Annotated in this window: 103 protein-coding genes and 2 tRNA genes (1 of these 105 running past the window's edge); 43 read left to right on the plus strand and 62 right to left on the minus strand. The window is 63.4% G+C overall.

Annotated elements, in window-relative coordinates; translation table 11 throughout:
• Nucleotides 1-55: 55 nt before the first annotated feature.
• Nucleotides 56-1270, minus strand: coding sequence for an IS256 family transposase (locus JX25_RS10560; RefSeq protein WP_128254264.1), 1215 nt, complete (start codon nucleotides 1268-1270; stop codon nucleotides 56-58).
• A gap of 506 nt (nucleotides 1271-1776) precedes the next feature.
• Here JX25_RS10560 and JX25_RS10565 point away from each other — a divergent pair.
• Entirely contained in the window at nucleotides 1777-2616 is an 840-nt protein-coding gene (locus tag JX25_RS10565; RefSeq protein ID WP_241557906.1) for a serine hydrolase domain-containing protein, read from the plus strand.
• Nucleotides 2617-2770: 154 nt separating this feature from the next.
• Here the strand turns inward: JX25_RS10565 and JX25_RS10570 are convergent, their stop codons facing one another.
• Nucleotides 2771-3286, minus strand: a complete 516-nt coding sequence (locus JX25_RS10570) for a putative pterin-binding protein (protein ID WP_128254946.1) — start codon at nucleotides 3284-3286, stop codon at nucleotides 2771-2773.
• A gap of 240 nt (nucleotides 3287-3526) precedes the next feature.
• The gene (locus tag JX25_RS10575) at nucleotides 3527-4600 is read right to left on the minus strand and encodes a helix-turn-helix transcriptional regulator (protein ID WP_128254947.1); all 1074 of its coding nucleotides are present in this window, start codon (nucleotides 4598-4600) and stop codon (nucleotides 3527-3529) included.
• Nucleotides 4601-4897: 297 nt separating this feature from the next.
• Here JX25_RS10575 and JX25_RS10580 point away from each other — a divergent pair, with 297 nt between their 5' ends.
• A complete protein-coding gene (locus JX25_RS10580) occupies nucleotides 4898-5029 on the plus strand; it encodes a restriction endonuclease (RefSeq protein WP_241557907.1) in 132 nt (43 codons plus the stop codon).
• A 540-nt stretch (nucleotides 5030-5569) separates the two neighbouring features.
• Here the strand turns inward: JX25_RS10580 and JX25_RS10585 are convergent.
• Both JX25_RS10585 and JX25_RS10590 read right to left on the minus strand, forming a co-directional pair.
• Nucleotides 5570-6562, minus strand: coding sequence for an AAA family ATPase (locus JX25_RS10585; protein WP_206611548.1), 993 nt, complete (start codon nucleotides 6560-6562; stop codon nucleotides 5570-5572).
• Complete coding sequence (locus JX25_RS10590) at nucleotides 6559-7335, minus strand: hypothetical protein (protein WP_128254949.1); 777 nt, start codon at nucleotides 7333-7335, stop codon at nucleotides 6559-6561. The genes JX25_RS10585 and JX25_RS10590 overlap by 4 nt, the downstream gene beginning before the upstream one ends.
• Before the next feature lie 63 nt (nucleotides 7336-7398).
• On the opposite strand from JX25_RS10590, the gene istA reads away from it, so the two are divergent.
• Entirely contained in the window at nucleotides 7399-8964 is a 1566-nt protein-coding gene (istA, locus tag JX25_RS10595) for an IS21 family transposase (protein WP_128253885.1), read from the plus strand.
• Nucleotides 8897-9625: an IS21-like element helper ATPase IstB gene (gene istB, locus JX25_RS10600; protein ID WP_128253886.1), complete on the plus strand. Its 729-nt coding sequence runs from the start codon at nucleotides 8897-8899 to the stop codon at nucleotides 9623-9625. Before istA ends, istB begins: the two co-directional genes overlap by 68 nt.
• A 439-nt stretch (nucleotides 9626-10064) precedes the next feature.
• Here the strand turns inward: istB and JX25_RS10605 are convergent, their stop codons facing one another.
• Complete coding sequence (locus JX25_RS10605) at nucleotides 10065-11279, minus strand: IS256 family transposase (protein WP_128254950.1); 1215 nt, start codon at nucleotides 11277-11279, stop codon at nucleotides 10065-10067.
• A 480-nt stretch (nucleotides 11280-11759) separates the two neighbouring features.
• Here JX25_RS10605 and JX25_RS10610 point away from each other — a divergent pair, with 480 nt between their 5' ends.
• Nucleotides 11760-13622 (plus strand): TniQ family protein, encoded by a 1863-nt coding sequence (locus JX25_RS10610; protein WP_128254951.1) that lies wholly within the window; start codon nucleotides 11760-11762, stop codon nucleotides 13620-13622.
• Nucleotides 13623-13794: 172 nt separating this feature from the next.
• Here JX25_RS10610 and JX25_RS10615 read toward each other — a convergent pair.
• Nucleotides 13795-13871, minus strand: a tRNA-Arg gene (locus tag JX25_RS10615).
• Between the two features lie 101 nt (nucleotides 13872-13972).
• Here JX25_RS10615 and JX25_RS10620 point away from each other — a divergent pair.
• Entirely contained in the window at nucleotides 13973-14986 is a 1014-nt protein-coding gene (locus tag JX25_RS10620) for a LacI family DNA-binding transcriptional regulator (protein ID WP_128254952.1), read from the plus strand.
• A 3-nt stretch (nucleotides 14987-14989) separates the two neighbouring features.
• Here the strand turns inward: JX25_RS10620 and mtaB are convergent, their stop codons facing one another.
• Nucleotides 14990-16243, minus strand: coding sequence for a tRNA (N(6)-L-threonylcarbamoyladenosine(37)-C(2))-methylthiotransferase MtaB (gene mtaB / locus JX25_RS10625; protein ID WP_128254953.1), 1254 nt, complete (start codon nucleotides 16241-16243; stop codon nucleotides 14990-14992).
• Nucleotides 16240-17049 (minus strand): diaminopimelate epimerase, encoded by an 810-nt coding sequence (gene dapF / locus JX25_RS10630; RefSeq protein ID WP_241557908.1) that lies wholly within the window; start codon nucleotides 17047-17049, stop codon nucleotides 16240-16242. The genes mtaB and dapF overlap by 4 nt, the downstream gene beginning before the upstream one ends.
• Before the next feature lie 98 nt (nucleotides 17050-17147).
• On the opposite strand from dapF, the gene JX25_RS10635 reads away from it, so the two are divergent.
• A tRNA-Lys gene (locus JX25_RS10635) sits at nucleotides 17148-17223 on the plus strand.
• Nucleotides 17224-17389: 166 nt separating this feature from the next.
• Here JX25_RS10635 and JX25_RS10640 read toward each other — a convergent pair.
• From JX25_RS10640 to cyoA, 7 genes are read right to left on the minus strand one after another with little or no spacing between them, the layout of a single operon-like run.
• A complete protein-coding gene (locus JX25_RS10640; RefSeq protein WP_128254955.1) occupies nucleotides 17390-17920 on the minus strand; it encodes a response regulator transcription factor in 531 nt (176 codons plus the stop codon).
• Nucleotides 17913-19175 (minus strand): ATP-binding protein, encoded by a 1263-nt coding sequence (locus tag JX25_RS10645; RefSeq protein WP_128254956.1) that lies wholly within the window; start codon nucleotides 19173-19175, stop codon nucleotides 17913-17915. Before JX25_RS10645 ends, JX25_RS10640 begins: the two co-directional genes overlap by 8 nt.
• Nucleotides 19154-19828 carry an SURF1 family protein gene (locus JX25_RS10650; protein ID WP_128254957.1) on the minus strand — a complete coding sequence of 225 codons (675 nt, stop codon included), beginning with the start codon at nucleotides 19826-19828 and terminating at the stop codon, nucleotides 19154-19156. Before JX25_RS10650 ends, JX25_RS10645 begins: the two co-directional genes overlap by 22 nt.
• 50 nt (nucleotides 19829-19878) lie before the next feature.
• Nucleotides 19879-20295 carry a cytochrome o ubiquinol oxidase subunit IV gene (gene cyoD, locus JX25_RS10655; protein WP_128254958.1) on the minus strand — a complete coding sequence of 139 codons (417 nt, stop codon included), beginning with the start codon at nucleotides 20293-20295 and terminating at the stop codon, nucleotides 19879-19881.
• On the minus strand, nucleotides 20295-20912 hold the full coding sequence (cyoC, locus tag JX25_RS10660; protein ID WP_128254959.1) for a cytochrome o ubiquinol oxidase subunit III: 618 nt from the start codon (nucleotides 20910-20912) through the stop codon (nucleotides 20295-20297). Before cyoC ends, cyoD begins: the two co-directional genes overlap by 1 nt.
• A gap of 3 nt (nucleotides 20913-20915) precedes the next feature.
• Nucleotides 20916-22907 carry a cytochrome o ubiquinol oxidase subunit I gene (gene cyoB, locus JX25_RS10665; protein WP_128254960.1) on the minus strand — a complete coding sequence of 664 codons (1992 nt, stop codon included), beginning with the start codon at nucleotides 22905-22907 and terminating at the stop codon, nucleotides 20916-20918.
• Between the two features lie 12 nt (nucleotides 22908-22919).
• On the minus strand, nucleotides 22920-24083 hold the full coding sequence (gene cyoA, locus JX25_RS10670) for a ubiquinol oxidase subunit II (protein ID WP_241557909.1): 1164 nt from the start codon (nucleotides 24081-24083) through the stop codon (nucleotides 22920-22922).
• 163 nt (nucleotides 24084-24246) lie between these two features.
• Between cyoA and JX25_RS10675 the strand changes: the two genes are divergently transcribed.
• Complete coding sequence (locus JX25_RS10675; protein ID WP_241557910.1) at nucleotides 24247-25578, plus strand: MFS transporter; 1332 nt, start codon at nucleotides 24247-24249, stop codon at nucleotides 25576-25578.
• A 99-nt stretch (nucleotides 25579-25677) separates the two neighbouring features.
• Here JX25_RS10675 and cysN read toward each other — a convergent pair whose 3' ends face one another.
• The 4 genes from cysN to JX25_RS10695 all read right to left on the minus strand — a co-directional run bounded on the left by cysN (nucleotide 25678) and on the right by JX25_RS10695 (nucleotide 30987).
• Nucleotides 25678-27588, minus strand: a complete 1911-nt coding sequence (cysN, locus tag JX25_RS10680; RefSeq protein WP_128254962.1) for a sulfate adenylyltransferase subunit CysN — start codon at nucleotides 27586-27588, stop codon at nucleotides 25678-25680.
• Nucleotides 27588-28499, minus strand: coding sequence for a sulfate adenylyltransferase subunit CysD (gene cysD, locus JX25_RS10685; protein ID WP_128254963.1), 912 nt, complete (start codon nucleotides 28497-28499; stop codon nucleotides 27588-27590). The genes cysN and cysD overlap by 1 nt, the downstream gene beginning before the upstream one ends.
• A gap of 164 nt (nucleotides 28500-28663) precedes the next feature.
• Entirely contained in the window at nucleotides 28664-30700 is a 2037-nt protein-coding gene (gene recQ / locus JX25_RS10690) for a DNA helicase RecQ (protein WP_128254964.1), read from the minus strand.
• On the minus strand, nucleotides 30700-30987 hold the full coding sequence (locus JX25_RS10695; protein ID WP_128254965.1) for a YggT family protein: 288 nt from the start codon (nucleotides 30985-30987) through the stop codon (nucleotides 30700-30702). The genes recQ and JX25_RS10695 overlap by 1 nt, the downstream gene beginning before the upstream one ends.
• A 125-nt stretch (nucleotides 30988-31112) precedes the next feature.
• On the opposite strand from JX25_RS10695, the gene JX25_RS10700 reads away from it, so the two are divergent.
• The 5 genes from JX25_RS10700 to arfB all read left to right on the plus strand — a co-directional run bounded on the left by JX25_RS10700 (nucleotide 31113) and on the right by arfB (nucleotide 35466).
• Nucleotides 31113-32429, plus strand: coding sequence for an MFS transporter (locus JX25_RS10700; RefSeq protein WP_128254966.1), 1317 nt, complete (start codon nucleotides 31113-31115; stop codon nucleotides 32427-32429).
• The gene (gene mepA / locus JX25_RS10705) at nucleotides 32426-33283 is read left to right on the plus strand and encodes a penicillin-insensitive murein endopeptidase (RefSeq protein WP_128254967.1); all 858 of its coding nucleotides are present in this window, start codon (nucleotides 32426-32428) and stop codon (nucleotides 33281-33283) included. The genes JX25_RS10700 and mepA overlap by 4 nt, the downstream gene beginning before the upstream one ends.
• Complete coding sequence (locus JX25_RS10710; protein ID WP_128254968.1) at nucleotides 33256-34119, plus strand: esterase-like activity of phytase family protein; 864 nt, start codon at nucleotides 33256-33258, stop codon at nucleotides 34117-34119. Before mepA ends, JX25_RS10710 begins: the two co-directional genes overlap by 28 nt.
• Before the next feature lie 62 nt (nucleotides 34120-34181).
• Nucleotides 34182-34805 (plus strand): queuosine precursor transporter, encoded by a 624-nt coding sequence (locus JX25_RS10715; RefSeq protein WP_128254969.1) that lies wholly within the window; start codon nucleotides 34182-34184, stop codon nucleotides 34803-34805.
• A gap of 238 nt (nucleotides 34806-35043) precedes the next feature.
• Nucleotides 35044-35466, plus strand: coding sequence for an alternative ribosome rescue aminoacyl-tRNA hydrolase ArfB (arfB, locus tag JX25_RS10720; RefSeq protein WP_128254970.1), 423 nt, complete (start codon nucleotides 35044-35046; stop codon nucleotides 35464-35466).
• A gap of 65 nt (nucleotides 35467-35531) precedes the next feature.
• Here the strand turns inward: arfB and JX25_RS10725 are convergent, their stop codons facing one another.
• Genes JX25_RS10725 through trhO form a run of 4 tightly spaced genes read right to left on the minus strand, consistent with a single transcriptional unit; the run spans nucleotide 35532 to nucleotide 40422 of the window.
• A complete protein-coding gene (locus JX25_RS10725; protein ID WP_128254971.1) occupies nucleotides 35532-36875 on the minus strand; it encodes a S41 family peptidase in 1344 nt (447 codons plus the stop codon).
• 8 nt (nucleotides 36876-36883) lie between these two features.
• Nucleotides 36884-37993: a murein hydrolase activator EnvC family protein gene (locus tag JX25_RS10730; RefSeq protein ID WP_128254972.1), complete on the minus strand. Its 1110-nt coding sequence runs from the start codon at nucleotides 37991-37993 to the stop codon at nucleotides 36884-36886.
• Complete coding sequence (gpmI, locus tag JX25_RS10735) at nucleotides 37990-39498, minus strand: 2,3-bisphosphoglycerate-independent phosphoglycerate mutase (protein WP_128254973.1); 1509 nt, start codon at nucleotides 39496-39498, stop codon at nucleotides 37990-37992. The genes JX25_RS10730 and gpmI overlap by 4 nt, the downstream gene beginning before the upstream one ends.
• 57 nt (nucleotides 39499-39555) lie before the next feature.
• Nucleotides 39556-40422: an oxygen-dependent tRNA uridine(34) hydroxylase TrhO gene (trhO, locus tag JX25_RS10740; RefSeq protein ID WP_128254974.1), complete on the minus strand. Its 867-nt coding sequence runs from the start codon at nucleotides 40420-40422 to the stop codon at nucleotides 39556-39558.
• 104 nt (nucleotides 40423-40526) lie between these two features.
• On the opposite strand from trhO, the gene pncA reads away from it, so the two are divergent.
• The 5 genes from pncA (at nucleotide 40527) to JX25_RS10765 (ending at nucleotide 44419) form a co-directional block, all read left to right on the plus strand.
• Entirely contained in the window at nucleotides 40527-41120 is a 594-nt protein-coding gene (gene pncA, locus JX25_RS10745) for a bifunctional nicotinamidase/pyrazinamidase (protein ID WP_128254975.1), read from the plus strand.
• Nucleotide 41121: 1 nt separating this feature from the next.
• Nucleotides 41122-42414, plus strand: a complete 1293-nt coding sequence (gene pncB, locus JX25_RS10750; RefSeq protein ID WP_128254976.1) for a nicotinate phosphoribosyltransferase — start codon at nucleotides 41122-41124, stop codon at nucleotides 42412-42414.
• 1 nt (nucleotide 42415) lies between these two features.
• Nucleotides 42416-42886, plus strand: a complete 471-nt coding sequence (locus JX25_RS10755; RefSeq protein ID WP_128254977.1) for an RNA pyrophosphohydrolase — start codon at nucleotides 42416-42418, stop codon at nucleotides 42884-42886.
• Between the two features lie 151 nt (nucleotides 42887-43037).
• Nucleotides 43038-43691, plus strand: coding sequence for a peroxiredoxin (locus JX25_RS10760; protein ID WP_128254978.1), 654 nt, complete (start codon nucleotides 43038-43040; stop codon nucleotides 43689-43691).
• A 50-nt stretch (nucleotides 43692-43741) separates the two neighbouring features.
• Nucleotides 43742-44419 (plus strand): fumarylacetoacetate hydrolase family protein, encoded by a 678-nt coding sequence (locus tag JX25_RS10765; RefSeq protein WP_128254979.1) that lies wholly within the window; start codon nucleotides 43742-43744, stop codon nucleotides 44417-44419.
• Here the strand turns inward: JX25_RS10765 and JX25_RS10770 are convergent.
• Nucleotides 44407-45837, minus strand: coding sequence for a metallophosphoesterase family protein (locus JX25_RS10770; protein WP_164876111.1), 1431 nt, complete (start codon nucleotides 45835-45837; stop codon nucleotides 44407-44409). The two genes, JX25_RS10765 and JX25_RS10770, sit on opposite strands and share 13 nt — an antisense overlap.
• Before the next feature lie 126 nt (nucleotides 45838-45963).
• Here JX25_RS10770 and JX25_RS10775 point away from each other — a divergent pair, with 126 nt between their 5' ends.
• From JX25_RS10775 to JX25_RS10805, 7 genes are all read left to right on the plus strand, one after another.
• Nucleotides 45964-46578 carry a ribonuclease D gene (locus JX25_RS10775; protein WP_128254981.1) on the plus strand — a complete coding sequence of 205 codons (615 nt, stop codon included), beginning with the start codon at nucleotides 45964-45966 and terminating at the stop codon, nucleotides 46576-46578.
• The gene (locus JX25_RS10780) at nucleotides 46559-47512 is read left to right on the plus strand and encodes a KpsF/GutQ family sugar-phosphate isomerase (protein WP_128254982.1); all 954 of its coding nucleotides are present in this window, start codon (nucleotides 46559-46561) and stop codon (nucleotides 47510-47512) included. The genes JX25_RS10775 and JX25_RS10780 overlap by 20 nt, the downstream gene beginning before the upstream one ends.
• A 1-nt stretch (nucleotide 47513) precedes the next feature.
• Entirely contained in the window at nucleotides 47514-48113 is a 600-nt protein-coding gene (locus JX25_RS10785) for an LPS export ABC transporter periplasmic protein LptC (RefSeq protein WP_128254983.1), read from the plus strand.
• A gap of 19 nt (nucleotides 48114-48132) precedes the next feature.
• Nucleotides 48133-48618, plus strand: a complete 486-nt coding sequence (gene lptA, locus JX25_RS10790) for a lipopolysaccharide transport periplasmic protein LptA (RefSeq protein WP_128254984.1) — start codon at nucleotides 48133-48135, stop codon at nucleotides 48616-48618.
• On the plus strand, nucleotides 48615-49346 hold the full coding sequence (gene lptB / locus JX25_RS10795; protein WP_128254985.1) for an LPS export ABC transporter ATP-binding protein: 732 nt from the start codon (nucleotides 48615-48617) through the stop codon (nucleotides 49344-49346). The genes lptA and lptB overlap by 4 nt, the downstream gene beginning before the upstream one ends.
• A gap of 109 nt (nucleotides 49347-49455) precedes the next feature.
• Nucleotides 49456-50031: a ribosome hibernation-promoting factor, HPF/YfiA family gene (gene hpf / locus JX25_RS10800; protein WP_128254986.1), complete on the plus strand. Its 576-nt coding sequence runs from the start codon at nucleotides 49456-49458 to the stop codon at nucleotides 50029-50031.
• Between the two features lie 24 nt (nucleotides 50032-50055).
• On the plus strand, nucleotides 50056-50520 hold the full coding sequence (locus JX25_RS10805) for a PTS sugar transporter subunit IIA (RefSeq protein ID WP_128254987.1): 465 nt from the start codon (nucleotides 50056-50058) through the stop codon (nucleotides 50518-50520).
• Here JX25_RS10805 and JX25_RS10810 read toward each other — a convergent pair.
• The 7 genes from JX25_RS10810 to cysQ form a co-directional block, all read right to left on the minus strand.
• Nucleotides 50517-51914: a nodulation protein NodH gene (locus JX25_RS10810; protein ID WP_128254988.1), complete on the minus strand. Its 1398-nt coding sequence runs from the start codon at nucleotides 51912-51914 to the stop codon at nucleotides 50517-50519. The two genes, JX25_RS10805 and JX25_RS10810, sit on opposite strands and share 4 nt — an antisense overlap.
• A 1-nt stretch (nucleotide 51915) precedes the next feature.
• Nucleotides 51916-53613, minus strand: a complete 1698-nt coding sequence (locus tag JX25_RS10815) for a DUF5927 domain-containing protein (protein WP_128254989.1) — start codon at nucleotides 53611-53613, stop codon at nucleotides 51916-51918.
• Complete coding sequence (locus JX25_RS10820) at nucleotides 53610-54611, minus strand: glycosyltransferase family 2 protein (RefSeq protein WP_128255257.1); 1002 nt, start codon at nucleotides 54609-54611, stop codon at nucleotides 53610-53612. Before JX25_RS10820 ends, JX25_RS10815 begins: the two co-directional genes overlap by 4 nt.
• A gap of 75 nt (nucleotides 54612-54686) precedes the next feature.
• On the minus strand, nucleotides 54687-55757 hold the full coding sequence (locus JX25_RS10825; RefSeq protein ID WP_421780716.1) for a glycosyltransferase family 2 protein: 1071 nt from the start codon (nucleotides 55755-55757) through the stop codon (nucleotides 54687-54689).
• A 3-nt stretch (nucleotides 55758-55760) separates the two neighbouring features.
• Nucleotides 55761-56654: a UTP--glucose-1-phosphate uridylyltransferase GalU gene (gene galU, locus JX25_RS10830; RefSeq protein ID WP_128254990.1), complete on the minus strand. Its 894-nt coding sequence runs from the start codon at nucleotides 56652-56654 to the stop codon at nucleotides 55761-55763.
• A 109-nt stretch (nucleotides 56655-56763) separates the two neighbouring features.
• Nucleotides 56764-57561, minus strand: coding sequence for a 3-deoxy-manno-octulosonate cytidylyltransferase (kdsB, locus tag JX25_RS10835; RefSeq protein WP_128254991.1), 798 nt, complete (start codon nucleotides 57559-57561; stop codon nucleotides 56764-56766).
• Entirely contained in the window at nucleotides 57561-58352 is a 792-nt protein-coding gene (cysQ, locus tag JX25_RS10840) for a 3'(2'),5'-bisphosphate nucleotidase CysQ (RefSeq protein WP_128254992.1), read from the minus strand. Before cysQ ends, kdsB begins: the two co-directional genes overlap by 1 nt.
• A 105-nt stretch (nucleotides 58353-58457) precedes the next feature.
• Between cysQ and JX25_RS10845 the strand changes: the two genes are divergently transcribed.
• The 5 genes from JX25_RS10845 (at nucleotide 58458) to infB (ending at nucleotide 64778) form a co-directional block, all read left to right on the plus strand.
• Entirely contained in the window at nucleotides 58458-59282 is an 825-nt protein-coding gene (locus JX25_RS10845) for an ABC transporter permease (RefSeq protein ID WP_128254993.1), read from the plus strand.
• A 124-nt stretch (nucleotides 59283-59406) separates the two neighbouring features.
• Nucleotides 59407-60027, plus strand: a complete 621-nt coding sequence (gene rimP / locus JX25_RS10850; RefSeq protein ID WP_128254994.1) for a ribosome maturation factor RimP — start codon at nucleotides 59407-59409, stop codon at nucleotides 60025-60027.
• A 21-nt stretch (nucleotides 60028-60048) separates the two neighbouring features.
• Nucleotides 60049-61653: a transcription termination factor NusA gene (gene nusA / locus JX25_RS10855; RefSeq protein WP_128254995.1), complete on the plus strand. Its 1605-nt coding sequence runs from the start codon at nucleotides 60049-60051 to the stop codon at nucleotides 61651-61653.
• Nucleotides 61654-62286, plus strand: a complete 633-nt coding sequence (locus JX25_RS10860; protein WP_128254996.1) for an RNA-binding protein — start codon at nucleotides 61654-61656, stop codon at nucleotides 62284-62286.
• Entirely contained in the window at nucleotides 62283-64778 is a 2496-nt protein-coding gene (infB, locus tag JX25_RS10865; RefSeq protein WP_128254997.1) for a translation initiation factor IF-2, read from the plus strand. Before JX25_RS10860 ends, infB begins: the two co-directional genes overlap by 4 nt.
• A 92-nt stretch (nucleotides 64779-64870) precedes the next feature.
• Here infB and JX25_RS14870 read toward each other — a convergent pair whose 3' ends face one another.
• From JX25_RS14870 to JX25_RS10880, 4 genes are all read right to left on the minus strand, one after another.
• Nucleotides 64871-65014 carry a hypothetical protein gene (locus JX25_RS14870; RefSeq protein ID WP_164876112.1) on the minus strand — a complete coding sequence of 48 codons (144 nt, stop codon included), beginning with the start codon at nucleotides 65012-65014 and terminating at the stop codon, nucleotides 64871-64873.
• A 111-nt stretch (nucleotides 65015-65125) separates the two neighbouring features.
• The gene (gene mutT, locus JX25_RS10870; RefSeq protein ID WP_128254998.1) at nucleotides 65126-65524 is read right to left on the minus strand and encodes an 8-oxo-dGTP diphosphatase MutT; all 399 of its coding nucleotides are present in this window, start codon (nucleotides 65522-65524) and stop codon (nucleotides 65126-65128) included.
• Nucleotides 65521-66858, minus strand: a complete 1338-nt coding sequence (gene argJ, locus JX25_RS10875) for a bifunctional glutamate N-acetyltransferase/amino-acid acetyltransferase ArgJ (protein ID WP_128254999.1) — start codon at nucleotides 66856-66858, stop codon at nucleotides 65521-65523. Before argJ ends, mutT begins: the two co-directional genes overlap by 4 nt.
• A 13-nt stretch (nucleotides 66859-66871) precedes the next feature.
• Nucleotides 66872-67756, minus strand: a complete 885-nt coding sequence (locus JX25_RS10880; RefSeq protein WP_128255000.1) for a peptidylprolyl isomerase — start codon at nucleotides 67754-67756, stop codon at nucleotides 66872-66874.
• Nucleotides 67757-67946: 190 nt separating this feature from the next.
• On the opposite strand from JX25_RS10880, the gene secA reads away from it, so the two are divergent.
• Nucleotides 67947-70655, plus strand: a complete 2709-nt coding sequence (secA, locus tag JX25_RS10885; protein WP_128255001.1) for a preprotein translocase subunit SecA — start codon at nucleotides 67947-67949, stop codon at nucleotides 70653-70655.
• A gap of 30 nt (nucleotides 70656-70685) precedes the next feature.
• Here the strand turns inward: secA and radC are convergent, their stop codons facing one another.
• From radC to pip, 4 genes are all read right to left on the minus strand, one after another.
• Complete coding sequence (gene radC / locus JX25_RS10890) at nucleotides 70686-71432, minus strand: RadC family protein (protein WP_128255002.1); 747 nt, start codon at nucleotides 71430-71432, stop codon at nucleotides 70686-70688.
• A 61-nt stretch (nucleotides 71433-71493) separates the two neighbouring features.
• Nucleotides 71494-72639, minus strand: a complete 1146-nt coding sequence (dnaJ, locus tag JX25_RS10895) for a molecular chaperone DnaJ (RefSeq protein ID WP_128255003.1) — start codon at nucleotides 72637-72639, stop codon at nucleotides 71494-71496.
• A 69-nt stretch (nucleotides 72640-72708) separates the two neighbouring features.
• Entirely contained in the window at nucleotides 72709-74616 is a 1908-nt protein-coding gene (dnaK, locus tag JX25_RS10900) for a molecular chaperone DnaK (protein ID WP_128255259.1), read from the minus strand.
• A gap of 161 nt (nucleotides 74617-74777) precedes the next feature.
• The gene (gene pip, locus JX25_RS10905; protein ID WP_128255004.1) at nucleotides 74778-75755 is read right to left on the minus strand and encodes a prolyl aminopeptidase; all 978 of its coding nucleotides are present in this window, start codon (nucleotides 75753-75755) and stop codon (nucleotides 74778-74780) included.
• Between the two features lie 55 nt (nucleotides 75756-75810).
• Between pip and ubiG the strand changes: the two genes are divergently transcribed.
• Entirely contained in the window at nucleotides 75811-76545 is a 735-nt protein-coding gene (gene ubiG / locus JX25_RS10910) for a bifunctional 2-polyprenyl-6-hydroxyphenol methylase/3-demethylubiquinol 3-O-methyltransferase UbiG (RefSeq protein WP_128255005.1), read from the plus strand.
• 4 nt (nucleotides 76546-76549) lie between these two features.
• On the opposite strand, the gene xylB is transcribed toward ubiG, so the two are convergent.
• Nucleotides 76550-77983 (minus strand): xylulokinase, encoded by a 1434-nt coding sequence (xylB, locus tag JX25_RS10915; protein ID WP_128255006.1) that lies wholly within the window; start codon nucleotides 77981-77983, stop codon nucleotides 76550-76552.
• 139 nt (nucleotides 77984-78122) lie between these two features.
• On the opposite strand from xylB, the gene JX25_RS10920 reads away from it, so the two are divergent.
• Both JX25_RS10920 and JX25_RS10925 read left to right on the plus strand, forming a co-directional pair.
• Nucleotides 78123-79919 carry an autotransporter assembly complex protein TamA gene (locus JX25_RS10920; protein ID WP_241557911.1) on the plus strand — a complete coding sequence of 599 codons (1797 nt, stop codon included), beginning with the start codon at nucleotides 78123-78125 and terminating at the stop codon, nucleotides 79917-79919.
• Nucleotides 79919-83761, plus strand: a complete 3843-nt coding sequence (locus JX25_RS10925) for a translocation/assembly module TamB domain-containing protein (RefSeq protein ID WP_128255008.1) — start codon at nucleotides 79919-79921, stop codon at nucleotides 83759-83761. Before JX25_RS10920 ends, JX25_RS10925 begins: the two co-directional genes overlap by 1 nt.
• Here the strand turns inward: JX25_RS10925 and JX25_RS10930 are convergent.
• The 8 genes from JX25_RS10930 to JX25_RS10965 form a co-directional block, all read right to left on the minus strand.
• Nucleotides 83755-84585: a YihY/virulence factor BrkB family protein gene (locus tag JX25_RS10930; protein WP_128255009.1), complete on the minus strand. Its 831-nt coding sequence runs from the start codon at nucleotides 84583-84585 to the stop codon at nucleotides 83755-83757. The genes JX25_RS10925 and JX25_RS10930 overlap by 7 nt on opposite strands.
• 59 nt (nucleotides 84586-84644) lie before the next feature.
• Nucleotides 84645-85865, minus strand: coding sequence for a capsule assembly Wzi family protein (locus JX25_RS10935; RefSeq protein ID WP_164876113.1), 1221 nt, complete (start codon nucleotides 85863-85865; stop codon nucleotides 84645-84647).
• Nucleotides 85866-85927: 62 nt separating this feature from the next.
• Nucleotides 85928-87838, minus strand: coding sequence for a polysaccharide biosynthesis protein (locus tag JX25_RS10940; protein WP_421780729.1), 1911 nt, complete (start codon nucleotides 87836-87838; stop codon nucleotides 85928-85930).
• Nucleotides 87839-87952: 114 nt separating this feature from the next.
• Nucleotides 87953-88567 (minus strand): sugar transferase, encoded by a 615-nt coding sequence (locus tag JX25_RS10945; protein ID WP_128255011.1) that lies wholly within the window; start codon nucleotides 88565-88567, stop codon nucleotides 87953-87955.
• Complete coding sequence (locus tag JX25_RS10950; RefSeq protein WP_241557912.1) at nucleotides 88564-89283, minus strand: NAD-dependent epimerase/dehydratase family protein; 720 nt, start codon at nucleotides 89281-89283, stop codon at nucleotides 88564-88566. Before JX25_RS10950 ends, JX25_RS10945 begins: the two co-directional genes overlap by 4 nt.
• Nucleotides 89270-89716 (minus strand): MarR family winged helix-turn-helix transcriptional regulator, encoded by a 447-nt coding sequence (locus JX25_RS10955; protein ID WP_128255012.1) that lies wholly within the window; start codon nucleotides 89714-89716, stop codon nucleotides 89270-89272. Before JX25_RS10955 ends, JX25_RS10950 begins: the two co-directional genes overlap by 14 nt.
• A gap of 4 nt (nucleotides 89717-89720) precedes the next feature.
• Nucleotides 89721-89978 (minus strand): glutaredoxin 3, encoded by a 258-nt coding sequence (gene grxC / locus JX25_RS10960; protein ID WP_128255013.1) that lies wholly within the window; start codon nucleotides 89976-89978, stop codon nucleotides 89721-89723.
• Between the two features lie 28 nt (nucleotides 89979-90006).
• On the minus strand, nucleotides 90007-90714 hold the full coding sequence (locus JX25_RS10965; RefSeq protein WP_128255014.1) for a ComF family protein: 708 nt from the start codon (nucleotides 90712-90714) through the stop codon (nucleotides 90007-90009).
• A 24-nt stretch (nucleotides 90715-90738) separates the two neighbouring features.
• On the opposite strand from JX25_RS10965, the gene JX25_RS10970 reads away from it, so the two are divergent.
• Together JX25_RS10970 and hemH are read left to right on the plus strand one after the other, a co-directional pair.
• Nucleotides 90739-91524, plus strand: coding sequence for a methyltransferase domain-containing protein (locus JX25_RS10970; RefSeq protein ID WP_128255015.1), 786 nt, complete (start codon nucleotides 90739-90741; stop codon nucleotides 91522-91524).
• A gap of 49 nt (nucleotides 91525-91573) precedes the next feature.
• Nucleotides 91574-92587: a ferrochelatase gene (hemH, locus tag JX25_RS10975; protein ID WP_128255016.1), complete on the plus strand. Its 1014-nt coding sequence runs from the start codon at nucleotides 91574-91576 to the stop codon at nucleotides 92585-92587.
• Between the two features lie 60 nt (nucleotides 92588-92647).
• Here the strand turns inward: hemH and JX25_RS10980 are convergent, their stop codons facing one another.
• Both JX25_RS10980 and JX25_RS10985 read right to left on the minus strand, forming a co-directional pair.
• Nucleotides 92648-92839 carry a hypothetical protein gene (locus JX25_RS10980; RefSeq protein WP_128255017.1) on the minus strand — a complete coding sequence of 64 codons (192 nt, stop codon included), beginning with the start codon at nucleotides 92837-92839 and terminating at the stop codon, nucleotides 92648-92650.
• Nucleotides 92840-92985: 146 nt separating this feature from the next.
• Nucleotides 92986-93591 carry a L,D-transpeptidase gene (locus JX25_RS10985; protein WP_128255018.1) on the minus strand — a complete coding sequence of 202 codons (606 nt, stop codon included), beginning with the start codon at nucleotides 93589-93591 and terminating at the stop codon, nucleotides 92986-92988.
• Nucleotides 93592-93770: 179 nt separating this feature from the next.
• On the opposite strand from JX25_RS10985, the gene dalA reads away from it, so the two are divergent.
• Nucleotides 93771-94307, plus strand: a complete 537-nt coding sequence (dalA, locus tag JX25_RS10990) for a divisome-associated lipoprotein DalA (RefSeq protein WP_128255019.1) — start codon at nucleotides 93771-93773, stop codon at nucleotides 94305-94307.
• A gap of 33 nt (nucleotides 94308-94340) precedes the next feature.
• Here dalA and JX25_RS10995 read toward each other — a convergent pair whose 3' ends face one another.
• The 7 genes from JX25_RS10995 to hslO form a co-directional block, all read right to left on the minus strand.
• The gene (locus JX25_RS10995; protein ID WP_128255020.1) at nucleotides 94341-94844 is read right to left on the minus strand and encodes a L,D-transpeptidase family protein; all 504 of its coding nucleotides are present in this window, start codon (nucleotides 94842-94844) and stop codon (nucleotides 94341-94343) included.
• A gap of 78 nt (nucleotides 94845-94922) precedes the next feature.
• Entirely contained in the window at nucleotides 94923-96161 is a 1239-nt protein-coding gene (locus tag JX25_RS11000) for a class I SAM-dependent RNA methyltransferase (RefSeq protein ID WP_128255021.1), read from the minus strand.
• On the minus strand, nucleotides 96158-98005 hold the full coding sequence (locus JX25_RS11005) for an ABC transporter ATP-binding protein (RefSeq protein WP_128255022.1): 1848 nt from the start codon (nucleotides 98003-98005) through the stop codon (nucleotides 96158-96160). The genes JX25_RS11000 and JX25_RS11005 overlap by 4 nt, the downstream gene beginning before the upstream one ends.
• Nucleotides 98002-99843 (minus strand): ABC transporter ATP-binding protein, encoded by a 1842-nt coding sequence (locus tag JX25_RS11010; RefSeq protein ID WP_128255023.1) that lies wholly within the window; start codon nucleotides 99841-99843, stop codon nucleotides 98002-98004. The genes JX25_RS11005 and JX25_RS11010 overlap by 4 nt, the downstream gene beginning before the upstream one ends.
• Nucleotides 99844-99897: 54 nt before the next feature.
• Nucleotides 99898-101010: a CCA tRNA nucleotidyltransferase gene (locus tag JX25_RS11015; protein ID WP_128255024.1), complete on the minus strand. Its 1113-nt coding sequence runs from the start codon at nucleotides 101008-101010 to the stop codon at nucleotides 99898-99900.
• A complete protein-coding gene (locus JX25_RS11020) occupies nucleotides 101007-101561 on the minus strand; it encodes a CoA pyrophosphatase (protein WP_128255025.1) in 555 nt (184 codons plus the stop codon). Before JX25_RS11020 ends, JX25_RS11015 begins: the two co-directional genes overlap by 4 nt.
• Nucleotides 101551-102528, minus strand: coding sequence for an Hsp33 family molecular chaperone HslO (gene hslO / locus JX25_RS11025; protein ID WP_128255026.1), 978 nt, complete (start codon nucleotides 102526-102528; stop codon nucleotides 101551-101553). Before hslO ends, JX25_RS11020 begins: the two co-directional genes overlap by 11 nt.
• Nucleotides 102529-102599: 71 nt before the next feature.
• Here hslO and JX25_RS11030 point away from each other — a divergent pair, with 71 nt between their 5' ends.
• Nucleotides 102600-103040 carry an NUDIX domain-containing protein gene (locus tag JX25_RS11030; RefSeq protein WP_128255027.1) on the plus strand — a complete coding sequence of 147 codons (441 nt, stop codon included), beginning with the start codon at nucleotides 102600-102602 and terminating at the stop codon, nucleotides 103038-103040.
• On the opposite strand, the gene galE is transcribed toward JX25_RS11030, so the two are convergent.
• Nucleotides 103030-104016, minus strand: a complete 987-nt coding sequence (gene galE / locus JX25_RS11035; protein ID WP_128255028.1) for a UDP-glucose 4-epimerase GalE — start codon at nucleotides 104014-104016, stop codon at nucleotides 103030-103032. The two genes, JX25_RS11030 and galE, sit on opposite strands and share 11 nt — an antisense overlap.
• 123 nt (nucleotides 104017-104139) lie before the next feature.
• Here galE and JX25_RS11040 point away from each other — a divergent pair, with 123 nt between their 5' ends.
• Nucleotides 104140-104919, plus strand: a complete 780-nt coding sequence (locus JX25_RS11040; protein WP_164876114.1) for a Stf0 family sulfotransferase — start codon at nucleotides 104140-104142, stop codon at nucleotides 104917-104919.
• Nucleotides 104920-104921: 2 nt separating this feature from the next.
• Here the strand turns inward: JX25_RS11040 and JX25_RS11045 are convergent, their stop codons facing one another.
• Nucleotides 104922-105605 carry an ABC transporter ATP-binding protein gene (locus tag JX25_RS11045; RefSeq protein ID WP_128255030.1) on the minus strand — a complete coding sequence of 228 codons (684 nt, stop codon included), beginning with the start codon at nucleotides 105603-105605 and terminating at the stop codon, nucleotides 104922-104924.
• Between the two features lie 6 nt (nucleotides 105606-105611).
• Nucleotides 105612-106733, minus strand: a complete 1122-nt coding sequence (locus tag JX25_RS11050) for a KpsE/RkpR family capsule polysaccharide export protein (protein ID WP_128255031.1) — start codon at nucleotides 106731-106733, stop codon at nucleotides 105612-105614.
• A gap of 212 nt (nucleotides 106734-106945) precedes the next feature.
• On the opposite strand from JX25_RS11050, the gene JX25_RS11055 reads away from it, so the two are divergent.
• The 4 genes from JX25_RS11055 (at nucleotide 106946) to JX25_RS11070 (ending at nucleotide 113195) form a co-directional block, all read left to right on the plus strand.
• A complete protein-coding gene (locus JX25_RS11055; RefSeq protein ID WP_128255032.1) occupies nucleotides 106946-107764 on the plus strand; it encodes an ABC transporter permease in 819 nt (272 codons plus the stop codon).
• Complete coding sequence (locus JX25_RS11060; protein ID WP_128255033.1) at nucleotides 107761-108669, plus strand: glycosyltransferase; 909 nt, start codon at nucleotides 107761-107763, stop codon at nucleotides 108667-108669. Before JX25_RS11055 ends, JX25_RS11060 begins: the two co-directional genes overlap by 4 nt.
• 89 nt (nucleotides 108670-108758) lie before the next feature.
• Nucleotides 108759-109784 carry a DUF2793 domain-containing protein gene (locus tag JX25_RS11065; RefSeq protein ID WP_128255034.1) on the plus strand — a complete coding sequence of 342 codons (1026 nt, stop codon included), beginning with the start codon at nucleotides 108759-108761 and terminating at the stop codon, nucleotides 109782-109784.
• 99 nt (nucleotides 109785-109883) lie between these two features.
• Nucleotides 109884-113195, plus strand: coding sequence for a calcium-binding protein (locus tag JX25_RS11070; protein WP_128255035.1), 3312 nt, complete (start codon nucleotides 109884-109886; stop codon nucleotides 113193-113195).
• A gap of 5 nt (nucleotides 113196-113200) precedes the next feature.
• Here the strand turns inward: JX25_RS11070 and JX25_RS11075 are convergent, their stop codons facing one another.
• Nucleotides 113201-113531, minus strand: partial view of a GSCFA domain-containing protein gene (locus JX25_RS11075; protein WP_128255036.1) — the final stretch only. 755 nt of this gene lie beyond the right edge of the window; only the last 331 of its 1086 coding nucleotides appear in the window; its start codon lies off the right edge, out of view — the gene reads right to left on this strand; its stop codon occupies nucleotides 113201-113203.

Consider the following 113531-nt stretch of genomic DNA (forward strand, 5'->3'; position numbering starts at 1 on the left):
GGGAGTGTCTGAAACTCTGTGTATCTGACGGGGCCCATACGGTTTTCAGATACAGTCAGGCGTCGAAGCGCCCGGCGAACATTATGGCCAGCTGATTGCGGGCCGCAACCCATTCACGAACCGCACGACCGCCCTTCTCGAAGTTGCGGATGGCCAGGTAGATCAGCTTGGTCGCGGCCTCCTCGGTGGGGAATGAGCCCTTGGTCTTCAGCGTCTTCCGCAGCACCCGGTTCAGCGACTCCACGGCGTTGGTGGTGTAGATGATCTTCCGGATCGCTGCGCTGAAGGCAAAGAACGGGATCACCTCGGCCCAGGCCCGGCGCCAGGCCGGGGCAATGGAGGGGTATTTCCCGGCCCATTTCTCCTCGAACCCGTCCAACTGTCGGGCGGCCTCCTCCGCCGTCGGGGCCTGGTAGATCGGGCGCAGATCGGCGGCCACGGCCTTGCGGTCCTTCCAGCTGCAGAAGTTCATCGAATGCCGGATCAGGTGAACGATGCAGGTCTGAACTGTGGTATCCGGGAAGGCCGCTGTGATGGCTTGCGGGAAGCCCTTCAGGCCGTCCACGACCGCGATCAGGATGTCCTGAACCCCCCGGTTGCGCAGTTCGTTCATCACCGACAGCCAGAACTTGGCGCCCTCGTTGTCGGCGATCCAGAGTCCGAGGACCTCGCGCTCCCCATCCCTGGTGACACCCAGGGCGATGTAGACCGCCTTGTTCTTGACCATCCGACTGTCGGCATCGCGGATCTTGACCCTGAGCGCGTCGAAAATGACGATCGGATACATCCGGTCCAGCGCCCGGTGCTGCCACTCGCGCACCTCGTCCAGAACTGCATCGGTCACGCGGCTGATCAGGTCGGGCGAGACCCGCAGGCCATACAGATCCTCAAGATGGGACTGGATGTCGCGCACCGACAAACCGGCGGCATAGAGCCCGATGATCTTGTCATCCACCCCGTCGATCCGGGTCTGACCCTTCTTCACCAGCTCAGGCTCAAAGCTGCCATCCCGGTCGCGCGGAACCGACAGCGGCACCTCGCCATCCGAACCCTTGACCCGCTTGGTTGAAATCCCGTTGCGGCGGTTGGATTGTTCCGGCGGGGCCTCGGCACCGGCCTCATAGCCCAGATGCGCGGTCAGTTCGGCCCCGAGCATCCGTTCCATCAGACGGATCTTCAGCTCCTTCATCAGCCCGGCCTCGCCAAGCAGATCGTCAGGCCGCTTGCAGCCCTTCAGCAGCTCGTCCAGCAATTCGTTCGAAATCGTCATCAGCCTTGCTCCTCTCAGGAAGCATGGACCACATCACGAATACACAGAAGCTCGGACACTCTCCAACTCAAACCTCGGCTAATTTGTCCTCGGGAAGTCACTGCCAACACCGTGAAAGTGACGAGCGAAACCGCGCTGAGCGTCACGCAAACCTGAAACGGCCGATATGTCGCGATGTAAAGACTGAGGTTTAGATCGGAAAGAGCAGTAGGTTCCACGCCCTCCCCGTCCAATGCAGCACTTAGATAAAGCTGTAGGGACAGCACGAGAGCGCACGCTATTCCACACCCCCCCCAAGAACAACTTGACCATAAACAACCCTTCGAGTGCGAACTGGTATATCTCTTTTGTTGAACATCCTCTGTCACGGCCTCTAACGCAATGACAGCTTCGTCCCATCCTCGACGTGCAGAGCCCATTGCAGACGGTCGGAACGGCACTATGCTGAAACGATGACGCTAGGCAGACGCATCTTTTCCTGCATTCTTCCTCCTCTCAGCGCCGAGGTGGCAGACTATGATACTGCCCTGCTCTTGCCCTACTGGAGCTTCACCAAAACGGTCATCGCGATCAGCGCCCTGAAACTGGCAGAGAACGGCAAGATAAGTCTGGATGAGCCCCAAAGGGAAAAGCCCTTCACCCTGCGCCAGCTCCTTAACCACACGGCTGGTCTACCGGACTATGGCACGCTTCGCGCCTATCATAAGGCTGTTCAAAACGATGAGGAGCCTTGGTCACGCGACGATCTTTTGCAGGCAGCCATGGCTCAGGGAATGCGCTTTGCGCCGGGCTGCGGCTGGTCCTACTCGAATGTAGGCTACATGCTGGCGCGCGAGCTGGTGGAAGAAGCCGCAGGCCAATCTTTTGACGAGCTGGTCAGGGACATGATCGGCGTCCCGCTTGGACTTGAAAGTGTGGAGCTTGCGGTTGACCGAGAGCAGTTCTCACGCGTGTATTGGGGGGCCGCAAAGCGGTATCATCCGGGGTGGGTTTACCACGGGTGCCTGATCGGGACCCCCAGTGATGCCGCGCGGCTGCTGCATGCGTTGCTTGCAGGGCAGCTGATGAAAACGACGTCGCTCCAACAGATGCTGACCTCCGTTCCAGTTGGTGGCGCGATTGACGGACGCCCGTGGACTGAATGCGGCTATGGCCTTGGCCTCATGATCGGCAGGATGGGAGTCGCTGGAAGAGCGATCGGGCATTCGGGAGGAGGACCGTTCAGCGTAAACGCAGTGTATCACTTTCCGGACCGGTCGACGCCCCTCACTGTGGCGAGCTTCACCCATGGCCGCGATGAGGGGCTGGCGGAATTTGCGGCGGCCAAGGGCAGTGCCGCCCAGTGACGGCTTTGTCCCGCATAGCGGACCAACACCCTTCATAGACACCCCCTAATAAAATGTAGATATCGGCGTCACTGCTGCGGCTTAATTCGGAGGCCGTTGCCGCGTGACGATGAACACGGCGATAAGGGCATCAAGAACCCACTTCAGGATGTCCCTACCGGATGATGAGTTGTGTTACGTGCCACGCGGAGCGCGAATAATAGGTCTGCGTCTGGTATCCGTGCCAGCTGTCATAGGGATAGACGACGAAGATCGGGCCCTTGTACCGCACGGCCATGTCCTGACCGTTCAGCTTCATCGCCAGAATGACACCTGCCTCCCAAGCGTCGGAGAGAGGAATGTCGGCCTGATAATTGTTCAAGGTGACGGCCGTGATCGTCTCTCCCTCCGCTCCCACCTCGCGGAGCAAAGCTTCCATTGGAACGCCCGAGAAGGTCATCTTTCCGGCATGCCACGGCGTAGTGGTGGTCACGTCGACAAAACCAAGAGCTTCAAGCATCTCCCGGTCAAACTGGACCGTGTCGCCCACATTCGTGTTCTCGATGCGTCCCGAGACGGTCAGGATCACGTCGCCCGTCGGGACAGAAAGGTCGCCGGCACCGGCGACGGTGCAGGCACTGGCAAGCAAGAGCGGGGCCGCAATCAGGGGCAACCATTGAAGGATCGGCATCTGGACGCACTCACCTCTTGGAGATTAGGGCCCCGCTGCGGGTGCGGGGCCCCTCTCTTTACGCTAACACTCGTTAAGAAAGACAATCACTCACATTCGGGCACAGGGGAACAAACTCGCACCGACACAAATGAGATGTAGCCGGAGGAGATCGGCAGCGTTTAGAGCGCTTTTTCGAACGGGGCATACCCCATGAGGGTTAGAAAAGATGGGTAGCCGTCAGACCGACGGAACGGCGATCTACCGCGGGCGAACAAGGCGGATGAGGTCCGCTTGGCTGTGGGCTCCGGTTTTGGCGTAAAGGCTGCGGATCTGCACCCGGATGGTTTCTCGGGACAACCCCGCCTCCATGGCGATGTCCGCTGGCGACTTGCCGGCCATCAGACCATCAACCGCGCGCATTTCGGCGGCGCTCAGTCCATAGGTCTGGGCGATCAGTCTGCGATCATAACGCGGCGGCCTGCAGGTGATCCCTGTGATCAGGATGATGAGCGAAGCGCCGTTGAACAGCGCCTCCACGCTGTCCTGTTCGGGTCGCAGCAAGGAGAGTTTCAGTCCAGGCGCGTAGTAGTCGACTGCCTTCGCTCCGGCCTCGTTCACTTTCATCATCCGGGACACCAGATCCTTCAGGTCCTTGTCCCGGACGTGCAACCGGCTGTTGTTGAAGCCCAGCACCGTAGACTGGCCTTCGAGCAGGTCGCGCGCAGCATCATTGATGAACCCGACATGGCCATCGCTTTTGAGCAGCAGCATGCCGGTGCCAAACTGATCCAGCAGATTGCGATCCACAACGCCCAGCTGAGCGGCCTGCGCACGGCGTTTGTAGAAGTCGCTGGCGCGTTGCAGGTGCGGCGCCAGGCTGTTCAGCGCGCGGGTCATCTCACTGCGGCAGGCGGCATCCGCCTGACCACTGAGCAGCACCAGAGACACGGCACGACTTCCCGATGCCTGGATCTTCAGCCCCGCGGACGCCTTCACCTCATTGGGCATGAGCCATTCATTGAAGAAGCTGTCCTTTGTGCGCCTGTCTTCGGCAACCAGGGCATCGTCGGCAAACGCCCGCCCCGCTGGCTTGGTGGCAAGGGACTGCTGAAGCAGGTTCAGTCCGGCATAGTGGGCGCTGTAAGCGGCCAGCGCAGCGCTTTCGAAGCCGGTCTGTGACGCAACAAAGCTGTGTTCCGGGTGCTGGCAATCGTACATCTGCAGCGTTGCCTTGCCCCCCGGAACATCCCGCACGAGCCGTTGCAGAAACTCCGTCCAAGGCCGTTCACCCAGCAGGGCTGCATAAAGATGGTCGATCTCGTTCTTGAACATGTTTCCCACCCGAGAGGCGGCATCATACGCAATCACAAGCGGGATGCGAAGCGTGTGCGTCGCAGACGAATGGGCGGCTTCGTTGGTACGAACCTACTTTGTGTATATCGAAAGCAATTGTAGACCGCCATTTAGGCGGCACAAACAGCCCGCGCCCCCGCGGTGCCCGCTGATTTTCGATCAGACAGGCCGAGGATAGAGGTGGTGCAGCATGTTTGATTACATTCCTGGTATTTCAACCGGTTTCTGGCAGCAGTGATGCTGCCAACCCGAGACGTCGGCCGAATACCAACCAGCATGGCCCAGGCGAAACGATACGACGCGATCTACAACGTTGGCAGGCCAGATCTGCAGCGTTTCGCCGGATCGTTGACAGGTGAAGGCGCAAGCAAAGGGGTCTTCGTCACGACATCGGACTTCTCGCGCTAAGCGGTAAATCACGTACGTTCCCATCGCTTGAGAGCCGACAGGATTTTCGCTGGAATACGGTGAGCCTCGCGCCGCTTGCTGGTCCGAACTTCAACTGCGCCTTTTCTCATCCATAGTTTGGGATTCATATCCACCCACGGCCCATCGTTACGGGTGACCCGAGTTGTGTTCGTCACTGTTTTGGCGCGGCTTCCTGTGTAGAGAAGCAACCAAAAGAGGCGCGCTGCATGCCGTGTGGTGTACGACTCCGATGGCGAAGGATTTCGTTACAGGTTTCGTGACAACCCTGACGTCATTCCGTCCCACCGGCCAGTCCCCTGCTGAAAAGGCATATGAGCGCGCACCTTTCAAATCGAAAGCGATTCGACGTCATATTTCCTCATTTGATTACGGCCACTTATCAACATGACGGATAGACGCGAAGCCGTAAGCTTGCGCAGTCACGGCATAAACATGCGCGCTTAAACTTCCGTTGCCCGCCGCCAGAAACGCAAAAAGCCCGCACGAGGCGGGCGTTCGACGAAGATCCGGGGACAGCGGTCAGTCGGCGTGATCGAGCAGACTCAGCAAGTTCTCGGGGTCGAAGCTCTCCAGATAATCGTCAACGGTGAAGGGCGAATATCCGGACGGGATACCATGGATTCTGGAAAAGGCTTCCGAGAAATGGTCAACCGAGATCTTGGTCTCGCCAGCCGCCCGGCAGATGGTGAACGCTTCGATCATCATCTCGATCACCAGCCCCCATCGGTAAGCGCCAGCATGGCTGAGCCGCTCGAAGAAGTCGACGTTCGACAGCGGGTCGAAGTCGATGCCCGCCTTGTCCGCGTATGTGTATGCGAGCGTGTTCAACTCTTCGATGTCCTCCTGGACCTTCGGCCGGATCAACTCGAAGTGCACCGGCGTCAGGAGGAACCTCAGCTGCTTGCGTTCTTCGGAAGCATGATCCGTCTCGATGTGGGTCTTCAGGGACGGCACGCCGGAGAGGATGAGGATCAGGGGCCAGTCCGCTTCCTTCATCACTGCCTTGAAGGAGTCGAGCACCACCCTGTTGGCCGCGTTCCCGGTGTCCGAGAACATGTGCTGGGCTTCGTCATAGTGGATGCCGATGACCCCCTGCCGCTTTGCCTGATCACGAACCATCTGCCAGATTGCATTCGTGGTCCGACGGCCCTCCCCCGGATATCCGAGCGCCATGAGGGTTTTCAGGCCCAGCTCCTTCCAGTTCAAGCGGGCCGGAAGTGAGCAATTCACGATCCGCGCGGGCAAGCCGGACGGCATCATGATCTGCGCATCATTGATCTTCTGGATCAGGTGCATCAGTTCCCTAGTCTTGCCGGCGCGCGATTTGCCAGTGACGAGAACACCGCGGGCTTCAAATTTGGTGCCTACGCTCGCCTTGGCGTAATAATCGGTCAAGCAAGCCTTTACCGCGGCCCTCAGGGTCTCTGCCCGGCCGAAGGGGTAGTAGACGGCCTTCAGCGGGGCCGCAACGCGCACGGCGGCCATGTCGACCATGTCGATCATGTCATTCATTCGAAATCCTTGAGCTTTGTGGGCCGACCGAGGGCGATCGGTTTCTGTTGAGCGGTTTTGGGCTTCCGGGGAGACCGACGCTTGGGCTGCGGCGCGATCACTGCGTCATCTTCGGCAGCGTTGGAATCGGTGGTCGGGACGGCATCATCGTCCGTGTCGTCCGCGCCCCAGGGATCGATCGCTACAGCCGATTCGCATTCGCCTTCGATCACCATGTCGTCCCCGAAGCGGAAAACGTTCACGTCGGACGACATGTCGGTGATCTGACCCGCAGCAACTGTGCCTTCGATGGCGCTGGCACGAAGAATACGGGTGCCGGCGAACAGCACCCTGGCCTTCTTGGTGCACTCGTCGAGGGTGCTGTAGCTTCGCTTGAGGTTCTTCTCGACGCCAATGGCACGAAGGCTATCGTAGCGTTCACGGCGGATCCGGGCCAGACGATCCTCATATACGTCGATCAGACGGGGATCTTCGCTTCGCCCGATCTGCACGATCTCGAGCACCTCCGGAAGGGTCAAGTCCGCGAAGGCCGTAATCTGAAGGGTTACGGTAATCGGTTTCTGGACCCCAAGCATGAGGACTGTGGCGAGAGTGACGTCGTCGGGATCGATGAAGACCGACACCTTTCCCTGATGGCCCTCGCGACATGCCTGCAGTTCATCGGAGTTGAACCAGAGTCCCGAGAACACCTTCACGCCCTCGTCGGTTGGAGTCGCCTTCACTTGTGAACCGGCATGCAAAAAGGACCCCGTATTGGGGTGATCGGCTTCCAAAAGGGACCCCCCTGATGCGGTGGTCCATCGTGCTTCCGAGGCAAATCGGGAGCGGCTTTTGGGATGTTGGTTGTGGAGACGATCGCGAAGATCCGGCGTTGGCATTTTCAGGATGGCAAGCCAATCAAGGAGATCTGCCGCGAGTTGGGCGTGTCGCGGAAGACGGTCCGGAAGGTAATCCGCTCCGGGGCCACCGAGTTCAGCTACGAGCGCACCGTGCAGCCCCAGCCGAAGATCGGGCCGTGGCGCGATGAACTTGACCGCCTGCTCGTCGAGAATGCCCGTCGTCCGAAGCGTGAGCGTCTGACCCGCATCCGGATCTTCGAGGAGCTCCGGGCCCTGGGCTACGAAGGCGGCTATGATGCTGTCCGGCGCTACGCCGCGAGCTGGTCGCAATCGGAGGCCGAGGCCTCCGCCGCAGCCTACGTGCCGCTCAGCTTCGATCCCGGGGAAGCCTTCCAGTTCGACTGGAGCCACGAGGTCGCGATCATCGACGGGGTGACCACCACGATCAAGGTGGCCCACGTCCGGCTGTGCCACAGCAGGATGGTCTTCGTCCGAGCCTATCCCCGCGAGACCCGGGAGATGGTGTTCGACGCCCACGACAAGGCGTTCGCCTTCTTCGGCGGCACCTGCACACGGGGCATCTACGACAACATGAAGACCGCGGTGGACACGATCTTCGTCGGTAAGAACCGGGCCTACAACCGCCGGTTCCAGCAGATGAGCGGGCACTACCTCTTCGAACCAGTCGCCTGCACCCCGGCCTCCGGCTGGGAGAAGGGCCAGGTCGAGAACCAGGTCGGGGTGATCCGGCGGCGGTTCTTCGTGCCCAGGCCGAAGTTCAGGAGCTATGCCGAACTCAACGCCTGGCTTCAGGACCGCTGCATCGCCTGGGCAAAGGCCAATCCCCATACCGAGATCCGGGACAAGACTACCTGGGAGGTCTTCGAGGCCGAGCGTCCGCGCCTGGTGCCCTATGTCGGCCCTTTCGACGGCTTCCATGCCGTGCCCGCCTCGGTCTCCAAGACCTGCCTCGTGCGGTTCGACCGTAACCGCTACTCGGTGGACGCCCGCGCCGTCGGGCGCCCGGTCGAGATCCGCGCCTACGCTGATCGGGTCGAGTTCTGGCAGGATGGTCAGGTGGTCGGCAGACATGCCCGCGCCTTCGGACGGGATCATGCCGTCTACGACCCGCTGCACTACCTCCCTGTGCTTGCGCGCAAGCCCGGCGCACTACGGAACGGGGCACCGTTCAAGGACTGGGATTTGCCGCCCGCCATGCGCCGTGTCCGGCGGAAACTGGAACGGATCCCGGGCGGGGATCGCCAGATGGTCGAGATTCTCGCCGCCTTGCTGAGCGACGGTACGGACGCCGTCGAAGCTGCCTGCACCGAAGCGCTCGGCGAAGGTGTCCATTCCGCCGATGTCATTCTCAACATCCTCGCCCGCCGCCGCGAACCCAAGCCGCCCGCACCGATCGCCACCCCGGAAGCGCTGAAGCTGGCCCACGAACCCGTCGCCGACTGCGCCCGATACGATACCCTCAGGAGCACCGACCATGCAAAGATCGCAGATCCTCGACACGATGGGCCAACTCAAGCTCTACGGCATGAAGGCTGCCTATGACGAGATCCTCACCACTGCGGTGAAGCGCCAGCACGAACCCCAACGGGTGATCGGTGACCTGCTCCAGGCCGAGATCAGCGAGAAGCGGGCCCGCTCAATCAGGTATCAGATGACGGTGGCGAAGCTGCCGCTGGCCAAGGAGATTGACGAGTTCCAGTTCGAGGGCACGCCGGTCAACGAGACCTTGGTCCGGGACCTCACCTCAGGCGACTTCCTCGAGCAGCAGCGCAACGTGGTGCTGATCGGCGGCACCGGAACCGGCAAGACCCATCTCGCCGTCAGCATCGTCCGCGCCTGTATCCGCAACGGCGCCCGTGGCCGCTTCTTCAATGTCGTCGACCTCGTCAACAAGCTCGATGCCGAGGCCCGCGATGATCGACAAGGCCACACCGCCGACATCCTCGGTCGGCTCGACTTCCTCGTCCTCGATGAACTCGGCTACCTTCCTTTTGCCCAGACCGGCGGCCAGCTCCTGTTCCACCTCGTCAGTCGCCTCTACGAGCGAACCTCGATCATCGTGACCACCAATCTCGCCTTCGGGGAATGGCCCGCCGTCTTCGGCGACGCAAAGATGACAACCGCACTGCTCGATCGTATCACCCACCATTGCGACATCGTCGAGACCGGCAACGAAAGCTGGCGCTTCAAGACCCGTGCGTGACACCCGGTGACCCGCTGGCCCGACACGGCTGCGCGATATGGAAGCTACGCCGCATCGGGCCAGCTACCACACCCCAATGGGGTCCCTTTTGCACGCCGATAGGGGGTTCCTTTTGGAGGCCGATTGACACATCGTAGCGTGGAATGCGCTGATGGGCCATGTGGGGGCATTCGTAGGCCCTCTTTTTGGGTTGCCGGACCTCCCCCCGGAGATCGTCAACGCGCTGATAATTGGAAGCGCAATCGGGCCTGCTTGGGCATTCAGTATCCTGAAAAGCGAATGGGGCACGCACAAGGGGTTCGGGCAGAACACCGCGTTTTGGGTCCGCGCCATCAGCGCATTCGTGGAGCCCTACTTCTTTGCCCTCATCGCCGTGGCGTCGATGGGAGTGTCTGAAACTCTGTGTATCTGACGGGGCCCATACGGTTTTCAGATCCAGTCAGGCGTCGAAGCGTCCGGCGAACATTATGGCTAGCTGATTGCGGGCCGCCACCCATTCACGAACCGCACGCCCGCCCTTCTCGAAGTTGCGGATGGCCAGGTAGATCCGCTTGGTCGCGGCCTCCTCGGTGGGGAATGAGCCCTTGGTCTTTCGCGTCTTCCGCAGCACCCGGTTCAGCGACTCCACGGCGTTGGTGGTGTAGATGATCTTCCGGATCGCTGCGCTGAAGGCAAAGAACGGGATCACCTCGGCCCAGGCCCGGCGCCAGGCCGGGGCAATGGAGGGGGATTTCCCGGCCCATTTCTCCTCGAACCCGTCCAACTGTCGGGCGGCCTCCTCCGCCGCCGGGGCCTGGTAGATCGGGCGCAGATCGGCGGCCACGGCCCTGCGGGCCTTCCAGCTGCAGAAGTTCATCGAATGCCGGATCAGGTGAACGATGCAGGTCTGAACTGTGGTATCCGGGAAGGCCGCTGTGATGGCTTGCGGGAAGCCCTTCAGGCCCTCCACGACCGCGATCAGGATGTCCTGAACCCCCCGGTTGCGCAGTTCGTTCATCACCGGCAGCCAGAACTTGGCGCCCTCGTTGTCGGCGATCCAGAGTCCGAGGTCCTCGCGCTCCCCATCCCTGGTGACACCCAGGGCGATGTAGACCGCCTCGTTCTTGACCATCCGACTGACGGCATCGCGGATCTTGACCCTGAGCGCGTCGAATATGACGATCGGATACATCCGGTCCAGCGCCCGGTGCTGCCACTCGCGCACCTCGTCCAGAACTGCATCGGTCACGCGGCTGATCAGGTCGGGCGAGACCCGCAGGCCATACAGATCCTCAAGATGGGACTGGATGTCGCGCACCGACAAACCGGCGGCATAGAGCCCGATGATCTTGTCATCCGCCCCGTCGATCCGGGTCTGACCCTTCTTCACCAGCTCAGGCTCAAAGCTGCCGTCCCGGTCGCGCGGAACCGACAGCGGCACCTCGCCATCCGAACCCTTGACCCGCTTGGTTGAAATCCCGTTGCGGCGGTTGGATTGTTCCGGCGGGGCCTCGGCACCGGCCTCATAGCCCAGATGCGCGGTCAGTTCGGCCCCGAGTATCCGTTCCATCAGACGGATCTTCAGCTCCTTCCTCAGCCCGGCCTCGCCAAGCAGACCGTCAGGCCGCTTGCAGCCCGTCAGCAGCTCGTCCAGCCATTCGTTCGAAATCGTCATCAGCCTTGCTCCTCTCAGGAAGCCTGGACCACATCACGAATATACAGAAGCTCGGACACTCTCGCGTCGATCCCTTTCACTCTAATTTTCTGGATAGCCATATTTGGGATCGTTGTTCCAACGCTAACAGCACTCCGGAGACTGCCGACATATCGATCAGGGTTCATATGGACGCTTGGATTTCTGACCCTTCTGGAAGGCGCCTATCTCCTCGGCACAAGGGAATTCAAAGCTACTGTAGCTGGCTTTGTATGCCAGTATGAAACCGTCGGGGCACCGATGTGCGGGCCGGTTCCTGTCACCGCGCCATAGCAGACCCCGCGCCGGTTGCAGGCCCGTGCCCATTCAGAACGGCAGGTTTATCCCACAATCTACAGCACGACCGTTATGGCTTCGAAGCTCAGAGGTCGCTTGTGCCGGGCATGTCATCCGGGACCTTGATGTCGCATAAAGCTGGGAGAACAAGGAGACTTCCCGCTCATGCTGCCCGTCCACCGAGAAACCCTGCCGTCCTTCCTCTCCCGCCTGGCAGCGTCGAAAGGGGTCGCGACACCGGAGTTCGCACAGGATCTGGCAGGCTCCTTCAAGAGGCTCGTCCAATGCGATCCCGAGGCGGTCGCGGCGCTCACCGCTTGGACGAAGCTGTCCGATGAAGCTCTCGACGACCTGCTGTCCTGGACCGGCGTGGCCGAGCGCGGGGTCCGCACCAGGTTCCGTGGCGAACTCGTTATCTCCCGCGCACTTCGCAATCCGGTCGTCGAGGGTTGCCCGGTATGCCTTCGCGAGGATGGCCTCGCCAACCCGTCTGCCCCCCTTGCGGCAATGGCATTGCGTGGGCAATGGCAGCTGCGAGAGGTGACGGTCTGCTTGCGTCATCGCAAAAGCCTGGTGCCGCTCTGGGACGAGGGCAAGCCTCTGGAACGCTTCGACATCCAGCGCCATCTCGGCCGTCTCCTCGAGCGTATTCTGGACGGGACGTTGGACGGTCCGATGGTCGACGTCTCGGACTTCGACCTATGGCTGGACGCTCGCCTCGATGGACATCCGGATCCGAGCTGGCTGGCGCCGATCGGCACCTCGGCCGTCGCGCGGTTTTGCAGCGCCTATGGCGAGGGGCTGACCCGGACCGAACCCTCTCCGAGCGATGCGATCCGGCGGCGACATCAAGCGTGCGCCGCCGGCTTCGAGATCGTTCGCCACGGTCCGGAGATGATCGCGGATCGGCTCAAGACCCTCCCCTTCGATGGAGATGGGTGGGGGGACACGATCAAGAAGAGATTCGGACGATTTCTGTTCGCCCTCGACACCCATATGCGTGCCGATCCGGAGATGGACATCTTTCGCGACATCCTGCGGGAGGCGGTGCTGGACGTCTGGCCCGTCGAGGCGGGAGAACTGGTGTTCGGGGTGCCCGTCACCGAGCGTCGACTGCATTCGGTGGCCTCGGCGGCCGCCGGGATCGGGGTAGATGGCGTCCGTCTCCGCCCGCTCCTCGTAGAAGCCGGGGCGTTGGAAGCAGACGATCCGAGACCGGACGCGCGGGCGACCTTCGACGCCCGACGTTTCGCGCCACTGCTGGACGACATCACGCGGAGGGTGGATCAGGCGGCCATGCGACGGGCGCTCGGTGCCTCGCCGGCGGAACTGGGCGCTCTGGAGAAGGACGGCATCCTCCGCCCCCGGACCGCCCTTCCGAATGCGCGGCTAAGGTGGCACCTGTCGGACGCCGTGGATCTCCTTGGTGCGATCCAGGGCAAGGTGACGTCGTCCGCGGCCCGGGCCGACGACATCTGGCTGCCGATCCATCGTGCTCATACGCGCACGGGAACGCCAGTCGGCAGGATCGTATCCGCCGTGTGCGTGGGTGAGATCGCAGTCCGTCAGGCCGCCGGGGAGAGCGGATATGGAAGCTTCTGCGTCGCACTGGCCGAGGTTCGATCGCTTCTCGACGTGATGGACGAAGAGGCTGGAGAGGGGGCCACCCTTCTGGCCGGGAACTCCCTCGCAGAGTTCGGTCGCGAGATCGGCATCCGAGACATGCCCCGGCTCGTCGGTCTGGTCGAGGCGAAGGTCATGCCGGCGCGCATCATGCTCAACCCGCGCACCCGTCGCACCCAATGGCGGCTTTCAAGGGAGGCCATGGCTGGGTTCCGGCAGCGTTACCTGACGCTCGGCATGATCCTTGCGGAGTTCGGTGTGGACAGCAACACGTCCCGCGCGTGGCTGACGGCGGGCGGTGCCGCGCCGATCACCGTCGGCGGGCAGGTCTTCGCGGGCATCTACCCGCGGGCGCAGATCGAGGACATCCTGCGCAAGCATGGTGCCGTGCGGCGCCCGGAGTAGGAAAGCCAAGATCCTGACAGGTCGCGCTCGTTGCAGCCATTTGAATAGTTATTCTTATCAATTTCATAAGCTACTCTTGGCAGTCGCTCGGATAATTTCACTTGACGAGGGTGCGCAAGCTTATGGGTGTTTTGCGCGCACTTATGCCTTATCAGCATCCCCCTGATTTCATTGGTGACCCCGACAGGACTTGAACCTGTAACCTGCCCCTTAGGAGGGGGCTGCTCTATCCAGTTGAGCCACGGGGCCAGCACTCATCCTTTTGTGACGAAAACGCCTGCGCCGCAACCCCTGCTTGGACAAGCTTGCTGCTTGCCTGTAACAAGATGAAAAGTCCGGGGAGAAAAGAAATGGCAGACATCCGCAGACCGTTGACCTTGCGCGACGTGTCCGAAGCTTCGGGCGTCAGCGAGATGACGGTAAGCCGCGTGCTGCGCAACCGCGGCGATGTTTCCCCGGCAACGCGGGAAAAGGTGCTGGAGGCTGCAAAAGCCCTTGGCTATGTCCCCAACAAGATCGCGGGGGCGCTTGCCAGCCAGCGGGTGAACCTTGTGGGCGTGATCATCCCCTCTTTGTCGAACATGGTCTTCCCCGAGGTTCTGAGCTCGATTTCGAAGGTGCTGGAGGATACGGGGCTGCAGCCCGTCTTCGGCGCGACCGGCTATCGCCCCGAGAAGGAAGAAACCGTCATCTATGAAATGCTGTCCTGGCGCCCGTCCGGCCTGATCGTGGCGGGGCTGGAGCATTCGGCAACCTCGCGCGTGATGCTGGAAAATGCGGGCGTTCCGGTGGTGGAGATCATGGATGTGGACGGGCCGGTGATCGATACCGCCGTTGGCATCTCCCACGCGCGGGCGGGTCGCATGATGGCCGAAGCGATTCTTGCCGCAGGCTACCGCCGTATCGGTTTTCTGGGCACTCGGATGGAAGGGGATCATCGCGCGCGCAAGCGGCTGGAGGGGTTCGAGGCGGCGCTGGCGGAAGCAGGCGTCAAACTTGCCGCCCGCGAATATTACGAGGGCGGGTCAGCGCTTGCAAAGGGGCGCGAGATGACCGCGGCGATCCTTGCACGCGTCCCCGATCTAGATTTCCTGTACTACTCCAACGACCTGATCGGGGCCGGCGGCCTGCTATGGTGCATGGAACAGGGGATCGACATTCCTGGGCGGATCGGCCTTGCCGGCTTCAACAATGTCGACCTGCTGGACGGGTTGCCCATGCGCCTTGCCACGATGGATGCCTGCCGGTCCGAAATCGGCCAGCAGGCGGCCGAGATCGTGGCAGGCAAGCACCGCGACGGCATCATCGGCGGAGAGATCATCGCCCTCACGCCAAAACTGGCGCGCGGCGACACGATCCGCTGAGCCTCAGGCCACCAGCTTCTGATCCGTCCGCCCGGTAATCCGGGCAGTCACTATCTGGCCTTCGGGCTGATCGGCGGAAAATTCCACTTCCGTGAACTGCTCGGTCCGGCCAAGGCGCGCGCCTTCCATCAGGATGCGGTGCGTCCGGCCCTGCTGCGCCTCCAGATGTGCGGCCACCTGCGCGGCACCGGCGCTGCGCAGACGCGCGGCGCGGTCACGGATGGCCGGGCCTTTCACCTGCGGCATCCGTGCGGCAGGGGTGCCCTTGCGGGGGCTGAAGGGAAAGACGTGCAGGAAGGTCAGGCCGCAATCCTCCACCAGCTTCAGCGAGTTCTCGAACATCGCCTCCGTCTCGGTCGGGAAGCCCGCGATGATGTCGGCGCCGAAGATCATGTCGGGGCGCAGCTTGCGCGCATCCTCGCAGAAACGGATGGCGTCGTCGCGCAGGTGGCGGCGCTTCATGCGCTTCAGGATCATGTCATCGCCTGCCTGAAGGCTCAGGTGCAGGTGCGGCATCAGGCGCGGTTCGGTCGCGATGGCCTGCATCAGGTTCTCGTCCGCCTCGATCGAATCGATCGAGGAGATGCGAAGGCGCTGAAGATCGGGCACCAGCTTCAGGATGCGCATGACCAGATCGCCAAGACGCGGCGTTGCGGGCAGATCCGCCCCCCACGAGGTCAGATCGACACCCGTCAGCACCACCTCGTTGAAGCCCTTGCCGACAAGGCGCTTGATCTGCTCCACCACCACCCCGGCAGGAACGGAGCGGGAGTTACCGCGGCCGAACGGGATGATGCAGAAGGTGCAGCGATGATCGCAGCCGTTCTGCACCTGAACATAGGCACGGTGGCGGCCGAACCCGTCGATCAGATGGCCCGCCGTTTCCTTCACCGACATAATATCGTCGACCATGACCTTCTCGGTCTCTCCGATCAGGTCGAGGGCGCGCAGGGACTGCCAGGTTTCGGCCTGCATCTTTTCGTGGTTGCCGATGACGCGCGTCACCTCGGCCATGGCGGCGAAGGTTTCGGGTTCGGTCTGCGCGGCGCAGCCGGTCACGAGGATGGGCGCGCCGGGATTTTCCCGCGACAGCCGGCGGATTTCCTGCTTGGCTTTTCGCACCGCCTCGGCCGTCACGGCGCAGGTGTTGACCACGACCGCATTGGACAGGCCGGCCCCTGCGGCCAGTTCCTTCATCGCTTCCGTTTCATACGCGTTCAAACGGCAGCCGAGGGTCGAGAATACGGGCGCGCTCATACCGCCTCCAGCCATTCAGGGGAAAGGGTGCCATCGAAAACACGTGCCACGGGGCCGGTCATCCAGACGCCATCGTCCAGCCAATCGATCTGCAGCCGCCCGCCATCCACGTCCACCATGACGCTGCGGCCTGTCAGGCCGCGCAGATGGGCAGCCACCGCCGTGGCGCAGGTGCCCGATCCGCAGGCAAGCGTTACCCCTGCCCCGCGTTCCCACACGCGCATCCGCAGATGGTCCGGGGCAACAAGGCTGGCGAATTCCACATTCGTACGCTGCGGAAACATCGGGTGGTGTTCGATCTGCGGGCCAAGCCCCGTCAGATCCACCGCCTCGGCATCCGGCACGAAGAAGATGCAATGCGGATTGCCCATGCCCACGGCTGCCGGATCGCCTTCGATCGGCAGATGTGCTGTGTCGGCAGGCTGCGCCAGTGGCACCTGGTCCCAATCCAGCTGCGGATGACCCATGTTGACGCGAATCAGATCACCCGCCCGTTCGGCATGAAGCACGCCGCGTTCGGTGGTGAAGGTGACCTTCTCACGCCCCTCCAGCATCAGCGAGGCGACGCAGCGGCTGGCATTGCCGCAGGCACCGGCGCGGCTGCCATCGGTGTTCCAGAATTCCAACCCATAGTCGGCACTCTCGGAATCGCGGATTTCAGCCAGCTGATCGAAACCGACGCCGCGATTGCGGTCGCCAAGTGCCCGCGCGATGGCCGGTGTCGTCACAGGCGAACGCCCACGCGAGTCGATCACGACAAAATCGTTGCCAAGGCCGTGCATCTTGATGAAAGTGATTGGGTGCATGGGCAGCATATACGCCTTTGGCAAAGTTTTTGCCAGAGGTGGTGTTTTTTGTCCTTGACGGTATCTGCAGGTATCTCTAAACACCGCTCCTGTGATGTGGGCCTATAGCTCAGTTGGTAGAGCAACTGACTTTTAATCAGTGGGTCGCAGGTTCGAATCCTGCTGGGCTCACCACACACTCCTCCTTCTTGACACTGATTCGCTGCCGAAAAATTGCCTTCAAGGTCGGAAGGCTGCTGCTAAATCGCCGCCCCTGCAGACGGCAGTTGCGCAGGACGTTCAGCACCCTGCCGACATGAAGCTTCGCAAATCTGAAAAACCTGCCGAAAAAGCCTTGCCCTCAGCGGACCTGCCACTTCTCCAGTTTCCGGGCCAGCGTGCGGCGATGCATTCCCAGCCGCCGCGCCGTTTCCGAGATGTTGAAATCCGTGGCCACCAGCGTTTCGTGGATGCGCTCCCACTCCAACGTCTTGATGGTTGTGGGCTGGGTTGAGGCGGCAACGCCCGTATCCCCGGCCCCGCGCTGGAAAGCATCAAGGATGTCGTCGGTATTGGACGGCTTGGTCAGGTAATGGCAGGCGCCCAGCTTGATCGCCTCCACTGCCGTGGCGATGCTTGCAAACCCAGTCAGCACGACGATCAGCATCTCCGGATCGTGCCGGTGCAGCTGATCCACGCACACGAGGCCGGAGCCGCCCGCCAGCTTCAGATCCACCACCGCATGGGTCGGGCGATGCTGGGCCAGCACGTCCGGCAGCGCCTCCGGCCCCGAGGCGGTGATGACCTGATACCCCCTTTTTTCCAACGAGCGTTTCAGCGTGGCGGCGAAATCGGCGTCATCTTCCACCAGCAGGATCAGACCTTCAGACATCGTTCCTCCTTAAGGCAAGGGATTCCAGCGGCAGGCGTAATGTCACTTCCGCGCCCCGCGCCCCATTGGCAACCGCTACATCGCCCCCAAGTTTCCTGACGGCGCTGACCGTCAGGAAAAGACCAAGCCCCCGGCCGGGTCGTCCCTTGGTGGACCGATAGGGCCGCCCCACATCGGCCAGCATTTCCGGCGCGAAACCGGGACCGCGATCGTCCACGATCAGGATCAGGTCATCCCCGTCCCGCCGCACCGTCAGCCCGACCCAGTCGGGGGAAACCTCATGTGCGTTGTCCAGAACATTCATCAGCATCTGGGTCAGCGTTTCGTCCAGCACGATCTGCATGTCGTCGCCGAACTCGTTGCGGACCTGCAGGCCGGTGAAGTCACGCAGATCGCTCCAATCCTCGGCCAGTTCGCGGACGAAGCGGTGCACGGTCGTCGGATGGGGCGCTTCGCCCCGAGCCTCGCCCGAGGTCATCAGGATGCCGGTCACGATCGCCTTGCAACGGTCGATCGCCTTCTGCATCGCCGCAATCTCCTCGCGCTGTTCGGGATCGGTGACGGAATGGCGCCAGTCGCCCAGGATGACCGATATGGAGGCGAGCGGGGTGCCAAGTTCATGTGCCGCGCCCGAAGCGAAAAGCCCCATCCGCACGATCTGGTCTTCCTCCAGCGCGCGCTGGTGCAGCTTGGCCAGCCGTTCCGTCCGGTCGCGCAGGTTGACCATCATCCGCGTCATGAAGGCGGCAATCAGCACGCCGTCGACCACCAGCCCGAAGAACATGCCAAGGATATAAAGCGGGAAATGTTCCACCCCTTCGGGCAGCGTCAGGGTATAGTGGAAGGGGATAAGAAGGCTGAACATCACCACGACCAAGCCCACCAGCCCCCATGTCACCGACTGGGGCAGCAGAACGGCCGAAAGCGTGATCTGCAGCAGGTAAAGGATGGTGAAGGGATTGCTGGCCCCGCCGGACAACGCAAGCTGCGTCGTCAGCGCCAGCACATCGACAACCATTTCCGATGCCGTCGCCCATCGCCAGTTACGAAAGCGCGTCCGGCTGAGCAGGTTCATCGTAATCAGAACCGCCAGTACCGCATACATCGGCACCAGCGGCAGATCGATTCCCATCACAAGATGGACGAAGCTGATGGTGGCAATCTGCCCGCCCACCGCCAGCCAGCGCAACTGCACCAGCAGGCTGAGGTTGCGGCCGTCTGTCGCCCGATCCATCAGCCCCGACGGAGACGCCATTCATGCCACCCCACATAGGCTGCCGCTGCGGCAAGACCGAGCGCCAGTGCAAGCCACGTCAGCGCATAGCTGAGGTGATTGTTGTTGAAGCTGATCACGGTCAGCCCGCCGACAGGCGCACCCCCATCGCTGCGTTCGGTATCGATGAAGAAGGGCGCGACATTCTCCAGCCCCTGCTGGGCGGCGATGGCTGCAACGTCCCGTGAATACCAGCGCCCTTCGGCGGGATCGTTGCTGCGCAGGAAGCCGCCACCCGGTTCGGTGATGCGCAAAAGGCCCGTAACCGTCTGCTCCCCCTCGGGGCGGGAATAGCTGTCACGTTCTTCAGGCAGCACGAAACCCCGATTGATCAGGTAGGTGCCGTTCGCGGTTTCCAGCGGCGTCATCACCCAGAACCCGCCGCCAAGGTCGCTGACGGCCTGTGTCAGAACCGTGTGGTCGTTCAGGAAGCGCCCGGTCACGGTCACGCGGCGATATTCGTCATTCTGCCGCGTCACCTTGGCCCATTGGGCGGGTTGCGGCGCGGGCACGGCCTCGGCCGTCACCCGGGACTCGACCCGTTCGATCAGATCCGTCTTCCAGGCCAGCCGTTGCACCTGCCAAATAGCCAAAGACAGCAGCAGGGCGATCCCTGCTGCTGCCAGTATGGCCATGACGGTAAGCGTCAGGGCAGACCGGGGCCGGCGTTCCGTCCCCGACCCTGTCACTGCGGCGATTCCGGATCGCCGCTGCCCATGCCTTCCGGCGCTTCGGCGCCGGTGACAGTCATGTCATGCGCGGGCATCATGTTGGCGTTCATGTTGAACATGACCCAGACGGACCCTGCCACCATGATAAACACCACCACCAGCGTGAACACGGTAGAGGTCAGCGTCCAGCCTTCCTCGGCCGAGGGCGTGACGTGCAGGAAGTAGATCACGTGAACGATGATCTGCGCGACGGCAAAGCCCGTCACGATTAGGATCGTCGCCGTCGGGTTTTCCAGCACCTCTTCCATCACCAGCCAGAACGGGATCACCGTCAGGATGACCGACAGGATGAAGCCGGTCATGTAGGATTTGAACGAGCCGTGCGAATGGTCGTCGCCGTGGTGTGCGTCGTTATGTGCGTGATGAGCCATCAGACCATCCTCACGAGATAGACGAAGGTGAAGACGCCGATCCAGATGACGTCAAGGAAGTGCCAGAACAGGCTCAGGCAGCCCAGACGGCGCTGCATCGCCGATGTCAGGCCGAACTTGCGGACCTGGAACACCAGCGTGAACAGCCAGATCATCCCGAAGGTCACGTGCAGACCGTGCGTGCCGACCAGCAGGAAGAAGGCCGAAAGGAAGGCCGAACGCTGCGGACCTGCGCCGATGTGGATCAGGTGGTGGAATTCGTAAAGCTCGATGCAAAGGAAGGCTGCACCGAACACCGCCGTCACCAGCAGCCAGCCAATCACCTGTTTGCTGTTGTGACGCTGCATCGCCAGCATCGCAAAACCATAGGTGATGGAGGAGAACAGCAGCATGGCCGTGTTCACCGCGATCAGGTCAAGCTCGAACAGCTCTTTCGGGCCGGGCCCGGCGGCATAGGAGCCGCCGAGAACCGCATAGGTCGCAAAAAGGACCGCAAAGATGAGGCAGTCGCTCATCAGGTAGATGTAGAACCCCAGCATGGTGCTGGCGCCCTCGGGGTGATGCGGCTCTTCCGGCAGGTGGAACGCGCCGTCTTTCGGCAAGGTTACATGGCTCATGTCTCAGACCTGCGTTGCAAGCAGCTTGGTGCGGGCGGCTTCCGTTTCTGCCACCTGCTCTGCCGTGATGTAGTAGTCGCGATCGCGGTTGAACGTGTGGTAGATCGCATAGCCGGCCATGGCCACGAAGGACAGGGCAGCAAGCCACCAGATGTACCAGACCAGCGCAAAGCCGCAGACCGTGGACAGGGCGGCAAGGATGATACCCGCTTCCGTGCTTTTGGGCATGTGGATCGGCTGGTAACCGTTCAGCGGACGCTGGTAGTTACGTTGCTTCATGTCGTGCCAGGCATCAACGTCGTAGGCCACAGGCGTGAACGCGAAGTTGTAGCTGGGCGGCGGCGAAGACGTTGCCCATTCCAGCGTACGGCCACCCCACGGATCGCCCGTCACATCGCGCAGCTTGTCGCGCTGCATGATCGACACGGCGATCTGGATGATGAAGGCAAAGATACCCACGGCGATGGTTGCCACACCGATGCCGGCGATGACGAACCAGATCTGAAGGCTCGGATCATCGAACACCCGCAACCGGCGCGTCACGCCCATCAGGCCCAGAACATAAACCGGGGTGAAAGCCAGCCAGAAGCCGATGACCCAGCCCCAGAAGGACACCAGTCCCCAGAACTTGTTCAGGCGGAAGCCGAAGGCTTTCGGGAACCAGTAGTTGATGCCGGCGAACACACCGAACACCACGCCGCCGATGATGACGTTATGGAAGTGCGCGACCAGGAACAGCGAGTTGTGCAGCACGAAGTCTGCCGGAGGCACGGCCAGCAGAACGCCGGTCATCCCGCCGATCACGAAGGTGATCATGAAGGCCACGACCCAGTACATCGGCACCTCGAAACGGATGCGGCCTTTGTACATGGTGAACAGCCAGTTGAAGATCTTCGCACCCGTCGGGATGGAGATGATCATCGTCGTGATCCCGAAGAACGAGTTCACGGACGCGCCCGACCCCATCGTGAAGAAGTGGTGCAGCCACACGAGGTAGGACAGGATCGTGATCACGATGGTTGCATAGACCATCGAGGTATAGCCGAAGAGACGCTTGCCCGAGAATGTCGAGGTGACTTCCGAGAAGACGCCGAACAGCGGCAGGATAAGGATATAGACTTCCGGGTGGCCCCAGATCCAGATGAGGTTGACATACATCATCGGGTTGCCGCCCAGGTCGGCGGTGAAGAAGTTCGTCCCGATATAGCGGTCAAGCGTCAGAAGAACCAGAACAGCCGTCAGCACCGGGAAGGAGGCGATGATCAGGATGTTCGTGCAAAGCGCGGTCCAGCAGAAGATCGGCATCTTCATCATGGTCATGCCGGGGGCACGCATCTTGATGATGGTCACCAGCAGGTTGATGCCCGAAAGCGTGGTACCCACGCCGGCCACCTGAAGACCCCAGATGTAATAATCCACGCCCGTCGATGGCGATGCCCCTATCCCCGACAGTGGCGGGAAGGCCAGCCAGCCGGTTTGCGCATATTCACCGATGAACAGCGACAGCATCGTCAGCACCGCGCCGCCCACCGTCATCCAGAACGAGAAGTTGTTCAGGAAGGGGAAGGCCACGTCGCGCGCGCCGATCTGCAGCGGCATCACGAAGTTCATCAGGCCCGTAACGAACGGCATCGCCACGAAGAAGATCATGATGACGCCATGCGCCGTGAAGATCTGGTCGTAGTGGTGCGAGTTCAGATAGCCTTCGGACCCGTTGAAGGCGATCGCCTGCTGGATCCGCATCATGATCGCATCGGCAAAGCCGCGCATCAGCATGATGAGGCCAAGGATCATGTACATGATCCCGATCTTCTTGTGGTCGATGCTTACGATCCAGTTATGCCACAGCGGCCCCCAGAGCCGGTAGCGGAACATGACGGCCATCAAGGCCAGACCGATCACCACCACGCCTGCGAAAGTCGCGACGAGGATCGGTTCGTGATATGGGATGGCCTCCAGGGTCAGGCGGCCAAAAATGAATTCGGTAAGTGACATGTCGCCTATCCGTCAAAGGGCCTGTGCGCGCGACGGCGCAGTAAGAAGGGTGTATGCCGGCGTAAGGGACGTTCCCGGACGATCCAGCGCGTGGCTGCGCAGGGGGCTCGTGTCCTTGGCCGTGACGATCAGCTGCTCCTCGCCGTACACACGCTCGGAGTCGAGCACGGTGCAGAAGGCATCAACCACGACGGGGGCCGCGCCGAACGGCGTCTTGCCGCGCGTGAAGACCTTCGTCGTCAGTTCCGTCACGTTCATGGTGCCTGCATTGCCGAAGCCGCCAAGCTCGTCCACGGCCATCATCCCGTCCACGCACATGCGGTTCGCCTCGACGCAACGGTTGACGAGCGCGTGCCAAAGGCCGGGCGCGACGGTGCCGAAATAGGTGACGGGCTCGTTTTCCGAAGGCTGCTCAAGCTCGGCATAGGTTTCGCGGGTCAGGTCGGTGCCTTCCTCGCGGACTTTCTGCACCCAACCCTCGAAGTCGGCCGTCTGCATGGCATGCGCTTGGAAGCGCATGTGAGAGAAGCCGTGACCCGAGTAGTGGGAGGAGAAGCCGTCATAGCTGCCTTGGTGGTTCAGCACGCCGTTCAGCTTCGTTTCCATCGCGGGCATGGCATAGATCATGCCGGCCATCGCGGGAATATAGAAGGCGTTCATCACCGATGTCGCCGTGATCGAGAATTCTACCGGACGGTCGACCGGCGTCGCGAATTCGTTGATCGTCGCGATGTTGTATTCGGGATAGATGAACATCCACTTCCAGTCCATCGCCACGACCTCGACCCGAAGGGGAGTGTAATCCTCCTCGATGGGCTTGCCCTCGGCGATCCGGTCAAGCGGACGATAGGGATCAAGCAGATGCGTGCCGACCCAGGTCAGCGCACCCAGTGCGATGATGATCAGAAGCGGCGCGGCCCAGATCACCAGTTCCAGCCGGGTGGAGTGGTGGAATTCCGGATCGTATTCCGCATCCCGATTCGAGGCGCGGTACTTCCACGCGAAGAGACAGATCAGCACGATCACCGGAACGATGATCAGCAGCATCAGCAGGGTGGAAATCACAAGCACGTCGCGCTGCTGGATTGCGATGTCGCCGGCGGGAGCCAGAACAACGGGTTTACAGGCAGCTATGAGTGCAAGAGGCGCCAAAGCGGCGATACGAAAGCTTTTCACGGCGAATCCATTCGTAAAGGTCGGACCTGCGGCCGAGGTGGCGTGAATGTGAGGCCTCCGATAAACCCGAAGCCCGTGCAGCAACATTGGACAATTTGCCCAATCCAAAGTCTACTCTAATACCGGCAGAGAACAAATCGACCAATCGAATGGAGTTGAGCACGTGAGCACCCCTGCATCAACCACGGCGGAGCGGGACGCGCGCCGTCTGCATTCCGACACACATCACGCCCATGAGGCCGATCCGGGCGAAATGTCGATCGGCGTGATCATCGGGCGGGCGGCGGAGTTCTTCGACTTCTTCGTCTTCGCAATCGCCTGCGTGCTTGTCTTTCCGGCACGCCTTTTTCCCTTTGTCGACCCGCTGACGGGAACGCTGTATTCCTTCGCGATCCTCGCGCTTGGTTTTCTTGCGCGCCCCTTCGGCTCGGTCTTCTTCCACTGGGTCGACCGCAACAAGGGCCGCGGCGCCAAGCTGACCTTCGCGATGATGCTGCTGGGCACGTCCACCGTGGCGATGGGCCTGATCCCCACCTATGAAACGCTGGGCGCCTGGGCCCTCATCCTCCTTTGCATCTTCCGCGCCGCTCAGGGCTTTGCGCTCGGCGGCACGTGGGACGGTCTCGCCTCCCTTCTGGCGCTCAGCGCGCCCGAGAACAAGCGCGGCTGGTATGCAATGGTCCCGCAGCTTGGCACACCGATCGCGCTGATCGTGGCGACCGCGCTTTTCGTCTATCTGGTGATGAGCATGTCTGCCACCGACTTCCTTGACTGGGGCTGGCGCTATCCGTTCTTCGTTGCCTTCGCCATCAACGTTGTCGCGCTGTTCGCACGCGTCCGCCTGGTCGCAAGCCCCGATTACGACCACATGTTCAAGTCCAGCGACCTGACCCCCACGGGCATGGGCGAAACGTTGCGCGCCGAAAGCCGCGGCATCCTTCTGGGCGCCTTCACCCCGCTGGCCAGCTTTGCGATGCTGCACATGCTGACGGTTTTCCCGCTGGCCTATGTGTTCCTTTACACCGAAAACAGCCCTGCCGGCTTCCTGACGACGCTTCTCATCGGCTCGTTCGTCGGCCTTGCCGCCACGGCAGCTTCGGGCGTGCTCTCCGACCGGATCGGCCGTCGTAAGCTGCTGATCGGCAGCGCGGTGGGCATTGCGATCTTCGCGATCGTCGGGCCGATCCTGCTCAGCTTCGGTGGCGCAGGCCAGACGCTTTACGTGATGGTGGGCTTCATCCTTGTCGGCCTCAGCTTCGGTCAGGCTTCGGGTGCGGTGGCAGCCAGCTTCAACAAGGGCAACCGTTACACCGCTTCGGCCATCACGTCGGACCTGTCCTGGATCATCGGTGCGGGCCTTGCCCCCTTCGTGGCGCTGTTCCTGACGGCCAGCTTCGGGATCTGGGCGGCAGGCGCCTACCTGCTGTCGGGCGCGATCTGCACGCTGATCGCCCTGCGGATCAACAAGCTCGTATCCAACATGGGCCGCAACTAAGCGGATGGTGGTCCCGCTTCGGCGGGCCCCTGCCCTTACAAAGAAGAAAGGCGGCGCAGATCCTGCGCCGCCCTTTTTCATGTCCGCATCTGCGGGATCTTAATCCCGCAGCAGATAATCCACGATCATCTCGGCGGCGTCTTCCGCTGTCATCGCGGCCGTGTTCACCGTAAGCTCCGGCGCCTGAGGCTCCTCGTAAGGGCTGTCGATACCCGTGAAGTTCTTCAGCTGGCCGGCACGGGCCTTCTTGTACAGGCCCTTCACATCGCGGCTTTCCGCAACATCCAGCGGCGTGTTCACGAACACTTCCACGAATTCCCCCTCGGCCATGAGGTCGCGGACCATCTGGCGCTCGGCGCGGAAGGGGCTGATGAAGGCCGTCAGCACGATCAGGCCGGCATCCGTCATCAGGCGGGCAACCTCGCCCACGCGGCGGATGTTTTCCACCCGGTCGGCATCGGTGAAGCCCAGATCACGGTTCAGCCCGTGGCGCACGTTGTCCCCGTCCAGCAGGAACGAGTGGCGGCCAAGCGAGTGCAGCTTCTTTTCCACCAGGTTCGCGATGGTGGACTTGCCCGACCCCGAAAGGCCGGTAAACCACACAACCCGCGCCTTCTGCCCCTTCTGCGCGGCATGGGCCGTGCGGTCGATGTCCACCGCCTGCCAGTGGATGTTCTGCGAACGGCGCAGCGCGAAGTGAACCAGACCCGCCGCCACGGTGGCATTGGTCATTCGGTCGATCAGGATGAAGCCGCCCATCGTGCGGTCATCCTCGTACCCTTCAAACACCAGCGGCCGGTCGGTAGAGATGTTGCACACCCCGATCGCGTTCAGCTTCAGCGTCCGAGAGGGCAGATGTTCGGCCGTGTTGACGTTCACCTCGTATTTCGGCTCGGTGATCGTGGCGGTCACGGATTGCGTGCCAAGCTGCAGGATATAGGGACGGCCCGGAAGCATCTCGGCCTCGTCCATCCAGATCAGCGTGGTTTCGAACTGGTCGGCAACCTCGGGGGGTGCATCGGCAGCGGCGATGACCGACCCGCGAGAGCAGTCGATCTCGTCGTTGAAGGTGATCGTGACCGCTTGCCCCGCAACCGCCGCATCCAGATCGCCGTCATAGGTGACGATGGACTTCACGGTCGAGGTTTTGCCCGATGGCACAACACGCACCGCATCCCCCGGACGCACCGCACCCGACGAGATGGTGCCCGAAAAGCCGCGGAAATCGAGGTTGGGGCGGTTCACCCACTGCACCGGCATGCGGAACGGGCGTTCCACCGCGCTGCGGTCAGACAGCGGCACCTCTTCCAGATGCGCCATCAGGGTGGGGCCGTAATACCAGTCCATGCCGGTGGAACGGTCCACGATGTTGTCGCCCTTCAGGCCCGAGATCGGGATCGCGGTAAACTCCTTGATGCCGATGGATTTGGCGAAGGCGCGGTATTCTGCCACGATCTCGTCGAAACGGTCCTGGGAATAGCCGACAAGATCCATCTTGTTGACCGCCAGAACCACGTTCGGAATGCCCAGCAGGTTCACGATATAGCTGTGGCGCCGCGTTTGCGTCAGAACGCCCTGACGCGCATCGATCAGGATCACGGCCAGATCGGCGGTGGACGCGCCGGTGACCATGTTGCGCGTGTATTGTTCATGGCCCGGTGTGTCGGCCACGATGAACTTGCGCTTGTCGGTGGCAAAGAAGCGATACGCCACGTCGATAGTGATTCCCTGCTCCCGCTCGGCGGCAAGCCCGTCCACCAGAAGGGCGAAGTCGATATCCTGCCCCTGCGTGCCGATGCTTTTCGATTCCTTCGAAAGCGTGGCAAGCTGGTCTTCGAAGATCATCTTGCTGTCGTACAGCAGGCGGCCGATCAGCGTTGATTTTCCGTCATCCACCGAACCGCAGGTGATGAAGCGCAGCATCGTCTTGTGCTGGTGCTTGGACAGGTAGGCGTCGATATCTTCCGCGATCAGCGCGTCGACCTTGTACTCGTGCGTCTGCTCGGTCATCAGAAGTAGCCTTCCTGCTTTTTCTTTTCCATCGAGGCGGCGCTGTCATGGTCGATCGCGCGGCCCTGCCGTTCGGAGGTGGTGGTCAGCAGCATTTCCTGAATCACCTCGGACAGCGTTGCCGCCGTCGATTCGACCGCGCCCGTCAGGGGATAGCAGCCCAGCGTGCGGAACCGGATGGAACGCATCTGCGGCTCCTCTCCTTCACGCAGCGGGAAACGGTCGTCATCGACCATGATCAGCAGACCGTCGCGTTCCACCACGGGGCGCGGAGCCGAGAAATACAGCGGGACGATCTCGATCCCTTCCAGCTGGATGTATTGCCAGATGTCCAGTTCCGTCCAGTTCGACAGCGGGAAGACGCGGATCGACTCGCCCTTGGCCTTGCGCGCGTTGTACTGGCTCCACAATTCGGGGCGCTGGTTCTTGGGATCCCAGCGATGGTTGGCGCTGCGGAACGAAAAGACACGTTCCTTCGCGCGCGACTTTTCCTCGTCGCGGCGCGCGCCGCCGAAGGCCGCATCGAAACCGTAAAGGCTCAGCGCCTGCTTCAGACCGTCGGTCTTCCACATGTCCGTATGAAGCGAGCCGTGATCGAAGGGGTTGATGCCCTTTTCCTGCGCCTCGGGGTTGTGATGCACCAAAAGCTGCATTCCCGCATCTGCGGCCGCCTTGTCGCGCAGCTTGTACATCTCGCGGAACTTCCAGGTGGTGTCCACGTGCAGCAGCGGGAAAGGCGGGGGCGAGGGGTAGAATGCCTTCTTGGCCAGATGCAGCATGCAAGCCGAATCCTTGCCGACCGAATACAGCATCACCGGATTGGACGCGGTCGAGACGACCTCGCGCATGATCTGGATGCTCTCGGCCTCAAGCCGCTGAAGGTGTGTCAGTTGCCGGTCATCGAGTGCCATGGTCGCCTTCTGCTACGTTGGATGCCCCGTTGGGGGTATCCTTGTCATGCCGTGCGCTCAAGGCAACCGAAAGATGGTCCGGCGGAAAAAATCACTGATCTTTTACGGCTATGCGCCGAAGAACGCTTATGCATGATGTGCATGATCCGGCGGAACGGCGTTCCTCAGCCTTCGGCGATGGCCGCAAGAAAGGCGGGGCCGAAACGTTCCAGCTTGGCCGCGCCAAGGTTTCCAGCGCGATCCAGATCGGACAGGCTGGCCGGACGCGCCTCTGCAATCCGGCGCAGGGCGGTGGTGGACAGGCTCATCGGCTTGCCCGTGCCCCCCTCCCCCCGCATCAGGCGCAGGTGGATTTCCGACAACCGATCGTAAAGCGCCCCGGCATCCCGCCCCGCCAGCCGACGGCGCTGCGGATGCATCGGCTCCACCGCGCCGTTGATCACCTGAAGGAACGCATCGCCATAGCTTTCCAGCTTGCGGGAACCGACGCCGCCGATGCGCGCCATTTCGTCAAGGCTGGATGGGCGCGTTTCCGCCATCTCGGCCAGCGTCCGGTCGGTGAAGATAACATAGGCGGGCACGTTCTGCGCCTCGGCCAGTGCACGGCGCTTGGCCTTCAACGCCGACATCAGGGGCGCAGCCTCGTCGCTGACCAGCGTCTTGGCCACGGTTCGGGTCACGGCCTTGTCCACGGTATCGCGGCGCAAGGTTATGGGCTGTTCGCCCTTCAGGATGGGCAGCGCATCATCGGTCATCCGCAAGGCGCCGTGGCGTTCTGGATCGGGGCGTACCAGATCGCGCCCCATCATCTGGCGGAACACCGCTCCCCATGCAGGCTTCGACAGATCGCGCCCGACGGCAAAGGTGGGCAGATCGTCATGCCCGCGCTGACGAACCTTGTCCGTGCGATTCCCGGTCAGGATATCGATCAGGTGGCCGGTTCCGAACCATTCGCCCGTGCGCAGGATGGCCGAAAGCGCCTTTCGCACGGCCTCGGTCGCATCGAACAGTTCCGCCGGACGGTCGCAAAGATCGCAATTGCCGCACGGCTCCGACTCCTCGCCGAAATAGTGCAGCAGCACCTGTCTGCGGCAGCCAACCGATTCGGCAAGGCCAAGCAGCGCGTTCAGCCGCGCATGATCGGCCGTGCGACGCTCGGGCGGGGCGGCACTTTCGTCGATCTGGCTGCGGCGCAGGCGGATGTCGTCGGGCCCGTAAAGCGTCAGGGTTTCGGCAGGGGCGCCATCACGGCCGGCGCGGCCGATTTCCTGGTAATACCCCTCGATCGTCTTGGGCAGATCGGCATGGGCAACCCAGCGGATGTCCGGCTTGTCGATCCCCATGCCGAAAGCCACGGTTGCCACGACGATCAGCCCGTCCTCCCTCTGGAAACGGGTTTCGACCATCCGCCGTTCGTCGGGATCCATGCCGCCATGGTAGTGGCAGGTCGGGTGCCCCGCCTCGGCCAAGGCGCGGGCCAGCGTCTCCGTCTTGGCGCGGGTGGCGGCATAGACAATGCCGGACAGGCCCTTGCGACGGCTGGCCCAGTCAAGGATCTGCTTGCGCGGGCTGTCCTTGACGGCAAAGGCCAGGTGAATGTTCGGGCGATCAAAGCCCCGCAGGAACGTCGCGGGTTGTTCGCCGCCGAACAGCCGCTCCACGATCTCGGCCTGCGTTTCGGCATCGGCGGTTGCCGTGAAGGCGGCCAGCGGCACGTCCAGAGCCCGCCGCAACCCGCCGATGCGCAGGTAATCGGGGCGGAAGTCGTGCCCCCACTGGCTGACGCAATGCGCCTCGTCCACCGCGATCAGGCCGACGCCGATGCGCCGCAGCATCGATTCCGCAACGGCCAGACGTTCGGGTGCCATGTAAAGCAGCTTCAGCTGTCCCTGATCCAGCTTGGTGAAGACTTCCTCATTCTCCGCCTCGGTATTGGCCGAGGTAAGCGCACCCGCTTCCACCCCCACCTCGCGCAGGGATCGCACCTGATCGCGCATCAACGCAATCAAAGGAGAGATGACGACCGTCACCCCGTCGCGGCACAGCGCCGGAAGCTGATAGCACAGCGATTTGCCCCCGCCCGTCGGCATGATCGCAAGCGTGTTGCGGCCTGCGGTCACGGCCTCCACGATCTCGGCCTGGCCAAGACGGAAGTCGTCAAAGCCGAAAACCTCGCGCAGAAGGGTCTGGGGCGCCTGCATCAGTAGAAGGAAGCCGCGTTGTTCAAGATCACGATCCGCAGCGCGTAAACGGCCAGCAGCGCGACCAGCGGCGCAAGATCCAGCCCGCCCATCTGCGGCAGGATGCGGCGAATGCGGCCATAGACAGGTTCCAGCAGGCGGTTCAGGCCTTCCCAGATCTGGTAAACGACCGGCTGGCGCAGGTTCAGAACACCAAAGTTGATCAGCCAGCTCATGATGACATGGGCAAGGATCACGAACTGCACGACGTTGAGGATCAGAAGAATGATCTGAAGCAGGGAAACCATGGTTCGTTCCATCAAGGAGAATTGCCGGCTCAGACCTAAGCAATCATGCGCCCCGGCACAACTGCCGACCGCCCTTGCCACGCTGCGTCCTTTCGCGCTTCATGCCGCCAAACCGGGGACCCATCATGCGCAGAACCATTCGCGGCTGGTATTTCTTCGACTGGGCCAGCCAGCCCTATGCGACATTGCTGACCACCTTCATCTTCGCACCCTATATGGCGCGGATCATGGGCGATGGCACCGCGGCGCAAACCGTCTGGGGCTATGGGCTGGCGGTGACGGGGGTGCTGATCGCCATCGGCGCGCCGCTGGCCGGTGCCGTGGCGGACCGCGCCGGCGGACACATGCGGTTCATCATCCTCTTTTCGGGAATGTATGTTGCGGGGGCCTGGGGCCTTTGGTGGGCCGAGCCGGACGAGCCGCGCGTTCTTTGGACCATCTTCTGCTTCGGACTGGGGCTTGTGGGCATGGAATATGCCACCACCTTCACGAACGCGCTGATGCCGCAGCTTGCCCCGCGGGCAGAACTGGGGCGCATCTCGGGCTCGGGCTGGGCGTTCGGATATGTCGGCGGGGTGCTGGCGTTGGTCCTGATGCTGCTGTTCTTTCAGGAAGGAACGGAAGGCACGACGCTGATCGGCCTGCCCCCCGCCTTCGGTCTTGATCCCGCGCAGGCAGAAGGCACGCGCGCCGTCGGTCCATTCACCGCGATCTGGTATCTGCTGTTCATGATCCCGTTCTTCGCCTTTGTCCGCCTTCCGGCAGGGCGCGGGCAGCCGATCCGCAGCGCCCTGCGCCACGCGGTGCCCGACCTGATGGCCAGCCTGCGCCGCCTGATGCGCGACAGGCCGCTTGGTGGGTTCCTCGCGGCCTCCATGCTGTATCGCGACGCGCTGAACGGAATCTATGCCTTTGGAGGCATCTATGCTGCCGGGGTGCTGGGCTGGCAGGTTCAGGATGTGGGGCTGTTCGGCATTCTTGCCGCCATAACGGGGGCCGCCGGCGCATGGATCGGCGGGCGTGCGGACAGGCGCTTCGGCCCGCGTCCCGTGATCATCCTTTGCCTGATCACGCTGACGCTGGCGGCGCTGACAGTTGCAGGCATTGCGCCCGATGCGATCTTCGGCCTTCGGGTGGCACCCTCCCTGCCCCATATTGCGTTCTATGCAACCGGTGCCTTGATCGGGGCCGCGGGCGGCGCGCTTCAGGCGGCCAGCCGGACGCTTCTGATCCATCGCGCCGAACCTTCACGCATCACCGAGGCGTTCGGCCTTTACGCACTGTCGGGCAAGGCCACCGCCTTTCTTGCCCCGCTGCTGATCGGCATCGCCACCCAGATCAGCGGATCGCAGCGCATCGGGGTGCTGCCTGTCATCGCGCTGTTCCTTGTCGGGCTGGCAGTGCTATGTTGGGCACGACCGAAAGACGGAAGCGCTTCATGATCCGACCTGCCCTTGCGGCGCTTTGCGTTGCCCTTGCGCTGCCGGCGCAGGCCCAGATGCCTGCCGCGCAGCAGTTCGGCGCGGTCGGCACCCCCACCTCCGGCAGGGCCGAGGCGATCGGATTCTACAGCCGCGGCTGCGCCACGGGCATGGTGCGCCTGCCCGAAAGCGGACCCACATGGCAGGCGATGCGCCTTTCGCGCAACCGCAACTGGGGCCATCCCGAAACAGTGAAGTTCCTGCAACAGCTTTCGGCAGCGGCCACGCAGGTCGGCTGGCGCGGGCTTTATATCGGCGATATCGCCCAGCCGCGCGGCGGGCCGACCCCTTCGGGCCATGCCAGCCACCAGACAGGGCTTGATGCCGATATCTGGCTGATGCCGCCCCCCAGCCTTTCGCTGAACGCAACGGAAAGAGAGCGGCTGGATTTCGCCCCCGTGACCACGGGCACCCGCGTGAACTCCCGCTGGACGCCGGCGCATCATGCGCTTTTGCGCGCAGCCGCATCCGATCCGCGCGTGGACCGCATCTTCGTCGCCGCGCCCATCAAGATCGCGATGTGCCGCGGCGCCACCGCGACCGACACGCCGTGGCTGCAAAAGATCCGTCCGGCGGCAGGGCATGACGCACACGCCCATATCCGCCTGAAATGCCCTGCCGGATCGCGGTTCTGCACGCCGCAGGAACCGACAGTGGCCCAGCTTTCAAAAGGCGGCAGCGGCTGCGATGCCACGCTGCAAAGCTGGATCGAACCGCAAGACCCCGCGCCCGCCGCACCCGCCCGGACGCATCCCCGCCAGTACATGCTTGCCGACCTTCCTGCCCAATGCTCCGACGTCTTGCGCGCGCGCTGACCGCGGCTCCCCTGGCGCTGGTGCTGGCCGCCCTTGCCTCGTGGCAGCTTCCGGCTGGCGGGCATCATGCCGCAACCTTCCAATGGCGCGATGACGATCCGCGGTTCGGCGGGTTTTCCGGCCTTCGGCTGTCAGAGGACGGGCGCAGCTTCACCGCCATAACCGACAAGGGCAACTGGCTGACAGGCACGATCCGGCGTGACGGGCCGCACATCACCGATATCACGGCCACACCCCTATCCCCCCTGCGCAATCAGAAGGGCCAGCCGGTGGCGGTGGACGAATCCGACAGCGAGGGGCTGGAACTGGCACCGGACGGCACCGCCTTTGTCAGCTTCGAACAGCATATCGGGATCCGCCGCTATGCCGATCTGGACGGCCCGGCCGTGCAGATGCCGAACAAGCCCTTCGCCCGCATCGCCTTCAATGCAGGGCTGGAGGCGGTGGCGCTGGATGGGGCGGACCTGATCACCATCCCCGAAACGCCGCGCGACGGCGCATTCAACGTCTGGCGCCTGACGGATGACTGGCGCCGCGATTTCCAGATCCCTGCACGCGGTATTTTCCGCGTTGCCGATGCCGATGTTTTCGAAGGCCACCTTTATATCCTAGAGCGGGCCTTCCTTGGCATCGCCTTTTCCAGTCGCGTACGCCGCTTCGACATGCAAGGCGGGAACGAGGTGACGCTTCTGACCTCCCGCCCCGGAAAGTTCGACAATCTGGAAGGGCTTTCCGTCTGGCGCGACGGGGGCGACACGGTGCTGACCATGATTTCGGACGACAACTTCATGCCGTTCGAACGGACAGAGATCGTGGAATACCGCTTCCCCGACTGATCCTTTTGCGCTATACGCGCTGCCCTCAGGTTCCTCCGCCACCCTGCCAAAACGGATCATCCATGACGCGCGCACATCTTCCCTTCATCCTTGCGATGGCCGCAACGGTCGTCGCTTCGAACATCCTCGTGCAGGTCCGCTTCGGCGACTGGCTGACATGGGGAGCCTTCACCTATCCGCTGGCCTTTCTTGCCAATGACATCACCAACCGCATCTATGGCGCTCGTGCCGCGCGGCAGGTCGTGATCGCGGGCTTCGTCACCGGCCTTGCCTGCTCGCTCGTCGGAACGCAGATCCCGGGGGAGTTTGGCCCCCTTGTCACCTTCCGCGTGGCGCTTGCCTCTGCCGCGGCGTTTCTTGTGTCGCAGCTTCTGGACGTGTTCGTGTTCGACCGGCTGCGCGGTGCTGCATGGTGGCGCGCGCCTGCCGCCTCCACCCTGCTGGGCGCTTCGCTGGATACGGCCCTGTTCTTCAGTATCGCCTTTTCGGGCTGGCTGGTCTTCCTGAACCCGGCCGAAGATGTGGCATGGGCGAATGAAGGCGTGCCGCTGCTTGGAAGCGGGCCTGTGATGGCGCTTTGGATCTCGCTCGCCGCAGCCGACTGGTGCGTAAAAATCGGGCTGGCAATCGTTGCCCTTCTGCCATTCCGCCTGATCGTCAGGCGGATGACAGCATCTGTTGCGTGATGGGCGTTGACATCCACCACATCCGTGCCAACCTCCACTGTATCGGCAACACATTTGAAAGGAGGTGATCCAGTGTCTAGAGTGATATTGGAGAGAGGTGTCGGGACAGTCGGGAGGATCGACGGCTAAGGGCAGCCCCTTGGCGGAAGACCAACTGATTGGGATGATTCCTAACTGGCTCATCTCCTTGGATCTCGGAAAGGGTCGTCGGCCGTGGCGGCCCTTTCTCTATGAAATCATGCTGAACATAAACGAAACCATCACCATCGCCGACTGGGAACTGACGGAAAGCTTCATCCGCGCCTCCGGCCCCGGCGGGCAGAATGTCAACAAGGTCGCCACCGCGGTGGAGCTTCGCTTCGAGGCAGAGCGTTCGCCCAATCTCGCAGGGCCGGTGAAGACGCGGCTGAAGCGACTTGCGGGCCGCCGCTGGACGCAGGACGGCGCGCTGATTCTTCAGGTCGATGAAACCCGCAGCCAAGCGCGCAACCGCGAAATCGCGCGGGAGCGGCTGGCCGAACTGATCCGCAAGGCACTTGTCGCGCCCAAACGTCGCATCCCCACAAAGCCCACTCTTGGCAGCCAGCGCCGCCGCCTTGCCGCCAAGGCCAACCGGTCGCAGATCAAGGCCGGACGCGGCACGATCACCGATACCGACTGACGCCGGCATCGCAGCCGAAGGGCTGCGCGGGCACCCCCGCGGGATAGGGGGGCGCCCGCCCTTCCTCAGTTGCCGGCCATCGCCGACAGACCGCGCAGGATGTCCACGGCATAGGCCAGCTGGTAATCATCCTGGCGCAGCTTTGCCGTTTCCTCCACCAGTGCGCGGTCGGCTTCCAGCTGCTCGCGCTCCTCATCCGTCATCGAATCGTTCGACAGGATGCCCCGCAGGCTGGATTCCGAACGCGGATTCACGGCCGAGCCCTTTTCGGCATCCTCGGGCGTGGTGTCGGGATCGCGCTGCGGCTGGTCCACGACAACGTCGGGGGAAACACCAAGGGCCTGGATCGACCGCCCCGAGGGCGTGTAGTAACGCGCCGTCGTCAGGCGCATCGCCCCTTCCCCGCGCACGGGAACAACCGTCTGGACCGACCCCTTGCCGAAGCTTTTCGTGCCGACGACGATGGCGCGCTTGTGATCCTGCAACGCCCCCGCCACGATTTCCGAAGCGGAAGCGGAGCCTGCATTGATCAGCACCACGATCGGTTTCCCGTCCGCCAGATCCCCCGGCGTCGCGTTATAGCGTTCGTTGTCCTGCGCGTTCCGCCCGCGGGTGGAAACGATCTCGCCTTCGTTCAGGAACGCATCCGATACCTTGATGGCCTGCGTCAGAAGGCCGCCGGGGTTGTTGCGCAGATCCAGCACGATGCCGTTCACGTTCTCCATGCCGCCCAGTTCCTCGACCCGCTTCTTCATCTCGGCCTCCACCCCCGGATAGGTCTGGTCGTTGAAGGTCGAAACCCGCAGCACCAGCGTATGCCCGCCCACCGTGCTGGACCGAACGGCCGTCAGCTTGATCGTGTCGCGCACCATGGAAACATCGAACGGTTCGGCGCGGCCTTCCCGCACCACCGTCACCACGATCTCCGAGCCGACCGGCCCACGCATCTTGTCCACCGCCTCGTCCAGCGGCAGGCCTTGCAACGATTCGCCATCCACGGCCGTGATGAAATCGCCCGGCTGCAGCCCCGCCGCAGCCGCAGGCGTGTCATCCATGGGCGTGACGACCTTCACGAAGCCGTCTTCCTGCGTGACCTCCAGCCCCAGCCCGCCGAATTCTCCGCGCGTCTGCACCTGCATGTCGCTGAAGGCATCGGGCGGCATATAGCTGGAATGCGGGTCCAGCGATGTCAGCATCCCGCTGATCGCGGAATCGATCAATTCCTTGGAATCGACCTCTTCGACATACTGGTTGCGGATACGCTCGAACACGTCGCCGAACAGATCAAGCTGTTCATAGATCGAGGATTCATGCTTCTGTTCCTGCGCGATCAGCGGCGCGGCCAGCTGCGTGGTGGCCAGAACACCTGCCACGGTGCCGCCAAGCGCGGCCAGAACATATTTCCTCATCTCTCGTCCTATCTTCCCCGAAGCCCTGTGAACCAGTCGGCGGGATCAACCGGCCCCGTTCCCTGCCGCATTTCCAGATACAGCGTCTCCGTCACGATCGGGGTCTGCGCATCTGCCGCCTTGTCCAGAAACTCCACCAGACCCTGATCGCTGCCGGGCATCAACCCCAAAGCGGCCCCCGCAGGCACCACCTCGCCCACTTCGCCATACACGGTTTCCATGCCCGCGATCACCATCAGATACCCGTCGCCCGGTTCAAGGATCATCACGTTTCCGTAGTCGGTCAACGGCCCGCGATAGCGGATGGTGGCGGCGGCAGGCGCCGTAACCAGCGCGCCAGAGGCAGCGGCAAGAATGATACCGGGCCGCCGGACGCCCGCGGCATCCGCCTCGTTCGCCCTGCGGATCAGCGTTCCGTGGACCGGCAGGGGCAACTTGCCCTTAGACTGGGCGAAACCGGGTGGCATGCCAGCAGGATCCAGCCCCGCCGCGAAGGCATCCAGCGTGTCGGAGCTTTCAAGAAGCGCACGCAGCACGGCCGGATCATCGACGAACCGGCGCGGCAGATCGGTCCGGTCCGAGATTGCCTGCCCCAGCGCCACCCGTGCCTGTTGCGCGGTCCCAAGGCCCTCGGCCAGCGTTTCCACCGCCGCGTGCCGCACGGCGCGCAGGTTCTGCAACTCGGTCAGTTCCGCGCGCAAGGCATCCGCTTCGGCCTGAAGTGCGGGGGCGATATCGGCCATGATCATGCCGGTGCGCACCGTATCCAGCGGCCCACCGGGGTGCAGAAGCAACATCGGCCCCGGTTCCCCCTGCATGCGCGCCAGCGCCCCAAGCAACTGCGAGACCTGGCTCTGTTTCGCTTCCTGCTCGGCCTTCAGCGCGGTTTCGCGTGCCACAACCCCCCGCAGGCTTTCCCGAAGGGCGGCCAGCCCGTCTTCATAGGCCCCGATGGTACGGGTCAGGGCGGCGACACGGTCGCGTCCCGTCCGGGCGGCTTCCATGTCTCCCACGGCCCGGCGCAGGTCCGCCGCAGCCTGTTGCGCCTGTCCGGCCACATCCGCAGCCCAGACCGGCTGCGCCAGAAGGCACAGGATCAGGGCAGCGCGGCGTATCATGCGATCAGGCTCTTTCCCGTCATCTCGGCCGGTTGCGGCAGGCCCATCAACTGCAGCAGCGTCGGAGCCACATCGGCAAGGCGGCCATCGCGCAGCGTGGCACCTTCGGGCCCGCCGAACAGGATCGCCGGAACAAGGTTCGTGGTATGCGCCGTATGCGGCCCGCCGGTAACGGGATCCACCATCGTTTCGCAGTTGCCGTGATCGGCAATGACCAGCATCGCCCCGCCTGCCGCCTCAAGCGCCTGCAGCGCCTGACCAAGGCCGGTATCCACCGCCTCGCAGGCCGCCATCGCGGCTTCCAGCACGCCGGTATGGCCCACCATGTCGGGATTGGCAAAGTTGACCACGATCAGGTCATAGCCGTGGCGGATCGCGCCAACCAACTGCTCGGCCACCTCGGGCTCCGACATCTCGGGCTGAAGATCATAGGTCGCGACCTTGGGCGATTTTGGCATGAAGCGGTCTTCGGCCTGAAATGCCTGTTCGCGCCCGCCATTCAGGAAGAAAGTGACATGAGGGTACTTTTCCGTCTCGGCCAGCCGGAACTGCGTCTTGCCCTGCGCGGCCACCCATTCGCCCAGCGTGTTGACGATGGTCTGCTTGGGAAAGACGGTGGTCATGAAGGCATCATGCGCCTTGGAATAATCCACCATGCCCAGAACGGCAGCCCAGCGCACATCGCGGCGCGGGGCCGCATCAAAGGCCGGATCGGCCAGCGCGGACAGGATTTCCCGCGCACGGTCGGCGCGGAAGTTCAGGCAGAAGAAGCCGTCGCCATCCTTCACGCCCGCATAGCCACCGATCGCGGTGGGGGCGATGAACTCATCCGTTTCGCCGCGGGCATAGGCCAGATCCACCGCCTCGGCAGCGCCGGGTGCGGTTTCGCCCTGTGCCTCCACGATCGCCGACCATGCGCGCATCACCCGTTCCCACCGGTTATCGCGGTCCATCGCATAATATCGCCCCGACACGGTGCCCACGCGCACATCCTGCGGCAGCCCTTCCAGCAATTGCGCCATGAACCCGCGCGCCGACGAGGGCGCAACGTCGCGCCCGTCGGTCACGGCATGCAGCACCACCGGCACGCCCCGCGCCGCCACGGCCCGCGCTGCCGCCAGAACATGCACGATATGCCCATGCACCCCACCGTCCGAGATGACGCCCATCAGGTGCGCCGTCCCGCCGGTGGCCTTCAACCTGTCGGCAAACGCCACCAGTGCGGGGTTCTGCGCGAAGGAACCATCTTCGATCGCAAGATCGATCTGGCCCAGATCCATCGCCACGACGCGCCCTGCCCCGATATTGGTGTGGCCAACCTCGGAATTGCCCATCTGGCCCTTGGGCAGGCCCACATCGGGGCCAAACGTCACCAGCGTGGAATGCGGGCAGGTGGCCATCAGGCGGTCCATGTTGGGCGTGTGGGCCAGCGCGGGGGCGTTCGCCTCACGCTCGTCCCTCAGGCCCCAGCCATCCAGAATGCACAGAACGACGGGTTTGGTCATGGGCGGCCCTCCTTGCTCCGGCATGGTTGTAAGGTGCAAGGCCGGAGGCGGCAACCGTCAGCCGCGCTGGCGTTGCCGCATCCGGAAACGGGCGCGGTCATCATCGGAATATTCGCCGATGCAGCGGGGGCACGCGACGCCTTCTTCGTAATCGCGGTGCGCCCTGGCCTGCGCATCCACGGGCCGGCCGCAGGCGTGGCACATGCCATAGCTGCCCTGCCCCAGCCCGTGCGTAACTGATACCCGCTTGTCGAAGACATAGCATTCGCCGTTCCACAGGCTGTCTTCCTGCGGCACCTCTTCAAGATACTTCAGGATGCCGCCCTTCAGGTGGAACACATCCTCCACCCCCTGCCCCAGCAGGAAGTTGGTGGATTTTTCGCAGCGGATGCCACCGGTGCAAAACATCGCGACGCGCTTGTTGTGGAAGCGGGCCTTGTTTTCTTCCCACCATTGCGGGAATTCGCCGAAGGATCTGGTATGCGGATCGATCGCGCCTTCGAATGTGCCGATCTCCACCTCGTAATCGTTGCGGGTGTCGATCACCACGACGTCTGGCTGGCGGATCAGATCGTTCCAGTCTGCCGCCTGAACATAATGGCCAACGCGGGCACGGGGATCCACGTCCGGCTGGCCCATGGTCACGATCTCGCGCTTCAGACGAACCTTCAGCCGGTCGAACGGCATTTCCTGCGCAGTGCTTTCCTTCCATTCCAGATCCGCACAGCCGGGAAGCGCCCGGATGGCGTCCAGAACAGCGTCGATGCCGGCACGAGGGCCGGCGATGGTGCCATTGATCCCCTCGCCCGCGATCAGAAGCGATCCGCGCACGCCCCCGCCATCCGCCACGGCGCGCAGCGGCGCGATCAGGGCGGCAGGATCGGCAAAGCGGGTGAAGTGGTAAAGCGCGGCAACGGTGAACATGCCGCGCAGATGCGCCCAACGCCGGCGAAAATCAAGCCCGCCATTGACGACCGGCGGCAGGCCCCCTACCCATCATTGGCCTTCAAAGGGGGAAGGGGAAGCCGATGGACGCGTTGATCGTCATCGACGTGCAGAACGATTTCTGTCCCGGCGGCGCACTGGCCGTGGCCGAGGGCGACGCCATCATCCCGCGGATCAACGCGATGATGGCGGATCATCCCGTGCGCGTGCTGACGCAGGACTGGCATCCCGAGGGCCATTCCAGCTTTGCCGCCAATCACGGGGCCGAACCGTTTTCGATGACGCAGATGCCTTACGGGCCGCAGGTCCTGTGGCCCACGCATTGCGTGCAGGGCACGGACGGCGCGGCATTTCATCCCGATCTGCAAACGGCACCTGCGGATCTTATCCTGCGCAAGGGCTTCCGCAGCGCCATCGACAGCTATTCCGCCTTTTACGAAAATGACCGGACCACGCCGACGGGGCTGGACGGGTATCTGCGCGCGCGGGGCGTGACGGCGGTGACGCTGGCCGGCCTTGCGACAGATTTCTGCGTTGCCTTTTCGGCGCTGGATGCCGCGCGGCTGGGCTTTGACGTCCGCGTGGCGCTTGGCGCCAGCCGCGCAATCGACCTGAACGGATCGCTGGAGGAGGCGCGCGGGAGGATGCGCGCCGCCGGCGTGATACTGGAGGACTGAGATGGTCGATATCGCGACCCGCGTGCACAATCACAAATGGAAGATCGATCCAATCGTCCGGTCCCTGATCGACACGGATTTCTATAAACTGCTGATGTGCCAGTCGATCCTGCGCAACCGCCCGCAGACGGTCGTGAAGTTCAGCCTGATCAACCGCAGCACTTCGATCCGGCTGGCAGACCTGATCGACGAGGGGGAGTTGCGCCAGCAGCTTGATCACGTGCGCAGCCTGCGCCTGACGCGGGGCGAATCGACATGGCTGCGCGGCAACACCTTTTACGGCAAGCGCCAGATGTTCAGCTCTGAATTCATGGAGTGGTTCGAGAATCTGCAGCTGCCCCCCTATCACCTTGAAAAGAAGGACGGCCAGTACGAGCTGACATTCGAAGGCAAATGGCCCGAGGTGATGCTGTGGGAAATTCCCGCGCTGGCGATCCTGGTGGAGCTTCGCTCGCGCGCGGTGCTGGAACGCATGGGCCGGTTCGAGATCCAGGTGCTGTATGCCCGCGCCATGTCGAAGCTGTGGGAAAAGATCGAACGCCTGAAAAAGATCGACGGTCTGCTGATTGCCGATTTCGGCACCCGCCGCCGCCATTCCTTCCTGTGGCAGGACTGGTGCGTGCAGGCGATGATGGAAGGCTTGGGCGACCGGTTCACCGGCACCTCCAACTGCCTGATCGCCATGCGCCGCGAGGTGGAGGCGATCGGCACCAACGCGCACGAGTTGCCGATGGTCACGGCAGCACTGGCCGAAACCGATGCCGAACTGGCGCAGTCACCCTACAAGGTCATGGCCGACTGGCACGAGGAGCATGAGGGCAACCTGCGCGTCATGCTGCCCGATACCTTCGGCAGCGATGGCTTCCTGTCCCGCGCCCCCGACTGGCTGACGAAATGGACCGGCATCCGGCTTGATTCCGGCGACCCCGCCGAAGGTGCGGAACGCGCGATCCGCTGGTGGCAGGACCGGGGCGAGGATCCGCGCGACAAGCTGATCATCTTTTCGGACGGGCTGGACGTGGAAAAGATCGAGGAACTGCACGCGCAGTTCACCGGACGCGTGCGCGTGTCCTTCGGCTGGGGCACAATGCTGACCAACGATTTCCGCGGCCTTGTGCCCGACGGCGCACTTGATCCGTTCAGCCTTGTCTGCAAGGCCGTTTCCGCCGATGGCCGCCCCACGGTGAAGCTGTCGGACAATCCCAGCAAGGCCCTTGGCCCCGCCGATCAGGTCGCCCGCTACAAGCGCGTCTTCGGCGTGGGCGAACAGGTGGCATACGACGTGAAGGTGTAAGATGACCGACCTGCCCTATCGCCCCTGCGTGGGCGTTATGCTGATCAACGGTGACGGGCTGATATTCGCAGGCCGCCGCATCGACAGCACGGCTCCTGCATGGCAGATGCCGCAAGGCGGGATCGACCAGGGCGAAGAGCCCGAGGCCGCCGCCCTGCGCGAGCTGTGGGAGGAAACCGGCGTCACCGCCGATCTGGTGGACCAGATCGGCCAGACCGATGACTGGGTCACCTATGATCTGCCGCCCGAACTTCTGGGAAAGGTCTGGGGCGGCAAGTATCGCGGCCAGCGCCAGAAGTGGTTCCTGTTCCGCTTCAAGGGCAGCGACGACCAAGTGCGCATCGACAGCGACCATCCGGAGTTTTCCGAATGGCGATGGATAGATGCGGATGCGATGATCGCCGCGATCGTGCCGTTCAAGCGTGACGTTTATGAACAGGTCGTGGCGGCATTCCGCACCCACCTTGCCTGACGGCATTCTGGTCTTGCACAAGGCGCCCGTTCAGGGCGCTTTTCCTGCGGAGGGGCGATGTGGCGGGGCGGGCGGTCTTTTTTCGGCGGGGGGTGGTGCATCGGGCCGCCCGCCGCGTTACCTTCCCCGCAGGTTCAGCAACGGAGCTTCCATGTCCATCCGCATCAACGACATCGCGCCCGATTTCACCGCCGAGTCCACCGCCGGCACGATCCGCTTTCACGAATGGCTGGGCGACAGCTATGGCATCGTCTTCAGCCACCCGCGTGATTTTACCCCCGTTTGCACAACCGAATTCAGCGCCGTGGCGCAGCTTGCGAACGAATTTGCCAAGCGCAATACCAAGGTGATCGGCGTGTCCGTCGATACGGTGGACGAACACCAGAAGTGGAAGCGCGACATCGAGGCTGTTGCCGGAAATCCCGCCGACTTTCCGATCATCGACGACACCTCGCTGACCGTGTCGAAAGCCTATGACATGCTGCCGGCCGAGTTCTATGCGCCAACGGAAGGGCGCACCCCCGCCCATACCGCCACCGTGCGCACGGTCTACCTGATCGGGCCGGACAAGAAGGTGCGGCTGACCATTTCCTATCCGATGTCGGTGGGCCGCAACTTCGCCGAAATCCTGCGCGCACTGGATGCGGTGCAGGCCACCGACGGCGTTCCGATCGCAACGCCCGCCAACTGGCAGCCCGGCCAGGACGTCATCGTGGCGCTGAGCCTGAACGACGATCAGGCAAAGGAACGCTTCGGCGATCTGGACATCAAGCTGCCCTACCTGCGGTTTGCCAAGCAGCCTTGAAACCGTCGCGTCACTGACGCAGGCTCCTCCGCGTCCACGGAGGAGCCGACATGACCCTGTTTCCAGCGAAATCCTATCCGACCCTGCCTGTGAAGGGTGAAACGGACACCTATCCGGTGCACCGCATCTTCTGCGTCGGCCAGAACTATGCCGACCACGCGAAAGAGGTCGGATCGTCGGTCGATCCCGAAGCCCCGTTCTTCTTCATGAAGGATGCCCAAGCCCTTGTCCCCACGGGCGAGACGATCCCCCTCGCCCCCGGCACGGACAATCTGCATTACGAAATGGAGCTGGTGATCGCCCTTGGCGCGCCCCTTTTCAACGCGACCGAGGATCAGGCGCGCGCCGCGATCTTTGGTTATGCCTGCGGGCTGGACATGACACGCCGCGACCTTCAGGCCGCCGCCAAGGCCAAGGGCCGTCCGTGGGATTTCGCCAAGAACTTTGAACAGTCCGCCATTCTGGCCTCGATCAGCCGCGACTTCACCCCTGCAAACCAGCGCATCTGGCTGACCCTTGACGGCCAGTTGCGCCAGGACGGCACCATCGCAGACATGGTTCGCGGCCCGGTGGAAGTGCTGACCTATCTTTCGCGCTTCTATCATCTGGATGCGGGCGATCTGGTGTTCACCGGAACGCCCGCCGGAATCGGTGCGGTGACAGCAGGCAGCCGCGTCGAGGGCGGGATCGAGGGGCTGGAGCCGGTCGCCGTCACCTACGCCGCGTAATCGCGCGCAAAGGCGGTCAGGCGGCGCGTCAGCCCGTCCAGCGGGTTGGCCGCCAGACGGGCATAGATGCGAAGGCGCTCCGGCGGGATCGGAGCCCCCTTGCGCAGGTGATACCAGTCATCCGCTGCAACACGGGCGGGCATGTCCGCCACGGGCCCCGCTTCGGGGATCAGCTGCGCCAGCGGCACCTCGTCCAGGCGCGACAGCGCGGCTTTCGGCCATTCGCTGGCGTAATAGCGCCAAGGCAGCTGCGCTTCGTAATGGGCTTTCAGGAAGGCGCCGTAATCATCCAGCGGCAGCGCCCCGTCATAAGGATCGCCTTCGGAATACTGCGAGGGCCGCACCGGATGCGTCACCAGCCCGTCCGGCCCCAAGGTCCGGTAAGCGCCCGGCCATGTCACGGTGGAGGGAACGGCGTGGTTGGCCAGCACGCGCCCATCCGCCCCGCCCAGCCACAGATCTGCATCAAGGTGGTAATGGGCCGTCATGACATGCCCGATGCCTGTCTGCCGCAACGCCTCGGCCACGCCCGCACGGGCCGGATCGGGCTGGCCATCGCGAAGCGGCAGATCAAGCGCAAGGGCGCGGTCGGCCGGTTCGATCATCGGATAATGCGAGATGGTGATCAGCCTTTTGCCACCATCGCGTGCGCGGCGCGCCACATCGGCCATCCATGCGGCCAGATAAGGACGATCCCGCAGGACCGGCCCCCAGCCTTGGGAATTAGGGTCCGCCACCGGATCCAGCGCGCCCGCCGCAGGCTGCGCCACCGGGGGGAAATGGTTGGCATCAACGGACAGGATCCAAAGATCCTCCGCCGGTTCCACAAGATAGGAGGCGTCGATTTGCCGGTGCGTGATCCCCCCGGCCGTCAGGTCATAAGCCCGCGCTGCCCAGTCTGCCGTGCCGAAAGGCGTTTCCCAGTGCAGATCGCGCGGATCGGGGGTGAAGCCAAGGCCGGGCAGCAGGGCCAGCGCCTCGGGATAGCCGAGGCTGCGCATGCCCGGATCCAGCACATCCGCCCCCGGGGCGCTGCACCGGCGCTGCACGCCGCCCTGCGCCAGATAGCTTTGCATCAGGTGGCGGCCCCGCATCCCGAACATGTCATGGTTGCCGGGCACCATCAGGAACCGCATGCCCCGCGCCTCATGCTCGGCCAGAATGGCGCGTGCCGTGCGCAGATCCGTTTCCTGCCCGTCATCGGTCAGATCGCCAAGGATCAGGACAAGGCCGATCCCCTGCGCCTCCATCCCCTCCAGCGCGGCGCGGAAAGCGGGAACGCTTTCGTTATATACGCGCGACGAGGCCATCGTGTCGGCCAGCGGGCGAAGGGCCGGCCCCTCGATGCCGGGGATGCGCGTTGCATGGACATGCGGATCGGCAAGAAGGCCGATGCGGTGGCTGTAGGGGTCGGTCATGGCAGGCTCCGTCAGGACGGGGCGGCAATACGACATCCCTGTGACAACCCCGTGACGGCAGCCATTCCTTGCGGTCGCGGCCCAAAGCGCATAGCTGAAAGAAGATCATCCGCATCCGGAACGGCCATGACACTCCACCTGCACAAAAGCGACCTGCCCGACGGCCTGACCCTCGGCCCCGTGGTCGCGATTGACACCGAAACCATGGGACTGGACCCGCGCCGCGACCGGCTGTGCGTCGTGCAGCTGTCGGCGGGTGACGGGGATGCGCATCTTGTGCAGATCGCGCGCGGGCAAACGCGGGCGCCGAACCTTGAACGCCTGCTGGCCGATCCGGACGTCGTGAAGCTGTTCCACTATGGCCGCTTCGATATTGCCGCGCTTCAGAACGCCTTCGGGGTCACGGCCGCGCCGGTCTGGTGCACCAAGATCGCCTCCAAGCTGATCCGCACCTTCACCGACCGGCACGGGCTGAAATACCTGCTGTCCGAACTGGTGGGGGTGGACGTGTCCAAGCAGCAGCAAACCTCGGACTGGGGCGCGGAGGAGCTGACGCAGGCCCAGATGGATTACGCCGCCTCGGACGTGCTGCACCTGCACGCGCTGAAGGCTGAACTGGAAAAACGCCTCGCACGCGAGGGGCGGACGGAACTGGCCCAGCGCTGCTTCGATTTCCTGCCCACGCGCGCACAGCTGGACCTGATGGGATGGGACGAGCCGAATGACATCTTCCGCCACTGACTACCTTGCCGCCGCCCGCCGCGTGATCGAGATCGAGGCGCAGGCCCTGACCGCGCTGGGCGTGGCGCTGGATGAAACCTTCGCCGACGCGGTGGAGATGATCCTGCGTGCCCGTGGCCGCGTAATCGTTTCCGGCATGGGCAAGTCGGGGCATATCGCGCGCAAGATCGCGGCTACCCTTGCCTCTACCGGCACGCCGGCGCAATTCGTGCACCCAGCCGAGGCGAGCCATGGCGATCTGGGCATGGTCACCGCCGAGGATGTGGCGCTGGTCCTGTCCAATTCGGGCGAAACGCCGGAACTGGCGGATCTGGTGGCCCATACGCGGCGATTTTCGATCCCGCTGATCGGCATCGCCTCGCGCCCTGATTCGACGCTGCTGCGGCAGGCCGATGTGGCGCTGGTCCTGCCCGCCGCGGCCGAGGCATGCGGCACGGGCGTGGTGCCCACGACCTCCACCACCATGACGCTGGCGCTGGGCGATGCACTGGCCGTGGCGCTGATGGAACACCGGCAGTTCACACCCGAACATTTCCGCATCTTCCACCCGGGCGGCAAGCTGGGCGCAAGACTGGCCCGCGTGGCGGACCTGATGCACACCGACCTGCCGCTGGTGCCCTTCGACATGCCCATGACCGAGGCGCTTCTGGTGATGAGCGGCAAGGGCCTTGGCGTTCTGGGCGTGACCGAAGGGGACCGGCTGACCGGCATCATCACCGACGGCGACCTTCGCCGCCACATGGCGGGCCTTCTGGGCCATACCACCGGCGAAGTGATGACCCGCGGCCCCCGCACCAGCACCCCCGAGGCGCTGGCCGAAAAGGCCGTGGCCGTCATGCAGGACCGCAAGATCACCGCCCTGTTCGTGGTGGAAGGCGAACGCCCCGTCGGCCTGATCCAGATCCACGATTGCCTGCGCGCCGGGATCGTCTGACATGGCGAAGATCACGGACCGGCATACCCGTCTTGTGGCCTGGCTGAAGGTGATCCTTCCGCTGGCGGCGCTGGTGATGCTGTCCACGATCTTTCTGGTTTCCCGCACGGTGAACCCCGAAGACGCGATCCCCTATGCCGAGGTGGACGTGACCGGACGCGCCATGGATCCGCGCCTGACGCAGCCCACATGGTCCGGCCTGACGGGCGATGGCGCGCGGCTGAACATTGCCGCCGCCGAAGCCCGCCCACCTGCCGAAGGGCGCGCGGCCACCATCACCGCCCTGCGCGCCGACCTGACCACCCCCGACGGCGTGGAAACGCGGATGCAGGCCGGAAGCGGTACCTTCGACGGAGAGGCCGGCATCATCGAGATGTCGGGGCAGGTGCGGCTGCACAACACGCTTGGCTATGACATCCGCCTGCCCTCGCTGACTGCCCGCACCGATGCCACGCGGCTGGAAGGACAGGGCCCCGTGACGGCAACGGCCCCCATGGGCCAACTTACCGCGGGCGGAATGGTGCTGAAAACCGATGGTGAGACCGATTACCGGCTGGACTTCACGGACGGGGTCAAGCTGATATACACCCCATCCAACTGACCCAACCCCCGGTGCCCTGATGCTGAAAGCGCTGATTCTGCTTGCCTGCCTGTCATCCCCCGCACTGGCTGTTGCCCAGACCGCACAGATCGAGATGGGCGGGATGCGTCAGGATACCTCGGCCCCCGTCAGCGTGGATGCCGATCAGCTTTCGGTGGATCAGGCCAGCGGTCAGGCGACCTTCACCGGCAATGTACGCGTCAGCCAAGGCGAATTGCGGCTGGCGGCAGATACCGTGCAGGTCGAATACGGCGCCGACGAGGGCGAGATCCGCGCCCTTCAGGCCAGCGGCAATGTGACGCTGGCCAATGAAAGCATCGCCGCCGAGGCGCAGGAGGCCAGCTATACCATCGCCTCGGGCCTGATCGAGATGACGGGCGACGTGTTGCTGACGCAGGGGCAAAGCACCATCGCGGGACAGCGGCTGGTGATCGACGCCGCCGCCGGCACCGGCCGGATGGAAGGCCGTGTGCGGACCACCTTCCGCCCCGGAGCGTCGCAATGACGGTGCAGGGCCTTGCCGTCCGCAACCTGCGCAAAAGCTACAAGCGCCGTCCGGTGATCCGCGATGTCTCGCTGGACTTGAAGCGGGGCGAGGTTGTGGCCCTGCTGGGCCCGAACGGGTCGGGCAAGACCACCTGCTTTTACGCGATCGCGGGGCTTGTCACGCCCGAAGGCGGCGAGGTGCTGATCGACGGGCGCGACGTGACTGCCCTTCCGATGTATCGCCGCGCGCGGCTGGGCATCGGCTATCTGCCGCAGGAGGTATCGATTTTCCGCGGCCTGTCGGTGGAGGACAACATCCTTGCCGTTCTGGAAATCCGCGAGCCGGACCCAAAGCGCCGGCGCGAACGGCTGGAGGAGCTGCTTTCGGATTTCTCCATCACCCATATCCGCCGGGCCCCTGCCCTTGCGCTTTCGGGCGGGGAACGCCGCCGGGCCGAGATTGCGCGCTGCCTTGCCGCCGACCCCTCCTATGTCCTTCTGGATGAACCTTTCGCGGGCGTGGACCCGATCGCCGTGGCCGAGATCCGCCACCTGGTGCATGATCTGAAAGGCCGTGGCCTTGGCGTGCTGATCACCGACCACAACGTTCGCGAAACGCTGGGAATCGTTGATCGTGCTTACATCCTGCATGATGGCACGATCCTGAAAAGCGGCTCCACCGAAGAGATCGTTGCCGATCCGATGGTGCGGCAGGTTTATCTTGGGGAAAGCTTCACGCTTGCCTGAACATGCCGATTGTGTCGGCCTTGTAAAAACGAACACTGGATTTCACGCGCCACATCCCCATCATTGAAGTATGGGCCTTCAAGGTCCACTCTTCTGAAGGAGGATGACCATGCGCTACCAGATCACCGGCAAACAGATCGACATCGGCGACGCGTTGCAAACCCATGTCCGGTCGGAACTGGGCGAACTTATTGAAAAATATGCGCAGCGCCCCACCGACGCCATGATCTTCTTTTCCCGAATAGCGCATGAATACACCTGCGAAGTCGTGATGCATCTGTCGACCGGGTTGAACATTTCGGCCAATGGCCGTGCAAGCGAAATCTATGCCGCGTTCGAAGCCGCGCGTGAACGGATGGACAAGCAGGTCCGCCGCTACAAACGCCGCCTGCGCGATCACCAGCGCGAACGGACGACCCCGGTTGAATTCGGTGGCGCATCCTCCTATATCCTCGCGCCATCGGAAGAGGCCGACGAGCCCGAAGATCATGTATGGCAGCCGATGATCGTTGCCGAGACGGAGGCCCGCGTGCCCTCCATCACGGTGGGCGAGGCGGTCATGCAGCTGGAACTTGGGGGGCAGCAGATGCTTGTCTTCCGCAATGAAGGACATGGGGGCGTGAATGTCGTATACCGTCGCGAAGACGGAAATATCGGCTGGATCGACCCGCGCAACAGCCGATAGAGGCCGGAACCGGCCGGGGATGCCATGGAACTGAGCAAGATTCTCGCGCCGGAAGCCGTGCGCGTGACAGGCCATTTGACGAGCAAGAAGCGCTTGTTCCAAGAGCTGGGCGATATTGCGGCCGCAGCCTATGGACTGACGGCTGCAAGCGCCACGGATGGCCTGCAGGAACGTGAAAGCCTTGGCCCCACGGGCGTGGGCCATGGCATCGCCCTGCCCCATGCCCGGCTGCACAACCTGCCGGGCATTCAGGGCGTGTTCATCCGGCTGGAAAAGCCGCTGGACTATGACAGCGTGGATCGCCAGCCTGTTGATCTGGTGTTTGCTCTGTTCGCCCCGAAGGATTCGGGCGTGGACCACCTGAAGGCGCTGGCGCTGGTGTCGCGCACGATGCGCGACGCTTCCATCTGCCAGAAGCTGCGCGCCAATGCCGATCCGGCCAAGCTTTACGCCATCCTGACGGAAACGCGCGGAACACAGGCGGCCTAACCGCCGTCGCGCCAGTCGCCGAAGCCGAACGTCTCGTAATCGCGGTGATAGGCTTCGCGCGCTGCCGCTTCGATCTCGTCATCCACGAGGGCTGCCAGTGGAACGGCTTCTGCCGCCGGGGCCGGCAAAGGCGGCGCAGGCATGTCGAACTGCGAGGCGAAGAAGGCCAGCCCTTCGGCCAACCTGTCCTCGCGCAGGATCAGGTCGGGGCTGCGGAACTGGCCGAAGCCGTCCAGCATCGCGACCTGAGAGGCGAAGCCCCCCTCGGCCCGCATGCCCGACTGGCCCGCGACATGCAGTTTCAGAAACCGCAGGAATGCCAGAAACGCCGCGCGATGATCCTCCAGCCTCATCTGCTGCCCCGGTGCGGGAAGCGGCAGATCATAGCGGCGGATCAACTGCTGGCGAAATCCCGGCAGCGCGTTTGACAGGATCTGGGTGCAAAAGGCCGTATGCGCCCGTGCCAGGGGATGCCGCAGCACCGTGAAGCTGCGATAGGCGCCCAGCCGGCCGCGCCATTGCCGGAATGTGCGCCCATCCATCTTTTCCACCACTCCGCCCGCAAATGCGCCCAACCACGCGGCCACCTGATCGTCCGGCCCGTTGCGCATCGGCAGATACAGGGCCGGCACCTCTGCCCCCGCGATGAAGGTGGGCAGCGGGGCGCCGCGGCGCGGTTCGAAATTCGGGATGCGGGCAAAATGGAATCGGTCGATGCGGGCCAGGGCTTCTTCGACGGCATCCGGATTTTCGACCTTATCCGAAAGCGGTTCGGGGTTCTGCTTCTTCAGCTTGCCGTCCAGCGCCTCCAGCCGCCCTTCGACCCCAAGGAACGAGGCGAGGCCGTTCAGCACGTCGATGTCCTGCACATCCTCGTAATCGATGTGGAACGCCGTTTGCCCGCTGACCTGAAGGCGGTGCAGGACATGCTGGTAGAACAGGCCCAGATCATCCACATGGCGTTCGAATTCTTCAGGATTGAAGCGGACGCGGGCGCTGCGGGCCTTGCCGGCATGTGTCAGCTTCCATTGCCCCGTTTCGCGCGCGATCAGCAACGAGACATAGGATTCCAGCGGATTGCGCGTCAGGATGATCTTGGCGCAGGAAGGGTCGGCCAGCACGGCCTCCGTCACGCGCGGATCATGGTCCTGAAACTGCCGGAAGCCGGCCAACCCGTCTGTTTGTGCGCGCATGGCGGACAGCACCGCCAGCGGGTCGGCATTGCGGGCGGCCATGTCCATTCCGAACATCTCGGTCTGGTTCAGCTTGCCCATGAAGCTTGGGTTGAACACCTCGCCATGGCAGGCGATGCCCGCAATGGCGTTGAGGTTGGCTTCCAGAAAGTTGGAGCCGGTCCGCATGGCGGCAAACATGACGAAGCTGGTGAAGGGCATTTCAACTCACAAGATAAGGCCGGTTCTGCCGGTCATCGGTGTGGAACATATCGCTGGCGGGATAGTCGCCCATCACCATCGGCTGCATGCCGTGGTTTCGCAGATCCTGAAGAAAGCGGCCGAACCCCGCCAGATCCACAACCTGCGGCGCCGATGTCAGGCGTGGGCGCAGGCGCGGGGCGGTTTCTTCCACGATGGTTTGAAGGGGTTCAAGCGGATGGTCCAGAAATTCGGCCAGCGACCAGATCCGCACATGCGCCTTGACCCAGTGCAGGTTCAGCAGCTCAAGAAGCTCCATCTCCACCCGCTGAAGCCGGGCCGCCTCGCGGCGGATATCGGCAAAGGGAAGGCCCGAGCGATAAAGCGGCACCGCCCATGCCCCCGTGACAACGAAGATATGTGCGTTCGGATCGGCAGCCATGAAGCTGTTGATCTTCTGGTTGTCGGCCGGACCGAACATGAAGCATTGGTGTTCGGGCCGCGTGTTCCAGATCAGGCTGGCAAGGAAGCTTTTCGGGTTGTAATCGCGCAGCTTCGCGCTGTCGGACAGCCCGCCGTGGTAAACGGTTTCCCCGCCCGCAAATTCCACCCGTTCCGGGCCAAAGATATGGCCATGCACGCGGGTATCCGTGATCTGTGCCAGCCAGTTTTGAAAATCCGGGATCAACTCGGCGAACCCCTGAAACAGCGAGTACCGGCCTGCGGTCTTGCCATTCTCGAAGTTGTCGACGGGAAAGCGGCTTTGCATGTAAAGCCCGGCCCGCCCCTTCAAGCGCCGTTCTTTCGCGGCAGAAAACAGCCGGTCGACCCGGCCGGGATTGGGTTCGGCGTTCGGCGGGCGAAGCTCTTTCGGGGCAAGGAAGGCCTCGTAAAGACGGTCGGCATGCGCCCAGGCCTTGCGTGCGACGAAATAATCTGACCGGCGCAGAAGCGACAGGTGATCGTCATAGAAGATGTGCGGCTTGCCTTGGAAATCGAACTTGAACAGCGTCAGTGACCGACTTTCCACGTTGGAGGAATATCGCCGCACCAGCGTCTGGAAGTAGCTTTCGTCAGGAATCCAGACCCGCCGGAAATACCTGTCATGATGTGCGCGGTCCGGACTTTCCAGAATGGCCGCCAGCGTTTGCCGCGTCAGGCACCACCACTGGCTGCCCAGATGCGGCACGAGCCCTGCCGGTATGCGCCGCCGCAACCCCATCCGCCGTTGCACCCGCACCGAAAGATCGAACAACCGGCGGTGCCGCCGCCACGAGAACGGGAAGAACAACCGGAACCGCTCGATGTTCAGCCCGCCGATCGTCCAGCCGACCTCTTCGGTCATGACAGATTCGATAAAATCGGTGTCGGGCCGTTCATCCAGATAAGCGGCCAGTTCAGAGACGGGGCGCAATGGCAGGCACGAACCCGAGGCGAGGAAGACGTGATTCACGTCCGCATACTCGCGCAGCATCAGGCTGGTAGCCTCTTGCGTGGCCGCGACGATGTTCCACCCGCCCCATTGGCAGCGGTGGCGCGGGCTGAACCGGACCAGCTTGCGCAGGTCCGCCAGGCTGGACCGCATCTCGCGGAAGACGCGCTGGCGCACGCGTGCATCGACATGGATGACCACCGGGCACCCCTGTTCGGCCCAGTGCCGGGCCACCTGCGCCGCACGATCCAGCGCGGTGTGGCACAGCATGACGAAGCCCACGGTCATGCCCAGTTCCCCTTCGACATCAGGCCAAGAATCTCCAGCTGGCGCCAGTTCACGTATTGCTGGCTCCACCTTGTCCAAAGATCGGGGTGCTGGGCCACCTGTTCGCGATAGGCAATGTATTCGCGGCTTTGGGCATAGTGTTCGCCGCGGCGAACCTCTTCTTCCGCTTTCACCCCGAAGGTATCCAGGAACTTGGCATGCAACAGGCAGGCGGAAGGTTTTTCGCCGCCCCAGCGATCATAGGTGTTGTTGAGCCCGCGCGGCAGCATCATGTGGGTGGAGCTGATATAGGCATAGTTGCGATGCCAGCGTACCAGCGGGATCTTGTTCAGCGCAGGGGCAGACTGCGGTTGATCGGCGAAGAAGGCGCGGCTGCGCGGGCCGCCCTGTATCCACAGGTTGCCATAGCGCCCGTTGCGACTGATCTGGTAATTTCCGCTGTCGAACCAGCAGGCGATCTCGAACGGATCCTGTCCTTCACGGTATGGGCGCGCATCGATCGGCCCTTGCGGATACATATCCAGCAGCATCGCCGACAACGACCGGACCGATGAGCTTTCCAGCCAATCCGTCAGCGCGCGCAGCGGCCGTGTATCGCAGAAGGGATAGACAAGGAATTCATCCGGATCGACCGTCAGGCACCAATGCCCGTGGGCGAAACGGCGCTGCAGCCCGTTCAGCCAGTCCACGCCGAAATAGGCCCGCTTGTAGCTTTGATGCGTGACCCAGACCGACGTGTCGGGCTGCCGCACAAGGTAATCGCGCGACCCGTCATCGCTGCCGTTATCCACGAACAGGAAGTGGTTGACCCCAAGCCGACGATAATAATCCAGGAAATACGGCAGTCTGATCCGTTCGTTCCGCAGGGTGGAAAAAAGAAGAATATCGCCGCGCCTGATGCGTCCGGTCCGGTTGGCGACAGCAGTCAGGTCACGCTGACGCTGGCGGGCGCGCAGATGCCACATCTCACGGCTCAGGCGAAGCCGGAATGTCGACATCAAGCTCACCACCGCACCTCCCTGAAAATTATTAGGAAATTTTTAGGGATTAACTGCAGCGCTGTAAACATGTGTTCATGCCCACCCCCCGCGGGACATCAGGCCAAGCGACTCAAGTTGCCGCCAACCGGTCAGGCGCTGGGCGTGACGATGCCAAAGATCCGGATTTGCTGCCACGGCGTCATAATACCCTGCGTAAAGGTTTCCGTCGAAGAAATGCTCCCCCCTCGCTTTTTCGATGATGGCACGGGCGGGTGCAGAGTCGAGGAACTTCGTGTGCAAAAGTACACCCGACGACATCTCTCCCCCGTCTTCGGCATAAACCCGGTTCAGGCGGCGAGGCAGGGCCGAGTGGGTGGAGTTGACGTAAGCATAGTGGCGCCGCCACCGGATCAGCGGCACCTTGTTCAGGGTTGGCCCGCGCCTCGGGTCATCAAGCAGCGCACGGCTGCGCGGGCCGCCCTGTATCCAAAGGTTGCGCATCCGCGGCTGCACGCGGACGGAATAGTTGCCGTGATCGAACCAGCACAGGTGGCGCAGTGGATCGTCGTCCTCGGGCTGCAGACCGACCGGGCCTTTCGGGAACAGATCCAGCATCATCGCGGGAAACATCTGCTGGCCTGTCCGGTCCAGCCAGTTTGTCAGCGCATGCAGATCGCGGGTTTCCCAATGCGGGTATATCAGCAGTTCATCCGCATCCAGCGTCAGGCACCAATGACCGTCGCCGTGACGCATCAGAAGCCATGTCGTCCAGTCCAGCCCGAACCTTGCCGCCTTGTATCCGGCCTTGGTGGACCAGAGCGAGACGTCGGGCTGATCCCGCAGATATTCGCAGGATCCGTCATTGCTGTGATTGTCGACGATCAGGAAGTGCCGGACGCCAAGGCGGCGACAGTGATCAAGGAAAAACGGCAGGCGTGAACGTTCGTTCCGGATGGTTGCAAAGGACAGGATCGCGCCGGGCCTGATCGACGCCGTCCGGTCGCACAGCGCCTGCAGATCATGGCGGGCGCGGCGGGCGCGGCGCAGAAGGCGCTGGCGCTTCCACCACAGCCCATAAGCGATGCGCCATTCGCGGAGCGAATGGCGCAGGGGTGGCAGCTCCAGAATGGCTGCTGGCGGTGCGGTCGGGCTCCGCCAGAGCACGATTTACTGGGCCAGCTTTTGCGCAGCCACCACGTCGGTCAGGAAGTGGCTGAATTCGTCCCGCAGATCGTCGCGCGCCAGGCCAAAGGCCACGGTTGCCTGCAGGAAGCCTGCCTTGGAACCGCAGTCGTAACGCTGGCCCTTGAAGCGGAAGCCGTAGACGTTGTTCGACGTCTCTATCTCGCGCGCGATGGCGTCGGTCAGCTGGATTTCGCCGCCCGCGCCGGTTTCCTGACGGTCCAGCGTGTTCAGAACCTCGGGGGTGAGGATGTAGCGGCCGATCACGGCAAGGTTCGAAGGCGGGTTGCTTTTGGGCTTTTCCACCATCGCCTTCACGCGAACCATGTCGCCCATGTCCTCGGCCACATCAAGGATGCCATAGGATTTCGTCCGTTCGGTCGGGACTTCCATCGCGGCCACGACATTGCCGCCGGTTTCTTCGTAAGCTTCGACCATCTGCTGCAGGCACGGCTTGTCAGCGGCGATCACGTCGTCGGGCAGCATGACCGCAAAGGGTTCGTCACCGATCAGCCGGCGCGCGCACCACACGGCATGGCCCAGACCCAGCGCGCGATGCTGGCGGACATAGGCGATGCGCCCGTCATCCATGTTGGTCGTGCCAAGGATTTGCAGCAGTTCGTCCTTGCCCGAAGCCTTGAGCGAAGCTTCCAGCGTGGGCGAGACGTCGAAGTAATCCTCCAGCGCCGACTTCCCGCGCGAGGTCACGAAGATGAACTCCTCGATGCCGGCGGCGCGGGCCTCGTCGATCGCATACTGGATCAGCGGACGGTCCACCAGGGACAGGATTTCCTTAGGGACGGACTTCGTGGCGGGCAGGAAGCGCGTTCCCATGCCGGCAACAGGAAATACGGCTTTAGTGACCTTTTTGGTGCTCATGACTCTCACTTATTCCCGACATCAGAATGACGTCAGTAAGGTTGATTTGCCCGCGATTTACAAGCCATCGCCGGCGTACCGAGCGGAATTAGACCGCCATTCCTCGCTTTCAACGTGTGTTCATCGCGGCCAGCATCGCCTCGATCCGCGGAACGTCCTCGGGGTTGTTAAGCTCCCAGAACTGGCGGCCACGGGCCTCCACCTGAACACACAGGATGCGGCGGCCGTTTTCAAGAAAGCGAAGCTGCTCCAGCCCTTCCAGCGTTTCCAGCGGGCCGATATCCCAACTGGGATATGCGGCCAGTGCGTCGGGCCGGTAGGCGTAAACCCCCACATGATGGAACACCGGCGTGGGTGCATCATCGGCAAAGGTCTGCCCGGTGTAGGGGATGACTTCCTTCGAGAAATATAGCGCCCGCCCGCCCGCACCGAACACGGCGGTGGTGCCGCCGACACGGCCGGCGCGGCGGTCCGCCAGCAGGCCGTTCAGCGCTTCTCCGTCGCACCGCAGAACGGGGGTGGCGATCTCGGCCTCCGGATCGGCGCGCAGGCCTGCGACCAGATCCTCGATGAACCAGGCAGGCGTCAGCGGCGCATCCCCCTGAAGGTTCACCACGATATCGTGGCCGGGAAGCTTTCGCGCCACCTCGGCGCATCGTTCGGTGCCGTTGCGGCAGTCCACAGAGGTCATCACGACCTCTGCCCCGAAGGCTTCGGCATGATCGCGAATGCGGTCGTCATCCGTGGCGACAACCACGCGGTCCACCCCCTGAACGGCCATCGCCGCTTCCCAGCTGCGGCGAATCAGGGTCTTGCCCTCGCCGTCGGGGCCGCGCAGCGCGACCAGCGGCTTGCCGGGATAGCGGGTGGAGGCATAGCGGGCGGGAATCGCGATCAGGACCGACATCACTTCAGCTCCACGCCCGGGGCGCAGGCGATGAAGAACGGGTTCTCCCAGCCCGGCTTGCCATAGGCCAGCGGCGTGTGGTCATCAAAACGCACCACGCGCCCACCGGCGCCCCGCAGAACCGCGTCGCCCGCGGCCGTATCCCATTCCATCGTGCGGCCAAGGCGCGGATAAAGGTCCGCCTCTCCCGTGGCGACAAGGCAGAATTTCAGGCTGGACCCGGCGCTGGTCATGTCGCGCACGGCGTATTTCCCGATATAGTCATCCGTAGCCTGATCGCGGTGGGATTTGGACGCCACCACCATCAGCGCGGAATTGTCGGGCGAGGACACCTTGAGAGGGACCAGATCGCCAACAACCTCCTTGTGCAGGACGCCCGTTTCTTCCACCGCGGTGCCATCGGCCTGCGTATAGAACAGCCGGCCTTTGGCGGGAGCATAAACGACGCCACGCACCGGTACGCCGTTTTCGACATAAGCGATGTTGACGGTAAAATCGCCGCGGCGCTGCACGAATTCCTTTGTGCCATCCAGCGGGTCGACGATCAGGAAGGTGCTGGCCGTCAGCGCATGGCTTTGGGCCTGTTCTTCGGTGATCAGGGGAATACCGGGGAAGATCGCGCGCAGACCTTCGGCGATCAGCGCATCGGCAGCCTCATCCGCGGCGGTGACGGGGCTGTCATCGGATTTGGCGCGCACGTCGAAATCAGGTGCCTCGTAGATTTCCATGATCCGGTCGCCCGCTTGCAGGGCAAGCCCGCGCAGCGTGGGAATGAGGGTGTCGAAGTCCATCGTCGTCTCCATCTCTGCCAGGACGCGTTGATCGCGGCGCCGATGCCCTTTATCATCATCGTGCCGGCCTTCGGCAAGCATTCCACCGCAAGGGGAGGAGCGAGCATGTTCCAGATCGAACTCAACCGCCGCTCTGCCTTCGCGGCGATCATGCGGACGGGGGAAGTCATTTTCCATGCCACGGTCCGCCACATCCGCAAGGGGCACGGCAATGCGATCATCGGCCTTTTGATGAACATGCTGTCCACCGTCATGCTCGTCACGGCCTATTACTTCATCATGAGCTTCGCGGGCCTGCGGGGGGCGGCGATCCGCGGCGACTTCGTCCTTTACGTGATGTCGGGGATCTTCCTGTTCCTGACGCATACCCGCACCATGGCCGACGTTGCCCGCGCCGAGGGGATGACGTCGCAGATGATGAAACACTCGCCGATGAACCCCGTTGTTGCGATCATGGCAGCGGCGCTGTCGGCGCTTTACGTGCAGCTTCTTTCGGCCGCGGTGGTTCTTTACATCTATCACGCGCTGGTCACGCCCATCACCATCGACAACTGGCGGGGCATGATGGGAATGTTTCTGCTGGCATGGGGCAGCGGCGTGGCTGTCGGGATGATCGCCTATGCCTTCATGCCATGGGCGCCGACGGTGGTGAACCTGATCGTCACCCTGTATCAGCGGGTGAACATGATCGCATCGGGCAAGATGTTTCTTGCCAACTCCCTTCCCGCCATCATGTTGTCCATGTTCGACTGGAACCCCCTGTTCCACATCATCGACCAGTGCCGCGGCTTCGTGTTTCTGAACTACAACCCCCACAACACCAACATGACCTATCCGGTGGCAGTGACCGTAATTGCAGCCGTAATCGGGCTGATGGGCATCTTTTATACCCGCAGCTATGTCTCGGCCAGCTGGGATGCCCGACGCTGACCTTGCACCGGCGCACAAGCTGCGCTATATAACGTTCAATAGCGGCGTATCGGGGTCCAAACCTGATGCTCCACCGGATGAACATGCGGGCCGCTTGGCCCGCTTTTTTGTTTCTGGAACCCTGATGACCGACCTCATTGCCAAGACCGCCATCGACCGGCGACTCGCCGAGATCGTGACCCCGACCATCGAAGGGCTGGGGTTCGAACTTGTCCGCATCCGCCTGATGGGCGGCCGGACACGTGTGCTTCAGATCATGGCCGACCGCCCAGAGGGCGGGATCGAGGTCGATGACTGCGGCCTCATCTCCACCGCCGTTTCGGCCGTGCTGGACGTGGAAGACCCGATCGAGGACAACTACGTCCTTGAAGTCTCCTCCCCCGGCATCGACCGGCCGCTGACGCGGCTGAAGGATTTCGACATGTGGGTGGATTACGAAGCCCGTGTCGAAACGACCGAACTGATCGACGGACGCCGCCGCTTCAAGGGCTTCCTGCGTGGTACCGAAGGCTCCGAAATCCTGATCGAGATCGAGGAGGGCGGCGAGATCGTCACCATCGGCCTTGAATTCGACTGGCTGTCGGACGCCAAGCTGATCCTGACCGACGACCTGATCGCCGAGATGCTGCGCCAGAAAAAAGCCAGCGGTGCCTTCAACGAGGCCGATTTCGACGAAGTCCAGACCACCGATTCCGACGACGGCGACGAGGATGACACCCTCGACGCCCCCGTAACCAAGCACTGACCTTCCGAAAGGCCTAGCGACATGGCGATCACCTCTGCCAACCAGCTTGAACTTCTGCAAACCGCCGAGGCGGTGGCGCGGGAAAAGATGATCGACCCGGATCTGGTGATCCAGGCGATGGAGGACAGCCTCGCACGTGCCGCGAAGTCGCGCTACGGCGCGGAACTGGACATCCGCGTGAAGATCGACCGCAAGACCGGTCGCGCCACCTTCGCCCGCGTGCGCACCGTCGTTGCCGATGAGGAGTTCGAGAATCACCACGCGCAGCTGACGGTGAAGCAGGCCAAATCCTACCTTGCCGATCCGCAGGTGGGCGACGAGGTGACGGACGAGGTTCCGCCCGTCGATCTGGGCCGCATCGCCGCGCAATCGGCCAAGCAGGTGATCCTGCAAAAGGTTCGCGAAGCCGAGCGTGACCGTCAGTATGACGAGTTCAAGGACCGCAAGGGCACGATCATCAACGGCCTCGTCAAGCGCGAGGAATACGGCAACCTCATCGTCGATATCGGCCGGGGCGAAGCCATCCTGCGCCGGAACGAGAAGATCGGCCGCGAATCCTATCGCCCGAACGACCGCATCCGCTGCTACATCAAGGATGTCCGGCGGGAGCCGCGTGGCCCGCAGGTCTTCCTGTCGCGCACCGATCCGCAGTTCATGGCCGAACTGTTCAAGATGGAAGTGCCGGAAATCTACGACAACATCATCGAGATCAAGGCAGTGGCCCGTGATCCGGGATCGCGCGCGAAGATCGCCGTCATCTCCTATGACAACTCCATCGATCCCGTGGGCGCTTGTGTCGGTATGCGCGGCAGCCGCGTTCAGGCTGTCGTGAACGAGCTTCAGGGCGAGAAGATCGACATCATCCCGTGGAACGAGGATCAGGCGACGTTCCTGGTGAACGCGCTGCAACCGGCCGAGGTATCGAAGGTCGTCATCGACGACGATGCCGGCAAGATCGAGGTTGTGGTTCCGGACGAACAGCTTTCGCTGGCTATCGGCCGCCGGGGGCAGAACGTGCGCCTTGCCAGCCAGCTGACGGCGCTTGATATCGACATCATGACGGAAAGCGACGAGAGCGCGCGCCGTCAGGCCGAGTTCAACGAGCGGACGAATCTCTTCATCGAGACCCTTGATATCGACGAGATGATGGCCCAACTCCTTGTCTCGGAAGGGTTCACGAACCTTGAAGAAGTCGCCTATGTCGAATCGGACGAACTTCTGTCCATCGATGGCTTTGACGCGGATACGGCTGCCGAACTGCAGGCCCGTGCCCGCGACCATCTTGAAGCTGCCAGTGCCAAGGCACTGGAAAATGCCCGCGCCCTTGGTGCCGAGGAAAGCCTGATCGAGTTTGAAGGCCTTACCCCGCAGATGGTCGAGGCGCTGGCCAAGGACGGCATCAAGACGCTGGAAGATTTCGCGACCTGCGCGGACTGGGAACTGGCCGGTGGCTGGACCAACCAGGATGGCAAGCGAGTGAAGGATGACGGCGTGCTGGAGCCCTTCGACATCAGCCTTGAAGAGGCGCAGACGATGGTGATGACGGCCCGCGTCATGCTTGGCTGGGTCGATCCGACCGAGCTGGAGACCTCGGAAGAGGTCGAAGAGGAAGACGAAGAGGCGTAAATGACGCGCGGCGGCCGGGACGACAATCGGGACGACCCCGAACGGAAATGCATCGTGACGGGCACAAGCGGCTCGAAGGCGGGGCTTATCCGTTTCGGTCTTGGCCCTGACGCGCAGGTGGTGCCCGACGTGCTCGGGCGCCTGCCGGGGCGCGGCTTCTATGTCTCGGCCGACCGCAAGGCGATCGAGAAGGCGGCGGCAAAGGGTTTGTTCGCCCGCGCCGCCCGTCAGCCCGTCAAGGTGCCCGAAGGTCTGGCCGATCTGGTCGAGGCACAGGTGGCGCGGCGGGTCGTTGACCTGATCAGCCTGGCCCGCAAGGCGGGCGATGCCGTGACGGGATACGAGAAGGTGAAGGACTGGCTGGTGAAGGACAAGGCGCAAATCCTTGTTCAGGCCAGCGACGGCTCGGAGCGCGGCAAGTCGAAGCTGCACCCCCCGGGCGGACCAAAGACGTTCATAGGGTGTCTGACCTCTCAGGAATTGGGTTTGGCATTCGGACGTGAACATGCGATACACGGCGCGCTTGCTGCTGGTGGACTCACGACACGTGTTGTAGAGGAAGCGGCAAGACTCGCCGGACTTCGCGCTTATATCGGCGGAAGGCCCGCCGGAAGGGATACGAAAGACGCATGAGCGATACAGACGGTAAGAAACCCCTCGGCATGGGTGGCGCCCCGCGTTCGGGGTCCGTGAAGCAAAGCTTCAGCCATGGCCGGACGAAAAGCGTTCTGGTGGAAACGAAACGCAAGCGCGTTGTCGTACCGAAGCCGTCCGCTTCGGGGTCGGCCGCTGGCGGAAGCCCGCGTCTGGGCGACCCATCCAAGCGTCCGGCAGGCATTTCCGACGCCGAGATGGAACGGCGCCTGAACGCGCTGAAGGCCGCCAAGGCCCGGGAAGCCGAGGATGCGGTGCGCCGCGCCGAGGAAGAGCGCCAGCGCGAGGAAGAGCGTCAGCGCCGCCGCGATGAGCTGGAAGCCAAGGAACGCGAAGAGCGTGAACGTCAGGCCGCCCTCCAGGCGAAAGCCGCCGAGGAAGAGCGCCTGAAAGCGCTTGCCGAAGCGGATGCCCGCCGTGCCGAGGCCGCAAAGCGTGCCGAGGCCGATGCCCCTGCCCCGCGCCAGGCCGCACAGCCCGGCCCCGCACCTTCGCGTCCCGGCACGCCCACGCCCCGCAAGTCGGACCGTGAGCGCGAGGACCGTGACCGGGTTGGCAAAGGCCGCGAAGACAATCGCCGCGCCGGCAAGCTGACGCTGAACGACGCGCTTTCGGGTGAAGGCGGGCGCACGCGCTCCCTCGCCGCGATGAAGCGCAAGCAGGAAAAAGCCCGCCAGAAGATGATGGGCAACCAGCGGATCGAGAAGCAGAGCCGCGAGGTCCAGCTGCCCGAAACGATCGTGGTGTCCGAACTGGCCAACCGTATGGCCGAACGCGCTGCGGATGTTGTCAAATCGCTCATGAAAATGGGCATGATGGTCACGCTGAACCAGACGCTTGATGCCGACACTGCCGAACTGGTGATCGAGGAATTCGGCCACCGCGCCGTTCGCGTGTCGGATGCCGACGTGGAACAGGTGATCCAGCAAGTTGAAGACAAGGCCGAGGATTTGAAGCCCCGCGCGCCGGTCATCACGATCATGGGCCACGTGGACCACGGCAAGACCTCGCTTCTGGATGCGATCCGCAAGGCGAACGTCGTTTCCGGCGAAGCTGGTGGCATCACGCAGCATATCGGCGCCTATCAGGTGCAGACCGAAGGCGGCACCGTGCTGACCTTCCTCGATACGCCCGGCCACGCGGCCTTCACCTCCATGCGGGCCCGTGGCGCGCAGGTGACGGATATCGTGGTTCTGGTCGTTGCTGCCGATGACGCGGTCATGCCGCAGACGGTGGAAGCCATCAACCACGCCAAGGCAGCCAACGTCCCGATGATCGTCGCGATCAACAAGATCGACAAGCCGGGCGCAAACCCGACCAAGGTCCGGACCGATCTGCTGCAGCACGAAGTGGTCGTCGAGGCCATGTCTGGCGAAGTGCAGGACGTTGAGGTTTCGGCCAAAACGGGTGCCGGTCTTGATAACCTGCTGGAAGCCATCGCGCTGCAGGCCGAGATCCTTGAACTGAAGGCCAACTCCGATCGCTCCGCCTCGGGCGCGGTGATCGAGGCGCAGCTGGATGTGGGTCGTGGCCCCGTTGCGACGGTTCTGGTGCAGAACGGCACGCTGAAGCGCGGTGATATCTTTGTTGTGGGTGAGCAGTGGGGCAAGGTCCGCGCGCTGATCAACGACAAGGGTGAACGCGTTAACGAAGCCGGTCCTTCGGTTCCGGTCGAGGTTCTGGGCCTGAACGGCACCCCACAAGCCGGTGACGTGCTGAACGTGGTCGAGACCGAGGCGCAAGCGCGTGAGATCGCATCGTACCGCGAACACGCTGCCAAGGACAAACGCGCTGCTGCAGGTGCCGCCACGACGCTGGAACAGCTGATGGCGAAAGCCAAGGCCGACAAGGACGTGGCCGAGCTGCCCGTGCTGGTCAAGGCCGATGTTCAGGGCTCTGCCGAAGCGATCGTGCAGGCGCTGGAGAAGATCGGCAACGATGAGGTGCGCGTGCGCGTGCTGCATTCCGGGGTTGGTGCGATCACCGATTCGGATGTGGGTCTGGCTGAAGCTTCGAACGCGCCGGTCATCGGCTTCAACGTTCGGGCGAACGCCTCGGCACGCAGTTCGGCCAACCAGAAGGGTGTGGAGATCCGTTACTACTCCATCATCTACGATCTGGTGGACGACATCAAAGCTGCGGCTTCCGGCCTTCTCAAGAACGAGATCCGCGAGCACTTCATCGGCTATGCCACCATCAAGGAAACCTTCAAGGTTACCGGCGTGGGCATGGTTGCGGGTTGCCTTGTTACCGAGGGTGTTGCCCGCCGTTCGGCCGGGGTTCGCCTTCTGCGAGACAACGTGGTGATCCACGAGGGCACGCTGAAGACGCTGAAGCGCTTCAAGGACGAGGTGAAGGAAGTCATCTCCGGCCAGGAATGCGGTATGGCGTTCGAGCGTTACGAAGATATCCGTCCTGGCGACGTGATCGAGATCTTCGAGCGTGAAGAAGTCGTACGGAAACTCGATTGATAAAGAAGCCGGGCCGAAAGGTCCGGCTTTTGCTTTCAGGCAATAAAAAAAGCCGGGCAATTGCCCGGCTTTTTATCGTTTATTCGATCCGCTCAGGCAGCGACCGAAGCTGCGACCACCGGACGCCCGACAAAGGTCTTGTCGCCGACGCTGACAATGATCTTCCCGTCCGCAGCATTGCCCACGAACGTTCCCTGAACCGAAATGCAAGTTCCAATAGTGATGGTACGCAGCATGGCAAATCCCTCAAGCTTGGCCCCAAGGGAGAAAGTTATACATAAAACTGTTAATAGTTCATCTACAATTTCTGCGAATGCCCGCTGTGTCGCCCGATCGTGAATTGGACGTTACGTCAGTTTACGAAGCAGGGGCAGCAGGGGAATATCGGCCGGTGGCATGGGAAAACCGTCCATGTCGCAAGGTTTTACCCATTCCAGCGCCTGCCCTTCCCGCCCTTTCGGAACGCCTTCCCACGCGTGGCATGAAAAAACCGGCATCAGAAGATGAAAACTTTCATAGGCATGGCTGGCAAAGGTCAAAGGCTGAAGTTCGCCGCAGGCCACGCTGATCCCAAGCTCCTCGGCCAGTTCGCGAACCAGCGCCTCTTCCGGCGTTTCGCCGGCCTCTACCTTGCCGCCGGGGAACTCCCAAAGTCCGGCAAGGGACTTTCCTTCCGGCCGTTGGGCCAGAAGGATACGGCCCTGATCGTCGATCAGGGCCACGGCCGATACCAGAACCAGCTTCACGAGCGGTAGTCGGCGTTGATGTCGATGTAACGGTGCGTCAGATCGCAGGTCCACACGGTACGTGCGGCGCGGCCCATTCCCAGATCAACCGAAAGGACAAGCTCTTCGCCCTTCATGTAGGCGGCAGCGTCCTCCTCAGAGTAGGACCGGCTGCGCCAGCCTTTTTCGGCCAGGACCATGTCGCCAAGGCTGATCTTCAGCTTGTCGCGATCTGCCGCAGCGCCGGATTTGCCCACCGCCATGACGATACGCCCCCAGTTGGGATCTTCGCCCGCGATCGCCGTCTTCACCAGCGGAGAGTTCGCGATGGCCATGGCCACGCGGTTGGCATCCTCGGGGCTGGCGGCGCGGGTGACGCGAATCTCGACGAACTTGGTCGCGCCTTCGCCATCCTTTACGACCTGCTGTGCCAGATCCAGCATGACGCCGCGCAGCGCGTCCTCGAAGGCTTTGGCAACGGGGCCGGTCTTCACCTCGGCAGCCGTGCTTTGACCTGTAGCGGCCAGCAGCAGCGAATCGGAGGTAGACGTATCGCTGTCCACGGTAATCGCGTTGAACGTGTCGTCCATCTGGCGCGACAGCATCGTCTGCAGCCGCTTCGGCGCAATCTTGGCGTCAGTGAAGATATAGACCAGCATCGTCGCCATGTCAGGCGCGATCATGCCCGAACCCTTGGCGATGCCACAGATGCGGATCTCGCCGCCCTCGCCCTGCACGATGGCCGATGCACCTTTGGGGAAGGTATCGGTCGTCATGATGGCGCGGGCGGCCATCTCGATCCCTTTCGGATCCAGATCGTCCCGCAGCTCGGCCACCTTTGCAACGATGCGATCATGCGGCAGCGGCTCGCCGATCACGCCGGTGGAGGAGGAGAAGACCCGGCTTGCCGGAACCTCAAGCGCCGCGGCCACCGCGCCCGTCACCTCGGCCACGGACACCATGCCCGCCTTGCCGGTAAACGCGTTGGAGTTGCCGGAGTTCACGATGATCGCAGCCCCCGCCCCGCGCGGAACGGGTGCGGCCAGCTTTTCCTGACAATCCAGCACGCTTGCCGAACGGGTGGAGGAGCGCGTGAATGCCCCCGCCACCGATGTGCCGGGCGCAAGCCGGATCAGCGTGACATCCGTGCGGCCGGCATAGCGTATGCCAGCCTCGGCGGCAGAAAACTCCACCCCCGCGATGTCGGGCAGCTTGGGAAAGCCGCCCTTGGGTGCCAATGGCGAGACCGCCTTCACCTTGGCGGGGGCGATATCGCCCCCGCCCAATTTCGCTTCGGCCTTTTTTAACTTCTTCTTCAGCGCCTTGGCCTCGGCCTTCCAGTCGGTCTTCGCCATCCCTGCAGACTCCTTAATTGTCGATCAGGGCATCGTTGTGAATCACTGCCGGGTCAAGGTCTTCTCCCGGGCGGCTGATCTCGGCGTCCTGCGTGATGCTGGTCAGATGCTCGGCCACGGCCTGTTGCTGAAGCTGCTGCGCCAGCTGGTCGCGCACATCCGCCAGCGCCGGCTTTTCGGCCTCGCGCGTTTCGTTCAGCTTGATGACGTGCCAGCCAAACTGCGTCTGCACGGGATCGGACACATCGCCCGCTTCCATGCCTTCAACAGCTTCCTGGAATGGCTGCACCATCATGCCTTCGCCGAACCAGCCCAGCTCGCCCCCGTTCTGCGCGGCACCGTCCGAGGATTTTTCCTGCGCGAGTTCCGCGAAGTCGGCACCATCCTCCAGCTGCTGCTTGATCTCCTTGGCTTCTTCCTCGGTCTGCACAAGGATGTGCGAGGCGTTGAATTCCGTCTGCGGCTCGGCCTCGCCGAACTGCGCGTCATAGGCGGTCTGAAGCGCCTCGTCGGTGACGGCGCCTTCCGCGACATCTTCCAGCGCCTTGGCCGCCAGATAGGACTGACGCTCGATCTTCATCGCGATCTCGTCCTTCTGCGTCACCTTGTCGGCCACGGAATCGGCCAGCGCCTGTTGCTGAACCAGCTGTTCCATAACGCCGGTGAAAAGCTGATCGTCGGGCAGCTGCTGGTATTGCGCCGGCAGGCGCTGGCGCAGGACCAGCATCTCGCCCAGCGTGATGTCGGTGCCGTTCACCGTTGCGATCACCGTGTCCACGTTGACGTCCGCGGCCGTCGTGGCGGCCTCCGGATTCGGCTGCTGCGTGTCTTGCGCAAAGGTGGGCGCGGCAAGAACCGCGGCAAGTGCCGTTGCGCAAAGCAGGGATTTTGTCAGCATCGTCTTCTCCGGTTTGGGCCGCGCGGGGTGCGCGACGTTGACTAAGGCCTGACCACCCCTTACATCGCAAAACGCACGAGAGCGGGGTCTCCGGGCCTTTCCGTTGTTGTATCAGCGCGGAAACGGCGGGCAAGGCCGCAGCCTCACACGATCTTGTCACGGGGCCCGTACAGGGCCAATCGGAGAAAACATGCTCGGTCTCGGAACTCTCTCCCGGAAGGTCTTTGGCAGCCCCAACGATCGCATCATCAAATCGGTCCGTCCGCTGGTGGCGAAGATCAACGCGCTGGAGCCGGAGTTCAAAGCTCTCAGCGATCAGGGCCTGAAGGATAAGACGGCCGAGTTGCAGCGCCGCGCACAGGCCGGCGAAAGCCTGGACGACCTTCTGCCCGAAGCCTTCGCCAACTGCCGCGAAGGGGCCCGCCGCGCCATCGGCCTGCGCGCCTATGACGTTCAGCTGATGGGCGGGATCTTCCTGCATCGCGGCAACATCGCCGAAATGAAGACGGGTGAGGGCAAGACGCTGGTGTCCACCTTCCCCGCATATCTGAACGCGCTGACGGGCAAGGGCGTGCATGTCGTGACCGTCAACGACTATCTGGCCAAGCGGGACGCCGGCTGGATGAGCAAGGTGCACGGCCAGCTGGGCCTGACGGTCGGCGTCGTATACCCCTTCCAGCCCGAGGACGAGAAGCGTCAGGCCTATCGCTGCGACATCACCTATGCCACCAACAACGAACTGGGCTTCGACTATCTTCGTGACAACATGAAGAACTCGATCGAGGAAATGGCGCAGCGCGGACACAACTATGCCATCGTCGACGAGGTGGACTCGATCCTCATCGACGAAGCGCGGACCCCGCTGATCATTTCCGGCCCCACGCAGGATCGTTCGGACCTGTATGTGGCGGCGGACAAGGTGATTCCCGCCGTCACCGAAGAACATTTCAAGCTGGACGAGAAAACCCGTAACGTGACCTTCACCGAAGAAGGGAACGAATTCATCGAGCAGGAACTGCACCGCGTCGGCCTGCTGCCCGAGGGCCAGTCGCTTTACGATCCCGAGAGCACCACGCTGGTGCACCACATCACGCAGGCCCTGCGGGCGCACAAGCTTTACCAGAAGGACCAGCATTACATCGTCCGCGATGGCGAGGTGATGCTGATCGACGAATTCACCGGCCGCATGATGAAGGGCCGCCGCCTGTCCGAAGGCCTGCACCAGGCGATCGAGGCGAAGGAAGGGGTGAAGATCCAGCCCGAGAACGTGACCCTCGCATCGGTGACGTTCCAGAACTATTTCCGGCTCTACGACAAGCTGTCGGGGATGACCGGCACCGCCGCCACCGAGGCGGAGGAGTTCATGGAGATCTACAAGCTGGGCGTGGTGGAGGTTCCCACCAACCGCGGCGTGAACCGGACCGATGAACACGATCAGGTTTTTCGCACCGCAGCCGAGAAATATCGCGGCGTCGTCGCCTCCATCAAGGAGGCGCATGAAAAGGGCCAGCCGATCCTTGTCGGCACCACCTCCATCGAGAAGTCCGAGATGCTGTCGCAGATGCTGACGGCAGAAGGCATCACCCATAACGTTCTGAACGCCCGCCAGCACGAGCAGGAGGCGCAGATCGTCGCCGATGCCGGCAAACTGGGCGCAGTGACCATCGCCACCAACATGGCCGGCCGCGGCACCGACATCCAGCTGGGCGGCAGCGTAGACATGAAGGTGATGGACGCCCTGGCTGCCAATCCCGATGCTGATCCGGACGAGCTGCGCGCGCAGGTGGAGGCGAGCCATGCCGATGAAAAGGCCAAGGTGCTGGAAGCGGGCGGTCTTTTCGTTCTGGCCACCGAGCGTCACGAATCCCGCCGGATCGACAACCAGCTTCGCGGCCGGTCGGGCCGTCAGGGCGATCCGGGCCGCTCCGCCTTCTTCCTCAGCCTTGAAGACGATCTGATGCGCATCTTCGGGTCCGAACGTCTGGACAAGGTGCTGTCGACGCTTGGCATGAAGGAAGGCGAGGCGATTGTTCACCCGTGGGTGAACAAGTCGCTGGAAAAGGCGCAGGCCAAGGTCGAAGGCCGCAACTTCGACATGCGCAAGAACCTTCTGAAATTCGACGACGTGATGAACGACCAGCGCAAGGCGATCTTCAGCCAGCGCATGGAGATCATGGCCGCCGAGGACCTGTCCGAGATCGCGCAGGACATGCGCCATCAGGTGATCGAGGATCTGGTCGACGAATACATGCCGCCGAAATCCTATCCCGACAGCTGGGAAGTGGAGGGGCTGCATGAAGCGATCCGCGAGGCGCTGGCCCTTGATCTGCCCATCGCCGAATGGGCATCCGAGGAAGGCGTAGACCAGAACGACATCCGCGACCGCCTTTTCGCCGCCTCGGACGAGATGATGGCCGAAAAACTGGCGCAGTTTGGGCCGGAACAGATGAAGCTGAGCGAAAAGCAGGTGCTGTTGCAGGCGATCGACGCCCGCTGGCGCGAACACCTGCTGCGGCTTGAACATCTGCGTTCGGTCGTGGGCTTCCGCGGCTATGCGCAGCGCGATCCGCTGTCGGAATACAAGACCGAAGGCTTCACGCTGTTTGAAACCATGCTCGGCTCTCTTCGCAAGGATGTCACGCAGCGCCTTGCCCAGATCCGCCCCCTGACGGACGAGGAGCGTCAGGCCATGCTGGCGCAGATGATGCAGGAACGCGGCATCACCATCCAGAAGCCGCAGGAAGCCCCTCAGGAGGCAGCAGCGCAGCCCAACGTTCCGCAGGAACAGGGCCCGTCTGACGATATCGATCCCTCGGTCTGGGCCAATGTGGGGCGGAACGACCCCTGCCCCTGCGGCTCGGGCGACAAGTTCAAGCATTGCCACGGCAAGCTGGTCTGATCCGGAAAGGCGCCCCAGCGGGCGCCTTTTTCACAAGTAGCCGGAGGCGCGGAAGGACAGCTCCCGCTCTTTTCCGATGATCAGGTGGTCGTGCAGCGTGACGTCCAGCACCTGCCCCGCATCCTGTATCTGCACCGTCATGGAGATGTCGGACTGCGACGGCGTCGGATCCCCCGAAGGATGGTTATGCACAAGGATGATGGCCGAGGCGTTCAGTTCCAGCGCCCGCTTCATCACCTCGCGCGGATAAACCGGCACATGATCCACGGTGCCCTTTGCCTGCTCTTCATCCGCGATCAGGACGTTCTTGCGATCAAGATAAAGCACGCGGAACTGCTCAGTCTCGCGGTGGGCCATGGCGGTATGGCAATAATCCAGCAGCGCATCCCATGAGGCCAGGATCGGCCGGTGCATCACCCGGGCCCGCATCATGCGCTGCGCCGCCGCCTCCAGGATCTTCAGATCCTGCACCACCGCCTCCCCCACGCCCTTCACCATCGTCAGGCGCGCGGGCGGCGCGGTGATGACGCGGTTCAGATCGCCGAAGGTTTCCAGCAGCAGGCGGGCCAGCGGCTTCACGTCCTGACGGGGAATGGACCGGAACAGGACAAGCTCCAACAGCTCGTAATCGGGCATCGCACCTGCGCCGCCCTCCATGAAGCGGGCACGCAGGCGCTTGCGCTGGTCCGCGATATACGAAGGCAAGCGGCCCGCGACAGGTTGCGGGGTCGCCTCATCCTCGTCGAACAGGCCGGAGGCTTCTCGGAATGTACTCATGCCACGACACTGGGCCAGCATGGTTTCCAAAAAGTTAAGGGCGCCCGGAGGCGCCCCTTCTTCAGCTTTTCATCCCGTCCCAGAAACCCTTCACCTTCGAGAAGAAGCTTTGGCCTTCAGGGTTGTTGTCGACTGACAGGGTATCAAACTCGCGCAGGATTTCCTTCTGGCGGGCCGTCAGGTTGACTGGCGTTTCAACCGCCAGTTCAATCATCATGTCGCCCTGACCGGCCCCGCGCAGCGATGGCATCCCTTTGCCGCGCAAACGCATCTGCTTGCCCGTCTGGCTGCCTGCCGGAACCTTCACACGGGACATGCCCCCGTCGATGGTCGGCACCTCCACCTCGCCGCCCAGTGCGGCCGTCGCGACGGAGACCGGAACCCGGCAATACAGGTTCACACCGTCGCGCTGGAAGATCGTATGCTCCCGCACCTCGATGAAGATGTACAGATCGCCCGACGGCCCACCGCGAAGGCCGGCCTCCCCTTCGCCCGCAAGACGGATACGGGTGCCGGTTTCCACCCCCTTGGGGATGTTGACGGAAAGCGAGCGGTCCTTTTCAACCCGGCCAACCCCGTGACAGACCTTGCACGGGTTCTTGATGATCTGACCAAGGCCGTTGCAGGTCGGGCAGGTCCGTTCCACCGTGAAGAAGCCCTGCTGGGCACGCACCTTGCCCATCCCCGCACAGGTCGGGCAGGTGACAGGCTCTGCCCCCCCCTCGGCGCCGGTGCCGTGGCAGGCATCGCATCCGGTGGAGGAAGGAACGTTGATCGTTTTCTGCACGCCGGCAAAGGCTTCTTCCAGCGTGATCCGCAGGTTATAGCGCAGGTCGGACCCGCGCTGCACGCGGCTGCGTGCCTGCCCGCCGCGGCCCATGAAATCGCCGAACAGATCCTCGAACACGTCCGAGAATGCGGAGTTGAAGTCGGCTTGCTGGCCATAGCCGCCGCGCGCACCGCCGCCGCCGCCCATCCCGCCTTCGAAGGCGGCATGGCCGAACCGGTCATAGGCGGCCTTCTTCTCGGCATCCTTCAGGACGTCGTAGGCCTCGTTCACCTCTTTGAATTCGGCCTCAGCCGTCGGGTTGTCGGAGTTGCGGTCGGGGTGCAGCTCCTTGGCCTTCTTGCGGTAAGCCTTCTTCAGCTCGTCCGCGGATGCGGTCCGGCCAACGCCAAGCACATCGTAATAATCACGTTTTGCCATTCGGGGTCCTCTATGAGGCGAGGCGGCCCGTTACCGGACCGCCCCTCCCTTACATCCAATCCCGAGGGATCATTTGCGCTTTTCGTCGCCAAGATCTTCGAAGTCGGCGTCGACGATGCCATCGTCATCCGCCGCGCGCGGGGCTTCCTCGGCACCTTCCTCGGCCTGCTGCTGGGCCTTGTAGATGGCCTCGCCCAGACGCATGGAAGCTTCGGTCACGTTCTGGATCGCGCCCTTAATCTTGCCTGCGTCATCGCCGGCAAGGACTTCTTCCAGCGCGCCAAGCGCAAGCTCGATCGCTTCCACAGTGGACGGGTCCACCTTGTCGCCATGATCCGCGATGGATTTCTTGGTGGAGTGGACAAGGCTTTCACCCTGGTTCTTCACCTCGACCAGTTCGCGGCGGCCCTTGTCGGCCTCGGCATTGGCTTCGGCGTCCTTGACCATCTTTTCGATCTCCTCATCCGACAAACCGCCGGACGCCTGGATCGTGATGTTCTGCGACTTGCCGGTGCCCTTGTCCTTGGCAGACACGGAAACGATGCCGTTGGCGTCGATGTCGAACGTCACCTCGATCTGCGGCATGCCGCGCGGGGCCGGCGGAATATCCTCGAGGTTGAACTGGCCGAGCATCTTGTTGTCGGCAGCCATCTCACGCTCGCCCTGGAAGACGCGGATCGTCACGGCATTCTGGTTGTCTTCGGCCGTGGAGAAGACTTGCGACTTCTTCGTCGGGATCGTGGTGTTCCGGTCGATCAGGCGGGTGAAGACACCGCCCAGCGTTTCGATGCCAAGCGACAGCGGCGTCACGTCCAGCAGGACAACGTCCTTCACGTCGCCTTGCAGAACACCGGCCTGGATGGCGGCCCCGAGGGCCACGACCTCATCGGGGTTCACACCCTTGTGGGGCTCTTTCCCGAAGAACTTCGTCACCTCCTCGATGACCTTGGGCATGCGGGGCATCCCGCCGACCAGAACCACCTCGTCGATGTCGGACACGGACAGGCCGGCATCCTTCAGCGCAGCCTGACACGGCTTGATGGAGTTCTTGATCAGGTCCGAGACAAGGCTTTCCAGCTTCGCACGGGTCAGTTTCATGACCATGTGCAGCGGCGTGCCGGTGTTGCGGTCCATCGAGATGAACGGCTGGTTGATCTCGGTCTGCTGGCTGGACGACAGCTCGATCTTGGCCTTTTCCGCAGCTTCCTTCAGACGCTGCAGCGCCATCTTGTCGGAGGTCAGATCGACGCCATGCTCTTTCTTGAACTCCTCGGCGAGGTAGTTCACGATCCGCATATCGAAGTCTTCACCGCCAAGGAACGTGTCCCCGTTGGTGGATTTCACCTCGAACAGGCCATCGTCGATTTCAAGGATGGTGATGTCGAAGGTGCCGCCGCCAAGGTCATAGACGGCGATGGTCTTGGTGTCTTTCTTGTCCAGGCCATAGGCAAGCGCAGCTGCCGTCGGCTCGTTGATGATGCGCAGCACTTCAAGGCCGGCGATCTTGCCCGCGTCCTTGGTGGCCTGACGCTGGGCGTCGTTGAAATACGCCGGAACCGTGATGACTGCCTGCGTAACGGATTCGCCCAGATACGATTCAGCCGTTTCCTTCATCTTCTGCAGGATGAAGGCGGAAATCTGCGAGGGCGAGTATTTCTCGTCGCGCACTTCGACCCAGGCATCGCCGTTGCCGCCATCCACGATGGAATAGGGAACCAGCTTCTTGTCCTTGGTCACTTCGGCATCCGTCGTGCGGCGGCCGATCAGGCGCTTCACGGCGAAAACGGTGTTTTGCGGGTTGGTCACCGCCTGACGTTTCGCGGGCTGGCCGACAAGGCGCTCGCTATCCGTGAAACCGACGATGGAGGGCGTCGTGCGCGCCCCTTCTGCGTTCTCGATCACGCGGGGTTGCGCGCCGTCCATGATGGCGACGCAGCTGTTGGTCGTCCCGAGGTCGATCCCGATGACTTTGGCCATATTCATGCACCTCTGCTTTGCGGCGATATGTTGGGTCCAGGCCCGTTCAGGCCCCTGGCCCCGATCCCAGATGCGGCCGACCGGGGCGGCCGCCCCACCCGGCTACGCCAGCGTATATAAGGAGGGGGTTCTGGCGCTGCAAGCGTCACGCCCCCGTGATTTCAGGCGATTTTTGCACGAAGTCCGTTCATCGCGCCCACAAGCGCCTGACTGATCCCCGGTTCGGACAAGGCATGGCCCGCCAAGGGAATCATGGAGATTTCGGCAAGCTCCCACCCTTCGGCCAGCCGGAAGGCGGAACGGGGCGGGCAGATCATGTCCAGCCGCCCCTGCACGATCCGTGCGGGCAGATGTTCGATCATCCGGCGGTTGCGCATGATCCAGTCATCGCCATCCATGAAACAGCGATGGGTAAAATAATGATTCTCCAGCCGGGCAAAGGTGCGCGCATAATCCGATGGCGCTTCCCCCGGAATGCCATCGTAATGAACCGAGGCCAACGCGTTTTCCCAGTTCGCCCAGATCCGGCCAAGGCGCGCCTCCTCCAGCCGGTCGCCGGAAAACAGGCGTCGGTGATAGGCGGCGATCAGATCGGCCCGCTCCGCCTCGGGGATGGGGGCGATGAAGCGTGCCCATATCTCGGGGAAGAACCGCGCGGCGCCTCCGCCATAGAACCATTCAAGCTCTGCCTCGGTGCCAAGGAAGACACCCCGCAGAACCAGCGCCGAAACCCGTTCGGGATGTGTGATGGCAAAAATCAGCGCCAGCGTTGCCCCCCAACTGCCGCCGAACAGGATGAAACGCCCGATGCCAAGCCTTTCGCGGATGCGTTCCATGTCCGCAACCAGATGCCATGTGGTGTTCGCCTCCACGCTGGCGGCAGGGCGGGACCGTCCGCAGCCGCGCTGATCGAACATCACGACGCGGTAATGCGCCGGATCGAAGAACCGCCGCATGGTGGGCGAACAGCCGCCCCCCGGGCCGCCATGCACCACAAGCACGGGAACACCGGAAGGATTGCCGGATTGTTCGACGTAAAGCTGGTGGCCATCGCCCACATCCAGCATTTGCCGGTCGAAGGGTTCGACCGGCGGATAAAGGGTGTCGCCTGCGCGCTTTTTGCCTGACCTGTGATCCATCCCACGCCTATATAGGGGGAAGGACCGCGCTGTCGCGCAAAAAGCAGGAGCCTTCATGACGACCACCATCGATCCCGCCGAAGTTGCGAAATTCGAAGCGATGGCCGCCGAATGGTGGGATGTGAACGGCAAGTTCAAGCCGCTGCACCAGATGAACCCCTGCCGGCTGGATTACATCACCGGCCAGATCGCGATGGAGTTCGACCGGGACCTGACCGCCCCCCGCCCGTTCGAGGGGCTGCGCATCCTTGATATCGGCTGCGGCGGCGGCCTGCTGTCCGAGCCGATGGCCCGCCTTGGTGCAACCGTGGTCGGCGCGGATGCCGCGGAACGCAACATCCCCGTGGCGCAGGTCCATGCCGAGAAATCGGGCCTGACCATCGATTACCGCCACACCACCGCCGAGGCGCTGGCTGCATCCGGCGAACAGTTCGACGTCGTGCTGAACATGGAGGTGGTGGAGCATGTTTCGGACCCTGCCGCGTATTTGCGCGCTTGCCACGATCTTCTGAAACCGGGTGGGCTGATGGTCTGCTCCACCCTGAACCGCAACGCCAAAAGCTTTGCCATGGCGATCGTGGGCGCGGAATGGGTGATGCGCTGGCTGCCCAAGGGCACGCATGACTGGAAGAAGTTCATCACCCCGGACGAGCTTTACGGCCTGCTGCGCGGCGCGGGGCTGGACCCGGTCGACCGCAAGGGGATGGTCTTCAACCCTGTCTCGTGGTCGTGGAGCCTTTCGGCGCGGGACCTGACCGTGAACTACGTCACCGCCAGCATCCGGCGCTGACCCTTCAGAACCCGCGGATCGCGGCCTGCCCTGCGCGATAACGGGCATGGCCTTCGTCGAAGGCCTGTTCCAGCGCCGTGACGGGCATGAATTCCCGTGCGACAGGCGGAAGGGTCAGCACGTCCGGCCCCGCCCCCGTGGCCGCCATCAGCGCCAGCCGCGCGGCCCCGAACGCACCGCCGAAATCGCCCGCAGCCGGCAGGCTGACCGGCACGCCCAGCGCTGTCGCGATCATCGTCAGCCAATATTCGGAGCGTGATCCGCCTCCAACCGCCAGCAGCGTTTCCAGCCGCGTGCCGGTTGCGGCCAGTGCATCACGGCAGTCGCGCAGGGCGAAGGTCACCCCCTCCAGCACAGCGCGGGTGCCGGCAGCGCGGTCGGTTCCATGCTCCAGCCCCAGAAACGCACCACGGATGGCGGCATCGTTCAGCGGCGTTCGCTCTCCGCCCAGGTATGGCAGGAACAGCGCCCGTCCGGGGGCCTGAAGGTCCCCAAGTTCTGCCACCAGGGCGGCTGCGCCCTGCCCCGCCATGCCCGCATACCAGTTCAGCGCATCGGTTGCCGAAAGGATCACGCCCATCTGGTGCCATGCATCCGGCAGCGCGTGGCAGAAGGTATGCACCGCCGTTGCCGCATCGGGCGAATATCCTTCGGTTGCCGCGAACAGCACCCCCGACGTGCCAAGCGAGACGAAAGCCTGCCCGGGACGCACCACGCCAACCCCCACGGCCGAGGCCGCATTGTCGCCGCCGCCACCCGCCACGACCACGCCGCCCGGAAGGCCGAACCGCGAGGCAAGCTCCCCCCGCAGCTGGCCCGAGGGTTCGGAGCCTTCAACCAGACGGGGCATATGCTCGCGGCCAAGATCGGTGGCCCCCAGCAGCGACTCCGACCAATCCCGTGCGCCGGTGTCCAACCAGGCCGTTCCCGCCGAATCCGACATGTCGCCCACATGTTCGCCCGTCAGCCAAAGCCGCAGATAGTCCTTGGGAAGAAGCACCTTGGCCACCTGCGCGCGCAGATCGGGTTCGTGCTTCGCCATCCAGACCAGCTTGGGCGCCGTGAAACCGGCAAAAACGATGTTGCCGCTGATGGCGCGGAAGCGCGGATCGGCATCCAGCGCCGCCGCCTCGGCATGGGCGCGGGTGTCGTTCCACAGGATCGCGGGGCGCAACACGCGGTTGGCGGCATCAAGAACCACCGCACCATGCTGCTGTCCCGACAGCCCGATGCCACGTACCGCCGACAAATCCTGCACCGCAAGGCCGGCCAGCACGGTCTCGGCCGCGGCGATCCATGCGGCGGGGTCCTGTTCGGACCAGCCCGGATGCGGGCGCTGCACCGTCAGCGGGGCCACCGCTTCGGCAACGACGCGCTGGTTGTCGTCGATCAGCACACCTTTCAGGCCCGATGTGCCCAGATCCAGACCGATATACATGGTAAAAATCCCCTCCCCGCGTTCTGCGACACCCTTATCACGATTAGCGTCGAACTTGCCAATCCCGCCGCTGCGGCGTTGTGGGCAAGGCCGCTTGCTGCAATAGTTCGGGGGCATCACAAGAAGAACGGGGACGATCGTGGCAGGAATACGCGCACTGACGCTCGCCGCAACCCTTGGCCTCACGACAGCCGGAGGGGCGCATGCGCTGGACCGGGTCGTATTCCAGGTGGTCGGCAACGACGAGGATCTGACCGAGACGCTGCGCGGCGCTTCGTTGACAGCCGAAGTGGCCGAGGATCCGGACCGGCATGACGAACTGTTCGGCGCGGCGCAGGCCGATTACGGCCGCCTGATCGGGGCGATGTATGGCGTCGGCCGCTATTCCCCCGTCATCCACATCACCATCGACGGGCGCGAGGTGGCATCGATCCAGCCGCTGAATGCCCCTGACCCGCAGAGCATCCGCGAGATCCGCTTCCTCGTCGATCCGGGGCCGGAGTTCCGCTTTTCCCGCGCCGTCGTCACCCCTTATGTGGAAGGGACCGAGTTCCCCGACGACTTCCGCGACGGCGCCGTGGCCGAATCCGGCCTGATTGCCGATGCGGCGCGGGCCGGCGCGGAACGCTGGCGCGAGGAAGGCCATGCAAAGGTCGCTGTGGCCGAGGAACGCATCACGGCCGACCACCTGCGCGACACCCTGTCCGCCGAGGTACGGCTGGCCCCCGGCCCGCGCCTGCGCTTCGGCGAAATGAAGGTGCGGGGCCAGAAACGCATGGACCCGCGCCGGATCGAAAAGATCGCCGGCCTGCCGGAAGGCGAAGTCTATTCCCCCGAGGATCTGGAAACCGCCGGCAACCGGCTGCGGCGCACGGGCATATTCTCGTCGGTCACGATGACGGAAGGCGATGTGCTGGCCCCCGACCTGCTGCCCATCACCACCACGGTGGTGGAACAGCTTCCCCGCCGCTACAGCCTTGGTGCCGAAATTTCGTCCTCCGAAGGGGCGGCGCTGACGGGATACTGGCTGCACCGCAACCTGCTGGGCGGGGGCGAGCGGTTGCGCGTGGACGCCGCGATCGAAAACATCGCGGCGCAGAATTCGGGCATGGATTACTCGCAGGGTGTGGCGCTGGAACGGCCCGCTACCCCCGATGCCGACACCACCGCCGGCGTGAATGCCCGGATAGAGCATCTGGACGAGGAGGACTACACCTCGGACGGGGTCACGCTGGGCCTGTCGTTCAACCGCATCATCAGCGAAGAGCTTTCGACCAGCCTTGGGCTGACCTATTCATATTCGGACGTGACCGACGACCTGGGCGAATACACGTTCAAGACGCTGGCCCTGCCGCTGGGCGTGGTCTGGGACACGCGCGATGACGATCTGGATGCAACCGGCGGCGTTTATGTGAATGCGACGGCGCAGCCCTTCGCCGGTTCGGGCGACGCGGATTCAGGCTTTCGGGCCACCATGGATGCGCGCGGATATTACAGCCTTGGAACCCCTCGCCGCGTGACCCTTGCCGGGCGGGTGCAGGCAGGTCAGATCTTCGGGACGGACCTTCTGAACACGCCCCGCGATTACCTGTTCTATTCGGGCGGCGGCGGAACCGTGCGCGGCCAACCCTATCAGTCGCTTGGAGTTTACCCCAGCGCAGACGACCCCGATTACAAGATTGGGGGCGCGGCCTTTCTTGCCGCCTCAGTGGAGGCGCGGGTGATGGTGACCGACAATATCGGCGTTGTCGGCTTCTTTGACGCGGGTCGCGTCGGGGCTGACGGCTTTTCGGACATGCAGGAACAAAGCGGTGCCGGCCTTGGCATCCGCTATGACACGGGGGTGGGGCCGATCCGGCTGGACGTGGCCGCCCCCGTTTCGGGCGGCACGGGCGAAGGCGTGCAAATCTACGTGGGCATAGGGCAGGCATTCTGATGCGGAAAACCGTCATACTTCTTCTGGCCCTTCTGCCCGCCGGCGCGCTGGCGCAGGATCAGGGCGGCGAGGCTGATCGCGGCTGGCTGGAAGGCATCATCGAGGACAACCTGTCAACCTCGGGCCGCGAAGTGAACATCACCGGCTTCACCGGGGCGCTGTCGTCCCGCGCGACGCTGGACGAGTTGACCATCGCCGATGATGAAGGCGTCTGGCTGACGCTGCGCGACGTGGTGCTGGATTGGAACCGGTCCGCGCTTCTGCGGGGCCGGCTTCAGGTGACGGAACTTTCGGCCGCCGAGATCGTCGTAGCCCGCACCCCTGTTCCGCCCGAAGGGCTGGAGGCTGCGCCTTCGCCCGAAGCCTCGCCCTTCTCGCTTCCCGATCTGCCGGTCTCGATCAATATCGGGCGCATTGCCACCGAACGGCTGGAACTTGGCGCGCCCCTTCTGGGCGAGGAGGTCGTGGCCTCCATGACCGGCATGCTCGTTCTTGAAGGCGGCGAGGGCGGCGTGACCATCAACGCCCGGCGCATCGATGACGGCCCGGATCTGGACCTGTCGCTGAATGCCAGCTTTGCCAACGAAACGCGCCAGCTGCTGATGGACCTTGCCCTGCATGACGAGGCCGGCGGCCTTGTCACCCGCAAGCTGGGCCTTCCCGGCGCCCCCTCGCTTGATCTGACGGTGACCGGCACCGCCCCCATCGACAATTACACCGCCCAAATCACGCTGGCGACGGACGGACAGCCCCGCATCGGCGGCGAGGTTACGATTCGTGCACCCGCCAATGGCCCCATGGGGTTTGGCGCATCCCTGTCGGGCAATGCAGCGCCGCTGTTCCTGCCCGATTACGCGGAGTTCTTCGGGGACGACCTTGCGCTTCAGGTGCAAGGTACCCGCAGCACCGAAGGGGTGCTGGACATCCCCACCCTGTCACTTACGGCGCAGCAACTGCAACTGGGCGGTGCGGTCACGGTTGGCGTCGACGGGCTGCCCGATCGCGTGGATCTGACCGGTCGTATTGCCGCGCCCGATGGCGATGCGGTGCTTCTGCCCCTTCCCGCGGAACAGGAAACGCGCATTCGCAGCGCTGATCTGGACGTGCAGTTCGATGCCAGCCAGTCCGATGACTGGCGGGGTGCGATCCGCATCGCGGATCTTGATCGTGCCGATTTCGCTGCGGACACGCTGGCATTGACCGGCACTGGACGCATCGTTCCGGGCAACCTTCAGCAGGTGACTGCCGATCTGGATCTGGCCGCCACCGGCCTTGTCGCCGCCGATCCCGGCCTGAACGACGCACTGGGCCAAGAGGTGACCGGCGCAGCCCGGATCGAATGGACGCAGGGCGAGGATGGTCTGCAGGTTCCGTCTTTGGCGCTGACCGGTGCCGATTACGGGCTTGAGGCGGATGCCGTCATCCAAGGGATTTCCACTGGCGTGACCATCGACGGCGGCGCCACCGCGACGCTGGGTGATCTGTCGCGCTTTGCCACCATCGCGGGCCGCCCGCTTTCAGGCGCGGCCGAAGCCACCATGCGTGGCAGTTATACCGTGCTGGAAGGCGGTTTCGACCTTGTGGCAGATGTGACGGGCACCGATCTGTCGGCAGGCATTCCGCAGGTGGACGGGCTGCTTGCGGGCCAATCCACCATCCATCTTTCGGCGCTGCGCGATGCTGCCGGCACCCGCATCCGCGATTTCACCGTGGATGCGCAGGATCTGACGGCAACGGCAGAGGGTTTGATCTCCAGCACCGGAAGCAATCTGAACGCAACCGTGGAAGCTGCGGACCTGTCGGTTCTTGGCGCGCAATACGGGGGGCAGGCAACGGCGCAGGTGGCCTTCACCGGCACGGTGGATGATGGCACGCTGCGGCTGACCGCGGATGGAACCGATATCCGCACCGGCATCGCCGAAGCGGACGGTCTGCTGCGCGGCGCTTCCACCATCCGGGTCGAGGCGGGGCTTGAAGACGGCGCCGCCGTGATCCGACAGGCAGAGGTGAACGGCAATGCCATGAGCCTGACCGCCGAAGGGCGGCTGGCCCAGACCGGCAGCGACGTGACCGCGCGGCTGGACCTGACCGACCTGTCCGTGATCGGCCCGCAATATGGCGGATCCGTCAACACCGCCGTCACCTTCACCGGCACCCCGGCAAACGGCACCGTGACGGTGGATGGAACGGCCAGCAACATCTCGGTCGCGCAGGATGAGGCGAACCGGCTGCTGCGGGGGGATTCCCGCATCTCGGCCGCGATGTCCCTGACGGATGGGCGTGTGGTGGTGCAGCAGGCCGATATCCGCAATCCGCAGATCACCCTCAACGCCACCGGCACCCCGATTGATGGCGGCCAGCAACTGGACCTGACCGCGCGGCTGGCCAACCTAGGCATCCTGCTGCCGCAATTCCCCGGTGCCGTTTCGGTGTCCGGAACAGTTACGCAGCGCCCGCAGGGATATGATCTGAACCTGACGGCGCAAGGGCCGGGCGGCATCGATGCCCGCGCAAACGGGAGTGTCGCGGCCGATTTCGGCGGTGCCAACCTTGCCCTTTCCGGTTCGGCGCAGGCGGCATTGGCCAACGCGTTCCTGACGCCGCGCAGCGTGAACGGCCCCGTCAGCTTCGATCTGCGCGTGAACGGCCCGCTGGCCCCCGAGTCCGTCAGCGGCACGTTTCGCGCCAACGGGCTGAGCCTTGTGGACCCCAGCACCAACATCGCGCTGAACGCCATCAACGCCACGGTGAACCTTGGCGGCAACACGGCCCGCATCGACGCCTCTGCCGCGCCAGAGGAAGGCGGCCGCATCACCGCGAACGGCACCATCGGGCTTGCCGCCCCGTACAACGCGGACCTGACGGTGAACCTGAACCGGGCGGTCTTCAGTGACCCGTCGCTGTTCCGCACCACGGCGGGCGGCAGCGTCCGGCTGAGCGGACCGCTGACGGGCAACGGCCTGATCGCGGGCCGCATCGTGCTGGAGGAAACGGAAGTTCAGGTGCCTTCGGGCGGGCTCGGCACGGCCGGCACACTGCCCGGCCTGAACCACATCAACGAACCGCGCGATGTCCGCGCAACCCGGGCCCGCGCGCGCCTGGACGAGGAGGAGGACACCGGCGGCGCAAGCGGCGGTGCGGGTGGGCTGCGGCTGGACCTGACCGTTTCCGCCCCCAACCGCATCTTCATCCGCGGGCGCGGCCTTGATGCCGAGCTGGGGGGGGAGCTGCGGCTGACGGGAACCACCTCAAACATCGTTCCCATCGGCGCGTTCGAGCTGATCCGCGGGCGGCTGGACATCCTTGGCCGGCGGCTGGATCTTGACCGTGCCCGTCTTTCGCTGGAGGGGGATTTCGTGCCGCAGCTGAACGTCATCGCCTCAAGCGAAAGCAACGGCGTGACCAGCTTTGTCAACATCGTCGGTCGTGCCGATGATCCGGAGGTGACCTTCAGCTCCAACCCCGACCTGCCGCAGGAAGAGGTGCTGGCCCAGCTTCTGTTCGGGCGCGACCTGTCCTCGATCTCTCCGCTTCAGGCGGCGCAGCTTGCCAATGCGGTGGCCACGCTGGCCGGTCGCGGCGGGCAGGGCATCGTGGGGAACCTGCGCCAGAGCTTCGGGCTGGACGATCTTGACGTGACCACCAACGATACCGGCGATGCCGCGGTGCGGGCGGGCAAATACATCTCTGACAAGGCATATACCGCAGTGGAGGTGGACGCGCAGGGCCAAAGCTCGGTCAGTCTGAACCTAGATGTGTCCAGCAGCCTGACGGTGCGTGGCACGACCGGCACCGCCGAAGGCAGCACCGGCATCGGCATCTTCTGGGAACGCGATTACTGAGACCGGCGAAGGGCGGCGCGATCGGCATCGACCGCCGCCCCCAGCAGGATCGCAAAGCCCGAAAGATACATCCACATCAACAGTGCGATCACTGCCCCGATGGACCCGTAAACCTGATTGTAGCTGTGAAAGTTGCTCAGGTAGAAAACGAAGCCGCGTGACACCAGTGCCCAAAGCACCACGGCCACGGCAAGGCCGGGCGTGAAGATGGGGCGTCTTTCCCCTTCGGGCCGGTTGGGGCCAAGGCGGTACACAAGCGCGATGCCGAACACCACCAGCATCAGCCCCAGGGCGAAGTTCAGGTATTCCAACATCAAGCCCGCCATGAAGTCCAGCGGCAGGTAACGGACCACCACCGGCACCACCACGGCCAGCGTCATCGCCGACAGCACGACCCCCACCAGCGTCAATGTCAGCAGAAGCGACCGGATGGTGTGCATCACCCCTCCCCGCTGCGGCAGGTGATGGATGCGGTTGATCCCCGAGATCAGCGAGGATACCCCCGCCCGCGACGACCATATCGCAAGCATCGTGGAGATGAAGGTCGTCCAGCCCAGATCGCGCGAATTCGCGGCCAGCAGCGCCTCCACCTGTTCCGATATCAGGCGATACGCGTCGCCGGGCAGGAAATCCTGCGTCAGCGTCACCTGCCCGCGGATCACGGTCGGATCGGCGGCAAAGCCCCAGATCGCGATGATGGCGGCAACGGCGGGGAAGATGGACAACAGCCCGTAAAAAGCCATCCCCGCCGAGATCATGAACAGATCGGCCACCTCGATCCGCTTTTGCAGGCGCCGCATCCAGCGCCAGACCTTGTTCGACATTCGAGGGCCCTCCTGTCACGCCCCTTGCTTGGGCGCGGGCGTGATCAGGAACAACCAGATCAGAAGCTGCGTGAAACCTGCAGCGCGACCCCAAGGCCGCGATCGATATCTGCCCGATCCAGATCATAGGACTGGTAGGTCAGATCACCCGTCACACGAAGCCCGTCCCAGTCTTTCGTTGCCCCCACGCGCGCCACAGCACCATCAACAGCAACCGAGGACAGCCGGTGATCGTTCCGCCCCGCGGTGTTGATGTCGTGATACCCGACCGACCAGTGCAGGCCGAAGCCGGGCAGCTCATGCTCCACGTAAAGCTGCAGCATGCGGGAATCGGTATCCAGCGGCAGGCCAAGAACATCCCCTTTATGGGTGTATCCGCCGGGATAGGCCGCGTTGTTATAGGCTGTCCCGTCGCCGCAGAAACCGTTCCGGGTTTCCGAAATCTCGGTCGTGGCGCCTTCCACGGTCACCATGGTGGGAACGCCGAAGACGTGGCCGCGCCCCTCGATCCCGCCAAGATACATGAAGCAGGAGGGGAGCCCGCCCGATTCATCCTCTCCGATGGCCTGGGCATAGATGCGGATGGGCGCTACACTTTCAGGCAGGGCATAGGACAGCCCCACGCCCGCAAGCTGGTTCGCCTCGGACCCCGGACCTTCGTTCGTGTTGCCCCACAACGCGTCGGAGAACGTGGACGAACCGGCCCCGTATTGCGCCATGCGGACAAGGTCGATTTCTAGCCCCTGAACCGGCTGAAGCTGCAGGCGCATTCCCAGAATGTCCGTGTCATCGGGGTTTGCATCGCCGCTGGTGCGGCCAACGAAGATCTCGCCGCCCCAAGGGCCAAGCCATGACAGCCACGGCGTGTCGAAAGCGGTAAGCTCCTCCTTGCGGACATAGACAGATGGGAAGGGCCGCGCATTGCCCGACATGACCAGCGAGTTATAGCGCGAAGGCGACCAGTGCCGCGCCACCGCGCCCGCACCGAAGGCGAAATCGCCGGCATAAACCTCGGCAAAGCTGTGATCGAGGCGGAGCCCATCATCGTCATCCTCGGCCGAGAGGGTAACGCCCAGCGCGAAACGGTCGGTCCGTCGTTCCCAGGCCACGCCGCCGGTGACGTTTTCGCTGAAGCCCAGAACCTGCCGCTGGCCCAGCGTCGGTTGCGTGGCACCGCCCGCGAACACGGTCCAGCGGTCCTGCGCCTGTGCCGGCAGGGCCAGAAGCGCCGCCCCCAGACAAAGGGAACCAATCGTCGTCAAAGGCGTCAGCCGGATCATCTTCACCATCCACTTTTATTGTCGTGCCGAAGATACGCCACATGCGGCGCGAGGAAAGGGCCTTATGCCGAAGCGGTCGCTTCCACCGCCATCTCGGGGCCGTATCCTTCAACCCAGCGGGTCAGAAGCTCTATGGCAGCACCGGAATCGCCTGTCGCGAGGGTGGATCGCAGAAGGCGCAGAACGCCCGCCATCTCGGTTTCGGACAGGCAATTCTCGCGGGCGCGAAGGATCTTCGGATGCGGGGTGGTCAGAAGCCCCTCCCCGATCAGCAGTTCCTCGTGCAGCTTTTCACCGGGGCGCAGGCCGGTCACCACGATCTCGATCTCTCCGTCCGGATTGTCGGCATCGCGCACGGTGCAGCCTGCGGCCTCGATCATCTGGCGGGCAAGATCGCGTATCTTCACCGGCTTGCCCATGTCCAGCACGAACACCTCGCCCCCGCAGTCATTGGCGGCGAAGGAACCGGCCAGCATCACCAGGCGGGCAGCCTCGGAGATGGTCATGAAGAAACGTGTCACATCCTCATGCGTCAGCGTCACGGGGCCGCCGCGCGCGATCTGGTCGCGAAACAGCGGGATGACCGAACCGGAAGAGCCGAGCACGTTGCCAAAGCGCACCATCGAAAACACGGTCCCGGGCGAGCGGCGGGCCAGGTCCTGCACGACCAGTTCCGCCAGCCGCTTCGATGCACCCATCACGTTGGTCGGACGCACCGCCTTGTCCGTGGAAATCAGGATGAACCGCGCCACCCCCGCCTCGCGCGCGGCATCGGCAAAGGTGCGGGTACCCAGCACGTTGTTGGCCAGACCGGCCAGCGGGTTCGCCTCCACCAGCGGGACATGCTTGTAGGCGGCGGCATGGAAAACAACATCGACGTCGTACTGCTCCATCACCATCCGGGCCAGACGTGCATCGGTGACGGTGCCCAGAACCGGAGAGATTTCCACCTCCAGATCGCGGGCCATGTCGCGCAATTCCCGTTCGATCGTGTAAAGCGCAAATTCCGACACTTCGAATAAGACGATGCGGCGGGGGCGTGCGGCCAGGATCTGGCGGCAAAGCTCGGACCCGACAGACCCGCCCGCACCCGATACCAGAACCACGCGGCCGGTATAGGCATCCGCGCCCTCCGGCAGCACGGCCTCGATCTGGCGGCGATTAAGAAAGCGGCCGGGCACCACGGGGGCCAGATGGTCGACCAGCGCCTCTTCGCCAACCAGTTGCGCGAACGAGGGCAGCGCCATGACCTTCAGGCCGTTCTCCTCCAGCCGGCGGGCAAGCTGCGTCTGCCGCGTGGGCGAGGCGGAGGGCATGGCCAGCAGCACCCGCTTCACGTCATGCGATTCGACCAGCCGCGCGATATTTGCGGGCGGAATCACCTTCAGGCCCGAAATCGTCAGCCCTTGAATGGCAACGTTGTCATCGACGAAAGCCAGCGGCGAAATGCTCGGGTGCGACCGCAGGGCCGCCGCAAGCTGGACGCCCGTGGTGCCCGCGCCATAGATCAGCACGCGATTTGGCGGCTTGCCCTGCCGCAGCGCCCACATCAAGGCGCACAACATCATCATCCGGCTTCCGACCGACAGAATGAAATAAAGCAGCCCGAACACGATCACGATCGATCCCGGCAGGTTCATCCCCGTGGTCAGGATGAATACCCCACGCAGAACCGACAAAAGCGCCGCAGCAAGGGCGACGGTCAGGATCGCCCGCGTTTCGAAAGCCTTCAGCTGGATGCGATGGATGCGCAGCAGGACGGAAAGCGCACCCGCAAGAATGCCGATTGCCGGAAGCAGGGGCACAACCTGCATTATCGCTGGCCAGAACATCACCCCGTTGTGGATCACCGCAACCGCAAGGATCAGGGCCAGTGGGGCCAGCATTATATCCGTCAGCAGCAGGATCGCCTGCTTGTGCCTGCGCGTCATCCCGTTGAACAGGCGGAACGCCTGGGCGCGCAGCACGGACATGCGATCTGATCTCCTGTTCAGGCGGTGAATGGCAGATATGGCCCTTTACCCGGCTTAGGTTTCGCAAGGAAATAGAGCAAGCCCGCAGCCGCGGGATAGGCGGATTTCTTCACGTCAGCTACGACGCAGGACGCGGCGGGCCGTTTGCCAGATCAGAACAAGGTCAAAACAGACGCTTTGATGCGCCTGATAGATCAGATCCAGCTTCGCCTTGCGAGGAATCGATCGGCGGACATAAACGATATCGGTTTCCTCGGCGGTGCGGCATGAGGCAAGGATACGCTCCTCGAACCGGTGGATATGCAGCGAGGCAAGACCGGTGATGCCCGGGCGGCTTTGCAGCACCTGCCCGTAAAGCGCGGGAAAACGCTCCACATACTGGCGCAGCGGGGGGCGCGGGCCGACAAAGCTCATATCGCCGCGCAGCACGTTCCACAGCTGCGGGATCTCGTCCGCGCGGGTCTTGCGCAGCATCCGGCCAAGGGGAGATACACGGGCGGCCTTGTCGCCACCCGAAACGCCCGCCTCGTTCGGGCCGGCGGGCCGCATGGTGCGCAGCTTCCACAGCGCGAACGGCCGGCCCGGCGCCTTCATTCTTTCGGCAACATAGAAGATCGGACGCCCCTGCACCGCCAGCAGCAAAAGGCACAGGATCAGGAACGGCGCCGCCAGCAGCACCGAAAGCGCCAACGCCAAGGCGATGTCGAAAAGGCGTTTCTGCGGCGTCATCCCCGCCACTCCGCCACCATACGCGCGGGATCGGCGGGGGGCAGGGGGCAGATCGCCTGCAGCCGGGTCGTATCGAGGCCGACGCGGGGAATCGTCCCTTCCCGCGGCGGGCCGAAGCGCCAGGGGATGCCTGCCGCCGCCAGCAGGGCCGACATGGCGACGGGCGGCGGTTCGGCGATGTTCAAGATGCGGGGCAACGAAGGGGCCTGCATCAGCGCCCATAGCACCCGCGCCAGCGTGACCGGCCCGATATACGACCGGACAGGCCCGCTTTCGCCTGCCGGATCAAGCGTCACCTCCTCCGCAGCACGGCCAAGAAGCGCATCCGCACCTGCCACGTTGCCCAGCCGCAGGATCGTCGCGCTGCCCGCCAGCGCCTCCATCCGCAGCTTGGCCTGCCCATAGGCGTTCAGCGGCGCGGTCGTGTCATCTTCACTGAAATCCCGATCGCCGCGCCCATAAACGGCGGCCGAGGAAAGCAGGAACACCCGCGCGCCCCGCCGTGCCCCTTCGGTGATCGCGGCGGCGGCCGTGGTCACGTTATCGTCCAGCGGGCCGGCGGGATCTGTCACCCCGGCAAGGTTCAGGATCACCCCGCCCTGCCCGGCGGGCCATGCCTGCCCGCGCGCCAGCCAAACGGCATCCGGCCAATGGGGGCGCAGCAGCCGTGCCAGCCGCCCCGTGGCGCCCGTCACGATCAGGTCAGTCTGCAGCATTCTCGAACCGCACCCGCATCTCGCGCAGGACGGGAAGAACCGCCCGCACCTTTTCCGGCCCCAATGCCCGCACAACATCGGCCACCAGCGGCACGATAGCCTCGACGGCAGCATCCCGCGCCTGCCGCCCCGCCGGAGAGATGGCGACGAACTTGCGACGCGCATCATCCCAGTCCGGCCGGATATGAACGTGTCCTGCCCATTCCAGCTTGGCCAGCGTGTTGGTCATCGCCCCGCGCGTGACGCGGAACGCCTTGGCAAGCTGCGCCGGCGTCCGTTCCTCGCCAAGGCGGGCAAGGTGGTTCAGAACACCGAAATGCGACAGCTCCATCCCTTTGGGCAGCACCTTCGATATGCGGTTGCGGGCAAGCTGGTCGGTCATGAACAGCTCGCCGAACAGCGAGATCGCGATATCGTCGGTGCGGTCGGCCATCCGCTCAGTCGGCAAGCATCGGGTCAAGCCCGCCGCGCGCATCAAGCGCATGAAGCTCGTCGCTGCCGCCCACATGGGTGCCGCCGATGAAGATCTGCGGCACGCTGCGCTTTCCGCCCGCACGTTCGGTCATGGCGGTGCGAAGCGAGGGGTCGCGGCTGACATCGGTTTCGACATATGCCACGCCCTTGCGCGTCAGCAGCGCCTTGGCCGAATGGCAATAAGGGCAGGTCGGGGTGGTATAGATCTCGACGGTTTTCATTGCGGCTTCCTTTCGGCTTTCTTCCTATCTAGGGAGTTTTTCCGACCCGCGCCAGCACCGCAACCGACACATCCGCCGCGCCCGCATCCAGACAGGCCTCTGTTGCGGCGGCAAGAGTGGCCCCAGTGGTCATCACATCATCGACCAGCAGGACGTGCCGCCCCGCCACCCGCGCCGGCCGCTTCACATGCAAGGCTCCGCTCATGTTCTCGAACCGGCCCTGCCTGTCATGGCCCTCCTGACTGCCCGTGTTGCGGGCGCGAACCAGAAGATCAGGCACATGGGACAGCGAGGCTGCCTTCGCCAGCGCCCCCGAAAGCAACGCCGCCTGGTTGTATCGCCGCCGGATCAGCCGCAGCCAATGCAGCGGAACGGGGGCCACCAGCATGTCAGGCATCAGAACTGGCGCGGCCGCGCGGGCCACCCAGCGCCCCAGCGGCCGCGCCAGATCCTGCCGGTCGCCATGCTTCAGCGCCAGCACCAGCCGCCGGGCGTTGCCACCATAGGCCAGTGCGGCGCGACCGCGGCTCCATGGTGGTTGCAGCGTCAGGCAATCGTCGCAGATGCCGCCCTCCTCGCCCATCATGGAAGCGCCGCAGCGGTCGCAGACAGTGCCGCCGATGAACGGGGTGTCGCGCCAGCAGGCGGGGCACAGGCCACCCTCGGCCGCCACCTCGGTCCCGCAGCACAGACAGGATGCAGGGTAGAAGATTCGCAGCGCCGCTTGCATTCCCATCGGAGCCTCCACACATTGCGGCGCATGATACCGCAGCTGACAGACCGCACCGCCCTGACGCAGCACCGCGCCCGCGCCACCCGCGAGGCGCTGTTCCTGCACGAGGACGTGGCGGCCGAAGCGCAGGAAAGGCTGAACGAGGTTAACAGGACGTTTACGGACGCCGTTGTCGTGACGCCCTTTCCCGAGCTTTGGCCCGGTTTCCGCACGGTTCCCGATGCCGAGGTGCTGGAGCTGGAGCCGCAGTCGCAGGATCTGGTGATCCATGCCCTGTGCCTGCACTGGGCGAATGATCCGGTGGGGCAACTGGTGCAATGCCGCCGTGCCCTGCGCCCCGACGGGCTGCTGCTTTGCGCGACCCTTGGCGGGCAAACGCTGCATGAACTGCGAGCCGTTCTGGCCGAGGCGGAGGCCGCCGTCAGCGGTGGGCTTTCCCCGCGCGTTCTGCCGATGGCCGACATCCGCGATCTGGGCGGGCTGATGCAGCGGGCGGGGCTGGCGCTGCCGGTGGCCGACACCTTCACGCGCCGTGTCACCTATCGCGATGCGCTGCACCTGATGCATGATCTGCGGGCGATGGGCGAAACCTCGGCCCTTACCGGACGCCCCCGCCATTTCACGAAACGGTCAGTTCTGATGGAAGCGGCACGCCGGTATCACGAGGCTTTCGGGGATGCCGATGGGCGCGTTGGGGCAACGGTGGAAACGGTGTGGCTGACGGGTTGGGCCCCTGCCGACAGCCAGCCGCAGCCCTTGCGCCCGGGATCGGCCACCCACAGCCTTGCCGAGGCGCTGCGCCCGAAGGATTGACGCTCCCGACAGGGCGCGTATCTCAGATGCCAGCCAAAGGAGCCGCGTCATGTCCCATCTTCCGTCCGATCACCCGCCCATGAAACCGCGACGGGTCGGTGTTCTGCTGGCCAACCTGGGAACGCCAGACGGGTATGATTACTGGAACATGCGCCGCTATCTGTCAGAATTTCTGTCGGACCGCCGCGTGATCGATTACCCGCGCTGGAAATGGCAGCCGCTTCTGCAAACTGTGATTCTGGCGAAACGGCCTTTCACCTCGGGGGCGAATTACAAATCCATCTGGAATCACGATAAGGGCGAAAGCCCTCTGATGACGATCACGAAGGACCAGACCGCCGCACTGGCCGCCGAACTGCCCGAGGTGATGGTCGATTTCTGCATGCGCTATGGCAATCCGTCGACCGAATCGAAGGTAAAGGCGATGGTGGATGCCGGCTGCGATAAGATCCTGTTCGTGCCGCTTTATCCGCAATATGCGGGTGCGACGACGGCTACCGCCAATGACGCCTTCTTCCGCGCGGTCATGAAGCAGTTCCGTGCGCCCGCGGTCCGCACCATGCCGGAATACTTTGCCCACCCCGCCTATGTCGGTGCACTGGCCGGTTCTGTCCGTGAAGCGTGGGATGCGCTGGATGACAAGCCCGAGGTTCTTATTGCCTCCTATCACGGAATGCCGAAGCGCTATCTGATGGAAGGCGACCCCTATCACTGCAAGTGTCAGAAAACGACGCGCCTGCTGCGTGAAGCACTTGGCTGGGAAAAGGATGCCATCCAGACCACCTTCCAGTCCGTCTTCGGCCCGGAAGAATGGCTGCGCCCCTACACGGTGGAACATGTGGCAGAACTGGCGAAGCAGGGCCGCCGCCACATCGCCGTTGTCGCGCCCGCCTTTTCGGCCGACTGCATCGAAACGCTGGAGGAGATCAACGGAGAGATCCGCGAGGCCTTCCTTCATGCAGGTGGCGAACGCTTCACCTACATCCCCTGCCTGAACGACCGCGCCGACCATATCGCCGCCATGGCGCAGATCATCCGCGAGGAACTGACCGGCTGGCTGTGAAAAAGGAAAAGGCGGTGGATCGCTCCACCGCCTTTCCCTGATTCTGTTTTTCCTGAAAAATCAGGAAGCAGCGGCAGCAGCGACGACCAGCAGCAGCAGCAGCGGAACGACCACACCGGCCGAGGAGGAAGAGGTGTTTTCTTCCACAACGGTCGGCTGCATGACCGGCTCCATGACCGGCTCAGCCATGCCGCCTGCGTAGGCGGAAGTAGCGGCGACCGAGAGAGCGGCGGCGAGTGCGAGTTTCTTCATTTTGACCTCCAGTTACTGCTCAACGTCTTTGCTTTCAGAGGCGACGTTGCGCATCCAAGACTGTTCCTCGTACGAAATGCATAAGCATCTCGGTAACGTGAATGCAATCGGCAGGTTCTGGTTCCTTCAAAGACTCGGATACGTTGTCAAATTAGCAACACTTGGGTGCCGACTTTGCACAGCGAATACAACTCCACGATGTGCTCGTTATACAGCCCGACGCAGCCGCTGGAGGATGCGCGGCCGATCTTGCGCGTGTCATGTGTACCGTGGATTCGGTAGTATTGCCATGACAGATACAGGGCCCGCACGCCCAACGGATTATCGGGTGCACCGCCCTGAACAACCTCCGGCCATTCAGGGTTCCGCTCGCGCATGGAGGGTGTCGGGCGCCAGGACGGATTCTCCCGCATCTCCACAACCTGAGTGCGGCCCCGGCGTGTCAGATCTTCCGAAAGCGGGATGGAACAGGGATAGAGTTTGTACGTCGCCTGATCTTCCGACCAGAAGTGCAGCGCCCGCGACGTCAGGTCCACCAGAATCGCGCCGTTGCGCGTGTTGTCGAAGTGGTTGCGCCAGTCCAGCATGCGGAAGCTGGACACGTTGGACCGCGTCGTGGCGGGGCCTTCCATCTGCGTGGTGCCCTGCATCACGGTGTTCTGCGCCTGTGCGAAGGCCGGAAGCGCAAGAGAGCCTGCCGCAGCCGCAGCCGCAGCGCCCAGAAGTGCCCGCCGGTTGATTCCGTCACCCATTCTCGTTCTCCTCAGTCGATCCGCAACGAAAATCGGCGGCGATCGCCGCGCATCATACCGGCCCCTCTGCAAGGCGGCAAATCACGAAGCAAGCATCGCTGTCATGTCACGCAGAGTTGCGTTTGCCGCGGCGTATGGAATTGAATAGAAGCGTTGCTGAAATCTTCTACGGGACAGACATGAAACACCTCTCCATCCTTGCGATCTGCGGGGCGGTCGCCCTTTCAGCCTGTTCGCCCGGTCCCACCCAGACCGCCGGCAGTCCGCGCGTTTACCGGGTGGAGGCAGGGCAGGAGGCCGAGGTTACCTACCGCATGCTGGATTCGGTCAACTCGCTGCGTCAGGCGCGGGGGCTTCGCCCCCTGCAACTGAACGCGGCGCTGACGGCAGCGGCCGCCACCCATTCGCGTGACATGTCGGTTCAGAACCGCCCGTGGCACTTCGGCTCCGACGGCTCCTCGCCCTTGGTGCGGGCACAGCGCGCAGGGTATACCGGCAGCCTGCTGGGCGAGGATATCGCCGAAACCTACCAAACCGAGATCGAGACGCTGGGCGACTGGATGAAGCAGGTCGGCACGCGCGAGGTCGTGCTGAACCCGGCGGCCACGGACATGGGTTTTGCCTGGTATCAGGAGCCCACGGGCAAGCTTTGGTGGACGATCGTCACCGGTGCGGGCGGCGGCGGATACATGCCACAGATGGCCAGCGCCATGTAAGACAAAGGCCCCGGAACTCCGGGGCCTTTTGCACTACGGCAGGATTTGGATGACGGTGCCATCGCGCACCATGGCATAGATCTCCTCCACCTCCTCATCCGTCACGGCGATGCAGCCCCACGTCCAGTCGCCCTGCGTCTGCCGGCCCGGTGGCTGGCCGTGGATGAAGATGTCGCCCCCCGGCAGCTTGCCGTTCGCCAGCGCGTGAATGCGCTCGTTGGCGTTGGGATAGGATACCCCCAGCGACAGGTGAAAGGCGCTGTTGGGATTGCGGCGATCGATATAGTAGGTGCCTTCGGGGGTTTTACCGTCCCCTTCGAACTGCTTGTGCCCTTCGGGGGCAAAGCCCAGCGCGATGTCATAAGCCTTCACGACCTGCGTCCCGCTCAGCATGTACATCTTGCGATTCGCCTTCTGGACCTGGATTTGGGTGATTGCAGGCCCGTCATAGGTCTTGAACGTGCTGGGCGGCGCACTGCCGCACGAAACCAGCACTGTCATCAGCGCCAGCGCGATAAACGTCTTCACTGCCCGCATTAGTCTGCCGTTTTTGGAGTTTTGCCAAAAATACCCCAGAATCGGGGCAAGTGCATAGGTCCGAATTGCACGCCCTGCTCACGTACGGGTGAACTTCGCCGCAAGCTCCACATGGGTGGACCAGCGAAACTGATCGACCACCGCCACCGCATCAAGCTTGTATCCGGCCGTGATCAGGATGCGGGCATCGCGGGCAAAGGTGACGGGATTGCACGACACCATCGCGACCAGCGGCACGTTGCTGCGGCCCAGCGCCTTCACCTGCGCTTCCGCCCCCGCGCGCGGCGGGTCGATGACGACGGCGTCGAAGCCCTTCAACTCGTCTGCCTCAAGCGGGCGGCGGAACAGGTCCCGCGCCTCGGTCGTGACGCGCTTCAGACCCTGGGCGTCGCGCCAGCCACGATCCAGCGCGGCGGTCATGGCGGCATCCCCTTCCACCGCGTGCACCTCGGCCTCCTGTGCCAGCGGCAGCGCGAAGGTGCCGGATCCGGCGAACAGGTCCGCCACCTTCTTCGCCCCCCGGACCGAGGCGCGGACAAAGGCCACCAGCGCCGCCTCCCCTTCCGCCGTGGCCTGCAGGAACGCGCCCGAAGGGGACGAAACGCGGGCGGGGCCGAAGTTCTGTGCAGGAGGTGTGCGCAGGGCCACAACCTCGTCATCCCATGTCAGGCGGGCAAGGCCGAAACCTTCGGCCAGCGCAGCCAGATCACCATGCAGCAGCGGCTCCAGCGGCTTGCCGCCCTTCACCGCCACATCCGGCCCGCCAAGGCTGTCGGTGACCGTCAGCGCCAGTTCCGTGCTGCGCGAGCCGCCAAGCTTCACCAGCGCCTCCAGCGCCGGAAATGCCGCTTTCAGCGACGGCGTCAGCAGCAGGCAGTGCGGCACCGCCACCAGCGTGTCCGACCCGCGGGCATGGAACCCCAGCAGAACCCCGTTCTTGGTGCGCCGCCCGTGCAGGGTGGCGCGGCGGCGCGTGCGGGCGGGCGATGTCTGCACCTCGCCCACCGGGGCCTGAAGCCCCTGCCCCGCCAGCGCCGTCACGACCACCTCGCGCTTCCAGCGGGCCACGAAATCGTCCGATGCGTGCTGCAGCGAACAGCCTCCGCAGGTCCGGTAATGCACGCACGGCGCCTTCACCCGATCGGCCGAGGGGGTGATGATCGATGGCGCGGCCATACGGTCGCCCGTGACCTCGCCCTCCACCACCTCGCCGGGAAGGACGCGCGGAATGAAGACGGGGCCCGAAGGCCCCTCCGTTCCAGGAACATAAGCCACCGCATCCCCGCGATGACCCAAGCGATCCGCAACCAGTCTCATTCCGCCGCCTCATCCATTCCAAGGAAGCCGCCGCTTTGCCGATTCCAGTAGCGGGCGTAAACCCCGTTTTTCTGCAACAGCTTCTCGTGTGCGCCTTCCTCGACGATGCGGCCCTGTTCCAGCACCACGATCCGGTCCATCTCGGCGATAGTGGAAAGGCGGTGGGCAATGGCCAGCACGGTCTTGCCTTCCATCACCTTTTCCAGCGCCAGCTGGATCGAGGCCTCGACCTCGCTGTCCAGCGCCGAAGTCGCCTCGTCCAACACAAGGATCGGGGCGTCCTTCACGAAGGCGCGGGCCAGCGCGATCCGCTGGCGCTGGCCACCGGACAGTTTCACCCCCCGTTCGCCCAGATAGGCGTCATAGCCCGAACGGCCCTGATGGTCCGTCATGGTTTCGATGAAATCGTCAGCCTCGGCGGCACGGGCGGCGGCTTTCAGATCATCATCGCTCGCCTCGGGGCGGCCATACAGGATGTTGTCACGGGCCGAACGGTTGAACATCGCCGTTTCCTGCGTGACCATCCCGATCTGGCGGCGCAGGGATTCCTGCGTGATCTGGCGCACATCCTGCCCGTCGATCAGGACCGCGCCCTTTTCCACATCGTAAAGCCGCAAAAGCAGCGCCACCAGCGTTGACTTACCCGCCCCGGAAGCCCCCACAATGCCCAGCTTTTCGCCCGGCGCGATCGTCAGGTCGATATCGTGGACGCCACCGTGCCGCCCGCCATAGGTGAAGGTGACGCCGCGGAAGGACACCTCGCCGCGGATGGCGGGAAGGCTCACGGCCTCGGGCGCGTCGGGCAGCTTGTGCGGCCGTGACAGCGTGTTCATCGCATCCTCCACCTCGCCGATGGAGGTGTAGATGGACATCAGCGTGAAGCTGACCCAGCCCGACATCTGCGCCAGCCGCATGGCGATGGCACCCGCAGCCGCAACATCCCCGATAGAGGCCTGCCCCCGCTGCCACAACATCAGCGTGCCGCCGATCAGCACCACCGGCAACACCCCCGACAGCAGCATCAGAGAAGCGCGGAACAGGGTGGAGATGACGCCGAAATCAAGGCTGCGATCGCGGAAGGTGCCCATGGCCTGAAGGGCCACGCGATCTTCGAACGCGCTGTGGGCGAACAGCTTGACCGTCTTGATGTTGGTGATCGTGTCCACCACCTGCCCCGACACCATCGCCCGCGCTGATGCCCGCGCCGCCGAATTCTTGCGCACGCGCGGCATGAAGAAGCGGATCAGAACGACATAGGCGATCAACCACACCGCCAGCGCCCCTGCCAGCCAGCCATCCACGGAAATCAGGAAGATGGCCGAGCCGATGACCGAGGCCAGCGCAAAGGCCACCGTGTTGATCGTTTCCGCCGCCACGTCCGTCACGGCCCGTGCGGCCTGCATCTGCTTCTGGCTGATGCGGCCGGCGAAATCGTTGTCGAAGAAGGTCACGTCCTGCCCCATCGTCCAGCGATGCAGGCGCGACAGGACAAGCGGGAACACGTTCGGCTGCACCATGATCGCGTTCGAAGCCGAGGAAAGGCCGAAAAAGAACGGACGCAGCAGCATGAAGAACACGAACAACCCGCCCAGCAGGTACCACCCGTCGGACCAAAGTGCCTGCGGCCCCGCTGCCTGGGCCCCGTCGATCACCCAGCCCAGGATGGAGGCGGAGATGACCTCCAGCGAACCGGTGAGGCAGGAGATGAACGCCGCCAGAAGCAGCGCAGGCCATGATCCCTTCAGGCACCACAGAAAGAACCGGCCCAGCTTGGCGGGCGGCTGGCCTTCTGCGGGGCGGAAGGCGTCGATCATGCCGCCAAGGCGGCGGAGGGAGTCGTTCATGCGTCCTCGTCTGCGTCGATGAAGCCGCCGGACTGGCGCGCCCAGAAACGGGCGTAAAGGCCGCCTTGCGCCAGCAGCTCGTCATGGGTGCCGATCTCGGCGATGCGGCCCTGATCCAGAACGAGGATCCGGTCCATATGCGCGATGGTAGACAGCCGGTGCGCGATGGCAATGACCGTCTTGCCCGCCATGACGCCGTAAAGCGAATCCTGAATGGCGGCCTCCACTTCGGAATCCAGCGCGGATGTCGCCTCGTCCAGCACAAGGATGGGGGCGTTTTTCAGGATGACGCGGGCCAGCCCGATGCGCTGGCGCTGACCGCCCGAAAGCTTCACCCCGCGTTCGCCGACCTGCGCGTCATAGCCCTGCCGTCCTTCGCTGTCCTGAAGCGTCAGGATGAAATTATGCGCCTCGGCCCGTTTGGCAGCCTCGATCATCTCCTCCTCGGTCGCATCGGGACGGCCGTAAAGGATATTCTCGCGCACGCTGCGATGAAGAAGGCTTGGGTCCTGCTGGACCATGCCGATGGCGCCGCGCAGGCTGGCCTGCGTGACGCTGGCGATGTTCTGCCCGTCGATGCGGATCGCCCCGCCTTCCACGTCATAAAACCGCAGCAGCAGCTTCACCAGCGTGGATTTGCCCGCACCGGACCGCCCGACGACACCCAGCTTTTCGCCGGGCCGGATGGTCAGCGTGATGTCATGCAATCCACCCGATCCGCGCCCGTAATGGTGGCTGACATGGTCCAGATCGATCCGCCCCTCGGTCAGGTGCAGATCGCCCGCCCCCTTGGCATCTGTCAGGGCGATGGGCTGGGCGATGCTTTCCATCCCCTCGGCGATGGTGCCAAGCGACTGGAACAGTTGCTGCGTGGCCCACATGATCCAATAGGTCATGTTGTTCAGCCGCAGCACCAGCGCCGAGGCCGCCGCAACCACGCCCACTGTCGCCGCCCCCTGATGCCAAAGCAGCACCGCCCAGCCGATCACACCCACGATCATCACGCCGTTGATGACGGTCAGGCTGATATCCATGCGGCTGACGATCCGCATCTCGTATGCGAAAGCTTGGCGTGCCTTCTCGATCGCCTCGCGCGCATGGGCCTCCTCGCGGTCGTCATGGGCGAAAAGCTTGACCGAGTGAATGTTGGTATAGGCATCCACCACCCGCCCCGTCACGGCCGACCGCGCATCCGAGGAAGCCTTCGCCGCCGGCCCCGCACGCCGCACCGTCCAGCGCATCAGAAGGCCATAGGCGGCGAACCAGATCAGCAATGGCACCATCAGGCGCGCATCCGCCTGCCCCAGCACCACAAGGCTGCCGATCGCGGTGGTCACGGCAAAGGCCACGGCGTCGAAGATGTTGAACACCGCATCCCCCGCGGCGGGCGGCGTTTGCATGATGCGGTTGGCCAGCCGGCCCGCGAAATCGCTTTCGAACCAGCCGACCGGCTGGCGCAGCACGTGGCGGTGGGCGCGCCAGCGGATCAGCGTGCCGAAATTGGGCAGGATGGCGTTGTGCAGCAGGGCCGTATTGGCCGCCGCCACGATGGGCCGCAGGAACAGGATCGCCAGTGCCACCAGCACGATCTCGGTGCCATAGATGTCCCACACCTCGGCGGGGGTGCCATTTGACAGCAGGTCCACCACCCGCCCCACATACCAGATCAACGCCAGATCGCTGAGCGCGACAATGACCGACAGCAGCCCCGTGGCGGCGAACACCTTCCGGAACGGCTGCATGTACCCCTTCAGGAAGGGCCAAAGCCGGTTAGGGGGCGTGTCTGTCAGGTCATAAGGGGCGTAGGGATCAACGAGCTTTTCAAAGAAACGGAGCATGGCGGGCCTCTGATTGCCCGAGGGATATAGCGCCCACGCGTGACGAAAACATGCTCAGCCCAAAAGCTGGTCCTTGGTGAGGGTGAAACCCGATGCGATCCACCGCGCCTCCAGCTCTTTCAGGCGCTGGCCGAGGGCAGCACCGCTGAAGGCAGGCATCAGATCGCAGGCGGCAACCGGAAACCGCGCGGCGGCGGCGGCAGCGATGCGCGACAGGTCGGGCTGCATCCCCGTCAGCGCCGCCCGCACCAGCGCCGCATCCCGCGCAAGGTCCGCGCCGTGGCGATAGGCAAGTTCGGCCATGTCCGCGCCTTCGCGTGCGGCATCGGAAATCAGCGACAGGCGCCTTGCCTCGGCGCGCGACAGGCGCAGATCGACCTGCCCGCCCAGCGCGGCCAGCCGCCGAATGGGATCGGGCGCAACGCCCGCCTCCAGGTGCACCAGCACCGGCAACGCGGTTGCATCCGCGCCCGGCACGACGCGTGCCAGAATCCCTGCCGCCGCCATGGAGGCAATGGCGGGCGCAGGATCGGATGCTGCCAGCAGCTTCTTCACCTCGGCCCCCACCCGTTCGCGAGACAGCGTTTCCACACCTTCGGCATGTTCGGCGCAAGCGGCCAGTCCCTCAGGATCCGGCCCGCCCTGCCCATAGATGGCGTGGAAGCGGAAAAACCGCAGGATGCGCAGGTAATCTTCGGTGATCCGGGCCGCGGGATCGCCCACGAAGCGGACGCGTCGTGCCAGCAGATCCGGCAGGCCGTCCAGAGGGTCGATCAAGGTGCCGTCCGCCTCGGCGTAAAGGGCGTTCATGGTGAAATCACGCCGCGCCGCATCCTCGGCAATGTCGGAGGAGAAGGCGACAACAGCGTGCCGCCCGTTGGTTTCCACATCGCGCCGGAAGGTCGTGATCTCGTAAGGGCGGCCATCGGCCAGCACGGTCACCGTGCCATGATCGATGCCGGTGGGGATCGCACGCAATCCGGCGGCGCGGGCCAGTTCCATCACCCGCGCGGGCAAGGCATCGGTGGCGATATCCAGATCGCTGACCGGCGCGCCAAGCAGCGCGTTGCGCACACAGCCCCCCACGAAGAGCGCGCGATGCCCCGCCCGTGCCAGCATGGCGCAAACGGGGGCTGCAGGGCCAAGCCAGTCGCCGGTCAGCTTCATGCCATCCTCATCGCGAGGTTTCGCAAGATCGACGCCGTTGCGCCCCAAATGTAATACGGCCCCCACGGCACCGTCCAATAGCTGCGCATCTGGCCGGCCCATGGCCGGACGTGCCGGATATAGCTGCCCGGCTTCAGAACATGCGACAGTGGAACAGTGAACACCTCCTCCACCTCGCCCGCCTGCACGAAGGGGGTGAAGGGGGCCGTGATCCCGGCCAGCACGGGAGTGATGGAAAATCCGGTTCCGGTCATCTGGTCGGGCAGAACACCCAGAACATCGACAGCGTGGCGGGGAAGGCCGACCTCTTCTTCCGCCTCGCGCAGGGCACAATCAATGGGGCCTGAATCGGAGGGGTCGACCTTGCCGCCCGGCAGCGCGATCTGCCCCGGATGGTGCTGCAACCCCGAGGCGCGACGGGTCAGCCAAAGCTGCCCGTCCTGCACTGCAATCAGAACCGCTGCCGGGCGCGGCACCGGGCCGTCCGGCAGGATTGGATCCTCTGGCGCGACATCGCGCGCCAGCGCCGTGATCAGCGCGTCACGCGTCATCCCCGTTCTGCCCCAATGTCGTCGGGTCAAATTCGTAATGCGCGCCGCAGAACTGGCAATCGGCCGTCACAAGACCGTTTTCCGTCACCATCTCGGCAATCTCGTCCGCGGGATAGGGTTCCAGCGCATCGCGCACCTTGGTTTCCGAACAGGTGCAGCCAAAGGTCAGCGGCTGGCTGTCGTAAACGCGCGGCCCTTCTTCGTGGAACAGGCGCACCAGCAGTTCCGTCGGGGCGACGTTCGGGCCGATCAGTTCCAGATCCTCCACCGTGTCCAGCAGATAGTTGGCGCGCAGCCAGTTGTCCCCTTCATCGCCTCCAAGGATGTCGGCATGGGTCAGCAAGCCGGCATCGCCCGAAGGTTCGCCCACCGAAGGGGAGGCCTTGGGCATGTGCTGCAGCATCACGCCGCCCGCCCGCCAGCCTTCAACCCCGCCCGGCAGATGTGAACGGCCGAAGGACAACTCGAACCGTGTCGGAAGCTGTTCGGATTGCGCAAAGTACGTCTCGGCACATTTGGACAGCGAACCGCCGGCAATGGGCGTGATGCCCTGATACGGCACCGTGCCTTCGCCCTGATCGATCAGGATCGCGAAATAACCGTCGCCAAGCTGTTCGAAGGCGGGGGCATCGGTCAGATCCGCGGCTTCGAATCCGGCATAGGCGCGGATGCGGGCGGGCTGGCCATCATCGGTGGGGCCATAATAATCGGTCGCGATCAGCTTCACCGCGCCGCTGCCGCGGATTTGCAGCGACAGCTTCCAGCGCAGCTTGATCGTGTGGCCGATCAGCGCGGTCAGCAGGGCGGCCTCGGCCACCAGCGCCTCGATCTGGGCGGGATAGTCGTGTTTGGAAAGCACCTCGTCCAGAACGCCGTCCAGTCGGACCACCCGTCCGCGGATGTCGGAACGGTCAAGCTGGAAGGGCAGGACGGTATCGTCCCAGGCGATTTGCGTTGCAATGGTCATGGGGTTCCCTTGAGGCTCGGGCCTTGGCATACCGCGACTATGTAGGAACGACAACCAAGAGGCCCAAGGGGATGATCCGGCGATATGGCGAGGCAATCCGCCCGGGGCAGCGTTACCGTCGCCGGGCAGGTGTTTATGCGGTCTGCCTGCGGGACGGCCGCGTGCTGACCACCCTGCAAGAGGCGCCGACGCCCGAAATCCAGCTTCCCGGCGGCGGCATCGATGCGGGTGAACACCCCGTGGCCGCCCTGCACCGCGAGGTGATGGAGGAAACCGGCTGGCACATCGCCATCGGGCCGCGGCTGGGCACCTTCCGCCGGTTCGTATTCATGCCGGAATATGACAAGTGGGCCGAGAAGGTGTGCATGATCCACCTTGCCCGCCCCACCCTGCACATCGGCCCGCCGACCGAGGCCGGCCACCACGCCCTGTGGCTGCCCATCGCCGACGCGCTGGAAGCGCTGGCAAGCGACGGGGACAGGGAGATGCTGAAGCTGGCGATCAGGCGCTGAACGGTTCCGCCTGCGCCCAGCGCCATGCATCACCGATCATGTCGCGCAGGGTCGACCGCTTCGGCTGCCAGCCCAGATCGCGGATGGCAGCTTCGGATCCCGAAACCAGGGTGACCGCATCGCCGGGACGGCGGCTGCCATAGATGACAGGAACCTCACGGTTGGTGACGGTGCGGGACGCCTCGATCACCTCGCGGACAGAAAAGCCGTTGCCGGTGCCAAGGCAGAAGATGCGGCTTTCGTTGCCATCCAGCAGCCATTTCAGCCCAAGCACATGGGCGTCGACCAGATCCATCACATGAACATAATCGCGCACGCAGGTGCCGTCGCGGGTATCATAGTCCGTTCCGTAAACCGTCAGTGCAGGACGTTTCCCGGCCACGGCATCCAGCATCAGCGGAATCAGGTGGGTTTCGGGTGTATGCTGTTCACCCACCTCGGCCTCGGGATCGGCGCCGGCCACGTTGAAATAACGGAAGATCACGTGGTTCAGGTCATGGGCGGCAGAAAAGTTCCTGACCATCTCCTCGATCGCGAGTTTCGATCCGCCATAGGCGTTGATCGGGCGCTGCGGCGTTGTTTCATCCAGCAGAACACCGTCCTGATCGCCATAGGTTGCGCAGGTGGAGGAAAAGACGAAGTTGCGGATGCCTGCCGCCACCGTCGCCTCCAGAAGGTTAAGCGCCCCGTTGACGTTCACGCGCCAATACGTGGCGGGATCCTTCATGGATTCCCCCACCAGCGACAGGGCGGCAAAGTGCATCACGGCCACCGGCTTGTATTGTGCAAGTGCCGCATCGATGTCGGCCCGGTTCATCAGGTCGCCCTTGAACAAGGGCCCGAACTTGACCGCCTGTTCCCACCCCGTAGAGATGTTGTCAAAGGTGACTGGCTTGAAACCCGCCGCCTTAAGGACCTTGCAGGCATGCGCCCCGATATATCCTGCGCCGCCGGTTACCAGAACGTGTTGTGTCATCGATCCACGACCTTGCATCATTCCGCCCGACCCTAGCCAAGCATCGTCATGTTGGCTAGCCGCTTCATTGACCTTGCTGTTCCCCGGCACCATAACGCACGAACGCTGAATGATGAGGTGCGCATGGATTTGATGAAGTTCATTTCGCAAGGTGGTATCCACGAGAAGGAAATCCGCCGCCACTTCGGCGATCGCGCCATCTTCACGGGTGACAGGCCCGTTTTCGACCATCCGCTTTACCTGCTTGCCTTCTCGAACCGCAGCGGGTCGAACCTTCTTGCAGATCATCTACGCTCGACGCCGGTATTTTCGGGGTTCTACGAACAGTTGAACCATTCCACGGTGCTTCAGCAGGCAGAACAGTGGAATGCAGGAACCTTCCCCGATCTTATCCGCATTGGAAGCGAGGTGCTGTCCGAGGGAAAGCCCATCCATGGGTTCAAGGCATCGTGGGACCAGATCCTGATGCTTCACCGGTTCCGCATTCCTGCCATGTATGACGGGGTGAAGATCATCCACATCACCCGCGACGATGTTCTGGGACAGGCTGTTTCATACCAGATCGCCCACCAGACCAAACGCTGGACAAGCATGCAGCGCGGGGAAGATGTGAAGCCAGTCTATGACAAAGCGCAGATTTCACACCTGATCGGGGCGGCACAGATGTCCGCCAACGCGATCCAGATGTTATGCACGATTTTCGAGATGCCCCGCATCGAGGTGACATACGAGGAGATCGTCGCACGCCCACGCAAGGCAGTGCTGCGGATCGGCAAGCTTCTGGACCTCGACCTTCAGGACTGGAAATCGCGCAAACCAACTATCGCCCGGCAGGCTGATGCGATCAATGACAGCTTCCGCGCACGTTATCTTGCCGAGGCCAGAACACATCTTCTGACATAGGATCAGTCGTCATCCGGCACCGCGCCACGACCGACGCGCATGTTCCGTTCATGCACCGCGATGCCTTCTTCCAGATCATCGAACCAGTGAAGCTGCCCCCCTTCCAGCACCGCCGCCTTCGAGCAGATCTTGCGGATCATCCCCATGGAGTGGGACACCATGATGGCGGAGGACGTTTTAAGCCGTTCGTTCAGGTAGGCGCTGCTCTTTTCCTTGAAGGATGCATCCCCCACCGACGTGACCTCGTCTATGAGGTATGTCTGGAACGGGATGCCCATGGACACGCCGAAGGCAAGCCGCGACTTCATCCCCGAGGAGTAACTGCGGAACGGCAGATGGAAGTGCTTGCCCAGTTCGGCGAACTCTTCCACGAAGTTGATCAGGGCATTGGTGTCCATGCCATATATCCGGGCGACGAAGCGCGTGTTCTGTGCGCCCGTCAGTTCGGGATGGAACGAGCCGGCAAAACCGACAGGCCAGGAAATCGTGCCGCTGGACAGGATTCGGCCCGATGTCGGTTCTTCAGTGCCTGAAATCATGCGCAGCAGCGTGGATTTTCCGGCCCCGTTGCGGCCAAGAAGCGCAACGGCCGTGCGCGACGGGAAGGTGACGTTGACATTGTCTGCCACCGTTTTCCGCCTGCCTTGGAGCACATAGGTCTTGGTCAGGTTCTCCAGCCGGATCATGGGCGTCTACTTGCGGTCTTTCAGGCTGTAAGCCACCAGAACTGCCACTGACCAGATAAGGACAAGGAACAGTGCCAGCAGGATCAGGGTGGCCCCGCGATGAGGGAATGTGGACCGTTCAGCCAGCGTCGGCTGCACATGGGCTGCGAGGTAGCGGCTTTGCCGGCCCGCTTCCGTTCGGGCCGAATTGAACGCCGCCAGTGCCGCGGTATAGGTCTGCTCGGCAAATTCACGATCCACCGTAAGCCGCTCGAACTCACCCACAAGGTTGGCATAGGCGTTACCGCCCCGCGCATCGGGGCCGCTGGCCATGCCCATCTTGTTACGCTCTTCCGCGATGCGTTGGTTGATGACCTCGATGCGGCGCTCGGCCTGCTGCACGCGGATATCGTCGGCACGCGTGGTTTGGCGCAACATGTCCATTTCAACCATGGCTGCGGCAAGTTGGGACTGCAGATTGTTCACGATGCCCATCTGCCCCATCGTGTCCATCGACGGGTCCACGATCTGGTTCCTGTTGCGGAAGTCTGTCACGGCGGCGCGGGCCTGGCGCAGTTCTTCCGTGGCCAGATTCAGATCATCACGGGCATAACGAATCATGTCTTCGCGCGCGATATCCGACAGCCGGTTGATCATGGCAGAGCCTTCGGCATAGATCGCGCGGGTGATGCGCTGCGCATCCACAGGGTCGAAGGCAAGCGCACGGATCCCGACGATGTTGGTCCGGCTGTCCAGCGTGACCTTCACCATGTTTTCCCAATAGTCTGCCAGATCTTCGATGGTTCCATCGGGATCAAGGCTGTAGACCGGGTCGAAGGCCGGCTTGGACCAGATATCACGAAGGTTGACTGCCTGATCCACCTTCTCGATCAGATCCTGGCTGTTGAAATAGCTGTACAGCACCTCGCTGTCGGACGCGCTGCTTTGTGCCCCGGTGATCATCGACAGCCCGCTCATCATGTCCGTAGCGGAAGCCTGATTTTCGTTCCGCACCGCGAATTCGACTTCCGAAACGTACTGATCGCTTGCGATGATCCAGAGGTACATCGCGGAAAGCAGAACAGGCACAAGAACGCCGGCGACGAACCCCATGATCGCAAAACGATGCCGCCGCAGCGTTTTTGCCATCCCCACCGGAGGACGAACATCAACGCGATCGACTTCGGGCTTTGCATCGGGAACAAGCGCGGGTCGACGCTTGCGACGTGGCACGACCCCCTCAGGAATGGATTGTTCGGGAATTGACAAACGACCTCCGAGTCCGTGACCGGATTGAACCTGAAGCGTGAATTCTACATAATGTCGGCTTGGACTTCCAGCTACCTAGCGGAACAGATCGCATGACCGGGCTCGCTCCGCCAGAAACCGAAGAACTACGGCCCATAGACAAGCAGCGGCGCTTCGGCACGGGCCGGGCCGTCGGAGCCCTGATCCTGCGCGAGATGGCGACCACCTATGGCAGATCGCCCGGCGGTTACCTATGGGCAATCCTTGAACCGGTGGCCGGGATCGTCATGTTGACGCTGGTCTTTTCGCTGATGCTTCGAACGCCGCCGCTGGGGGTGAACTTCGCGATTTTCTATGCGACGGCGATGATCCCGTTCAGGCTTTATGCGACCCTGACAGCACGCATACAGACGGCCATCAACTACTCGCGCCCCCTGCTGGTGTATCCCAGCGTCACCTTCATGGACGCACTTATCGCACGCTTCGCGCTTGCGCTTCTGACGGGACTTCTGGTGTCCTATATCGTGTTCACCGGCATTCGCATCATGTTCGACACCCGCACCACGGTGGATCTGGCCAATATCGGCCTTGGATACGCGATGCTTACGGTGTTGGCGCTTGGCATCGGCACACTGAACTGCGTGCTCATTTCCTTTGTCCCGCTTTGGGACAGGATCTGGGGTATCCTGACGACGCCGCTGATGATCCTGTCCGGCGTCTTCTATACCTTCGACACGCTCCCTGCGGCGGCACAGCAATACCTTTGGTATAACCCGCTGCTGCATGTGGTCGGGCAGGTACGTTCGGGATTCTATGCCGAGTATGATGCAAGCTATGTGTCGCCGCTTTACGTGTTCGGCTTCGGGCTTGTCCCCCTGACCCTCGGCCTTATCCTGCTGAGAAGGTGGCACCGGGTCATCCTTACGCTATGAAGATCACGATCCTGCTTGCCACGTTTAACGGGGCGCAGCATCTGGGGGCGCAGCTTGCCTCTATCGCGGCGCAAGACGGGGTTGATTGGCGGCTGTGGGTATCGGACGATGGCTCGACCGATGGCACCTTGTCGGTCGTGACGGAGTTCGCCCGGACGCATCAGGATCATGAGGTGCGCCTGATGCAGGGACCGAAAGCGGGATCGGCGGCGAATTTCCTTCACCTTCTGCACCATCCCGATCTGCCCGACGATCCGGTCGCTTTTTGCGACCAAGACGATGTCTGGCTGCCGCACAAGCTGCGCCGGGCATCCGACTGGATCGCAAGGCAGCAGGGGCAGGCCCTCTATGGCAGCGCCACGCTTGTCAGCGATGCTGCTTTGGAGAAAGCCCGCCCGTCGCGTCAACGCGGCTTGCCCTCTTTCCCCCGTGCCTTGGTGCAGAACATCGTTGCGGGAAACACCATGCTTCTGAACCGGCCGGCGGTGAAGGCCCTGCGGCAGATGCCACCCGCCTGCCCCATCGCGTTCCACGACTGGTGGGTTTACCTTGTTCTGAGCGGCACCGGAGCCGACATATTTGTCGATCCCGAACCCGGCCTGCTTTATCGCCAGCACTCGCACAACGAACTGGGAGATGCCGAACGCCTTGTGGCGATGGCGCGCCGCCTGCGGCTTGTGCGCGATGGAGCTTACGGCCAGTGGCTGCGCACCAACACTAAAGCGCTGCTTCCTTACGCCCCCCAACTTCTGCCGGAACATTCGGTTACCCTGCACCAGTTTGCAAAAGATCTGGGCAGGCCCGGCCCGTCACGGGTTCGGCGCATGATTCGCGCAGGAATACGGCGTGATGGCGGGGCGCAGACAGCTTTTCTTTACGCCTCGGCCCTGAGCGGGCGCGTTTGAAAGCTGTTGCAGGCCCCCGTCCGGTGCGGCGAGGCCGGCTTAACCTGCGACGGATACTCCTTTGGCATGACCGCTTCAGGGGACACTGCATGGCTGACACGTCGCTTCTTCTTTCCTTGCCACTGATCCAGCCTGCACAGGCACAGAAACATGTGACGCATAACGATGCTTTGCGGTTGCTGGACATGCTTGTTCAGACAACCGTGAACAGCCGGAACCTCTCTGTCCCGCCGGACCGGCCAGAGCCCGGCGACCGTTTCATCATCGGCCCCCACCCTACGGGCGACTGGGCCGGACAAGAGGCGGCTTTCGCCCTTTGGGATGGCACGGCATGGCAGTTCCTGCCCCCGCAGCCCGGCTGGAAGGCCTTCGTCAGGGATGAAGGGCAGACGACCGTATTTGCCGATGGCGGCTGGCGCGCACCGCAAGCAGCGATGCTGGGCATCAACGGCACGCCTGACATGCTGAACCGCCTTCTGGTACAATCGGGTGCAAGCCTGTTCAGCCACGAAGGCACCGATCATCGCATGAAGATCAACAAGGCGGCCACAGCGGACACGGCCAGCCTGCTGTTCCAGTCGAACTGGTCCGGTCGGGCCGAAATGGGCCTGATGGGCAATGACAGCTTCGAAATCAAGTTGAGTGGGGATGGCGGTTCCTTTTTGACCGCACTGAAGGCAGATGGTGCCGGCAACGTGGACATGCCGCAAGGCAACATGCGGATCGGGGGCAAGACCGCCTTCCACGGTGGCAACATCCTTGGCACAGTCGGGATGTCGAACGGCCAGCCCAGCGGCGCGATCATCGAATCCCGGGCAACGAATGGCGGCCAGCTGACGCGACTGGCCGACGGCACGCAAACCTTCACAAGGATCTGCGATGTGGATCTGGCCAGCACTGCCACGCAAACCTTCGGCGCCGTAACTTTCGTCTCGGTTCCGTCGGTTACCGCTTCGCATGTCAGTCCTGCCGCGTCATCCCTGCTGGCGTTCGGCAACATCGCGGCGGTGGGTCTGGCGAATGGCGCGTTCTTCCTGCGCCTCGCCCGGTCAGGGGCGGCAGTAAGCGGCCCGGAACGTCAGGTGGTTCTGACGGCCACTGGACGCTGGGCCTGAATCGCGACAAAGCTCACCTTCCGCCACTCTTCCGCCGCATTTCAGGAAGAAGGTCTTAACGCCGGATCACGTTGAATCACCCAAAGGGAGAGTTTCAACGTGATCAAGCTGGAATATTCGCACAGCTTCATGGGAAGCCGGACGTCGCTGCTGACCGGTATAACCGACCTCGCCCTGAAGCAGAGCGGCGATACGACAGTACTATATTCGGCCACCTCGGCGGGGGCTGGCCTTTCAGCGCTGAGGGTCTCGGGCAGCGGGCTGTCGACGCTTTGGCAAGGCACGATCTCGGGGGCTCCCCTTGCCGGGCAAGCGCCGGAACTGGAATTTCTTGGCGATCAGCTGGTCGTGCCAGGCTATGCCGGCAGCAAGCTGCCCCTTTACGGGAGTGGCGGAACCGGCGCGTTATCCGCCACGGGCAACCTGAGCCTCGGCAGGTCGGTGGCGGATACCCTGACCGTTGATGCACACGGGCACAAGTTTCTTTATGCGGTCGACATCACGGGTAAGGCGATTATCACCTATACGCTTACCGGCAGCAGCGCCGGGGAGATCTTCAGCACCAGCCTTGGCGATAACGTGCAGGTCGGGCAGCCCGGTCCGGATCTGGGGGCCATGGCCACTGTCAAGGTGGGGGACAAGCCCTTCCTGATCGCCACCAGCCCGGGGGGCGGCTCCGTCCTGTCCTGGTCTATCGCCAGCACGGGGAAGCTGACGATGGCCGGACAGTCGGGAAGCGCCGAAGGCTTGGGGATGACGGGGCCGGACCACCTTGCTACCGCGCAGGTGAACGGCAAGATCTACATCATTGCCGGGGCCAGCGGATCTTCCTCAATTTCCGTGATCGAGGTAGGGGCCGATGGCAAGCTGACCGCGCGCGACCATGTCATCGACACGTTGGAAACCCGCTTCAACGGCCTCAATGCCCTGACGACGGTGGAGGTTGAAGGGCGCGTCTATGTTATCGCTGGCGGGGCGGATGACGGGCTGACGCTGATGACGCTGCTTCCGGACGGAACGCTGCTGGCGCTGGATGTCCTTGCGGATGATACGGATCGTATCTTGGCAAACATATCAGCCCTTGCTGCCGTGGGCGTCGATCGCGGAATCCGCATCTTTTCGGCCAGTGGCGCTGAAAGCGGAATTGCGGATCTTAAGGTCGACCTGTCCGGCGCGGGCCTGAACCTTTACGGCAACAAATCAGGCAACATCCTGTCAGGGGCTGCGAAGGATGATGTTCTTTGGGGTGCGGCGGGAAACGACACGCTTTCAGGCGGCGATGGCGATGACATCCTTATCGACGGGGCTGGTTCGGACAGTATGCGCGGGGGCCGCGGTGCGGACATCTTCGTTCTTTCCGCCGACGGCGAGGCTGATACCATCCTCGACTTCAACCCGGCCGAGGATCGGCTGGACCTTTCCCGCTGGCTTCTTCTGCATCAGGCCAATCAGCTTGGGGTCCAGATGACAACCGATGGCGCGATCCTGACCTTCGGGAACGAGGTGCTGCGCATTGTCACCGCTGATGGGCGACCGCTGAGTGCAGGCCAGATCCACGGGCTGGAGGTTTCAGGCCCCTTCTCGCGCATACCCATCATTCCTGCAGAGCCATCCGACAAAGCCCTGAAAGGCGGCCCGGGTGACGACAGGCTTGTAGGCGGCCCGGGTGATGACACCCTTGAAGGCCGTGGGGGCGCGGATACGCTTGTTGGCGGCGATGGAAGCGACTGGGCCAGCTATGCCAGCGCATTGAGCGGGGTCTATGCCAACCTGACGGCTCCCCGTCATAACACGGGCGATGCAGCAGGCGATGTTTATGACGGGATTGTCAACCTGATCGGCTCGGCCTTCGATGACAGGTTGCAGGGCAACGGGCTGTCCAACACGCTTATCGGCGGAAGCGGCAACGATTTTCTTGTGGGTGCTGCAGGTGATGATTTGCTGCTGGGGGATACGGGCGATGACCGTTTCGTCGGCGGGGCCGGAGCAGACACGATGGATGGCGGGGCGGGACGGGACACCGTGGATTACCGAGATTCCCGCTTCGGGATCACGATCGACCTGGGCAATCCTGCGCGCAATACCGGCATCGCCACCGGCGATGTGTTCATCTCGATCGAGGATGTGGCAGGCGGCCGCGCGAAAGATACGATCATCGGCACCATTGCCAACAACAAGATCAACGGAGCGGCCGGGGACGACCGCATCGATGGCGGTGGTGGCAATGACACGCTGGAAGGTGGCGTAGGCAACGACACCTTCGTCGGGGGCCTTGGCCAGGATACCATGGATGGCGGCCCGGGCACCGATCTTGTCGATTATTCCTCCGACAGGTCGGGACTTACGGTTGATATGCTGAACGGGGCCCGCAGCACCGGGCTTGCAGCGGGCGATACCCTTATCGCCATCGAGAACCTGCTGGGCGGGCGTGGGAACGACGTATTGCTGGGAAATAACGCGGGCAACGTCATCAATGGCGGCAATGGCAATGATGTGATCCATGGCCGCCGCGGCGATGATACCCTTCTTGGCGGAAACGGAAACGACACCTTGTTCGGTGATGCAGGTGCCGATCGGCTGGATGGCGGGGCGGGTCGAGATGCGGCGAGCTATGCCAACATATCGAATGGCCTGCGCGTGGCCCTCTTCAACCCGTCATTCAACACCAATGTTGCCAAAGGAGACGTCTTCAGATCGATCGAGGATCTTATCGGCGGAAGCGGCAATGACACCTTGTTCGGAAACAACGGTGCGAACCAGATCTTCGGCGGAAGCGGTTCCGATGAGGTACAAGGGCGAGGGGGCAATGACACCTTGTTTGGCGAGGATGGCCACGACCTGCTGATCGGGGGCGACGGCAATGATGTGCTTTACGGCGGCGCAGGCAATGACACCCTGATCGGTGATCAGGGGGCCGACGCGATGTTTGGCGGCGACGGTTTCGACTTCGCAGACTACCGCCTCGACAGGGGCGGCGCGGTGATCGATCTGGTCTATAGCGGTCGGAACACCGGTATGGCCACGAAAGACACCTACTCCTCGATCGAAGGGGTCCGCGGCGGCAGCGGTCATGACCATATTTCGGGCAATGAAGAAGAAAACCGGCTGATCGGGGGGGCTGGAAACGATACGTTGGACGGGCGCGGCGGCATGGACACGCTGACAGGGGGCGCCGGGGCGGATCACTTCATCTTCAGCGCAGGCCGGAACCGCATCACCGACTTTACGCCCGGCGTCGACAAGCTGGTTTTGGACCGTGAGATTCTGAACGGCCAGTCCATCTCGGAAGTGATAGCTGCACAAACCATCAACGGCCGTTCTGCCACGCTGACTGTTGATGACGGGCATGTCCTAGTGCTGGACGGCATTCGCGATGCATCGGCCATCCTTGGAGACATCATTCTGGTCTAAGCTGTTCAGTTGCCGTTGATCTGACGCTCCAGCGCGATGATCCTGTTCTTGTAACGATCCACGTCCCGGCGCAGTGCAGCAAGCATGGCGGCTGTTTCGTCCTCTTCCCCGCCAGCGTCGGCCACGACAGGGGAAAGCACGCCATACCGGCCCAGAAATTCCCCGATGATGCGGCCCACCATGAAGTCGCTGACATGTAGGCGATCTTCCTGCCAGGCCAACGCCGGATCACTGTGCAGCACAGCTTCATAGCTTGGGAAATAATCCACACCGTCGAGATCCTGGGTCAGGCGATGGGCAGCAACCCGAAGCGTCGCCTTGGACGTCATGTTCGCG

Source organism: Falsirhodobacter deserti (assembly GCF_004015795.1).
GTDB classification, from domain to species: Bacteria; Pseudomonadota; Alphaproteobacteria; order Rhodobacterales; family Rhodobacteraceae; genus Falsirhodobacter; species Falsirhodobacter deserti.

Bases quoted from the DNA above. Each gene is read 5' to 3' on its own strand.
- JX25_RS10765 (WP_128254979.1), top strand. From the start codon at position 43,742: ATGACCCTGTTTCCAGCGAAATCCTATCCGACCCTGCCTGTGAAGGGT.
- JX25_RS11060 (WP_128255033.1), top strand. From the start codon at position 107,761: ATGAAGATCACGATCCTGCTTGCCACGTTTAACGGGGCGCAGCATCTG.
- hpf (WP_128254986.1), top strand. From the start codon at position 49,456: ATGCGCTACCAGATCACCGGCAAACAGATCGACATCGGCGACGCGTTG.
- galE (WP_128255028.1), bottom strand. From the start codon at position 104,016: ATGACACAACACGTTCTGGTAACCGGCGGCGCAGGATATATCGGGGCG.
- JX25_RS10585 (WP_206611548.1), bottom strand. From the start codon at position 6,562: ATGAATGACATGATCGACATGGTCGACATGGCCGCCGTGCGCGTTGCG.
- JX25_RS10925 (WP_128255008.1), top strand. From the start codon at position 79,919: ATGCGGAAAACCGTCATACTTCTTCTGGCCCTTCTGCCCGCCGGCGCG.
- JX25_RS11005 (WP_128255022.1), bottom strand. From the start codon at position 98,005: ATGAACGACTCCCTCCGCCGCCTTGGCGGCATGATCGACGCCTTCCGC.
- JX25_RS10880 (WP_128255000.1), bottom strand. From the start codon at position 67,756: ATGCTGACAAAATCCCTGCTTTGCGCAACGGCACTTGCCGCGGTTCTT.
- JX25_RS10985 (WP_128255018.1), bottom strand. From the start codon at position 93,591: ATGGGTGACGGAATCAACCGGCGGGCACTTCTGGGCGCTGCGGCTGCG.
- JX25_RS10845 (WP_128254993.1), top strand. From the start codon at position 58,458: ATGTTCCAGATCGAACTCAACCGCCGCTCTGCCTTCGCGGCGATCATG.
- recQ (WP_128254964.1), bottom strand. From the start codon at position 30,700: ATGCAGGCGCCCCAGACCCTTCTGCGCGAGGTTTTCGGCTTTGACGAC.
- JX25_RS10805 (WP_128254987.1), top strand. From the start codon at position 50,056: ATGGAACTGAGCAAGATTCTCGCGCCGGAAGCCGTGCGCGTGACAGGC.
- argJ (WP_128254999.1), bottom strand. From the start codon at position 66,858: ATGGCGAAGACCGACTGGAAGGCCGAGGCCAAGGCGCTGAAGAAGAAG.
- JX25_RS10645 (WP_128254956.1), bottom strand. From the start codon at position 19,175: ATGGCGTCTCCGTCGGGGCTGATGGATCGGGCGACAGACGGCCGCAAC.
- cysQ (WP_128254992.1), bottom strand. From the start codon at position 58,352: ATGGACTTCGACACCCTCATTCCCACGCTGCGCGGGCTTGCCCTGCAA.
- JX25_RS10640 (WP_128254955.1), bottom strand. From the start codon at position 17,920: ATGTCTGAAGGTCTGATCCTGCTGGTGGAAGATGACGCCGATTTCGCC.
- JX25_RS10605 (WP_128254950.1), bottom strand. From the start codon at position 11,279: ATGACGATTTCGAACGAATGGCTGGACGAGCTGCTGACGGGCTGCAAG.
- arfB (WP_128254970.1), top strand. From the start codon at position 35,044: ATGCTGAACATAAACGAAACCATCACCATCGCCGACTGGGAACTGACG.
- mepA (WP_128254967.1), top strand. From the start codon at position 32,426: ATGATCCGACCTGCCCTTGCGGCGCTTTGCGTTGCCCTTGCGCTGCCG.
- JX25_RS10950 (WP_241557912.1), bottom strand. From the start codon at position 89,283: ATGCTGCAGACTGACCTGATCGTGACGGGCGCCACGGGGCGGCTGGCA.
- dalA (WP_128255019.1), top strand. From the start codon at position 93,771: ATGAAACACCTCTCCATCCTTGCGATCTGCGGGGCGGTCGCCCTTTCA.
- JX25_RS10935 (WP_164876113.1), bottom strand. From the start codon at position 85,865: ATGATCCGGCTGACGCCTTTGACGACGATTGGTTCCCTTTGTCTGGGG.
- JX25_RS10965 (WP_128255014.1), bottom strand. From the start codon at position 90,714: ATGGGAATGCAAGCGGCGCTGCGAATCTTCTACCCTGCATCCTGTCTG.
- dnaJ (WP_128255003.1), bottom strand. From the start codon at position 72,639: ATGGCAAAACGTGATTATTACGATGTGCTTGGCGTTGGCCGGACCGCA.
- JX25_RS10695 (WP_128254965.1), bottom strand. From the start codon at position 30,987: ATGGTTTCCCTGCTTCAGATCATTCTTCTGATCCTCAACGTCGTGCAG.
- JX25_RS11015 (WP_128255024.1), bottom strand. From the start codon at position 101,010: ATGAAGCTGACCGGCGACTGGCTTGGCCCTGCAGCCCCCGTTTGCGCC.
- cyoD (WP_128254958.1), bottom strand. From the start codon at position 20,295: ATGGCTCATCACGCACATAACGACGCACACCACGGCGACGACCATTCG.
- JX25_RS11020 (WP_128255025.1), bottom strand. From the start codon at position 101,561: ATGACGCGTGACGCGCTGATCACGGCGCTGGCGCGCGATGTCGCGCCA.
- JX25_RS10570 (WP_128254946.1), bottom strand. From the start codon at position 3,286: ATGCCGATCCTTCAATGGTTGCCCCTGATTGCGGCCCCGCTCTTGCTT.
- JX25_RS10610 (WP_128254951.1), top strand. From the start codon at position 11,760: ATGCTGCCCGTCCACCGAGAAACCCTGCCGTCCTTCCTCTCCCGCCTG.
- cysN (WP_128254962.1), bottom strand. From the start codon at position 27,588: ATGACCGAGCAGACGCACGAGTACAAGGTCGACGCGCTGATCGCGGAA.
- JX25_RS10785 (WP_128254983.1), top strand. From the start codon at position 47,514: ATGGCGAAGATCACGGACCGGCATACCCGTCTTGTGGCCTGGCTGAAG.
- JX25_RS11010 (WP_128255023.1), bottom strand. From the start codon at position 99,843: ATGCTCCGTTTCTTTGAAAAGCTCGTTGATCCCTACGCCCCTTATGAC.
- JX25_RS10725 (WP_128254971.1), bottom strand. From the start codon at position 36,875: ATGAGGAAATATGTTCTGGCCGCGCTTGGCGGCACCGTGGCAGGTGTT.
- trhO (WP_128254974.1), bottom strand. From the start codon at position 40,422: ATGTTCACCGTTGCCGCGCTTTACCACTTCACCCGCTTTGCCGATCCT.
- hslO (WP_128255026.1), bottom strand. From the start codon at position 102,528: ATGACCATTGCAACGCAAATCGCCTGGGACGATACCGTCCTGCCCTTC.
- gpmI (WP_128254973.1), bottom strand. From the start codon at position 39,498: ATGACCAAACCCGTCGTTCTGTGCATTCTGGATGGCTGGGGCCTGAGG.
- JX25_RS10710 (WP_128254968.1), top strand. From the start codon at position 33,256: ATGCTCCGACGTCTTGCGCGCGCGCTGACCGCGGCTCCCCTGGCGCTG.
- JX25_RS11000 (WP_128255021.1), bottom strand. From the start codon at position 96,161: ATGAGACTGGTTGCGGATCGCTTGGGTCATCGCGGGGATGCGGTGGCT.
- JX25_RS10580 (WP_241557907.1), top strand. From the start codon at position 4,898: ATGGCCCAGGCGAAACGATACGACGCGATCTACAACGTTGGCAGGCCA.
- JX25_RS10820 (WP_128255257.1), bottom strand. From the start codon at position 54,611: ATGTCGACATTCCGGCTTCGCCTGAGCCGTGAGATGTGGCATCTGCGC.
- secA (WP_128255001.1), top strand. From the start codon at position 67,947: ATGCTCGGTCTCGGAACTCTCTCCCGGAAGGTCTTTGGCAGCCCCAAC.
- infB (WP_128254997.1), top strand. From the start codon at position 62,283: ATGAGCGATACAGACGGTAAGAAACCCCTCGGCATGGGTGGCGCCCCG.
- JX25_RS10620 (WP_128254952.1), top strand. From the start codon at position 13,973: ATGGCAGACATCCGCAGACCGTTGACCTTGCGCGACGTGTCCGAAGCT.
- JX25_RS11045 (WP_128255030.1), bottom strand. From the start codon at position 105,605: ATGATCCGGCTGGAGAACCTGACCAAGACCTATGTGCTCCAAGGCAGG.
- JX25_RS11065 (WP_128255034.1), top strand. From the start codon at position 108,759: ATGGCTGACACGTCGCTTCTTCTTTCCTTGCCACTGATCCAGCCTGCA.
- JX25_RS10575 (WP_128254947.1), bottom strand. From the start codon at position 4,600: ATGTTCAAGAACGAGATCGACCATCTTTATGCAGCCCTGCTGGGTGAA.
- cyoB (WP_128254960.1), bottom strand. From the start codon at position 22,907: ATGTCACTTACCGAATTCATTTTTGGCCGCCTGACCCTGGAGGCCATC.
- JX25_RS11040 (WP_164876114.1), top strand. From the start codon at position 104,140: ATGGATTTGATGAAGTTCATTTCGCAAGGTGGTATCCACGAGAAGGAA.
- JX25_RS10945 (WP_128255011.1), bottom strand. From the start codon at position 88,567: ATGACGCCGCAGAAACGCCTTTTCGACATCGCCTTGGCGTTGGCGCTT.
- mtaB (WP_128254953.1), bottom strand. From the start codon at position 16,243: ATGAGCGCGCCCGTATTCTCGACCCTCGGCTGCCGTTTGAACGCGTAT.
- cyoC (WP_128254959.1), bottom strand. From the start codon at position 20,912: ATGAGCCATGTAACCTTGCCGAAAGACGGCGCGTTCCACCTGCCGGAA.
- JX25_RS10560 (WP_128254264.1), bottom strand. From the start codon at position 1,270: ATGACGATTTCGAACGAATTGCTGGACGAGCTGCTGAAGGGCTGCAAG.
- pncB (WP_128254976.1), top strand. From the start codon at position 41,122: ATGGTCGATATCGCGACCCGCGTGCACAATCACAAATGGAAGATCGAT.
- galU (WP_128254990.1), bottom strand. From the start codon at position 56,654: ATGAGCACCAAAAAGGTCACTAAAGCCGTATTTCCTGTTGCCGGCATG.
- pip (WP_128255004.1), bottom strand. From the start codon at position 75,755: ATGGATCACAGGTCAGGCAAAAAGCGCGCAGGCGACACCCTTTATCCG.
- JX25_RS10755 (WP_128254977.1), top strand. From the start codon at position 42,416: ATGACCGACCTGCCCTATCGCCCCTGCGTGGGCGTTATGCTGATCAAC.
- JX25_RS10955 (WP_128255012.1), bottom strand. From the start codon at position 89,716: ATGGCCGACCGCACCGACGATATCGCGATCTCGCTGTTCGGCGAGCTG.
- JX25_RS10760 (WP_128254978.1), top strand. From the start codon at position 43,038: ATGTCCATCCGCATCAACGACATCGCGCCCGATTTCACCGCCGAGTCC.
- JX25_RS10930 (WP_128255009.1), bottom strand. From the start codon at position 84,585: ATGTCGAACAAGGTCTGGCGCTGGATGCGGCGCCTGCAAAAGCGGATC.
- JX25_RS10995 (WP_128255020.1), bottom strand. From the start codon at position 94,844: ATGCGGGCAGTGAAGACGTTTATCGCGCTGGCGCTGATGACAGTGCTG.
- JX25_RS14870 (WP_164876112.1), bottom strand. From the start codon at position 65,014: ATGCTGCGTACCATCACTATTGGAACTTGCATTTCGGTTCAGGGAACG.
- lptB (WP_128254985.1), top strand. From the start codon at position 48,615: ATGACGGTGCAGGGCCTTGCCGTCCGCAACCTGCGCAAAAGCTACAAG.
- JX25_RS10730 (WP_128254972.1), bottom strand. From the start codon at position 37,993: ATGATACGCCGCGCTGCCCTGATCCTGTGCCTTCTGGCGCAGCCGGTC.
- JX25_RS11050 (WP_128255031.1), bottom strand. From the start codon at position 106,733: ATGGCAAAAACGCTGCGGCGGCATCGTTTTGCGATCATGGGGTTCGTC.
- JX25_RS10715 (WP_128254969.1), top strand. From the start codon at position 34,182: ATGACGCGCGCACATCTTCCCTTCATCCTTGCGATGGCCGCAACGGTC.
- JX25_RS10650 (WP_128254957.1), bottom strand. From the start codon at position 19,828: ATGGCCATACTGGCAGCAGCAGGGATCGCCCTGCTGCTGTCTTTGGCT.
- JX25_RS10940 (WP_421780729.1), bottom strand. From the start codon at position 87,838: ATGTCCGTGCTGCGCGCCCAGGCGTTCCGCCTGTTCAACGGGATGACG.
- JX25_RS10775 (WP_128254981.1), top strand. From the start codon at position 45,964: ATGACACTCCACCTGCACAAAAGCGACCTGCCCGACGGCCTGACCCTC.
- cysD (WP_128254963.1), bottom strand. From the start codon at position 28,499: ATGGCACTCGATGACCGGCAACTGACACACCTTCAGCGGCTTGAGGCC.
- nusA (WP_128254995.1), top strand. From the start codon at position 60,049: ATGGCGATCACCTCTGCCAACCAGCTTGAACTTCTGCAAACCGCCGAG.
- JX25_RS10770 (WP_164876111.1), bottom strand. From the start codon at position 45,837: ATGACCGACCCCTACAGCCACCGCATCGGCCTTCTTGCCGATCCGCAT.
- JX25_RS10815 (WP_128254989.1), bottom strand. From the start codon at position 53,613: ATGACCGTGGGCTTCGTCATGCTGTGCCACACCGCGCTGGATCGTGCG.
- JX25_RS10980 (WP_128255017.1), bottom strand. From the start codon at position 92,839: ATGAAGAAACTCGCACTCGCCGCCGCTCTCTCGGTCGCCGCTACTTCC.
- grxC (WP_128255013.1), bottom strand. From the start codon at position 89,978: ATGAAAACCGTCGAGATCTATACCACCCCGACCTGCCCTTATTGCCAT.
- JX25_RS10780 (WP_128254982.1), top strand. From the start codon at position 46,559: ATGACATCTTCCGCCACTGACTACCTTGCCGCCGCCCGCCGCGTGATC.
- xylB (WP_128255006.1), bottom strand. From the start codon at position 77,983: ATGTATATCGGTCTGGATCTGGGCACATCGGGCCTGAAAGGTGTGCTG.
- pncA (WP_128254975.1), top strand. From the start codon at position 40,527: ATGGACGCGTTGATCGTCATCGACGTGCAGAACGATTTCTGTCCCGGC.
- JX25_RS10860 (WP_128254996.1), top strand. From the start codon at position 61,654: ATGACGCGCGGCGGCCGGGACGACAATCGGGACGACCCCGAACGGAAA.
- JX25_RS11055 (WP_128255032.1), top strand. From the start codon at position 106,946: ATGACCGGGCTCGCTCCGCCAGAAACCGAAGAACTACGGCCCATAGAC.
- JX25_RS11030 (WP_128255027.1), top strand. From the start codon at position 102,600: ATGATCCGGCGATATGGCGAGGCAATCCGCCCGGGGCAGCGTTACCGT.
- ubiG (WP_128255005.1), top strand. From the start codon at position 75,811: ATGACGACCACCATCGATCCCGCCGAAGTTGCGAAATTCGAAGCGATG.
- hemH (WP_128255016.1), top strand. From the start codon at position 91,574: ATGTCCCATCTTCCGTCCGATCACCCGCCCATGAAACCGCGACGGGTC.
- rimP (WP_128254994.1), top strand. From the start codon at position 59,407: ATGACCGACCTCATTGCCAAGACCGCCATCGACCGGCGACTCGCCGAG.
- kdsB (WP_128254991.1), bottom strand. From the start codon at position 57,561: ATGTCGGTCCTGATCGCGATTCCCGCCCGCTATGCCTCCACCCGCTAT.
- istB (WP_128253886.1), top strand. From the start codon at position 8,897: ATGCAAAGATCGCAGATCCTCGACACGATGGGCCAACTCAAGCTCTAC.
- radC (WP_128255002.1), bottom strand. From the start codon at position 71,432: ATGAGTACATTCCGAGAAGCCTCCGGCCTGTTCGACGAGGATGAGGCG.
- JX25_RS10970 (WP_128255015.1), top strand. From the start codon at position 90,739: ATGATACCGCAGCTGACAGACCGCACCGCCCTGACGCAGCACCGCGCC.
- istA (WP_128253885.1), top strand. From the start codon at position 7,399: ATGTTGGTTGTGGAGACGATCGCGAAGATCCGGCGTTGGCATTTTCAG.
- dnaK (WP_128255259.1), bottom strand. From the start codon at position 74,616: ATGGCCAAAGTCATCGGGATCGACCTCGGGACGACCAACAGCTGCGTC.
- JX25_RS10810 (WP_128254988.1), bottom strand. From the start codon at position 51,914: ATGCCCTTCACCAGCTTCGTCATGTTTGCCGCCATGCGGACCGGCTCC.
- dapF (WP_241557908.1), bottom strand. From the start codon at position 17,049: ATGCACCCAATCACTTTCATCAAGATGCACGGCCTTGGCAACGATTTT.
- lptA (WP_128254984.1), top strand. From the start codon at position 48,133: ATGCTGAAAGCGCTGATTCTGCTTGCCTGCCTGTCATCCCCCGCACTG.
- JX25_RS10700 (WP_128254966.1), top strand. From the start codon at position 31,113: ATGCGCAGAACCATTCGCGGCTGGTATTTCTTCGACTGGGCCAGCCAG.